The sequence below is a fragment of the Kribbella sp. NPDC002412 genome (genome assembly GCF_053592935.1).
The window spans coordinates 1-98,870 of record NZ_JBSFBL010000035.1 but is presented as its reverse complement, the minus strand read 5'-3'; the positions used below and the strand labels follow the sequence as shown (position 1 = coordinate 98,870).

General features: G+C 69.4%; 95 protein-coding genes and 1 pseudogene. 39 read left to right on the top strand and 57 right to left on the bottom strand.

Annotated features, from left to right (window positions below; genetic code table 11):
• Both ACWCOV_RS26350 and ACWCOV_RS26345 read right to left on the bottom strand, forming a co-directional pair.
• On the bottom strand, positions 1–559 hold a 559-nt coding region (locus tag ACWCOV_RS26350; protein ID WP_449831978.1), incomplete at its 3' end, for a 2-phosphosulfolactate phosphatase.
• Positions 560–593: 34 nt separating this feature from the next.
• The gene (locus ACWCOV_RS26345; protein WP_360514874.1) at positions 594–1,001 is read right to left on the bottom strand and encodes a DUF3151 domain-containing protein; all 408 of its coding nucleotides are present in this window, start codon (positions 999–1,001) and stop codon (positions 594–596) included.
• Between the two features lie 144 nt (positions 1,002–1,145).
• Here ACWCOV_RS26345 and ACWCOV_RS26340 point away from each other — a divergent pair, with 144 nt between their 5' ends.
• A complete protein-coding gene (locus ACWCOV_RS26340) occupies positions 1,146–1,589 on the top strand; it encodes an HNH endonuclease (RefSeq protein WP_360514871.1) in 444 nt (147 codons plus the stop codon).
• A 97-nt stretch (positions 1,590–1,686) separates the two neighbouring features.
• Positions 1,687–2,676, top strand: coding sequence for a type IV toxin-antitoxin system AbiEi family antitoxin domain-containing protein (locus ACWCOV_RS26335; RefSeq protein WP_449831977.1), 990 nt, complete (start codon positions 1,687–1,689; stop codon positions 2,674–2,676).
• Positions 2,677–2,767: 91 nt separating this feature from the next.
• Here ACWCOV_RS26335 and fbaA read toward each other — a convergent pair whose 3' ends face one another.
• Positions 2,768–3,793 (bottom strand): class II fructose-bisphosphate aldolase, encoded by a 1,026-nt coding sequence (gene fbaA, locus ACWCOV_RS26330; RefSeq protein WP_449831976.1) that lies wholly within the window; start codon positions 3,791–3,793, stop codon positions 2,768–2,770.
• Positions 3,794–3,985: 192 nt separating this feature from the next.
• The gene (locus ACWCOV_RS26325; protein ID WP_360514859.1) at positions 3,986–4,708 is read right to left on the bottom strand and encodes a GntR family transcriptional regulator; all 723 of its coding nucleotides are present in this window, start codon (positions 4,706–4,708) and stop codon (positions 3,986–3,988) included.
• A gap of 139 nt (positions 4,709–4,847) precedes the next feature.
• On the opposite strand from ACWCOV_RS26325, the gene ACWCOV_RS26320 reads away from it, so the two are divergent.
• Both ACWCOV_RS26320 and ACWCOV_RS26315 read left to right on the top strand, forming a co-directional pair.
• Complete coding sequence (locus tag ACWCOV_RS26320; RefSeq protein ID WP_449831975.1) at positions 4,848–5,867, top strand: SIS domain-containing protein; 1,020 nt, start codon at positions 4,848–4,850, stop codon at positions 5,865–5,867.
• Positions 5,868–5,959: 92 nt separating this feature from the next.
• On the top strand, positions 5,960–6,379 hold the full coding sequence (locus ACWCOV_RS26315) for a VOC family protein (protein WP_449831974.1): 420 nt from the start codon (positions 5,960–5,962) through the stop codon (positions 6,377–6,379).
• 104 nt (positions 6,380–6,483) lie between these two features.
• On the opposite strand, the gene ACWCOV_RS26310 is transcribed toward ACWCOV_RS26315, so the two are convergent.
• On the bottom strand, positions 6,484–7,266 hold the full coding sequence (locus tag ACWCOV_RS26310) for an IclR family transcriptional regulator domain-containing protein (protein WP_449831973.1): 783 nt from the start codon (positions 7,264–7,266) through the stop codon (positions 6,484–6,486).
• Between the two features lie 61 nt (positions 7,267–7,327).
• On the opposite strand from ACWCOV_RS26310, the gene ACWCOV_RS26305 reads away from it, so the two are divergent.
• The 6 genes from ACWCOV_RS26305 to ACWCOV_RS26280 are packed head-to-tail and all read left to right on the top strand — an operon-like array spanning position 7,328 to position 13,734.
• Entirely contained in the window at positions 7,328–8,158 is an 831-nt protein-coding gene (locus tag ACWCOV_RS26305) for a CoA transferase subunit A (protein WP_449831972.1), read from the top strand.
• On the top strand, positions 8,151–8,906 hold the full coding sequence (locus ACWCOV_RS26300; RefSeq protein ID WP_449831971.1) for a CoA-transferase subunit beta: 756 nt from the start codon (positions 8,151–8,153) through the stop codon (positions 8,904–8,906). Before ACWCOV_RS26305 ends, ACWCOV_RS26300 begins: the two co-directional genes overlap by 8 nt.
• Positions 8,899–9,939 (top strand): maleylacetate reductase, encoded by a 1,041-nt coding sequence (locus tag ACWCOV_RS26295; protein ID WP_449831970.1) that lies wholly within the window; start codon positions 8,899–8,901, stop codon positions 9,937–9,939. Before ACWCOV_RS26300 ends, ACWCOV_RS26295 begins: the two co-directional genes overlap by 8 nt.
• Entirely contained in the window at positions 9,936–11,126 is a 1,191-nt protein-coding gene (locus ACWCOV_RS26290) for a thiolase family protein (RefSeq protein ID WP_449831969.1), read from the top strand. The genes ACWCOV_RS26295 and ACWCOV_RS26290 overlap by 4 nt, the downstream gene beginning before the upstream one ends.
• Entirely contained in the window at positions 11,123–12,007 is an 885-nt protein-coding gene (locus tag ACWCOV_RS26285; protein WP_449831968.1) for an intradiol ring-cleavage dioxygenase, read from the top strand. Before ACWCOV_RS26290 ends, ACWCOV_RS26285 begins: the two co-directional genes overlap by 4 nt.
• Positions 12,004–13,734, top strand: coding sequence for an FAD-dependent oxidoreductase (locus ACWCOV_RS26280; protein ID WP_449831967.1), 1,731 nt, complete (start codon positions 12,004–12,006; stop codon positions 13,732–13,734). Before ACWCOV_RS26285 ends, ACWCOV_RS26280 begins: the two co-directional genes overlap by 4 nt.
• Here the strand turns inward: ACWCOV_RS26280 and ACWCOV_RS26275 are convergent.
• The 3 genes from ACWCOV_RS26275 to ACWCOV_RS26265 all read right to left on the bottom strand — a co-directional run bounded on the left by ACWCOV_RS26275 (position 13,723) and on the right by ACWCOV_RS26265 (position 15,848).
• Positions 13,723–13,911, bottom strand: a complete 189-nt coding sequence (locus ACWCOV_RS26275) for a hypothetical protein (protein ID WP_449831966.1) — start codon at positions 13,909–13,911, stop codon at positions 13,723–13,725. The two genes, ACWCOV_RS26280 and ACWCOV_RS26275, sit on opposite strands and share 12 nt — an antisense overlap.
• 129 nt (positions 13,912–14,040) lie before the next feature.
• Entirely contained in the window at positions 14,041–15,231 is a 1,191-nt protein-coding gene (locus ACWCOV_RS26270) for an alpha-amylase family glycosyl hydrolase (RefSeq protein WP_449831965.1), read from the bottom strand.
• Positions 15,228–15,848: a TrmH family RNA methyltransferase gene (locus ACWCOV_RS26265; RefSeq protein WP_449831980.1), complete on the bottom strand. Its 621-nt coding sequence runs from the start codon at positions 15,846–15,848 to the stop codon at positions 15,228–15,230. The genes ACWCOV_RS26270 and ACWCOV_RS26265 overlap by 4 nt, the downstream gene beginning before the upstream one ends.
• Positions 15,849–15,920: 72 nt before the next feature.
• Here ACWCOV_RS26265 and ACWCOV_RS26260 point away from each other — a divergent pair, with 72 nt between their 5' ends.
• On the top strand, positions 15,921–16,619 hold the full coding sequence (locus tag ACWCOV_RS26260; protein ID WP_449831964.1) for a DedA family protein: 699 nt from the start codon (positions 15,921–15,923) through the stop codon (positions 16,617–16,619).
• Here the strand turns inward: ACWCOV_RS26260 and ACWCOV_RS26255 are convergent.
• The 7 genes from ACWCOV_RS26255 to ACWCOV_RS26225 form a co-directional block, all read right to left on the bottom strand.
• Complete coding sequence (locus ACWCOV_RS26255; protein WP_449831963.1) at positions 16,609–17,835, bottom strand: hypothetical protein; 1,227 nt, start codon at positions 17,833–17,835, stop codon at positions 16,609–16,611. The genes ACWCOV_RS26260 and ACWCOV_RS26255 overlap by 11 nt on opposite strands.
• A gap of 22 nt (positions 17,836–17,857) precedes the next feature.
• A complete protein-coding gene (locus ACWCOV_RS26250; protein ID WP_449831962.1) occupies positions 17,858–18,235 on the bottom strand; it encodes a hypothetical protein in 378 nt (125 codons plus the stop codon).
• A gap of 113 nt (positions 18,236–18,348) precedes the next feature.
• Positions 18,349–21,333 carry an AfsR/SARP family transcriptional regulator gene (locus ACWCOV_RS26245; protein ID WP_449831961.1) on the bottom strand — a complete coding sequence of 995 codons (2,985 nt, stop codon included), beginning with the start codon at positions 21,331–21,333 and terminating at the stop codon, positions 18,349–18,351.
• A 215-nt stretch (positions 21,334–21,548) separates the two neighbouring features.
• A complete protein-coding gene (locus ACWCOV_RS26240; RefSeq protein WP_449831960.1) occupies positions 21,549–22,376 on the bottom strand; it encodes a LemA family protein in 828 nt (275 codons plus the stop codon).
• A gap of 55 nt (positions 22,377–22,431) precedes the next feature.
• Complete coding sequence (locus ACWCOV_RS26235) at positions 22,432–23,151, bottom strand: hypothetical protein (protein ID WP_449831959.1); 720 nt, start codon at positions 23,149–23,151, stop codon at positions 22,432–22,434.
• A 4-nt stretch (positions 23,152–23,155) separates the two neighbouring features.
• Entirely contained in the window at positions 23,156–23,698 is a 543-nt protein-coding gene (pyrE, locus tag ACWCOV_RS26230) for an orotate phosphoribosyltransferase (RefSeq protein WP_449831958.1), read from the bottom strand.
• A gap of 28 nt (positions 23,699–23,726) precedes the next feature.
• On the bottom strand, positions 23,727–24,347 hold the full coding sequence (locus ACWCOV_RS26225) for a class E sortase (RefSeq protein WP_449831957.1): 621 nt from the start codon (positions 24,345–24,347) through the stop codon (positions 23,727–23,729).
• 108 nt (positions 24,348–24,455) lie between these two features.
• Between ACWCOV_RS26225 and tdh the strand changes: the two genes are divergently transcribed.
• Both tdh and ACWCOV_RS26215 read left to right on the top strand, forming a co-directional pair.
• Entirely contained in the window at positions 24,456–25,505 is a 1,050-nt protein-coding gene (gene tdh / locus ACWCOV_RS26220) for an L-threonine 3-dehydrogenase (RefSeq protein WP_449831956.1), read from the top strand.
• Positions 25,505–26,689 carry a glycine C-acetyltransferase gene (locus ACWCOV_RS26215; RefSeq protein ID WP_449831955.1) on the top strand — a complete coding sequence of 395 codons (1,185 nt, stop codon included), beginning with the start codon at positions 25,505–25,507 and terminating at the stop codon, positions 26,687–26,689. Before tdh ends, ACWCOV_RS26215 begins: the two co-directional genes overlap by 1 nt.
• Positions 26,690–26,692: 3 nt before the next feature.
• Here the strand turns inward: ACWCOV_RS26215 and ACWCOV_RS26210 are convergent, their stop codons facing one another.
• Positions 26,693–27,094 carry a hypothetical protein gene (locus tag ACWCOV_RS26210; RefSeq protein WP_449831954.1) on the bottom strand — a complete coding sequence of 134 codons (402 nt, stop codon included), beginning with the start codon at positions 27,092–27,094 and terminating at the stop codon, positions 26,693–26,695.
• Positions 27,095–27,644: 550 nt separating this feature from the next.
• A complete protein-coding gene (locus ACWCOV_RS26205) occupies positions 27,645–28,196 on the bottom strand; it encodes a hypothetical protein (RefSeq protein ID WP_449831953.1) in 552 nt (183 codons plus the stop codon).
• Between the two features lie 304 nt (positions 28,197–28,500).
• On the opposite strand from ACWCOV_RS26205, the gene ACWCOV_RS26200 reads away from it, so the two are divergent.
• The 3 genes from ACWCOV_RS26200 (at position 28,501) to ACWCOV_RS26190 (ending at position 30,891) form a co-directional block, all read left to right on the top strand.
• The gene (locus tag ACWCOV_RS26200) at positions 28,501–28,887 is read left to right on the top strand and encodes a hypothetical protein (RefSeq protein ID WP_449831952.1); all 387 of its coding nucleotides are present in this window, start codon (positions 28,501–28,503) and stop codon (positions 28,885–28,887) included.
• 31 nt (positions 28,888–28,918) lie between these two features.
• Positions 28,919–30,004, top strand: coding sequence for a winged helix DNA-binding domain-containing protein (locus ACWCOV_RS26195; RefSeq protein WP_449831951.1), 1,086 nt, complete (start codon positions 28,919–28,921; stop codon positions 30,002–30,004).
• A gap of 62 nt (positions 30,005–30,066) precedes the next feature.
• Entirely contained in the window at positions 30,067–30,891 is an 825-nt protein-coding gene (locus ACWCOV_RS26190) for an aldo/keto reductase (RefSeq protein ID WP_449831950.1), read from the top strand.
• Between the two features lie 91 nt (positions 30,892–30,982).
• On the opposite strand, the gene ACWCOV_RS26185 is transcribed toward ACWCOV_RS26190, so the two are convergent.
• Positions 30,983–31,909: a LysR family transcriptional regulator gene (locus ACWCOV_RS26185; protein WP_449831949.1), complete on the bottom strand. Its 927-nt coding sequence runs from the start codon at positions 31,907–31,909 to the stop codon at positions 30,983–30,985.
• 101 nt (positions 31,910–32,010) lie between these two features.
• Here ACWCOV_RS26185 and ACWCOV_RS26180 point away from each other — a divergent pair, with 101 nt between their 5' ends.
• Together ACWCOV_RS26180 and ACWCOV_RS26175 are read left to right on the top strand one after the other, a co-directional pair.
• Positions 32,011–32,268 carry a hypothetical protein gene (locus ACWCOV_RS26180; protein ID WP_449831948.1) on the top strand — a complete coding sequence of 86 codons (258 nt, stop codon included), beginning with the start codon at positions 32,011–32,013 and terminating at the stop codon, positions 32,266–32,268.
• Complete coding sequence (locus tag ACWCOV_RS26175) at positions 32,225–33,118, top strand: LysR family transcriptional regulator (RefSeq protein WP_449831947.1); 894 nt, start codon at positions 32,225–32,227, stop codon at positions 33,116–33,118. The genes ACWCOV_RS26180 and ACWCOV_RS26175 overlap by 44 nt, the downstream gene beginning before the upstream one ends.
• A gap of 5 nt (positions 33,119–33,123) precedes the next feature.
• Here the strand turns inward: ACWCOV_RS26175 and ACWCOV_RS26170 are convergent, their stop codons facing one another.
• From ACWCOV_RS26170 to ACWCOV_RS26160, 3 genes are all read right to left on the bottom strand, one after another.
• Positions 33,124–33,867: a hypothetical protein gene (locus ACWCOV_RS26170; protein WP_449831946.1), complete on the bottom strand. Its 744-nt coding sequence runs from the start codon at positions 33,865–33,867 to the stop codon at positions 33,124–33,126.
• A 66-nt stretch (positions 33,868–33,933) separates the two neighbouring features.
• Positions 33,934–36,171: a N,N-dimethylformamidase beta subunit family domain-containing protein gene (locus ACWCOV_RS26165; RefSeq protein ID WP_449831945.1), complete on the bottom strand. Its 2,238-nt coding sequence runs from the start codon at positions 36,169–36,171 to the stop codon at positions 33,934–33,936.
• A gap of 70 nt (positions 36,172–36,241) precedes the next feature.
• A complete protein-coding gene (locus tag ACWCOV_RS26160; protein ID WP_449831944.1) occupies positions 36,242–37,009 on the bottom strand; it encodes an SDR family NAD(P)-dependent oxidoreductase in 768 nt (255 codons plus the stop codon).
• A 54-nt stretch (positions 37,010–37,063) separates the two neighbouring features.
• Here ACWCOV_RS26160 and ACWCOV_RS26155 point away from each other — a divergent pair, with 54 nt between their 5' ends.
• A complete protein-coding gene (locus ACWCOV_RS26155) occupies positions 37,064–37,741 on the top strand; it encodes a pyrimidine 5'-nucleotidase (protein WP_449831943.1) in 678 nt (225 codons plus the stop codon).
• Here ACWCOV_RS26155 and ACWCOV_RS26150 read toward each other — a convergent pair.
• From ACWCOV_RS26150 to ACWCOV_RS26140, 3 genes are read right to left on the bottom strand one after another with little or no spacing between them, the layout of a single operon-like run.
• Positions 37,699–38,535 carry a carbohydrate ABC transporter permease gene (locus ACWCOV_RS26150; RefSeq protein WP_449831942.1) on the bottom strand — a complete coding sequence of 279 codons (837 nt, stop codon included), beginning with the start codon at positions 38,533–38,535 and terminating at the stop codon, positions 37,699–37,701. The genes ACWCOV_RS26155 and ACWCOV_RS26150 overlap by 43 nt on opposite strands.
• Entirely contained in the window at positions 38,532–39,482 is a 951-nt protein-coding gene (locus tag ACWCOV_RS26145; RefSeq protein WP_449831941.1) for a carbohydrate ABC transporter permease, read from the bottom strand. Before ACWCOV_RS26145 ends, ACWCOV_RS26150 begins: the two co-directional genes overlap by 4 nt.
• 4 nt (positions 39,483–39,486) lie before the next feature.
• A complete protein-coding gene (locus tag ACWCOV_RS26140) occupies positions 39,487–40,800 on the bottom strand; it encodes an ABC transporter substrate-binding protein (protein WP_449831940.1) in 1,314 nt (437 codons plus the stop codon).
• Between the two features lie 188 nt (positions 40,801–40,988).
• Between ACWCOV_RS26140 and ACWCOV_RS26135 the strand changes: the two genes are divergently transcribed.
• From ACWCOV_RS26135 to ACWCOV_RS26125, 3 genes are all read left to right on the top strand, one after another.
• On the top strand, positions 40,989–41,693 hold the full coding sequence (locus tag ACWCOV_RS26135; RefSeq protein WP_449831939.1) for a FadR/GntR family transcriptional regulator: 705 nt from the start codon (positions 40,989–40,991) through the stop codon (positions 41,691–41,693).
• A gap of 93 nt (positions 41,694–41,786) precedes the next feature.
• Complete coding sequence (locus ACWCOV_RS26130; protein ID WP_449831938.1) at positions 41,787–43,745, top strand: glycosyl hydrolase family 28-related protein; 1,959 nt, start codon at positions 41,787–41,789, stop codon at positions 43,743–43,745.
• 118 nt (positions 43,746–43,863) lie between these two features.
• Positions 43,864–45,015 (top strand): pyridoxal phosphate-dependent aminotransferase, encoded by a 1,152-nt coding sequence (locus ACWCOV_RS26125; RefSeq protein ID WP_449831937.1) that lies wholly within the window; start codon positions 43,864–43,866, stop codon positions 45,013–45,015.
• 6 nt (positions 45,016–45,021) lie between these two features.
• Here the strand turns inward: ACWCOV_RS26125 and ACWCOV_RS26120 are convergent, their stop codons facing one another.
• The 3 genes from ACWCOV_RS26120 to clpB form a co-directional block, all read right to left on the bottom strand.
• Complete coding sequence (locus ACWCOV_RS26120; RefSeq protein ID WP_449831936.1) at positions 45,022–45,375, bottom strand: ArsC/Spx/MgsR family protein; 354 nt, start codon at positions 45,373–45,375, stop codon at positions 45,022–45,024.
• Between the two features lie 17 nt (positions 45,376–45,392).
• Positions 45,393–45,902 carry a hypothetical protein gene (locus ACWCOV_RS26115; RefSeq protein WP_449831935.1) on the bottom strand — a complete coding sequence of 170 codons (510 nt, stop codon included), beginning with the start codon at positions 45,900–45,902 and terminating at the stop codon, positions 45,393–45,395.
• Positions 45,903–46,000: 98 nt separating this feature from the next.
• Positions 46,001–48,583, bottom strand: coding sequence for an ATP-dependent chaperone ClpB (gene clpB / locus ACWCOV_RS26110; RefSeq protein WP_449831934.1), 2,583 nt, complete (start codon positions 48,581–48,583; stop codon positions 46,001–46,003).
• Between the two features lie 676 nt (positions 48,584–49,259).
• Here clpB and ACWCOV_RS26105 point away from each other — a divergent pair.
• Together ACWCOV_RS26105 and ACWCOV_RS26100 are read left to right on the top strand one after the other, a co-directional pair.
• Positions 49,260–50,165, top strand: a complete 906-nt coding sequence (locus ACWCOV_RS26105) for a tetrahydrofolate dehydrogenase/cyclohydrolase catalytic domain-containing protein (RefSeq protein WP_449831933.1) — start codon at positions 49,260–49,262, stop codon at positions 50,163–50,165.
• Positions 50,155–51,324, top strand: a complete 1,170-nt coding sequence (locus tag ACWCOV_RS26100) for an amidase (protein ID WP_449831932.1) — start codon at positions 50,155–50,157, stop codon at positions 51,322–51,324. Before ACWCOV_RS26105 ends, ACWCOV_RS26100 begins: the two co-directional genes overlap by 11 nt.
• Here ACWCOV_RS26100 and ACWCOV_RS26095 read toward each other — a convergent pair.
• The 5 genes from ACWCOV_RS26095 to dnaK form a co-directional block, all read right to left on the bottom strand.
• The gene (locus tag ACWCOV_RS26095; protein WP_449831931.1) at positions 51,258–51,827 is read right to left on the bottom strand and encodes a GNAT family N-acetyltransferase; all 570 of its coding nucleotides are present in this window, start codon (positions 51,825–51,827) and stop codon (positions 51,258–51,260) included. The two genes, ACWCOV_RS26100 and ACWCOV_RS26095, sit on opposite strands and share 67 nt — an antisense overlap.
• 263 nt (positions 51,828–52,090) lie before the next feature.
• A complete protein-coding gene (locus ACWCOV_RS26090; protein WP_449831930.1) occupies positions 52,091–52,546 on the bottom strand; it encodes a heat shock protein transcriptional repressor HspR in 456 nt (151 codons plus the stop codon).
• Complete coding sequence (gene dnaJ / locus ACWCOV_RS26085) at positions 52,546–53,721, bottom strand: molecular chaperone DnaJ (protein WP_449831929.1); 1,176 nt, start codon at positions 53,719–53,721, stop codon at positions 52,546–52,548. The genes ACWCOV_RS26090 and dnaJ overlap by 1 nt, the downstream gene beginning before the upstream one ends.
• Positions 53,722–53,748: 27 nt before the next feature.
• The gene (grpE, locus tag ACWCOV_RS26080; RefSeq protein ID WP_449831928.1) at positions 53,749–54,462 is read right to left on the bottom strand and encodes a nucleotide exchange factor GrpE; all 714 of its coding nucleotides are present in this window, start codon (positions 54,460–54,462) and stop codon (positions 53,749–53,751) included.
• Positions 54,459–56,318, bottom strand: coding sequence for a molecular chaperone DnaK (dnaK, locus tag ACWCOV_RS26075; protein WP_449831927.1), 1,860 nt, complete (start codon positions 56,316–56,318; stop codon positions 54,459–54,461). The genes grpE and dnaK overlap by 4 nt, the downstream gene beginning before the upstream one ends.
• A gap of 231 nt (positions 56,319–56,549) precedes the next feature.
• Between dnaK and ACWCOV_RS26070 the strand changes: the two genes are divergently transcribed.
• The 3 genes from ACWCOV_RS26070 (at position 56,550) to ACWCOV_RS26060 (ending at position 58,659) form a co-directional block, all read left to right on the top strand.
• Positions 56,550–57,023, top strand: a complete 474-nt coding sequence (locus tag ACWCOV_RS26070; protein ID WP_449831926.1) for a GNAT family N-acetyltransferase — start codon at positions 56,550–56,552, stop codon at positions 57,021–57,023.
• Between the two features lie 184 nt (positions 57,024–57,207).
• The gene (locus tag ACWCOV_RS26065) at positions 57,208–57,600 is read left to right on the top strand and encodes a phosphoribosyltransferase family protein (protein ID WP_449831925.1); all 393 of its coding nucleotides are present in this window, start codon (positions 57,208–57,210) and stop codon (positions 57,598–57,600) included.
• A 144-nt stretch (positions 57,601–57,744) separates the two neighbouring features.
• Complete coding sequence (locus tag ACWCOV_RS26060; RefSeq protein ID WP_449831924.1) at positions 57,745–58,659, top strand: DUF559 domain-containing protein; 915 nt, start codon at positions 57,745–57,747, stop codon at positions 58,657–58,659.
• A 19-nt stretch (positions 58,660–58,678) separates the two neighbouring features.
• On the opposite strand, the gene hutI is transcribed toward ACWCOV_RS26060, so the two are convergent.
• The 9 genes from hutI to hutH form a co-directional block, all read right to left on the bottom strand.
• On the bottom strand, positions 58,679–59,842 hold the full coding sequence (gene hutI, locus ACWCOV_RS26055) for an imidazolonepropionase (RefSeq protein ID WP_449831923.1): 1,164 nt from the start codon (positions 59,840–59,842) through the stop codon (positions 58,679–58,681).
• Positions 59,839–61,149: a formimidoylglutamate deiminase gene (locus ACWCOV_RS26050; protein WP_449831922.1), complete on the bottom strand. Its 1,311-nt coding sequence runs from the start codon at positions 61,147–61,149 to the stop codon at positions 59,839–59,841. Before ACWCOV_RS26050 ends, hutI begins: the two co-directional genes overlap by 4 nt.
• Complete coding sequence (locus ACWCOV_RS26045; RefSeq protein WP_449831921.1) at positions 61,146–62,333, bottom strand: allantoate amidohydrolase; 1,188 nt, start codon at positions 62,331–62,333, stop codon at positions 61,146–61,148. The genes ACWCOV_RS26050 and ACWCOV_RS26045 overlap by 4 nt, the downstream gene beginning before the upstream one ends.
• Positions 62,330–63,262, bottom strand: a complete 933-nt coding sequence (locus ACWCOV_RS26040; RefSeq protein WP_449831920.1) for an ABC transporter substrate-binding protein — start codon at positions 63,260–63,262, stop codon at positions 62,330–62,332. The genes ACWCOV_RS26045 and ACWCOV_RS26040 overlap by 4 nt, the downstream gene beginning before the upstream one ends.
• Before the next feature lie 97 nt (positions 63,263–63,359).
• A complete protein-coding gene (locus ACWCOV_RS26035) occupies positions 63,360–64,010 on the bottom strand; it encodes an ABC transporter permease (protein WP_449831919.1) in 651 nt (216 codons plus the stop codon).
• Position 64,011: 1 nt separating this feature from the next.
• Positions 64,012–64,671 carry an ABC transporter permease gene (locus tag ACWCOV_RS26030; protein WP_449831918.1) on the bottom strand — a complete coding sequence of 220 codons (660 nt, stop codon included), beginning with the start codon at positions 64,669–64,671 and terminating at the stop codon, positions 64,012–64,014.
• Positions 64,668–65,666 (bottom strand): ABC transporter ATP-binding protein, encoded by a 999-nt coding sequence (locus tag ACWCOV_RS26025; protein ID WP_449831917.1) that lies wholly within the window; start codon positions 65,664–65,666, stop codon positions 64,668–64,670. The genes ACWCOV_RS26030 and ACWCOV_RS26025 overlap by 4 nt, the downstream gene beginning before the upstream one ends.
• Positions 65,667–65,794: 128 nt before the next feature.
• Positions 65,795–67,450: a urocanate hydratase gene (gene hutU / locus ACWCOV_RS26020; RefSeq protein ID WP_449831916.1), complete on the bottom strand. Its 1,656-nt coding sequence runs from the start codon at positions 67,448–67,450 to the stop codon at positions 65,795–65,797.
• Positions 67,451–67,470: 20 nt separating this feature from the next.
• A complete protein-coding gene (gene hutH / locus ACWCOV_RS26015; RefSeq protein WP_449831915.1) occupies positions 67,471–69,063 on the bottom strand; it encodes a histidine ammonia-lyase in 1,593 nt (530 codons plus the stop codon).
• A gap of 60 nt (positions 69,064–69,123) precedes the next feature.
• Between hutH and ACWCOV_RS26010 the strand changes: the two genes are divergently transcribed.
• The 4 genes from ACWCOV_RS26010 to ACWCOV_RS25995 all read left to right on the top strand — a co-directional run bounded on the left by ACWCOV_RS26010 (position 69,124) and on the right by ACWCOV_RS25995 (position 72,577).
• Entirely contained in the window at positions 69,124–70,020 is an 897-nt protein-coding gene (locus ACWCOV_RS26010; protein ID WP_449831914.1) for a GNAT family N-acetyltransferase, read from the top strand.
• Complete coding sequence (locus ACWCOV_RS26005) at positions 70,017–70,211, top strand: hypothetical protein (protein ID WP_449831913.1); 195 nt, start codon at positions 70,017–70,019, stop codon at positions 70,209–70,211. Before ACWCOV_RS26010 ends, ACWCOV_RS26005 begins: the two co-directional genes overlap by 4 nt.
• A 23-nt stretch (positions 70,212–70,234) precedes the next feature.
• Entirely contained in the window at positions 70,235–70,993 is a 759-nt protein-coding gene (locus ACWCOV_RS26000; RefSeq protein ID WP_449831912.1) for an IclR family transcriptional regulator, read from the top strand.
• Positions 70,994–71,062: 69 nt separating this feature from the next.
• A complete protein-coding gene (locus ACWCOV_RS25995) occupies positions 71,063–72,577 on the top strand; it encodes a carboxylesterase/lipase family protein (RefSeq protein ID WP_449831911.1) in 1,515 nt (504 codons plus the stop codon).
• Positions 72,578–72,670: 93 nt separating this feature from the next.
• On the opposite strand, the gene rpsN is transcribed toward ACWCOV_RS25995, so the two are convergent.
• Together rpsN and rpmG are read right to left on the bottom strand one after the other, a co-directional pair.
• Complete coding sequence (gene rpsN / locus ACWCOV_RS25990; RefSeq protein ID WP_449831910.1) at positions 72,671–72,976, bottom strand: 30S ribosomal protein S14; 306 nt, start codon at positions 72,974–72,976, stop codon at positions 72,671–72,673.
• Positions 72,976–73,143, bottom strand: a complete 168-nt coding sequence (gene rpmG, locus ACWCOV_RS25985; RefSeq protein ID WP_360449989.1) for a 50S ribosomal protein L33 — start codon at positions 73,141–73,143, stop codon at positions 72,976–72,978. The genes rpsN and rpmG overlap by 1 nt, the downstream gene beginning before the upstream one ends.
• A 73-nt stretch (positions 73,144–73,216) precedes the next feature.
• Here rpmG and ACWCOV_RS25980 point away from each other — a divergent pair, with 73 nt between their 5' ends.
• The 3 genes from ACWCOV_RS25980 (at position 73,217) to ACWCOV_RS25970 (ending at position 76,216) form a co-directional block, all read left to right on the top strand.
• Positions 73,217–74,323, top strand: coding sequence for a CobW family GTP-binding protein (locus ACWCOV_RS25980; RefSeq protein WP_449831909.1), 1,107 nt, complete (start codon positions 73,217–73,219; stop codon positions 74,321–74,323).
• Positions 74,320–74,565 carry a type B 50S ribosomal protein L31 gene (locus ACWCOV_RS25975; RefSeq protein WP_449831908.1) on the top strand — a complete coding sequence of 82 codons (246 nt, stop codon included), beginning with the start codon at positions 74,320–74,322 and terminating at the stop codon, positions 74,563–74,565. Before ACWCOV_RS25980 ends, ACWCOV_RS25975 begins: the two co-directional genes overlap by 4 nt.
• 229 nt (positions 74,566–74,794) lie before the next feature.
• On the top strand, positions 74,795–76,216 hold the full coding sequence (locus ACWCOV_RS25970) for an aromatic amino acid lyase (RefSeq protein WP_449831907.1): 1,422 nt from the start codon (positions 74,795–74,797) through the stop codon (positions 76,214–76,216).
• Here the strand turns inward: ACWCOV_RS25970 and ACWCOV_RS25965 are convergent.
• The 8 genes from ACWCOV_RS25965 to kdpF form a co-directional block, all read right to left on the bottom strand.
• A complete protein-coding gene (locus ACWCOV_RS25965; RefSeq protein ID WP_449831906.1) occupies positions 76,213–77,424 on the bottom strand; it encodes an SGNH/GDSL hydrolase family protein in 1,212 nt (403 codons plus the stop codon). The genes ACWCOV_RS25970 and ACWCOV_RS25965 overlap by 4 nt on opposite strands.
• Positions 77,425–77,542: 118 nt before the next feature.
• Positions 77,543–78,385, bottom strand: a complete 843-nt coding sequence (locus ACWCOV_RS25960) for a hypothetical protein (RefSeq protein ID WP_449831905.1) — start codon at positions 78,383–78,385, stop codon at positions 77,543–77,545.
• 331 nt (positions 78,386–78,716) lie between these two features.
• Positions 78,717–79,394, bottom strand: a complete 678-nt coding sequence (locus tag ACWCOV_RS25955) for a response regulator (protein ID WP_449831904.1) — start codon at positions 79,392–79,394, stop codon at positions 78,717–78,719.
• Positions 79,391–81,970 carry a DUF4118 domain-containing protein gene (locus ACWCOV_RS25950; RefSeq protein ID WP_449831903.1) on the bottom strand — a complete coding sequence of 860 codons (2,580 nt, stop codon included), beginning with the start codon at positions 81,968–81,970 and terminating at the stop codon, positions 79,391–79,393. The genes ACWCOV_RS25955 and ACWCOV_RS25950 overlap by 4 nt, the downstream gene beginning before the upstream one ends.
• Before the next feature lie 12 nt (positions 81,971–81,982).
• Positions 81,983–82,612, bottom strand: a complete 630-nt coding sequence (gene kdpC, locus ACWCOV_RS25945) for a K(+)-transporting ATPase subunit C (RefSeq protein WP_449831902.1) — start codon at positions 82,610–82,612, stop codon at positions 81,983–81,985.
• A gap of 13 nt (positions 82,613–82,625) precedes the next feature.
• Positions 82,626–84,662, bottom strand: a complete 2,037-nt coding sequence (gene kdpB, locus ACWCOV_RS25940) for a potassium-transporting ATPase subunit KdpB (protein ID WP_449831979.1) — start codon at positions 84,660–84,662, stop codon at positions 82,626–82,628.
• A 50-nt stretch (positions 84,663–84,712) separates the two neighbouring features.
• The gene (kdpA, locus tag ACWCOV_RS25935) at positions 84,713–86,374 is read right to left on the bottom strand and encodes a potassium-transporting ATPase subunit KdpA (RefSeq protein WP_449831901.1); all 1,662 of its coding nucleotides are present in this window, start codon (positions 86,372–86,374) and stop codon (positions 84,713–84,715) included.
• Positions 86,374–86,463 (bottom strand): K(+)-transporting ATPase subunit F, encoded by a 90-nt coding sequence (kdpF, locus tag ACWCOV_RS25930; protein ID WP_449831900.1) that lies wholly within the window; start codon positions 86,461–86,463, stop codon positions 86,374–86,376. Before kdpF ends, kdpA begins: the two co-directional genes overlap by 1 nt.
• 311 nt (positions 86,464–86,774) lie before the next feature.
• On the opposite strand from kdpF, the gene ACWCOV_RS25925 reads away from it, so the two are divergent.
• Entirely contained in the window at positions 86,775–87,395 is a 621-nt protein-coding gene (locus ACWCOV_RS25925) for a hypothetical protein (protein WP_449831899.1), read from the top strand.
• Here ACWCOV_RS25925 and ACWCOV_RS25920 read toward each other — a convergent pair.
• From ACWCOV_RS25920 to ACWCOV_RS25905, 4 genes are all read right to left on the bottom strand, one after another.
• Entirely contained in the window at positions 87,392–88,195 is an 804-nt protein-coding gene (locus ACWCOV_RS25920) for a PhzF family phenazine biosynthesis protein (RefSeq protein WP_449831898.1), read from the bottom strand. The genes ACWCOV_RS25925 and ACWCOV_RS25920 overlap by 4 nt on opposite strands.
• Before the next feature lie 138 nt (positions 88,196–88,333).
• Positions 88,334–88,726: a RidA family protein gene (locus ACWCOV_RS25915; RefSeq protein ID WP_449831897.1), complete on the bottom strand. Its 393-nt coding sequence runs from the start codon at positions 88,724–88,726 to the stop codon at positions 88,334–88,336.
• A gap of 257 nt (positions 88,727–88,983) precedes the next feature.
• On the bottom strand, positions 88,984–89,544 hold the full coding sequence (locus tag ACWCOV_RS25910; RefSeq protein ID WP_396351149.1) for a cysteine dioxygenase: 561 nt from the start codon (positions 89,542–89,544) through the stop codon (positions 88,984–88,986).
• The gene (locus tag ACWCOV_RS25905; RefSeq protein WP_449831896.1) at positions 89,541–90,446 is read right to left on the bottom strand and encodes an amidohydrolase family protein; all 906 of its coding nucleotides are present in this window, start codon (positions 90,444–90,446) and stop codon (positions 89,541–89,543) included. The genes ACWCOV_RS25910 and ACWCOV_RS25905 overlap by 4 nt, the downstream gene beginning before the upstream one ends.
• A gap of 114 nt (positions 90,447–90,560) precedes the next feature.
• On the opposite strand from ACWCOV_RS25905, the gene ACWCOV_RS25900 reads away from it, so the two are divergent.
• Positions 90,561–91,568, top strand: coding sequence for a LacI family DNA-binding transcriptional regulator (locus ACWCOV_RS25900; protein ID WP_449831895.1), 1,008 nt, complete (start codon positions 90,561–90,563; stop codon positions 91,566–91,568).
• 148 nt (positions 91,569–91,716) lie between these two features.
• On the opposite strand, the gene ACWCOV_RS25895 is transcribed toward ACWCOV_RS25900, so the two are convergent.
• Together ACWCOV_RS25895 and ACWCOV_RS25890 are read right to left on the bottom strand one after the other, a co-directional pair.
• A complete protein-coding gene (locus ACWCOV_RS25895; RefSeq protein ID WP_449831894.1) occupies positions 91,717–94,614 on the bottom strand; it encodes a M36 family metallopeptidase in 2,898 nt (965 codons plus the stop codon).
• 315 nt (positions 94,615–94,929) lie between these two features.
• Positions 94,930–96,126: a S53 family peptidase gene (locus tag ACWCOV_RS25890; RefSeq protein WP_449831893.1), complete on the bottom strand. Its 1,197-nt coding sequence runs from the start codon at positions 96,124–96,126 to the stop codon at positions 94,930–94,932.
• Between the two features lie 310 nt (positions 96,127–96,436).
• On the opposite strand from ACWCOV_RS25890, the gene ACWCOV_RS25885 reads away from it, so the two are divergent.
• The 3 genes and pseudogenes from ACWCOV_RS25885 to ACWCOV_RS25875 all read left to right on the top strand — a co-directional run.
• Complete coding sequence (locus ACWCOV_RS25885; RefSeq protein WP_449831892.1) at positions 96,437–97,729, top strand: ABC transporter substrate-binding protein; 1,293 nt, start codon at positions 96,437–96,439, stop codon at positions 97,727–97,729.
• Positions 97,726–98,592, top strand: coding sequence for a carbohydrate ABC transporter permease (locus ACWCOV_RS25880; protein ID WP_449831891.1), 867 nt, complete (start codon positions 97,726–97,728; stop codon positions 98,590–98,592). Before ACWCOV_RS25885 ends, ACWCOV_RS25880 begins: the two co-directional genes overlap by 4 nt.
• A pseudogene (locus tag ACWCOV_RS25875) lies at positions 98,589–98,870 on the top strand (carbohydrate ABC transporter permease); the annotation flags it as partial. The gene ACWCOV_RS25880 and the pseudogene ACWCOV_RS25875, both read left to right, overlap by 4 nt.

Genomic DNA, 98,870 nt, shown 5'->3' with positions numbered 1-98,870 from the left:
TGCCCTGCCTGCCCAGCGCGCTGAGGAATCCGCCGGCGCCCCAGAGATCTTCGACAGCCGGGCGCAGCGAGCCGTCCTTCCAGCGCTCTCCGGCCGCGATCGCCACCACCTTGAGCTCCGGGTCCTCGGCGCAACGCCGGTTCACCCAGTCGGCGGCCGCCTGCCGGTTGCGCAGCGAGACGGCGATGACCGTGGCGCCGCTGTCGCTGAGTTGCTGGGCGATCGTCGACCCGTTGGGGGACGGCAGCACCAGGCGCTTGATTCCTCGGGCCTGACGGATCGTGGCCGGAGACAGGCTGACGTCGCCCGGGCCGGCTGCGGACCGGCCGACTGCGAGCACCGCGTCGTACTGCTTGGCGTAGGCGACGGCGGACTCGTCACGCCAGCGGTACGGGTAGACGTCGATCCCGAGGTCGGTGGCGACCGTCACGGTGGTGGTGAAGGAGAGGACGTCCACCACGGCGACGATGGCGCCGGCAACTACCTCGGCGCCGACCGGACCCCAGTCGAAGCCGACGCGGAAACCGTCCTGCGCGTAGGGGCTGGTCACCCGAGGCATCCTGCCCTCGAGCCCCCAGCCCCACAACCAGATTTCAGCTGAGCGCGTCGGCTGCGGTCTGGGACGAGTCCCGCAGGAAGGTCGCGCAGCGCTCGGCCTCGTCCTTCTCCTCGATGATGGCGGCCGCCTTGCCCAGCACGGCCAGGCAGCGCAGGAAGCCGCGGTTCGGCTCGTGCTCCCACGGGATCGGCCCGTGCCCCTTCCAGCCGTTGCGCCGGAGCAGGTCCAGACCGCGGTGGTAGCCGGTCCGCGCGAACGCGTACGCCTCGATCGTGCGCCCGTCCGCCAGCGCCGCCTCGGCCAGCTGGCTCCAGGCCAGTGACGAGGTCGGGAACTTGGCCGCGACGTCCACCGCCGCGGCCCCGGCGGCGAGTTCCGCCGCGGCCGGGTCGACGGGGAGTAGTGTCTCGGGTGGACCAGAGAGCAGATTGTTCAATTCCATAAACACATCTTCGCCGATCACGCAGCCGTACCGGCACGTGACCGTCTGACGAAATCCGTTGACCGTTCACCGACCGGCCACGGATGCTTGAGACCCTGCGTCAAACCGCCGTGGTTCCCAGCTACGGCCGGAAGGAGGCACCGGATGAGCGTCATAGTCCTGAACGCGTCGTACGAGCCGCTGCACACCGTGTCGATCCAGCACGCCATCCGGATGCTGGTCCGCGAGGTCGCAGTGGTCGAGGAGGCGCACGGAGAGCGGACCATCGGCCCTTTTCCGGTTCCCCGCGTACTGCGACTGGTGCGGTACGTGGTGACCCACTGGCGCTACGCGGCCGGCCGGATGAAGTACAGCAAGCACGGAGTGTTACGGCGGGACAAGTTCCGGTGCGCGTACTGCGGTCTGGAGAACGCCGACACCATGGACCACGTCCAACCCAGATCCAGGGGCGGCCGCACCGAGTGGCTGAACGCCGTGGCCGCCCATGCCGCCTGTAACGAGCGGAAAGGCAACCGCACCCCGTCCGAGGCCGACATGCCCCTCCTCTGGCAACCCTGGGTTCCAACCCGCGCAGAGCTCGTCATATGAGATGACGGGCTTTTTTCATGCCCGCAGCCGAGGGTCCGCTGTCCACAGTTTTGAAGTGGTGGTCGGATCGGGGGGCTGATCACGGCACTTTCTAGGCATGAACCCTCAACTCGCCGTGATGGCCACCATCCGCGGCGGGGTGTTCACCCGCGCCGATGCGCGTGCGTGTGGCTACCCCGACCCGGACATCGACACCCTGCTGGAGACCGGCGGCTGGCGCCGGATCCGGCCGGGGACCTATGCCGCGCGCCGGGCGCTCACGCTCGTCACCGATGAGGTCCTGCACCTGCGCAAGGTGTACCGCGTGCTCCGCTCCGGCGGTCCCGCCGTCTTTGCCAGCCACCACTCGGCGGCGGCGCTGCATGCTCTGCCGCTGTGGGGCCTGGATCTGTCTCGCGTTCATGTGTCCTCGCCGTACGGCCGAGGCGGGTACGTCGGCGGGGTCCACCGGCACATCCGCGACCCGGTCGGGCCGGGCATCCAGGTCTGGAACAAACTGCGGATGGTCTCGCCCGCGCGAGCCATCGTCGAGGTGGCCGCGACCACACCAGGCCCACCCGCCGTCGTCCTGACGGAGGCCGCGCTGTACGCCGGTTTGGTCACCAGCCGCTCGCTCAAACGGGCAGTCGCCGACCACGGCAACGAACGTGCGGTCAAGGCGATCTCGCGCGCCGGCCTGGAGTCCGCGTCGGTCGCAGAGGCCCGGCTCCGACTCATCCTGGCCGACGCCGGCCTTCCGACGCCCTCACCCATCCCACCGCCAGACCTCGACACCGTGGACGGCGACGGCAGCGGTACGGCGTGCGCCGTCGACGTCAGGGCTGCGCTCTGGTTCCCGGACGAGCGCACGGTGATCGAGTTCGAGCCGCGCTTTCCGTTCTGGTGTGAGGCGTCCGAGCCGGACGACGAGGAGCCGGCGGCGGCGCTCCCTGATCCGGCGGCGCCCGACCCGATCGAGCGCTGCTCGATCTCCTGGAAGGACCTTGACGACCCACAGCTCGTCGTCGACCGGGTCCGCGCCGGCTTCACCCGAGCCTCCCGCCGCACCGGCATCCGGCACTTCGACGTCGCCCGCGCCCGAATGTGAGTGAAGGGCCTCAGCCCGAACGTGAGTCAGGGGCCCACCGCGGGATGCGGTGAGCCCCTCGAAACCCCAGCTCTGTCAGGAGAAACAGATGTCAGGCGTTCAGCGACGTACCCGTGGAGCGGAGGCTTTCGCAGGCCTCGGCGACGCGCTCGGCCATGCCGGCCTCGGCCAGCTTGCCCCAGGCGCGCGGGTCGTAGGCCTTCTTGTTGCCGACCTCGCCGTCCACCTTCAGCACACCGTCGTAGTTGCTGAACATGTGGCCCGCGGCCGGCCGGGTGAACGCGTACTGCGTGTCGGTGTCGACGTTCATCTTGATCACGCCGTTGTCGACCGCGGCGCGGATCTCCTCCAGCGTCGAGCCGGAGCCGCCGTGGAAGACGAGGTCGAACGGGCGGTCCTTCCCGACCTTCGCGCCGACCTGGTCCTGGATCTCCTTCAGGATCTCCGGCCGCAGCTTGACCGCGCCCGGCTTGTAGACGCCGTGCACGTTGCCGAAGGTCAGCGCGGTGATGTAGCGGCCGTTCTCGCCGGTGCCGAGCGCCTCGACCGTGGCCAGGCCGTCCTCGACGGTGGTGTACAGCTTCTCGTTGATCTCGTGGGCGACGCCGTCCTCCTCACCGCCGACGACCCCCACCTCGATCTCCAGCACGATCTTCGCCGCGGCCGTCTTGGCCAGCAGGTCCTTGGCGATCTCCAGGTTCTCCTGCAGCGGCACCGCCGAACCGTCCCACATGTGCGACTGGAACAGCGGGTTCTCGCCGCGGGCGACGCGCTCGGCGGAGATCTCCAGCAGCGGCCGGACGAAGCCGTCCAGCTTGTCCTTCGGGCAGTGGTCGGTGTGCAGCGCGATGTTCACCGGGAAGTTCTTGGCGACCTCGTGCGCGTACGCCGCCAGCGCGACCGAACCGGTCACCATGTTCTTCACGGTCGACCCGGACAGGTACTCGGCGCCGCCGGTGGAGACCTGGACGATGCCGTCCGAGCCCGCCTCGGCGAAACCGCGGATCGCGGCGATCAGCGTCTGCGAGGAGCTGACGTTGATGGCCGGGTAGGCGAAGCGGTTCTGCTTGGCCTTGTCCAGCATCTCGGCGTAGACCTCAGGGGTGGCAATAGGCATGTCTCGCGGTACTCCTCACAACACAGTTCTTGTGGGTTGAGCTCCAGTATCACCGTCGGGTACCTCGTCGTACCCGGCGGCCCGCCTGCCGGACCGGCCCGGTGGCCGGGGAGCGTTCGGCAGGGATGCAGACCAGTTGATGAACAGGACCGGTCCAGTTCGTTGCGTCCCGATGACGGCGACGGGTCCGGCTCAGGCCGACGACCCGGACCTCGGGCCGCGCGGGGTCAGGGCCATGTGCAGCCGGTAGCGGTCGGCCCGGTAGGCCGACCAGGACAGCTCGACGACCTTGCGGCCGGCGAAGGTGGTGCGCTCGAGGACCAGCAGGGGTGCCCGCCTGGCCACGCCGAGGACCCGGGCGACGTGACCGTCGGCGTTGTCCGCCCGGACGGTCTGCTCGCCGGAGGTGACGACGACGTCGTACTCGCTCGCGAAGACGTCGTACAGGGTGCCGAGCTCACGGCCGAGCAGGCCGGGGAAGAGCGCGGACGGGTAGTAGCCGATCTCGTACGCCATCGGCGACGCGTCGGCGGTGCGGAGGCGTTCGACCCGGATCACCTTGGTGCCCTTGGCGACCCGCAGTCCCTTCGCGGTCTCGTCGGAGGCCTCGATCTCGGTGGCCGACAGCACCACCGTGCCGGGTTCGAGGCCACGGGCCCGCATCTCCCGGGAGAACGAGGTGAGGTGCAGCTGGGAGTCGACCTGGGGACCGGTGACGAACGTCCCCTTGCCGTGCACGCGTTCCAGCGCGCCGGACTCGACCAGGTCGCTGATCGCCTGCCGGACGGTCACCCGGGAGACGTTCAGCTTGTCCACCAGGGCGCGTTCGGAAGGGATCGGGTCCCCGGGGTGCAGCTCGACGTCGATCAGCCGTTCCAGTACCGATCGGACCTGGGCCCGCTTGGTCGCCACCATCGAATCTCGATCCTCCAGACCTCGGCGAGTCTCGGGGGTGCCCCGGGACGCCGCTCACTGCTATCGTGCGCAGCATACCTGTTAAGACCAGATAGGACCAGTGATCGTAGTGGTGTCTGTTCCCGCCCAGGAAACCCAGATGGCGCGCGAGATCGCCGAGCAGCCGGCCGCGCTGGCGGCCACGTTCGAGCACGTCCTGCCCCTGCGGCACGACATCACCCGGCTCGCCGCCGGGCGCCGGCATGTGATCTTCGTGGCTCGCGGATCGTCCGACAACGCGGGTGTCTACGGCCGCTACCTGACCGAGATCCACGCCGGCCGGCAGGCCTCCCTGGCGGCCCCCTCGGTGGCCACCCTGTACGGCGCGAACCTCGACCTCTCGAACTCGCTGGTCGTCGCGATCAGCCAGTCCGGCGCGACCCAGGAGATCGTGGACACGGCGGAGTGGGCCAAGCGCAACGGTGCCGCGATCGTCGGCATCACGAACGACAGCAACAGCCCGCTGGCGTCGACCGCCGACGTCGCGCTGATCACCCAGGCCGGCCAGGAGCTCGCAGTACCGGCGACCAAGACCTACACCACGCAGCTCGCGGCGATCACCGTCGCCGTCGACGCGCTGGCGCAGAAGCCCGGCACCCTGGACGCCGACATCGCCCGCGTCCCGGACGCCGCCTCGCAGATGCTCGAGGGCTCGGTCGAGGAGGCCGCCGACCTGCTGGCCGGTGCGCACGACGTCCTGGCCAGCGGTCGCGGGCTGACCTTCGGCACCACGCTCGAGGTCGCGCTCAAGCTGGAGGAGACCTGTCTGCAGCCGGTCCGCGGTCTGTCGTACGCCGACCTGAAGCACGGCCCGATCGCGGTCGTCGACGCGGACCTCGTCACGATCCTGGTCACCGCAAACGAAGGTCCGGCCCTGCCCGGTATGACCGAGCTGGCCGGCATCGTCCGCGAGAAGGGCAGCAAGATCCTCGGCATCGGCGGCGACTCCACCTTCGCCGCCCGCTGCGACGTCAACCTGGCCGGCCCCGACCTCCCCGAAACCCTCGCCCCGCTGGCCCTCGTCATCCCCGCCCAGCGAGCCATCGAGTCCCTCGCCCGCAAACTGGGCCTAAACCCCGACGCCCCCCGCGGCCTGCGCAAGGTGACCCAAACGGACTGATCGCATGAGCCATCCAAAGTGCTCATTCGGTGAGCACTTTGGATGGAAAGGTGGTGGTCATCAACCGGGAAGACCGAGGGAAGGCCACTGAGATGTTGCGAGGATTTGCGACCGTCAGCTTCTACGCCGCCGACATGGGTGCCGCGCGGGAGTGGTACACGAAGTTGCTGGGGATCGAGCCGTACTTCGCGGTGCCGAACCTGGACAACCCGGGCTACCTCGAGTGGAGGTTCGGGGACTTCCAGTGCGAGCTCGGGATCATCGACGCGAAGTACGCCCACCATGCCGTCGCGAACGGGCCGGCCGGCGCGATCATCCACTGGCACGTCGACGACCTGGAAGGCACCCTCGACCGCCTGCTCGCGCTGGGCGCCACGCTCATCGAAGGCATCACCGAGCGAGGCGCCGACACCGGCTTCCGGACGGCCTCGGTCACCGACCCCTTCGGCAACATCATCGGGATCATGAACAACCCGCACTACCTGGAGATCCTCGCCGACCTGAAGGCTTGAGATCCCAGCCACAGCACCTCGAGACCAGCTACCTGCAGGCCGCTGCAGGTCGCTGGTTCGGTTGCCCAGGCGGTTGCAGGTAGGTGTTTCAGGTGCCGGGGCGGTTAGAGGTGGCCGCGGTGGGTTAGGGCGGTGGTGATTTGGGTGGCGGTGGCTCGGAGGTGTGGGAGGACCTCGGTGCAGAGGGAGGTCGGGGTGGAGCGGGAGGCGTGGGCGGAGACGTTGAGGGCGGCGATGGTGCGGCCGCGGGAGTTGTGGATAGGGGCGGCGATGGAGCGGAGGCCCAGCTCGAGCTCCTGGTCGACGAGGGCGTAGCCGTCGGTGCGGGCGCGGGTGATGACCTCGCGGAGCTCGTCGGGTGACGTGATGGTGCGGTCGGTGAGCGGCTCGGGCTCGACGGACGACAGGTAGGCGGTCAGCTCGTCGTCGGGGAGGCCGGCCAGGAGGACGCGGCCCATGGAGGTCGCGTACGCCGGCAGCCGAGCGCCGACCCCGAGCGCGACGGTCATGATGCGGCTCGTCGGCACGCGGGCGACGTACACGATGTCCGGTAGGTCGAGGGTGGCGATGGAGCAGGACTCGCGCGTCGTCGCGCTGAGCTCCTCCATGAACGGGCCGGCGAGCTCGCCGAAGTCCAGCGACGACAGGTAGGCCCAGCCGAGCGCGAGCACGCGCGGCGTCAGCGAGAACCGCCGGCCGTCGCTGCTGACGTACCCGAGCTCCACCAGCGTGAGCAGGATCCGCCGCGCCGTCGCCGGCGTGATCCCGACGTCGCGCGCCACCTCGCTGAGCGTCAGCGAGGGCGCGTCCGCCGAGAACGCGCGGATGACCGCAAGGCCGCGTTCCAGCCCTTGCAGGAACGTACCTGTGGACGCCTCACCGGCCATCGGCTAGCCTTTTCGTTGAAAGAAGAACTTTTCGCTCAGCGAAATCCTAGCGGAGCAGCGCATGCCAAGTCCAGTTCCACTCGGCGAAGCGATCGCGGCCCACGTGCATGACGGCGACACCGTGGCGCTCGAAGGCTTCACCCACCTGATCCCGTTCGCGGCCGCCCACGAGATCGCCCGGCAGGGCCGCCGGCACCTGACGCTCGTCCGAATGACGCCGGACCTCATCTACGACCAGCTGATCGGCCTCGGCGTGGCGGACGAGTTGGTCTTCTCGTACGGCGGCAACCCGGGCGTCGGCTCACTCCACCGGCTCCGGGACGCGGTCGAGAAGCACTGGCCGCACCGGCTCGTGGTGCACGAGCACAGCCACGCCGGGCTCGCCAACGCGTACGTCGCCGGGGCTGCCCGACTGCCGTTCGCCGTGCTGCGGGGATACCGCGGGACGGATCTGGAGGAGCAGCACGACATCATCAGCCGGGTCACCTGCCCGTTCACGGGCGAAGAGCTGGCCGCGGTGCAGGCAGTGAACCCGGACGTCGCCGTGATCCACGCGCAGCTGGCGGACCGCGACGGCAACGTCATGCTTTGGGGCATCACCGGCGTGCAGCGCGAAGCAGTGCTGGCGGCGAAGCGGGCGATCGTCACCGTGGAAGAGGTGGTGGACGAGTTCCCGGAGCACACCGGAGCGGTGGTGCTGCCGAACTGGGTGCTGTCGGCCGTCAGCGTCGTACCCGGTGGAGCGTGGCCGTCCTATGCCGCCGGCTACTCGGTCCGCGACAACGACTTCTACCAACAGTGGGACGCCATCTCCCGCGACCGTACGGCGTTCCTGGAGTGGGCGCGGGCCAACGGGCTTCCGGCTGCGCAGGAGGTGGCCGCACATGCCTGACAGCTGGGACAGCGCGGACATGATGAACGTGGCGGCCGCGCGCGAGTTGCTGGATGGGGACGTGTGTTTGGTGGGGGTCGGCCCGCCCAACCTCGCGGCGAACCTGGCCCGCCGGACGCATGCACCCAACTGCCGGTTGGTGTACGAGTCGGGGGCCATCGACGCGAAGCCGCGGCGGTTGCCGTTGTCGATCGGAGACGACGACCTGGCGGCGACGGCGACCGCGGTGGTGTCGGTGCCAGAGATGTTCAACTACTGGGTCGGCGCCGGGCGGATCGATGTCGGGTTCCTCGGAGCGGCGCAAATCGATCGGTACGGGAACATCAACACGACCGTCATCGGCGAGCACGAGAACCCCAAGACCCGGCTGCCGGGCGCGGGTGGCGCGCCGGAGATCGCGGCCGCGGCCGGGCGGGTGATCGTCATCGTGAAGCAGTCGCCGCGAACGTTCGTCGAGCAGGTCGACTTCGTGACCTCCGTCGGCTACGGCCCGACCGGGCGCGAGCGGCAGGCTCCCGGCGCCGGACCCACGCTGGTCATCACCGACCACGGCGTACTCGAGCCGGATCCGGAGACCAACGAGCTCACGCTCACCAGGCTGCATCCGGGGGTGACGGTCGAGCAGGCCCGGACGGCGACCGGCTGGCCGCTGAAGGTTGCTGACAGCATCAAACAGGTCGATCCCCCGACCGAGATCGAACTGGCCGCCCTCCGCCGGCTCCGCGACCGGGAGGACCTCGATGCCTGAGCCGACGGTCGGGTTCGAGCACACGTTCCTGCCGGGGCGGGTGGTGCTCGGTGCTGGATCGCTCGACCAAGTCGCTGGGGAGACAGAAGCGCTCGGGGTACGGCGAGTGTTGCTGATCGCAACCCGGTCGGCGCGGGACGCGGCGGACGTGGTCGAGGTCGAGCTGAAGGACCGGTTCGCCGGCCGGATCGACGGGGTGACACAGCACGTGCCGACCGAGGTCGCCGAGAACGCCCGCGCCAAGGCACGCGACGTCAACGCCGACGGGGTTGTCGCAATCGGCGGCGGGTCGGCGATCGGGCTGGCCAAGGCGATCGCATTGGCCGGCGGAGCGCCGATCGTGGCAGTTCCGACCACCTATGCGGGGTCGGAGATGACGCCGGTCTGGGGACTGACGTCGAGCGAAGGCAAGACCACCGGCATGGATCCGAAGGTGCTGCCACGCACCGTCATCTACGACCCCATCCTGACTCTCCAGCTACCGAAGCACGTCACGGCAGCGAGCACAGCCAACGCGCTCGCCCACTGCGTCGAGGCGGTCTGGACGCCGAAGGCCGACCCGATCACCGAGACGCTCGCGGTCGAAGCCGCCCGCGCACTCACCACCGGACTCAGAGCAGTCCTGCGGGAACCGGCCGATATAGATGCCCGAAGCAACCTCCTGTACGGCGCCTGCCTGGCCGGCCAGGCGTTCGCGAACTCGGGCTCCGACCTGCACCACAAGCTGTGTCACTACCTCGGCGGCACCTTCAACCTCCCGCACGCGGAGACCCACGCGGTGGTCCTCCCCCAGGTCACAAGAGTCAAAGCGCCGGGCGTACCCAGGGCGAAGGCCCGGCTGGAGGACGCCTTGCAGACAAGCGATCTCGCGACCGGCTTGTTCGACCTGTTCGCCGCGTCCGGCATCCCGACCAGCCTGAAGCAGCTCGGCCTGACCCAGGACCAAGCACAGGAGGCCGCCAACGCCTTCGACGCCGACGACATCCTCACCCGCGCCTGGGCGGGCACCAGGCCTGAAGGAGTACCCCGATGAGATCCGCCTACATCCTCGACGCGGTCCGCACCCCGGTCGGCAAGCTGGGCGGCGCCCTCGCGTCCGCCCGCCCCGACGACCTCGCCGCGGCGACCCTGAAGGAACTCGCAGCCCGCCGGGAGATCGACCCGCAGGAGCTGGATGACATCTTCCTCGGCAACGCGAACGGCGCCGGCGAGGAGAACCGCGACGTCGCGCGCATGGCCGCGCTGCTCGCCGGCTTCCCCACCAGCGTTCCCGGTACGACGGTCAACCGCCTCTGCGGCTCCGGCCTCGAAGCGGCGATCCAGGCGGCTCGCGCGATCGAGACGGACGACGCCGACCTGGTCATCGCCGGCGGCGTGGAGTCGATGAGCCGAGCACCCTGGGTGCTGCCGAAGCCGGACCGCGCGTACCCGCACGGCAGCCTGACGGCCGAGTCGACCTCGCTCGGCTGGCGACTGGTCAACCCGAAGATGCCGAAGGACTGGACGATCTCGCTCGGCGAGGCGACCGAGCGCTTGGCGGAGAAGTACGGCATCACCCGCGAAGCGCAGGACGTCTTCGCGCTCGAGAGTCACGAGAAGGCGGCCAAAGCCTGGGCAGCCGGCACGTTCGACGCCGAACTCGTGCCCTGGGATCGTCTCGACGTCGCCGGACCGCCGCTGACCAGGGACGAGTCGATCCGCGACGGCGGCACCCCGGAGACGATGGCCCGACTCAAGCCGGCGTTCCGACCCGACGGCACCGTGACAGCTGGAAACGCCTCGACGCTGAACGACGGGGCGTCGGCCGTGCTGATCGCCGGCCGGCAGACAGCTGACCGGCTCGGCATCACTCCGATGGCCCGGATCGTCAGCCGGGCGGTCCATGCGGTGGATCCGCAGTACTTCGGGATCGGGCCGGTCGAGGCGTCGAACAAGGCACTGCTGAAGGCAGGCATCGGCTGGGGCGACCTGACGCTCGTCGAGCTCAACGAGGCCTATGCAGCCCAGAGCCTTGCGTGCCTGCAGCAATGGCCTGAACTGGACCGCGACAAGGTGAACGTGAACGGCGGAGCGATCGCCCTCGGCCATCCGCTCGGCAGTTCCGGAACCCGCATTCTCACCACCCTCGCCCACGAACTCAGACGGCGCGGCGGTGGCTATGGCCTGGCCACGCTCTGCATCGGTGTGGGCCAAGGCCTGGCGATGGTGATCGAGGCATGAGGAGCAACCAGATGGATCTGCAAGGCGACGACCTCACCAAGGCGGTGGTCGCGAGCTTCGACCAGAGTGTCGACCCGCGGACCAAGACCGTGCTGAGCGCGCTGGTCCGGCACCTGCACGCGTTCGCCCGGGAGGTGGAGCTGACCGAGGAGGAGTACTTCACCGCGATCGACTTCCTCACCCGGACCGGCCAGATCTCCACCGGCACCAGACAGGAGTTCGTGCTGCTGGCCGACGTACTCGGGCTGTCGATGCTGACCGTCGGCCTGGAGAACCGCAAGCCGCCGGAGGCCACCCAGTCGACCGTGTTCGGCCCCTTCTTCGTCGAAGGATCGCCGGAGGTCGAGCTCGGCGGCGACATCGCGAACGGCGCCCCCGGACAGCCCTGCCTGGTGAGTGGGCGGGTCCTGAACACCAAGGGCGAGCCGATCGCGAAGGCGAAGGTGGAGACCTGGCAGGCCGACGAGGAAGGCTTCTACGACGTCCAGAAGGACCTCGACGGACCGCAGAACCGCGGCCACCTGACAACCGATGCCGACGGCAACTACGCGTTCTGGGCGGTGAAACCGGTCGCCTACCCGATCCCGGACGACGGCCCGGTCGGCGAGCTGCTCCGGGCCGGCGGCCGCGGCCCGATGCGGCCGGCCCACATCCACTTCATGGTCACCGCCCCCGGGTACGCGCGGCTGATCACCCACGTGTTCGCGGCCGGTGACGAGTACCTCGCGAACGACGCGGTCTTCGGCGTCAAGGACTCGCTGATCGCCGACTTCACCGAGCACGCGGCCGGCACTCCGGCACCGGACGGCAAGACCCCCGACCAGCCCTACTTCACCGTCCACTACGACTTGGTGCTCGCCACCACCGAGGAGACGCAGTGATCACCACGGATGTCCTGATCGTCGGCAGTGGCCCGGCCGGCGGCGCCGCGTCGCTGTTCCTGTCCACGTACGGCGTCGACAACGTCGTCCTCACCCGGTACGGCTGGACCGCCAACACCCCACGCGCCCACATCACCAACCAGCGCACGATCGAGCTGATGCGGGACATGGGCATCGAGGACCAGGTGATGGACCACGGCACCGAGCACGCGCTGATGGGTCAGACCGCGTTCTGCACCAGCCTCGCCGGTGAGGAGATCGGCCGGATCCGCACCTGGGGCACGCATCCGCGCCGGCTGGCCGACTACACCGAGGCGAGTCCGACGCTCCCCTGCGACCTCCCGCAGACGCTGTTCGAGCCGATCCTGCTCAGTACGGCGGCCAGTCGCGGCGCCCGGCTGCGGTTCAACACCGAGTACCTCTCGCTGGAGCAGGACGACGACGGCGTCACCGCGACCGTCCGCGACCGGCTGAGCGACACGACGTACCAGATCCGGGCGAAGTACCTGATCGGCGCGGACGGTGGCCGGAGCAAGGTGGCGCAGGACATCGGGCTGCCGATGGCGGGGTCGATGGACATAGAGGGCTCGATGAACATCGTCTTCGAGGCCGACCTGTCCAGGTATGTCGCCCATCGCCCGAGCGTCCTGTACTGGGTGCTGCAGCCGGGCGCGCAGATCGGCGGCATCGGCGCCGGCCTGATCCGGATGGTCCGGCCGTGGAACGAGTGGCTGATCGTCTGGGGCTACGACATCAACCAGCCGGCGCCCGTGGTCGACGAGGCGATGGCGACCGAGATCGTGCACAACCTGGTCGGCGACGACACCATCGACGTGAAGCTGAAGAGCACGTCGGTCTGGAGCGTCAACCACATGTACGCCGAGCAGGCAACGGTCGGCCGGGTGTTCTGCATGGGTGACGCGATCCACCGGCACCCGCCGAGCAACGGCCTCGGCTCGAACACGTCGATCCAGGACGCGTACAACCTGGCCTGGAAGCTCTCGCTGGTGCTCAAGGGACACGCCTCGCCGGACCTGCTGAAGACGTACGACGAGGAACGCGTGCCGATCGCCCGGCAGATCGTGGAGCGGGCGAACAAGAGCCGCACCCAGTTCGGCCAGATCTTCCGGGCCCTCGGCATGACGCCGGACGCGCCGCCCGGGCGGACGATCGAGTCCCGCAAGGACGACACCCCCGACGGCGCCGCCCAGCGCGAGGAGCTGCGGACGGCGATCGAGCTGAAGGACTACGAGTTCAACGCCCACGGGGTCGAGCTCGGCCAGCGGTACCGGTCGGCCGCCGTGATCGGCGACGGTACGGCGGAACCGTCGTACGACCGCGATCCGGAGCTGTACTACCACCCGACGACCTGGCCGGGCGCCCGGATTCCGCACTGCTGGCTGACCCGCGGTTCGGAGACCGTGAGCACGCTCGACGTGGTCGGCAAGGGCCGGTTCACGCTGCTCACCGGGATCGGCGGCGACGCGTGGGTGAAGGCGGCGCAGTCCGTCTCGGAGCACCTCGGCGTACCGATCGAACCGTTCGTGGTCGGCCCGGGTCACGAGCTGGACGACCTGTACGGCGACTGGGCGCGGGCGCGGGAGATCCCGGACGAGGGCTGTCTCCTGGTCCGCCCGGACGCGCACATCGCCTACCGCGCGTTCGACCTTCCCGAGGACGCCACCGACGTGCTCGAGCAGGCGATGAACACGCTGCTAGGCCGCTGAGGCTGCTTGGGCCTCCCGGAGGATCCGGTCGAGGATCGCCGCGATCTCGGCGGTCTCGGCGTCGAGCAGGGTGATCAGGGCCACCCGCGAGGTTTCCGTGCGCGCCTCGAGCGCCGCTGCGCTCAGGGCGCGCACGGTCCCCAGCTCATGGATCAGTTCGTCCCACAGAGAACTCATCAACTACCCCCTTTTCCCGTCACAAACCCAGTACGACGTGCACGATGCACGCCGCCCCGCCCGAGTTGGGGCTGACTTTGGTCGAGAAGCCTCACTTCCACCTCGACAACGTGGAAGCGGCTGGGGAGGTTACGGAACCGTCAGGAATCTCCAGCTGTGCGCCGGCACCTCGGCGGCGTGGTCCGGGAAGGTCTGCGCCTCGTCCGAGATGTTGAGCAGCAGCACGAGATCCGAGTCGCCGTCGGTCGACCGGAGCGCGATCGTCTCGTTGGCGAGGTGCTCGACCTGCGTCCGTGCCCGGGTGAGCCACGGGTTGCGCCGCCGTACGCCGATCAGCTCCTGGTACAGCCGGTACGTCGGCCAACCGGACGGATCGAGCTCGCCGGGACTGTCCGGGAACTCCGGCCGGATCGCGTCGTCGCCGCCGGCCCGGTCCTCCTTCAGACCGCGGAACGCCTGCTCGTCACCGGCATAGATGCTCGGCACACCGCCGACCGCGAACAGAATCGCGAGCGCGTGACCAAGATGCCGCTCGTCCGCCAGCTGGGTCGCGATCCGGGTCACGTCGTGGTTGCCGACGAAGGTCTGCGGCACGAACGTGTCCAGCAGCGCGTCGTGCCGTCCCAGTGCGTGGGCGAGCTCGTAGAAGTTGCCGTCGTTCAGGGAGCTCCAGATCGCCTTCCACAGTTCGTACTGCGTGACCGAGTCCAGCCCGCTCGCCGCGACGTATTCGGCGTAGTCGCCGTGGATGACCTCGCCGAAGAACCACGCATCCGGGAACTCCTCCCGCGGCAGCACCGCCCGCCAGAACTCCGGCGGTACGGCGTACGCCACATCGAGCCGCCACGCGTCGACTCCACGGCCGAGCCAGTGCGACAGGACATCCGCGACGTACCGCGCCACCGCGGGATCACTGTGATTGAGTGCGACCAGGTGCTCATGGCCTTCGAAGTTGTCGAGCGACCCGTCCTCGCGGCGGCGAAACCACTCCGAAGGCCCGGCGAACGACCGGGCGACATGGTTGAACACGCCGTCGAGCGCGACCTGCAGTCCACGCTCGTGGGCCGCGGCGACCAGCCGGTCGAAGTCGGCGTCGTCACCGAGCCGCGGGTCGATCCGGAAGTGGTCCACGGTGTCGTAGCCGTGCGTCTCGGAGGCGAAGATCGGGCCGAGCAGCAGGCCGGAGCAGCCGAGCTCGACCGCGTAGTCGAGCCAGTTCTCCACTCGGCCGAGCCGGTGGACGACCGCCGGGCTCGCGGACTGCTCTGCTCCCGTGAAGCCGAGCGGATAGATCTGCCACCAGATGGTGTCGTCCTTCATGGCTTCTGCCCGAACGTGTGCCGGCGGATCCAGGCGTGCAGGGCGATCGCGGCGGCGGCGCTGGCGTTGATGGAACGGGTGGACCCGAACTGGGCGATGGACAGTACGGCGGTGCAGATCGCGTGCGCTTCTTCGGTCAGGCCGGGTCCTTCCTGGCCGAAGAGCAGGACGCAGGCCGCAGGGAGCTCGTAGGTCTCCAGCGGCACCGAGCCGGGCAGGTTGTCGATGCCGATCACGGGCAATTGGTGGTCCTCGGCGTACGAGGCCAGGTCCTCGAGACGCGGGTGGTGGCGGACGTGCTGGTAGCGGTCGGTGACCATCGCGCCACGGCGGTTCCACTTGCGGTTGCCGACGATGTGGACCTCGGCGGCCAGGAAGGCGTTCGCAGTCCGGACGACCGAACCGATGTTCAGGTCGTGCTGCCAGTTCTCGATCGCGACGTGGAACGGGTTCCGCTGCCTGTCGAGGTCCGCGACGATCGCCTCGAGCGTCCAGTACCGGTACTTGTCGACCACGTTCCGTCGATCACCGTGCGCAAGCAGTTCCGGATCGAGCCGTGGGTCGTCCGGCCATTCCCCCTGCCACGGACCCACCCCGACCTCGTTCGGTCCGACCATGTCGGCACCGATCCGGTCCCGGTTCTCCTCGCCGATAAGCTCACGCACAGGTTTGGACGCTACCCTGTCCGCGTGCTTTCTCTTGTCGCGATGCTGATGCCGAACTGGATGGACCCGGAATACCTGCTGACCTGGCTGGGTGACTGGTCCCTCTGGGGCACGGCCGCGGTCGTGTTCATCGAGTGCGGGTTGCTGTTCCCGATCCTGCCCGGTGACTCGCTGCTGTTCGCCGTCGGCCTGTTCATCGCGCACGGCACGATCGACGTGCCGCTGTGGCTGGCCTGCGTGATCCTGACCGTCGCGGCCTTCCTCGGCAACGTGTCCGGGTACTACATCGGCCGGGTGCTCGGGACCACGCTGTTCACCAACCCGAACGCGCGGTTCCTGAAGCCGAAGTACATCGAGGAGACGCACGCGTTCTTCGAGAAGTACGGCCCGCGGGCGCTGGTGCTGGCCCGGTTCGTCCCGATCGTGCGCACCTTCATCACGATCGTGGCCGGCGCCGGCAAGATGGACCCGCGGAAGTTCTTCGTCTGGACCGGTGTCGGCGCCGTCCTCTGGGCCACCGGCCTGACCCTGCTCGGCCACGCCCTCGGCCAGGTCAAGTTCATCCACGAGCACCTCGAGTCCGCGATCCTGCTGATCGTCCTGATCTCCGTGGTCCCGATGTTCGTCGAGTGGTTCCTCGCCAAGCGCCGCGCCCGCAACGCCCCGGCCGACCCCGCCCCCGAGGCCCCGAAGCACGCCGCCACCAACAACGTCAGCGAGTAACCTCCCGCCACCGCGCCAGACACAACTCCAACGGCACGGACGGCACTCCCTGCCCCAGCGCCTCGAACGGCTCCCCGGCCAGTAGTCGCTGGACGTCGTCCGGCCTGAGCCGGACGTGCTTGCTGACGAACTGCCGCTCGGACACGTCGATCCGTACGTCGAGGTCCCGCAGCTGAGCCTGGATCCGGGAGACGCCGTAGAACTCGGGCTTCGCGCCCTTCTCCAGCCAGCGGCCGTACCCGAGCACCGTGGTCTCGATGCGCACCTCGCGCATGGCCGCGCTGACCAGGCCGAGCTCCTCGCGCAGCTCGCGCTCCATCCCGGCGGCCACGACGTCGGTCAGCCGATCGCGCCCCTCGACGTCCAACGGCTCGAGGCTTCCGGAGCCACTCGGCGCGACCAGGCCCGCGGACGACCGTGACGCGACGCCCTGGTGCACCAGCACCATCCAGCCGTCCGAAGTCAGCGCGACCGTGGAGACGCCGACCTGGTTGCCGAGCTCGGTCGCGTTCAGCGGGATCAGCCGGCCGTCGTCGGCGATCAGGTGCCGGGTGATGTCGGCCACGGGCCGCCCGAGTCGCCGGCTCATCCACTGATGCCCGGCCAGGTAGTTCGACGCCATCATGTCGAAGTACCGGACCGGCTGCAGGTGTACGGCGCCGCCGGCCGGACCGGGATCCTCGCCGAGGCCGATGTTCAGTCCGTCGAACGGCGGAGACGCCGTACGCGACCGCTGGGACCGGGCCAGCGCGATCACCGCCGGCTTGATCGCGGCCAGGTCAGGCGGCAGCGAGTACTGCCGTGGGTCGAGCACGAACGGCCGGTCCAGGCTGCGGTCGACCGACGGGCTGGTGACCACACGACCCTGCGAGCAGCGGACCACCTGCCAGTCGCCGTCCAGGACGACCTCCGGGATCGGCCGGTCGATCGTGTAGAGATCGTTGAGCTCCTTGCGTACGTCGACCCAGTCGCTGACCAGCGGGATCAGGCCCAGCACCGCCAGCACGATCGCGATCACGCCGGTCCCCAGGCTGTCGACTCCCAGCGCGAGCACACCGACCAACGACAACGCCGTACCGGCCATCACCGCCCAGTTCTTCGCCAGCAGCAGTCGCGCCCAGCCCCAGGAGGCCGAGAACCGGTGCTGTACCCACAGTCGGGCCCCATGCCGGATCGGCTGGGCAGAGGCGGCCGTCGCTGTCTCGATGTCTCCCACGAGGGGCAATTATCGGGGCCGCTCAGTGGGCGAAGGGGAAGTGGGGGTGGGACCAGACCCAGTCGGTGGTGAGGGTGGTGAGGGGGGCTACTTCGACCGGGGCGCGGAGGAGGGGGCCGACCACCTGGCCGGAGCCGAGTGAGCAGGCCACTCGGATCCGGTCTGCCGCCTGGTACCAGACCAGCGCCCCCCGTGGCACCGCGCCCTCTTCGAGGAGGGCATGGTGGTCGAGCCATCGCACCGCGTCGGCGGGATCGTGCCAGCCGCTGTCCTGGGCGTAGCCGAACGCCATCCGCTGGAACTTCAGCGGCCAGTCCTGCCAGGCCGTCGATCCCACCCGCTCCAGCTGCCAGTTCAGCGCCGCCTCGATGTCCCGCGGGTTCGCCACCCGCCGTTCCACGACAACCTCCCCCCAGGCCATAGCCAGTTCCTCCCCCGAGTCCCCCGAACCCGCCGGCCTGTGTTGCCGTGGTGAGACAGATCCTGGTCGACGGGGATACACCCGCCGTACATTCAGCCGGCTGCTGTGGTGGTGTCGAAAGTGGCGAGCTCGCGGCGGCACTCGGCGGCGCGGATGTCGTTGCCGGCCTGCTGCCAGACCCGGGCGGCCCGGTCGAGCGTACGGCGGGCCGAGTCGAGGTTGCCCGTGGACAGGTAGAGCTGCCCGAGGTGCTGCGCCGCCTGGCCCTCGACACTGCGGTCGCCCAGCCGATGGCCGATGTCGATCGAGTCCAGCAGCATCTTCCGCGCCGCCGCGACCTCACCACGTTCCATCAGCGTCTGCCCGAGATCGGCCCGGGTGTACGCCGCGCAGTGGTCGTCACCCATGGCGTTGAAGATCTTCAGCGCCGTCCGCAGTTGCCGGACGGCCTCGTCGTACCTGCCCTGGCGGGACCGCATTGCCGCGATCCGTCGCCGTACCTTGGCCTCGCGATGGCTGTCGACCCGCCGTACGGCGATCAGGAAGGCCTGGGCCAGGTAGCGCCCGGCCGTCGCGGTGTCGTCGCGGGTCAGCCAGATGTTCGCGATCGCGGTGCGGGCGAGGGCTTCGGCGTTCGCGTTGCCGACCTCGACGAACGCCTCGACCGCCTTCTCGTACTGCTTCAGGCCTTCGTCCGGCCGGCCGCGTTCGCGCAGCCAGGTGCCGAGGCCGACCTTCGCGATGCCTTCGCCGAGCCGGTCGCCGACCTCGGCGGACAGCTGCGCGGCCGTGTCCAGGTGATGCCAGGCGGCGTCCCAGTTGTCCTGGTAGAGCGCGAGCTGGCCGAGGTTGCGGTGCATGATCGACTCGCCGCGCCGGTCCCCGCAGGCGATCGCACTGAGCAGGCCCTGCTGGTGCGACCCGTTCCAGTCCTCGAAGCCCGCGCGCATGTCCAGGTACGGCGCCCACGCGGACGCGATCCGCCATGCCTGGTCGTGCAGCCCGTTCTGCGCGGCCGCCCGGATCGCCGGCACGAACGTGCTGCGCTCACTGTCGAACCACGCGATCGCGTCGGTCTCGGTGAACGGCGACGGATCCGGTCCGGTCACCGGGCCGGTGTGCTCCATGGCGCCGAAGTACTCGAAGGCGAGCGCGGCGTTGGCCCGGCGCATCTTGTTCAGGATCGCGTCCAGCACGGTGGTGACGTCCCGGACCGCCTGCGCCTTTTGCTCCTCGTCGCCGACCCCGATCGCGTGCAGCCGGAGCAGGTCGTGGACCCGGTAGCGCGCCGTACCGCGGTGGTCGACCGAGCTGATCCGGACCAGGTTGACCTCGATCAGCCGATCCAGACTGCGCCGTACGGCGGCCTCCGACGCGACTGTCTCGAGCGCGCGAGCCGAGAACACGCCGACCGCGAAGTGGCCGATCAGCCGGTAGAGCCGAGCCTCCTGCGGGTTGAGCGCGTCGTAGCTGAGATCCGCGCTGGTCCGTACGGCGAGCTCGCCGATGCTGAGCTCGTCGAGCCGCGACGTCTCGTCGCGCAACCGCCGGGCCAGCTCACGCGGACTCAGGTCCGGCCGCTGGGCCAGCCGGCTGCCGACGATCCGGATCGCCAGCGGCAGGTTCGCGCAGGCAGCCAGGATCTCCTCGGCCGCGGGCGACGCGCGGTCGAGGCGGCCGGCGCCGGCCACCAGGTCGAGCAGCGCAGCCGCCTCGGCGTCGTCGAACGTGTCGAGCGGCATGCTGTCCGCACCCGCCAGGTCCATCAGCCGGTTGCGGCTGGTGACGACGACCGCGGACGCGCCAGTGCCTGGCATCAGCGGAGTCACCTGACTCGCCGTGGCCACGTCATCGAGGATGATCAGCACCCGGCGGCTGGCCAGCTCGGACCGCAGCATCGCCGACCGCCGCTCGGGGTCGGTGGGGATCGCGTAATCGGGCAGGTTGAGGCTGAGCAGCAGGTCGGTGAGCGCTGCCGCCGGATCCCGCGGCTGCGTGGCGCCGTGCATGTCCAGGTAGATCTGCCCGTCCGGGAAGTACTCCCGGACCAGATGGCCGAGCCGAACCGCCAGCGAGGTCTTCCCGGTGCCGGGTGCGCCCGAGATCACCGCGATCGGCGGACGCACCGGGTCGCGGCCGCAGACCAGGTCGCGCAGCTGGTCGAGCTGGTCCTGACGACCGCTGAAGTCGGGCAGGTCGAGCGGGAGCTGGCTCGGTGGTCGCTGCGGATCAGTCAGCTCCGGCGCCGCCATCGGGCCCGGCTGTGCGATGTCGGGCTGGCCGCGTTCCGTCGTACGCGCGGCTGGGATGCCGGGGTTGGGCCAGTTGGCGGAGCGGCCGTTCTGGGCTCGGGCGCCGGCGGCCTCGAGCTCCGGGCCGGGCTTGATGTCGAGCTCATCAGCGAGCGTCTGCACGGCCTTGGCATACGCCGCCCGCGCTTCGCCGACCCGACCGGCGGCCAGGAGGGCGTCGATGAGTCGCCGCCAGAGCTGCTCGTCGTACGGGTCATCAGTGAGGCGCTCGCTGAGCAGGACGGCCGCACCGCTCGCGTCGCCGTGCTCCAGCCGCAGATCCAGGAGCGTGTCGACCAGACCGCGGTGCTGCGCCTCCAGACGGGCGAGCGAGCCCTCCCAGGCGGCTGGGATGGACAGGTCCTCGAGCGGGCGGCCACGCCAGAGCGCGTAGGCCCGGGACAGCACCTGCATGGCCTGGCGGCCCTCACCGGCATCGCGGAGGTGACCGCCTTCGGCGAGCAGCGACTCGAACAGGCTCGCGTCGAGCTCGTCGACGCCGACCTCGATGCTGTAGCCGGCGGCCGACGTGTCGATCGGAGCGGGCAGTCCGGCGTCCTGCAGGACACCGCGTAGCGCCCGGACGTAGGTGCGGATGTTCGCCGTGGCCGAGCGGGGCGGACTGCTCTCCCAGAGCGCGTCGGCGATCAGATCGGTCGAGACGAACCGGTTCGGGTGCAGGAGCAACGTTGCCAGCAGCTGACGCGGCTTGGCCGCCCGGAGCGGCTGGCCCTGGACGTGGACGAGGCGCAGAGGTCCGAGGATTCCGTACCTCAGACTGTCCACTCGCCTGCCCTCTCCACTCGAACCGCCCTATCGTGGCATCCCGCTGTACCCGCCGGAAAGGCCGATGTACGCCGGATGTATCTCAGTGCGGCACTGTTGACACAGGTACCGGGGGGAGGGCAGGCCCGGGTGTGGCGACTGACCGCCGTCGCTCCCGGGTCTGGCACTGGGCGAGAGTTCGGGTTCGGGGGACCCGGACCACGGGGAACCGGTGCCTACCGGTCACCGGTGAACGGCGGCTGTCCGTCCTGCGGCGCGGGGGAACCCGCAGGCGGGCCGCCCACCGGTGGCTGGCCCTGGTACCCGGGCTGCCCCTGGTACGGCGCCTGCCCAGGCTGACCCTGGTAGCCAGGGAACTGCGGCTGCGCCTGGTAGTTGCCCTGGTCACCCGGAATCTGCGGGTGGATCTGGCCGGACGACTGCGGCCCCGGCTGCATCTGCGGCGGCGCCTGCTCGCCGGCGACCGAGCCGATGGTGCCGAACGACACCTGCGGGACCGAGCGGACCTGCTCGTCCTTGACCTCGAAGTAGCCGGCCTTCTCGAACTTGAAGCCGTTCGCGATCAGGTTCGACGGGAACGCCTCGACCCGGGTGTTGTAGTCACCCACGTTGGCGTTGAAGAACCGCCGGCCGGCCGCGATCCGGTCCTCGGTGTCGGTCAGCTCGCGCTGCAGGTTGAGGAAGTTCTGGTTCGACTGCAGCTGCGGGTACGCCTCGACGGAGATCATCATCTGACGCAGCGCACCGGACAGCTCGCTCTCCGCCGCGGCCCGCTGCTCCGGCGGGGCGCCCTGCACGTTGACCGCCTGGGTGCGCAGCCGGGCGACCTCCTCGAACACGTGCCGCTCGTGCGCGGCGTAGGCCCGGACCGTCTCGACCAGGTTCGGGATCAGGTCGTAGCGCCGGTGCAGCTCGACGTCGATCTGCCGCCAGGACTCCTGGATCAGGTTCCGCTGCTTGACGAACCGGTTGTACGAGACGATCAGCGCGAGTCCCACAATCACGACGACCGCGACGACCGCGATGATGACGAAGGTCAGCATTCCCCTGCTCCCGAGTGTTGGCGATGCTCAGAAGCGACTCTACGGCTGATCCGTGTCAGTGGCTCCGCGGCGGCTGCTGAGCGCGCGGGTCCACCCCGGCGTAGTCGCGCCAGACGTACGGCGGGACCTGCTCGAGAACCTGCTGCAGCAGCGACAGCCGGTTCATCACCTCGACCGGGTTGTGCGCGCCCTGGTCCCAGCCGACCAGGGAGTTGCCCTCCACCCGCCAGCCGATCTCGCCGCGGGCCAGCAGCAGCTCCATCATCCGCGGCGTGACCACCGCGTGCCCGAACCGCTCGTCGTCCGCCTTCACCCGGAACGCCCGGTTGAACTGGTCGCTCTCGAACTGGATGTCGCGGAACCCGAACGCGTTCGCCACCGCCCCGCCGAAGATCCCCTCGTGGGTGACCTCCAGGTGCGGCAGCGCACCGGGCAGCCGCAGTACGACGACGCCGAACTTGTGCGTCGTGGTCCGGCGGTGGCCCTTCGAGTTCCTGGTGTGCGTCTGGTAGCTGTAGTCGAAGGCAACCATCTGGTGCCCGTTGAAGGCGCCGGACAACACGTTCGTCGCGCGCCGGTTGTCACCGGCCTGGAACGGCGTGCCTGCCCACTGGTTGGCCAGCCCGTTGTTGGCCGGGACGTACGACCAGCCGTTCTGGGCGGCGAAGGCGGCGAACTGCTCGCGGCGCTTCTTCGCCGCCAGGTAGTTGAAGTAGAAGATCCCGGCGCCGACCACGACGGCGATCAGGATCATCACGACCGGGTTGAGCTCCATCGGATCAGAGACCCAGGTCCTCGAGACCGAACACCGAGCGGTACTCCAGGCCTTCCGACTCGACCTTCTCCTGCGCCCCGGTCGCCCGGTCCACAATCACCGCGACCGCGACCACCTCGGCCCCGGCCTCCCGCAACGCCTCGACCGCGGTCAGCACCGAGCCACCGGTGGTGGAGGTGTCCTCGACCGCGAGCACCCGGCGGCCCTTCACATCCGGTCCTTCGATCCGCCGCTGCAGACCGTGCGTCTTCTCGGCCTTGCGTACGACGAACGCGTCCAGCCGACGGCCTTCCTGGGCGGCCGCGTGCAGCATCGACATCGCGACCGGGTCCGCGCCGAGGGTCAGTCCGCCGACCGCGTCGTACTCGAGATCCTTGGTCAGCTCGAGCATCGCCGGGCCGATCAGCGGGGCCGCGGCGGCGTCCAGCGTGATCCGGCGCAGGTCGACGTAGTAGTCGGCTTCCTTCCCCGATGCCAAGGTCACCTTGCCATGCACGATGGCCTTGGATTTCACCTGCTCCAGCAGTGCGTCCCGGTCGTAGCTCATGGCGCACAAGCCTAGATCACGAGGAAGTTCAGGCCTTCTTGCTCACGTTCACCAGGTGACCGAAAGCAACTGATCTGTCCGGGGAGCGGAACAGGTCCTGGCAGGTGGTCAGGGTGATGATCGACTTGGCTGGGGTTTCCTGCGGCTTGCCAGGGACCGGCTCGAGCACCCAGTGATCGGCCGGCTTCACGGTCAGGTCGCGCGGGGACCCGTCGAGCTCGTAGGTGTAGACGGCGTCCGCGGTCTCGACGATCACCTGGTCGCCCTTGCGCAGCTCGAGCATTTTGCGGAACGGCGAGCCGTGGGTGACCCGGTGCCCGGCGATCGCGAAGTTCCCCGGCCGGCCCGGCAGCTGGGTCTGCGGGTAGTGCCCGATCCCGCGCGCCAGGTCGTCCTTGCCGACCCCTTCCAGGACAGGCTTCTCCCACTCCTTGCCGAACTTCGGGATCCGCAGCAGCACGATCGGGTCCCCGGTCGTGGGCGCCGCCGTCGTCGGCTGCTGCCACTGCTCACGCAGCGCGCACTCCGCCTCGCCCATCTTCTGGTTCGAGGTGATCCCGGTGCCGACGTACTGCCACGCGGCCCACCCGAGCACCCCGGCCCCCGCCACCAGCAGGACGATCCCCAGCCCCCGCACCACTCCCCGCATGGCGACAAGTATGCAGTTGAACTGCAAAGGCTGTGTACGACGTGTCGATGGACGCCGGTGGTTGCCCGGGACGACGATGTGGACGATCGTCGAAGGTGGAGGTGTGCCGTGAAGGCACTGGTGAAGGCCGAGGCCAAGCCCGGTCTGTGGTTGCAGGACGTGCCCGAGCCCAAGATCGAGGCCGACGAGGTGCTGATCAAGGTGCTCCGCACGGGGTTGTGCGGCACCGACCTGCACATCCAGAGCTGGGACCACTGGGCGCAGAAGAACGTGCCGGTGCCGATGGTGACCGGGCACGAGTTCGTCGGCGAGGTGGTCGAGATCGGCGTCGGTGTCCGCGACGTCGCTGTCGGTGACCTGGTCAGCGGCGAGGGTCACCTGGTCTGCGGCCGCTGCCGCAACTGCCGGGCCGGCCGCCGGCACCTGTGCAGCAAGACCCGCGGCCTCGGCGTGCACGTGCCGGGCGCCTTCGCCGAGTACGTCGCGCTGCCCGCGAGCAACGCGTGGGTGCACAAGGACGCGGTCGACCTGGATGTCGCTGCGATCTTCGACCCGTTCGGCAACGCCGTACATACTGCCTTGTCGTTCCCGCTGGTCGGTGAGGACGTGCTGATCACCGGCGCCGGGCCGATCGGCGTGATGGCCGCCGCGGTCGCGCTGCACGCCGGCGCGCGCAACGTGGTGATCACCGACCTGTCGGAGTACCGGCTGGACCTGGCCCGCAAGATCGGCGTCACCCGCGCGGTCAACGTCGGCGAGGAGTCGATCGCGGACGCGCAGCAGGCCCTCGGCATGCGGGAGGGGTTCGACGTCGGGATGGAGATGTCCGGGCAGCCGGCCGCGCTGCGGGACATGCTCGCGAACATGACGCACGGCGGCCGGATCGCGATGCTCGGACTGCCGTCGGACGAGATCGCGATCGACTGGAGCACGGTGGTGCTCAACATGCTGACCATCAAGGGCATCTACGGCCGGGAGATGTTCGAGACCTGGTACTCGATGTCGGTGATGCTGGAACGCGGCCTGGACCTGACCCCGGTGATCACCCACCGGTTCGGGTACGGCGACTTCGAGCGGGCCTTCGACGTCGCCCGGCAGGGGCAGTGCGGCAAGGTGATCATGGACTGGACTCGCGACACGTTGGAGGAGAAGCACTGATGTTCGGGCGGATGCGGGACGACCTGACGGCGACCATCGGCGAGATCCGGGACGCCGGACTGTACAAGTCCGAGCGGGTGATCACCTCACCGCAGCAGTCGCTGATCTCGGTTGCCACCGGCAACGAGGTGCTCAACTTCTGCGCCAACAACTACCTCGGGCTGGCCGACCACCCCGAGGTGATCGCGGCCGCCCGGGCCGCCCTGGACCAGTGGGGCTTCGGGATGGCGTCGGTGCGTTTCATCTGCGGCACGCAGCAGGTCCACAAGGACCTGGAAGGCGCCCTGAGCACCTTCCTCGGCAGCGAGGACACCATCCTCTACAGCTCCTGCTTCGACGCCAACGGCGGCCTGTTCGAGACGCTGCTCGGCGCCGAGGACGCGGTCATCTCCGACGAGCTCAACCACGCCAGCATCATCGACGGCATCCGGCTGTCGAAGGCGAAGCGCTACCGCTACAAGAACCGGGACATGGCCGACCTCGAGGCCCAGCTCAAGGACGCCGCCGACGCCCGCTACCGGCTGATCGCCACCGACGGCGTCTTCTCGATGGACGGGTACGTCGCCCCGCTCGACGAGATCTGCGACCTGGCCGACCGGTACGACGCCCTGGTCATGGTCGACGACTCGCACGCGGTCGGTTTCGTCGGCCCCGACGGCGCCGGCACCCCGTCCCTGTTCGGGGTCAAGGACCGCGTCGACGTCATCACCGGCACCCTCGGCAAGGCCCTCGGCGGCGCGTCCGGCGGCTACGTCTCCGGGCGTCGCGAGATCGTCGAGCTGCTCCGGCAGCGCTCCCGCCCCTACCTCTTCTCCAACTCGCTGGCCCCGTCGGTGACCGCCGCGTCCCTGAGGGCCCTGGAGCTCATCGGCGGCTCCAGCGACCTGCGCGACAAGCTGACCGCCAACACCAAGCTCTTCCGCACCAAGATGACCGAAGCCGGCTTCGACGTACTCCCCGGCGACCACCCGATCTCCCCCGTCATGATCGGCGACGCCGCGGAAGCAGGCCGCCTGGCCGACAAGCTGCTGGAGCTCGGCGTCTACGTGATCGGCTTCTCCTACCCCGTCGTGCCCCACGGCAAGGCCCGCATCCGCGTCCAGCTCTCCGCCGCTCACTCCACCGAAGACGTCGAGCGCGCCATCGCCGCCTTCATCGAGGCCCGCGCCGCGCTCGCCGGGTAGCCGTCACGCCAACGGGTCCGTTACGCCAAGGGCCTGCTCGAGCTGGGCGGCAACCGCGTCCAGGTCCTGGCCGATCGTGTCCGGGCGGCCGGCTTCCAGCAGGGTCCGGATGTCGGCCCGTGCCGCTCGTACTGCGTCTCGCAGGGTGAGCGCTCGTTGTTGAGCGGAGTCGTCCGGTGCCGCCGGCTCGAGCGCGGTCAGGCGATCCTCGACCGCGGCGACCCGCCCTTCCGCGACGTTCCAGCCGCCGGCCGCTTCCGCGGGCGACGGTTGCTGACGGAGCTCCGGAATAAGCACCCGGGCGAACCACTCCACCTCTTCCTCGGCGGACGCGAGGTCGGCCCGCCAGTCCCGGCGGTGGCTCGCCCGGACGAGAAGCGGAATGCCGACGGCGAGCGCGAGCACGACCGCTCCCAGCGTCCACCACAACCAGGTGGGAGCGCCGTCCGACTCGGCCGACGTGGGCTGGACCGACGGTGAAATGGTCGACGGCGGGCCTGCCGGGCCGGCCGCCTGCGTCGGAGCGGTGGTCTGCGCAGGTTCCGATGACTGGGCGGAGGTCGGTGGCGCCGCCTGGGTCGGCGACGGGGCTGCCTGGGGTGCCGAAGACCGGGTAGGGCTCGGTTCCGGCGCCGACTGGGTCGGCGCCGGGACGTCCCGCGATCTGGTCGGACTTGGCGCCGACTCGGTCTCGGGTGGCGACGTGTTCTCCTCGCGTTCCGGTGACCGGGTGCGCGTGGGCTCGGAGGTGGTCGTGGTCTGCTCGCGGTCCGGTGAACGGGTGGGGTCCGGGAGCGTCGCCGTCGGAGACGGCAGCGAACGCGTCGAGGTCGGAGTTGGCAGGTCGGCAGAGCCGGTATCTCCACAGGAACAGAGCAGCAGTGCGATTACCACCAGACCAGCTGCTCGTACCGTCAGCGGCACCGGGACGCCCCCACTCACCCGTCGGCGCGCATTACTTGCCGTCGTCCCCGTGGTTGCTGCTCGCGGCGCGCGCGTCGCGTTCGATCTCGGCGGTGTCGGCCTTGAGCTGCTTCGCCTCGGTCTTCTTCGCCCGCCGCATCGCTCGCTCGACCTTGGCGCCCATGTCCGCCACGCCGACGACCACCAGGCCCGCTTGGCCGGCGTCCAGGTGCTCGCCGAGCTCCTTGAGGTCGCTGCGGCTCATCCCCGCCGCGGCATGGCCGGCCACCGAGCCCAGGACCGCGCCGCCGGCGGTCGTGGCCGCTAGCAGCCCGCCGCCGATCGCGGCGAACGGGAACAGGGCGACGACCAACCCGGTCGCCAGCCCCACGCCGCCGCCGAGCACCCCTCCGGCCCGGGTCGGCGTCTCGTGCTTGCGGGCGATCTTCACCTTCCCGTCATCACGTCGCTCGATGACGGCGGCGTCGTACGAGTCGATCAGTCCGGCCTTGGTGTGCAGATCCTTGACCAGCTCGTAGTCCGCTTCCGCGTCGCGCAGATCGTCATAGATGCCGACGTAGGCGATAAAGGTGTCGATGGCCATCTCGGGTCCCCTCGTCCACTCTGCTTCTCCGGACGAACATCGCACCTCGGCCACACCCCCGGCCTCATCCACCTGGGGCGATATTCGGACGCTGCGGCTACAGTGACCCGGTCCATCCGGGTGAGGGAGCGTCATGCGTCGGGTGCTGGTTGTTGCCGGGGTTGCGGTGATGTTGTGCGTCGCGGGATGTGCTGAGGACGAGCCGGTTTCGGCTACCCCGTCGAGCACGCCTAGTGCGACGCCGAGTGTGGTGACGCCTACTGCTGTGCCGAGTGCTCCAGTGGCGACTGCCAAGCCTGCACGGTTGACTGTCGCAGCGGCCGGGAAGAAGTACCTGCAGGTGACTGGGCCGTACAACGTGGCGCTGGAACGGTTCGAGAAGGCCGCCAACAGTGGCGCGTCGGTGGAGACCCTGCAGGCGCGAGCGCGAGCTGTTGCCGCCGCGAATCTCGCGGAGTCGCGGGCGCTGCTGTCGGTCGCTTGGCCGGCCAAGGTCTCGGCTCAGATCCAGGCACTCGCGCGTGCCGACGCGGCAGCCCGCCCGCACTGGTTACGGGTGGCCGCGGCGGACAGCCTCGCGGAGATGGCCCGCCATGTGAAGCTGGCCTCCGCGGAGAGCGGCAAGGCGCCTGCCGCCGAGATCCGCCGGCTCCTCGGCCTCCCGAAGTACGACGAGAAGGACTACAGCTGACTTTGTCGGTGCTGCCGGGCAGGATTCCTGCATGGCGGTTCTGAGTGCGAAGGCGGTCAATCGGGCGACGCTCGCCCGGCAGCTGTTGGCGGAGCGGGCCGACGTGTCCGTTGCTGACGCCGTCGGGCGGTTGGTGGGGATGCAGGGACAGGAGCCCAAGCATCCGTACGTCGGGCTGTGGTCTCGGGTCGACGGGTTCGCCGAGGAGGACCTGGATCAGGCGGTCGAGGACCGCGCGGTGGTGCGGGCGACGTTGTTCCGCGGCACGTTGCACCTGGTGACCGCTGACGACTACCTGCGGTTCCGGACGACTCTCGCGCCGGTGCTCGAGGCGGGCTTGAAGATGCTCAAGGAGCGCGGGGAGGGGCTCGAGCCGGACAAGGTGGTCAAGGCTGCGCGGAAGCTGCTGGCCAAGGAGCCGTTGACGTTCACCGAGGTGCGGGACGCGTTGCAGAAGGAATTCCCGGCGGTGAACGAGCGGGCGCTCGGGTTCTGCACCCGGATGATGGTCCCCCTGGTGATGTACCCGACCGGCACTCGCTGGGGCTGGCCGGCCAACGCGCGCTTCACCCCGGCCGAGGAGTGGCTGGGCGGGAAGCTGCACACCAAGGCCGAGCCGGAGGAGCTCGTCGTCCGCTACCTGGAGGCGTTCGGCCCGGCGACACCCGCGGACTTCCAGACCTGGTCCGGGCTGCCGAAGGCGAAGCCGTTGTTCGACGGGCTCGAGCTCGAGGAGTTCACCGACGAGGCCGGCAAGCCGCTGTACGACGTACCGGACGGGCCGCGGCCGGATCCGGACACGCCGGCGCCGATCCGGTTCCTTCCGGAGTTCGACAACCTGCTGCTCGCGCACGCCAAGCGGGAGCGGATCATCGCCGACGAGCACAAGCCGGCCGTGTTCACCAAGAACCTGCGGGTCAAGGCGACGTACACCGTGGACGGCCTGGTCGCGGGCCTGTGGACGGCGGCGGCGAAGCGTGGTGTGGCGACTCTCACGCTCACGCCGTTCGGCCGGACGACGAAGAAGACGCTGACCGAGCTGGAGCGCGAGGGAGTGGGGCTGCTGCGGTTCCTGGAGCCAGATGCGAAGACCCATGAGGTGGTTACGGCCGGTTGATGAGGTAGTTGTCACACGTCGGATGACTGGGCCGGAACCCCTCGGCCCGCTGGAATAGACAGATGAGCACAGTCCCCACCATCACTCTGGACAACGGTGTCGAGATCCCGCAGCTGGGCCTGGGGGTCTGGCAGATCGAGGACGACCTCGTCACCGACGTCGTGACGGCCGCGTTCGAGACCGGCTACCGGCACGTCGACACGGCGGCGATCTACGGCAACGAGGCCGGCGTCGGGCGGGCGATCGCCGCGTCCGGCCTGCCCCGCGACGAACTCTTCGTCACCACCAAGCTGTGGAACAGCGACCAGGGCTACGACACCACCCTGGCGGCGTTCGACAAGAGCCTGGAGCGGCTCGGGCTCGAGTACGTCGACCTGTACCTGATCCACTGGCAGTCGCTGAAGAAGGACAAGTACGTCGACACCTGGAAGGCGTTCGAGCAGCTGTACGCCGACAAGCGGATCCGCGCGATCGGGGTGTCGAACTTCCACGAGCCGGCGCTGCGGCGGCTGTTCGAGGAGACCACGATCCGCCCGGCGGTGAACCAGATCGAGCTGCACCCGGCGCTGCCGCAGGACGAGCTGCGCGCGTTCAACGCGGAGAACGACATCGTCACGCAGGCCTGGAGCCCGCTGGCGCAGGGCGAGCTGCTGGGTCAGCCGGCGCTCAAGACGCTGGCCGACAAGCACGGCAAGACCCCGGCCCAGGTGGTCATCCGCTGGCACCTGCAGCTCGGCAACGTGGTGATCCCGAAGTCGAAGACGCCGAGCCGGATCCAGGAGAACTTCGAGGTCTTCGACTTCCAGCTCGACAACGACGACATGGCCGCGATCGCCGACCTCGAGACCGGCGTCCGCACCGGCGGCGACCCGGACACCTTCGGCTGACCGCCCCCTGCCCGCCACCATTCGAGGGGATAACCCCGGCGCTTGTGGGTTATCCGCTGGTATGCGAGCAGAGAACCCGGCGTTCGAGGGGTTATCCCCTCGAACGCTGGGAGGGGGTGGCGGGTTGCAGGAGGTCGAGGAAGCGGGCCAGGACCGGGGAGCGGTTGTCCGGGGACCACGCCACGCAGAGTTGCCAGGGTGGCAAGTCGTCGGACAACTCGCGGTAGACGACCGCGTCCGGGTTCGACGGCGGGGTCGGTCCGATCAGCAGCGAGACCCCGAGCCCGGCCGAGACCAGCGACACGATCGTCTGTACGTCGGCCGCCTCCTGCTCGATCCGCGGCGTGAACCCGGCGGCCCGGCAGTAGCCGACGATCGTGTCGAACACGGCCGGCCCGCTGAGTCGCGTGTAGAAGACGAACGGGTCCTCGGCGAGGTCCGCGAGCCGGATCCGCTTCCGCCGTACCAGCCGGTGCCTGGCCGGGAGGACGGCGACCAGCGGGTCCTTCGACACCACCCGGGTCAGCAAACCGGTGGTCCGGCCGGTCGTGGTCCGGGCGCCTTCCGGGGTTGCCGGGCGCATCAACCCGACGTCGATGCGGCCGTCCCGCAGCGCCTCCGTCTGCCGGATCGTCGTCACACTCTCCAGATCGAGCACGACCTCCGGGTACGCCTGCCGGAACGTGCCCAGCAACCGCGGCAGCACCTCGAACGTCGCCGACTGCACGAACCGCAACCGCAACGTCCCGAGCTCACCCCGCTGCGTCCGCTGGGCGGCCCGGACCGCCTCGTCGGAGCGCCGGAGCAGGTCCTGCGCGTCGGCGAGGAAGCTCTCCCCGGCCGCGGTCAGCACGAACCGGCGTTTCACCCGGGCGAACAACTCGACGCCCAGGTCACGCTCCAGCGCGGCGATCTGCCGGCTGAGCGACGGCTGGGTCAGGTGCAGCCGGACGGCGGCCCGGCCGACGTTCATCTCCTCGGCCACCACCACGAACGATCTGAGCTGGCGCAGTTCCATGACCACGATCATGCACCAGAAACATCAACTTCGCGATGAACTTTCATTGGACGTATCAACACTCCGGTTCCTACTGTCGAAGGGTCGAAAGGAACCACCTGATGTACGTCTTTCCAGCCACCGTCATCCACAAGATCGCCGTGGAGTCCCGGTCCGGGATGGCCGACGCCCCGACCGTCCCGTACGAACCACCCCGTCCCCGCCGGCACCCGATCCGCGCCGTACGTCGCCTGCTCAAGCCCGAAGTCGTCGAGACCCGTCCGGCGCTGACGCTGCTGGGCGGCGGCGGCCAGGAGCTGTGCGAAGCTGAGCTTCGTGATCGAGGTTCGAAGGTTGCGGGTGCTGCGCGCGCTTGCTGATCACGGCACCGTGACCGCGGCCGCCGAGGTGCTGCACCTGACGCCCTCGGCGGTCTCGCAGCAGCTGGCAGCCCTGGAGACCGAGGTCGGCCAGGAGCTGCTCGAACGCCGCGGCCGCCGCGTCGCGATCACCTCGGCCGGCCGCCTGCTGCTCGCCCACACCGACACCATCCTCGCCGAGGTCGAGCGGGCCGAAGAGGCCATGCGACTGCACGCGAACGGTGCGACCGGAGAGGTCCGGGTCACCGCGTTCGCGACCGCGATCACCTTGCTGGTCGCGCCCGCCCTCGCCCGCCTGCGCGAGACCAACCCCGGCCTCGACCTCGTCATCCGCGACGCCGAAGGCCACCAAGGCGTCACGCAGCTGCTCGACGGCGACGCGGACATCGCCATCGCCGTCGAGCACCGCGGTTCGCCCCGCCCGGACGACCAGCGCCTGGTCCGGATTCCCTTGTACGCCGAGCCGTTCGTCGCCGTCCTCCCGCCGATCCACCCGGCCGCCGCGGCCGACGTGATCGAGTTGCCGATGCTCGCCGCGGACGACTGGGTGATGCCGTCGCCCGGCAACCCGATCCGCGACGTCGTCCTGCTGGCCTGCGAACAGGCCGGCTTCCAGCCTCGCGTCGTACACCAGTCCGACGACTTCCGTGCCGTCGCCGCCCTGGTCGCGGCCGGCGGTGGCGTGTCCCTCGTCCCGCGCCTCGCCGTACCCGCGCAGGCGGTCATCCGGCCGCTGACCGAGCCCGTGCCCACTCGCCGCGTGTACGCCGCCGTGCGCTCGAGCCGGGCCGATCACCCGCTCGTCACCGCGACCCTCGCCGTACTGACCGAGGTCGCCGAGAAGCTGTGACCCGCTCAGCCGAGCCGGTCGGCCGCGGTACGGGCCAGCTTCTCGAAGTTGGACGCCTTCACCCCGTCGCCCATCTCGCGGAAGGCGAGCACCGAGACGACGGCGCCGTCGCGGGTGACGGCGTACGGGAAGCCGCCTGGCTCACTGCCGGGGTCGGACGGGAGCGGATAGTCGTACCAGCGCAGGATGACGGTCGCGTCGCCGACCGGCAGCGTCCGGTTCTCGGTCAGCTCGCGGGCGTGCGTCGGCGCGGGCACGAGTGCCTTGCAGGACTTGATCGTCGCGACGATCTTCGCGTACGCCGCCTTGGCCGCGGCCTCGTCGCCGTACCGGGTGATCCACTGGCCGCCGGACGCGTCCAGCCCGGTGGTGAAGTTCCGGTTCAGGCTGCCGCGGACGCCGCTACCACGGGTCGAGGACAGTCCGCAGATCGGATCCGCCGACCCCTTCGTCACATCCCAGCCCCGCTTGGGATCGGCCTTGTCGACGTCGGCGCCGGTCAGCAGCATCGAGTTCTTCAGCTGCGCGGCCGTGGCCTGCTGCACCGGCTTCGGCACCGCGGACGGCGTCTCCGCCGGCTCCGGAATCGACCGCTCCGCCGACGGCGGCGTCGTCGTGACCGTCACCGTCGTCTTCCCGGCCGCCGTCGGTGTTCCCCCGTCGGATTGGTTGCCACAGGCCCCCAAGACCAACCCCGCCGACACCACCGCGACCGCCACGACCAGCCGCCGCATTCCCCCTGTACCCATGATTTCCGTGCCCTCTCCCCTGTTGGATGTGCCGATATGACGCACTCCACGGCGAGTTGGTTGGAATCATTCGCCGACGACGGTGAGCTCGTGTTTGGGGACGGCTGCGCGGAGCACCGGGGCAACAGGGTCCGGTGGGATTCGGATTGTGCCTCGGCCGGCCCAGTTGGTGATGTTGGTGAGCATGGTGGCCACCACCTGCTGCGACGCCGCCGACTGCGCGGGGATCCCCCAGTTCGCCGGGCAGCGGCGGACCAGGAAGCAGCCGTAGACGAACGTCGAGCCGTTGAACACCCGGGCGCCTGACGGCGCGGTGAACGCGGTCGCGTGCATCGGCCCCGGCCGGCCGGACGTACGGCAGGTGGCGGTACCGCTCGCGACGACGCTCAGCCCCGGATGCTTGTACAACCCCGCCCAGACATAGTCGATCTCGCCGGCGAGGAAGCCAGGTATGACGGTGCCGGCCGAGATGCCCTGGAACAGCCAACTGCTCCCGGTGCTGAGGCTGTTGGGGAGGTTGCCGCACACGTACTCGGCGCCGAGCAGCGGCTGCGACGCGTAGGCATCACCCGAGTACCGCCAGAGCGTCGTGCTCAAGCCGGCGGTGTACCGGTCGACGTCCCAGGCCCGCCGAGTGCTGTCTGTGAACGTGATTCGCCGGTACACCGTGTTGGCACCGAGACTGGCCACGTTGACGCCCCTCGCGATCGCCTGGCTGAGCGATGCCCGCATCCGCAACGAGTAGTACTCGTCGTGTCCCGGCAGGAACACCGTGCCCGCCCGGGCCGGCAGCTGGCCGCCGAACTCGTCCAGATCGTTGTCGGTCCAGTAGGTGACGTCGATCCCCTTCGACTCCGCCCAGAACACCAGTCCCTGCTCCAGCCCCAGGAACTGCCCCGACCCTTGGCCCTCCGCGTACGGGCGGTCGAACGTCAGCCGGCCCGAGCCGGTCGTCGGACTGCTGTAGAAACTCCGGCCGCCGTACCAGTTGTACGCCGCCCACGTGGTGTTGGCCTGCTGGACAAGCAGCTCGTGCCTGTGCCCCGTGTCGTCGCGGATCGTCAGCGGCGCGTACGACGCGTACGTGCCATCGCTGACCCGGATCAGATAGGTGCCGGGCACCCAGTCCGCGGTCACCGGAATGCTCAACGTCCGCGACCAGTTCGCCGCTGAGGCCATCCGCAGGTCGTTGCCGTTGGCGGTGCCACCGATCGTCGGAGTGGGCTGCACGACGGTCGGCACGCCGTCCCGGCGCCAGATCTCCCGCCCGCCGAGACCTTGGTAGTACCCCATCCGGTACGCCACGACGCTGACCGGTCGACCGGACGTGACCTTGAGATCGACCGTGCTCCCGCATGCCGCGGAGACCTTGGTCAGGTACGCGGCCAGCGGGCCGTTCATGGCCGCGGGGATCACCCAGGCGCCGGTGCCCGGCTTCGCGTTCTCCGCGATCGTCGTCGGCCAGGCCGACGGACACCCGGCTGGGATCACGGCGAACGGAGTGGCCGCGATCGCGGGCATCGGTGCGGGTGGCGCGATCAGCGCCAGGCTTCCCGCTCCCGACATCAACATCGCGCCGGTCGAGCCCGTGGCCGACATCGTCAGGGTCAGGATGCCGCCGTACCTGGACAGCAGGACTCCGTAGATCGGGATGGACAAGCGGGCGCCCACACCGACAGCGAGCGGAGAGCGCGGCCGCCAAGTCGCGTAGCCGCTGGACGTCGTCAGCGTCCCGTTGACACTCGTCACCGCTCCGCTCGCACCGGCCGGCAACTGCATCCGGACGGAGGCCAGGACGCCCGCGCGCGCCACGGTGCCTGCGTAGGAGAGCACCGTCCGCTGACCCGGAATCGGGTTGCTCGCGGTGATCCGAACGTCCGCCGGGCGGGTCAGCGTCCCGCTGCCGGAGGACAACACCGCTCCCGTCGTACCCGTGGCCCGGAAGGTCAGTGTCCACGGGCCACCGCCCGGCAGTCGCACGCCGAAGAACGGAATCGAGAAGCGGGCGCCCACGGCAACGGTCACCGCCTGGGTGGGGCGCCACTGCAGCACACCCGGCGAGAGGGTGCGGACCGTGCCGTTGACCGACGTGATGCGTCCGGCCGAACCTGCCGGGATCGAAACGACGACGTCACGCAGCGTCCCAGCCCGCGTTGCCGTCGCCCGGTAGGTCAACGTCGTGGTGCCGTCGGCGGCCACCGCTCCCGAGATAGCGACATTGGCCACGACCGCTTCCGCCGGTTCGGGCCTGACCGCCGATGACAGCAGGACGGCCGCCGCCACCACCGCAATGCGAACCTTCACGGTGCCTCCCCCCGGGGCACGACTGCCTACAGAGTCACACAGGTGAGCCACCGGTCCAAGAGGCCGACGTTCAGGCGCGGCGGCGGCCGTCCAGGCCTACTGTGGAGACGCGGGCGATCAAGGTCCGGGGGACGTAGCGGGCGGCGGCGGTGAGGAGCTTGTAGCGGCGCGACGGGATCGAGATCGCCTTGCCGCGCATCAGGTCCTTCCAGGCGGCGTCGACCATGTCGGCCGCGTCCAGCCACATGAAGGACGGGATGACCGACTTGTCCATCCCCATCCGGTCGTGGAACTCGGTGTGCACCAGCCCCGGGCACAACGTCATCACCGCGACCCCCTTCGAGTGCAGCTCGGTCGCCAGCCCTTCGGAGAACGTCGTCACCCAGGCCTTGTGCGCGCTGTAGCTGCCCCGCTGCAGGAACCCGGCGATCGACGACACGTTGATCACCGCACCCGACCCGCGCTCGATCATCGGCAGTACGGCGGCATGCGTCAGGCGCAGCACCACCCGGACCAGCAGGTCGAACTGCTTCTCCTCGACCTCGACCGGGTTCGCCCAGAACGGCTTCTTCTGCCCGAACCCGGCGTTGTTGACCAGCACCTCGATCGGCCCGGACCGGAACCGCTCCTCCACCTTGGCGAGGTCGGACGGGTCGGTCAGGTCGGCCACCAGCACCTCACAGGAGACTCCGTGCAGCCGGGTGAGCTCGGCCGCGGTCTCCTTCAGCCGCGCCTCGTCCCGCGACACCAGAACCAGGTCGTAGCCCTCCAGCGCCAGCTTGTCCGCGAACGCCCGGCCGATGCCGGTCGCCGGCCCGGTGATGAGCGCAGTCGCCACGTTCTCGCATCCTCCCGTCGATGACAGTCCCCAGTCTGTCACTACTCTGGACGGGTGCTGGCGGACATCGACACCTGGGTGCTGGATCTCGACAACACGCTCTACCCTGCCGACTCGGCGCTGGCCGAGCAGGTCACGCACGGCATCCTGTCGTCGGTGGCCGAGTTCTACGGCACCGACGTGGTCGGCGCCCGCCAGATCCAGGCTGAGCTCGTGGCGCAGTACGGCACCTCGCTGCGCGGCGCGATGACGACGCGGAACATCGACCCGCACGACTTCCTCAGCTTCGAGCGGCGGATCGACTACACGGTGCTCAGTCCGGACCCTGCTCTCGCCAAGGCGCTCAGCGCGCTCCCGGGACGCCGGTACGTCTACACGAACGGATCGGCGTACCACGCCGAGCAGGCGCTCCGGCAGCTCGGCCTGACCGCCTGCTTCGACGGCATCTTCGACATCCTCGCCGGGGACCTGATCCCGAAGCCGTACGAGGAGAGCTTCGACGCCTTCCTGGATCGCTTCACCGTCGATCCCGGCCGGGCGGCGATGTTCGACGACCTCCCGATCAACCTCGAGGTGCCCTACGCCCGCGGGATGGCGACGGTCCTGGTTTCAGGCTTTGCCGACGGCGGAGCGCCGTACCGGGAGATCGGGAGCAGGCAGTGGCAGGTCTGGGACCTGCCGGCCTTCCTTCACTCCTTGACGGCGCCCGCGGTCAGGCCCTCCACGATGTAGCGGCTGGCGACGGCGAACAGGATCATCGTCGGCACGATGCTCAGTACGGCGGCCGCCGACATCGACCCCCAGTCGATGTTGTAGCTGCTGATGAAGCCGTTCAGCGCGGCCGGGATCGTCTTGTTGCTGTCGCTGTTCAGCAGCGTCACGGACAGGAACAGCTCGTTCCAGCAGTTGACGAAGTTGAAGATGTACGACGCCGCGATGCCCGGCGTCATCACCGGCACCAGCACCCGGAACAGCGCCGACAGCCGCGAGCACCCGTCCACCATCGCGGCCTCCTCGAGCGAGGCCGGCACGTTCTCGAAGAACCCGCGCAGCATGACGGTGCACAGCGGGATCGACATCGCGACGTACACCAGGACCAGGCCCCAGCGGTTGTCGACCAGGTACATCCGGGTCATCAGGATGTAGAGCGAGCCGAGCGCGATGAACCCGGGGATCATCTGCGTCACCAGGAACGCGCCCATCACCGCGCCCTTGGAGACGAACTCGAACCGCGCCAACACGTACGCCGACAGCAGTGAGACGACCGTGGCGAGCGCGGCCGCGACCGTGGACACGATCAGGCTGTTACCGACGAAGACCCCGAAGTTCGAGGTGCCGAACAGGCCGCGGTAGTTCTCCAGCGACCAGACGCTCGGCCAGTACTTCAACGGGTACGCGAAGATCGTGCCCGGATCCTTGAACGACGTGATCAGGATCCAGTACAGCGGGAACACCGTGACGAGCAGGCAGATGCCGAGCCCGCCGAACTTCACGATCCGGCCGGCCAGGGTTTCGGAGCGGATCATCGCATCGCCTTCCTCGGCCGGATCGCCATCAAGTAGAAGACCGCGAACAGCAGCAGCACGAACACGACCATCACGCCCATCGCCGAGGCCCGCCCGTAGTCGCCCTCCTGGGTCACCTGGATCATGTACGACGTCACGATGTGCGTCTCGTTCGCCGGGCCGCCGCCGGTCATGCCGAAGATCAGCTCCGGTGAGTTGAAGATCCAGATCACCCGCAGCAGCACGGTCAGCGCCAGCGTGGTGCGGATCGACGGGATGGTGATGCTGAACAGCGTCCGGACCTTGCCGGCGCCGTCGATCGCGGCCGCCTCGTACAACTCCTCCGGCACCGACTGCAGGGCCGCGAGGATCATGATCGCGAAGAACGTCACGCCGTACCAGACGTTCGCGACGATGACCGCGAACATCGCGTACCGGGCGTCGGCCAGCCACGGCACCGGGGTGTCGATCAGGTGCGTCTTCATCAGCAGGTCGTTGACCACGCCGAACTCGCCGTTGAACATCCAGCGGAACAGGATGCCGATCAGGAACCCGGACACCGCCCACGGGAAGAACACCAGCGCCTGGTAGGTCCCGCGGAACCGGAACTTCCGGCGCAGCCAGAGCGCCATCGTGAAACCGATCAGGAACTGCGGGACCAGCGAGCCGACCACCCAGACGACCGAGTTCAGCACGGTGCCGCGGAACATCTCGTCGTGCAGCAGCGTCCGGAAGTTGTCCAGGCCGACCCACGAGGTGTCCGACAGGTCGTTCAGGTTGTAGTTCCGGAACGCCATCTGGATCCCGCTCAGCAGCGGGTAGTAGGTGAACAGCCCGACGAACACCAGCGCCGGCAGCATGAACGCGAACAGCACCAGCGCCGTCCGCCCGGTGAACCGCTTCCTGCTGACCGGCCGCCTGGTCGCGGGTGGCTCCACAGCCGGCCGGTCAGTTTCCGTCAAAGCCATCTGCTCAGTTCCCGGCCCACTTCTTCGTCCAGTACTCGTCCCAGCTCTTCAGGATCTCGGCCGGTTGCGCCTTCCCGGTGATCAGCTTCTGGACGTCGGCATCGGACTTGTTGCCCCACTCCGTCGACCACGGCACCCCGCGCGGCTGCGTCACCACGACGTAGGTGTCCGGCGACTCGTTCATCGCCACGTACGACGCCCACGGTCCGTCCTTGAAGAACGGGTCGTCGGCCGCCGACTTCAGGATCGGCACCAGGCTGTTCTCCTTCGAGAACGTCATCGCGGAGTCGCCGGAGGTCAGGAACTTCACCAGTTCCACAGCCTCCTTCTTGTGCGTGCTGCCCTGCGCGACACCCCAGCCGGCGTTCGCCAGCGGCTGGGCCGCCTTCCCGGTCGGTCCGACCGGCAGCGGCGCCGTACCCCACTGGTCTTCCTTGATCGTCTTGGACTGCTTGACGGTCGCGATGACTTCGGGGTCCTGCAGCAGGAAGCCGGTCGTGCCGGAGGTGAAGCCCTGCACCATCTCCGGGTAGCCCCAGCTGACCGACGACGGCGGCGCGGCGTTCTTGAACAGGTCGACGTACAGGTTGAGCGCGTCGACCGCCTTCGGCGACGAGAAGATCGTCTTGCCGTTGGTCAGCTTGAACGCGTTGTCCCGGTTGATGTCGTCGATCACGTAGCCGGAGATCACCGCGATCGCGTTGCCGCCGGCGCCGAGACCGCCGCGGAACGAGTACCCGTAGACGTTCTTCGACGGGTTGTTGATCTTCTTCGCCTGCTCGACCAGCTCGGCCCAGCTCTTCGGCGGGCCGCCGAACCCGGCCTGCTGGACCAGGTCCTTGCGGTAGAACAGCGACAGGCCGTAGAAGCCGTACGGGACCATGTACGACTTGCCGCCCTCCTGGGCGACCTTGAGCGCGTTCGGGGTGAGCGCCTGCAGGCCGTCCCAGCCCTTCAGGTCCGGCGCCATGTCGTAGATCCACTTGTTGGTCGAGAACGGCCCGACCGTGGTGTCCCGCACCTCGAGTACGTCGACACCCTTGCCGGACTGCAGCATCTGCTGGATCTTCTGGTCCGCCTGGTTGGTCGGCGGCGAGATCAGCTGCACCTTGATCCCGGAGTTCTTCGCCTCGAAGTCGGCGATCAGCTTCTTCAGCAGCGTGGTCCGGGTCGGGTTGGTCAGGCTCTCGACCATCTGCAGCGTGACCTGCCCGTCGGCCTTCTCGGCCGGCCCGGGACCGCAGGCGGAGAGCAGCAGCGCGGCGGCCGTCGCCGCGGCGGCGAGAGGTGCGAACATCGTGCGTGGCCGGTGGGGCATGGCACGTCTCCTCAGGGGATGTGGACTTTTCGGCATCAGATGAGTTTGGCCTGACATCTGATGAATCGGTCGACCGTCCTTGCACCCTAGCGATCCGCACGCGGGAACGACAAGATGTTAGCGAGAATGTGACCGCGAGTGGTCTGAGGACTTATCCTTTCAGGTGCAGAACCCTGAGGAGGTGGCAGATGGCAGCCACGGACAAGGCGCTGGCCGGCCTGCGCCAGATGATCGCGTCCGGCGCGCTCGGGCCGGGCGCGAAGTTCCCGCCGGAGCCCGAACTGTGCGACCACCTCGGCGTGTCCCGCAGCTCGCTGCGCGAGGCGGTCCGGTCGCTGGCCGCGCTCGGCGTGATCGAGTCCCGGCACGGCTCCGGGACGTACGTCTCGGCCCTCGACCCGGCCGAGATCATCAGCCGGTTCTCGCTGTCGGTCGAGCTGATCCCGCTCGAGGGCATGCTCGAGCTGATGGAGGTACGGCGCGTGCTCGAGGCGCATGCCACCGCGGCGGCCGCCGCCCGGCAGGACCCGGAGCTGGAGCGGCGGCTGAGCGAGATCCTCGACAAGCTGGAGGCGACCACGGACGCCACCGAGATCCAGCTCCTGGACGCCGAGTTCCACGGCGCGATCTGCACGGCCGGCGGCAACCCGACCGTCACCGCGCTGACCGGCGTGATCCGCGGCCGCGGCGGCCACTACCGCATCTTCGAGCCCGGCGCCGACTTCGACGCCATCAAGCAGACCAGCGACCGCGGCCACCGCGCGATCCTGGCCGCCATCGCCCGTCGCGACCCCGCCGCCGCAGCCACCGCCGCGTCTGCTCACATCGCCCAGACCGAGCTCTGGCTCCGAGCTCTCCGCCCCGAGCCGCAGGTTGAGCCACCTCCAGGCTGACAAGAAATTTCTCAAGACTGTCGAGATCTTGCGCTGCGCTGTGCGGCTGCATAACCTCCAGGCGCCGGTTGTTCGTCTGGAGGGGATCCGCCAATGTCCCGATCACGCCTACGTGCCGTCGCCGTCGTCCTGACAACCGCCCTGCTCGGAGCAGTTCTCACCACCCCCGCTGAGGCCGCTCGCCCGGCTCCGCGGATCACGCGCGCCGGGCTCGATCCCGCCTTGGTCGCGGGCCGCGGCGCGGACGTCGCCTTCGTCGAGCAAGAAGCCGAGAACGCCTTCCACACCGGCGAAAAGCTCGGGCCGAGCCGCGCGGCCTACACGCTCCCCGCCGAGGCTTCCGGACGAACCGCCGTACGACTGACCTCGACGCAGTACGTCGAGTTCACCCTGACCGAGCCGGCCAACGCGTTGACCCTGCGTTACAGCATCCCGGACGCGCCCGCGGGCGGCGGGATCCAGGCGCCGCTCGACGTGACGGTGAACGGCAAGCACCGGCAGACGATGACGCTGACGTCGGAGTACGCCTGGCTGTACGGCATGTATCCGTTCTCGAACGACCCGAACGTCGACCCGATCCCCGGCTGGTGGAAGCCCGAGCCGGACCCGGTCGCGAAGCCGTTCCGGCCGAACCACTTCTACGACGAGCAACGCCTGCTGCTCGGCCGGACCTACCAGGCCGGCGACCGGGTCCGGTTCGCCGTACCGCGGAACACTCCCGCGGCCTGGTACGTGCTGGACCTCGCCGACTTCGAGCTGGTCGGCGCACCGAAGCAGCAACCGCGGAAGTCGCTGTCGGTGCGGTGGTTCGGCGCCGACCCGACCGGACGGCGGGACGCGGCGCCGGCGATCGAGCGCACGATCGCCGCCGCGAAGAAGATCGGCTGGTCGGTGTTCGTCCCGCCGGGCACGTACCAGGTCAACCGGCACATCGTGGTCGACCAGGTGACCGTCCGCGGCGCCGGCAACTGGTGGACGATCATCAAGGGCAAGGTCCTCCCGCTGCCCGAGCCCGCACCGGACAAGTCGGTGCACAGCGCCCCCGGCTTCTACGGCAAGTACGCCGCGGACGGCGGCAGCACCCGGGTCCACCTGGCCGACTTCGCGCTCGAGAGCGACGTCCGGGAACGGATCGACACCGACCAGGTGAACGGGATCGGCGGCGCGATCGGCGGCGGCTCGATCATCGAGAACCTCTATCTGCACCGCACCAAGGTCGGCATCTGGCTGGACGGGCCGATGGACGGGCTGCTGATCCGGAACAACATCATCACCGACGCGATCGCGGACGGGATGAACCTGCACCTCGGCGTCTCCAACGTCCGGGCGACGAACAACTTCGTCCGCAACAGCGGTGACGACGGGCTGGCGATGTGGTCGGAGGCCAACCCGGACGGCCTGGTCAACCACGACAACGTCTACGACCACAACACCGTCCAGACGCCCGTCCTCGCGAACAACATCGCCATCTACGGCGGTCGCGACAACGCGGTCACCGACAACCTGGTCGCCGACCCGATCCGCGAGGGCTCCACCCTGCACGCGGGCTCGCGGTTCAACTCGACCCCGTTCGAGGGCACGCTGACGTTCGCCCGCAACTCCACCGTGCGCGGCGGTCCGCGCGACCTGAACTGGGACCTCGGTCTCGGCGCGATCTGGCTGTACGCCCTGCAGTCCACGATGTCCGGGCGGATCGAGATCCGCGACAGCTCGTTCCTGGACTCGACGTACAACGCGATGCTGTTCGTCGTCGACTGGCCGGTGAAGGACACCTACGCGATCGAGAACGTTGCTGTGAGCAACATCAAGGTGGACGGGACCGGCACCAACGTGGTCAACGCCCGCGTCGGCGGCTGGGCGACGTTCGAGAACGTCGACGCCCGCAACGTCGGGGCGCCGTTCGTCAACAACTGCGGGACGTTCCAGTTCGACGGGACGCCGGAGTTCGACGTCCGCCTGCTGTCCGGGAACGACGGCGGCTGGACCGGCGCCACCTGGTGCGAGGACCGTCCGGCCGTCGTACCCCCGCCACCTCCGTCCGCCTGGGGCTGAGGGTGAGTGGGCGGCAGTTCCGCAAGTAGTCCTGCACCGATCCCCGCCTGGTGTCGCGGTCCAGGCGGGGACCGCTGGGTTGCCGACGTGATCGGCGGGTGCGCGTTAGGGTCGGGGCATGCGCGGACACGCTCAGCGGTTGACAGGGCTCGGGACGACGATCTTTGCGGAGATGTCGGCCCGGGCGGTGGCGACGAGCTCGGTCAACCTCGGACAGGGGTTTCCGGACCGGGACGGCCCCGACTCCCTGCTCGAGGACGCGATCAGCGCGATCCGGGCCGGCGCGAACCAGTACCCACCGGGCCGCGGCGTACCGGCGTTGCGGCAGGCGATCGCCGATCACCAGAAGCGGTTCTACGACCTGTCGTGCGACCCGGACACCCAGATCCTGGTCACCACCGGCGCGACCGAGGCGGTCGCCGCCGCGCTGCTCGCGTACGTCGAGCCCGGTGACGAGGTGATCGCCTTGGAGCCGTACTACGACTCCTACGCAGCCGGCATCGCCTTCGCCGGCGGCCGCCGGGTCCCGGTCACCCTGCGGGCCCCGGACTTCCGGCTCGACCTCGATGAGTTCCGCGCCGCGGTCACCCCGCGCACGAAGGTCCTGCTGATCAACTCCCCGCACAACCCGACCGGCACGGTCCTCACCGACGACGAGTTGCGCGGGATCAGCAGCATCGCGATCGAGCACGACCTGGTCGTCATCACCGACGAGGTCTACGAACACCTCGCCTACGACGGACTCCAGCACCGCCCGTTGGCGTCGTACGACGGAATGGCCGAGCGGACCGTGTCGATCAGCAGCGCCGGCAAGACGTTCGCCGTCACCGGCTGGAAGATCGGCTGGGTGACCGGCAGCCCTGAGGTGGTGACCGCGGTGACCACGGCCAAGCAGTTCCTCACCTTCACCTCCGGCGCGCCCTTCCAGCCCGCCGTCGCCGGTGCGCTTGCCCTAGGCAACGAGTACTACGACGGCCTGCGCGCCGACCTGCAGTCCCGCCGCGACCTGCTCTGCGACGGCCTCGAGGACCTCGGCTTCGGCGTCCACCGCCCGCAGGGCACCTACTTCGTCACCACCGACATCCGGCCCCTCGGCCACACCGACGGCATCGACTTCTGCCGGATGCTCCCCGAACGCACCGGCGTCGTGGCCATCCCCCACCAGGTCTTCTACGACAACACCGACTCCGGCCGCCCCCTGGTCCGCTGGGCCTTCTGCAAACAACCCGAAATCCTCCAAGAAGCCCTAACCCGCCTCCAAAAACTCTGACGCTTGTCAGCCACGCAGAAAGCGGGCGAGGGATTCGGGGTCTCTGGTTATTGCTGTGGTGTTGTCGTCGGCGGTGAGGATGGGGCGTTGGATGAGGATGGGGGTGTCGACCATGGCCTGGATCCAGGTGGGGCGGGATTCCGGGTTTCGGGGGAGGTCGCGGAGGGGCTTGGCGGCTGGTTCGTTGTGGCGGACCAGGTCCCAGGGTTCGAGGTTGAGGCGTTGGAGGACTGCCTCGAGCTCCTCGGCGGTGGGTGGGTCGTCCAGGTAGCGGCGGACGGTGTAGGAGATGCCGGCTTCGTCGAGGGCCTTGGTGGCGGCTCGGCATTTGGAGCAGGCGGGGTTGATCCAGATCTCCACGGGGTGCGGTCCTTCGGTCAGCGGTGGTGGAACCAGAGCTTGGTGGGTGGCTGGAGCATCAGGACCAGCAGCGTCGCGTGGATGGCGAGGCCGAGGATGCTGTTCGGGAGGGCCATCAGCCCGCCGGCGATACCGGTCGCGGCAACGGCGATGAGCATGTAGCGCGCCCAGGCATGGCGTTTGCGGATGAAGATCGCCGGGAGGATGTACGCGACCGCGCAGACCAGGATGACCGCGACGACCAGGCCCTTCGCGTCCTTGGAGCCGGCGACGATCTCGGCGACCTGCTCGCCTGCTGAGGTGAGCGTCAGGCCGCCGAGGAGGACGCACAGGGCACCGAGGCCGAGCGAGATCACCGAGGCGATGGTCACCTGCTTCGGTGGGCCCGGTTGCTCAGCGTACGGGTTCTGCCGGGCGCCGTACGGCGGCTGTGGTCCGGGCGCGGGCGGGCCTCCGGGTGTGCCGAAGACGCCCTGGTACGGACCGGGACGATCCTCGCCGGAGTTGTTGCCCTGCTGCTCGGTCATGCCTTGAAGAGTTCCTTCCACCAGCCCCCTGCCCTGATCCTCCCAGATGGACCAAGGCCCGCAGGTGGTGCGCCGTGCACCACCCGCGAGCTGTGGGCTCAGGCGCGGGCTACTTCGAGCGCGTCCTTGGCCTCGTTGAGGATCACCCGGACGGTGTCGCCGTCCCGGATCTCGCCGGCCAGGAGACCCCGGGCCAACTCGTCGCCGATGGCGGACTGGACCAGGCGGCGCAGGGGCCGGGCCCCGTAGACCGGGTCGTAGCCGGTCATCGCGAGCCACTCCATGGCGCCGTCCTCGACGTCGAGGGTGATCCGGCGGTCGGTCAGGCGGCGCTGCAGGGCGGTGATCTGGAGGGCGACGATCTGGGTCAGCTCCTCGCTGCCGAGCGCGTCGAACAGCACGATCTCGTCCAGCCGGTTGATGAACTCCGGCTTGAACGACTGCCGCACCACCGCCATCACCTGGTCCCGCTTCACCTTGTCGTCCAGCGACATGTCGGCCAGGTACGCCGAGCCGAGGTTGCTGGTCAGGATCAGGATCACGTTGCGGAAGTCGACCGTACGACCCTGGCCGTCGGTCAGCCGGCCGTCGTCCAGCACCTGCAGCAGGATGTCGAAGACCTCGGGGTGCGCCTTCTCCACCTCGTCGAGCAGGATCACCGAGTACGGACGCCGGCGGACGGCCTCGGTCAGCTGGCCACCCTCCTCGTACCCGACGTAGCCGGGCGGGGCGCCGACGAGCCGCGAGACGCTGTGCTTCTCGCCGTACTCCGACATGTCGATCCGGACCATGGCGCGCTCGTCGTCGAACAGGAAGTCCGCGAGCGCCTTCGCCAGCTCGGTCTTGCCGACACCGGTCGGGCCGAGGAACAGGAAGCTGCCGGTCGGACGGTCCGGGTCGGAGATGCCGGCCCGGGCCCGGCGTACGGCGTCACTCACGGCCTTGACCGCCTCGCGCTGACCGATCAGGCGGCGACCCAGCTCGTCCTCCATCCGGAGCAGCTTGCCGGTCTCGCCCTCGAGCAGCCGGCCGGTCGGGATGCCGGTCCACATCGCGATCACCTCGGCGATCTCGGTCGGGCCGACCTCCTCGTTGACCATCGCGTCGGGGCCTTCGGTGACCTCCGGCTCGGCGTCGGCCGCCTCCAGCTCCTTGGTCAGCTGCGGGATCTCGCCGTACAGGATCCGGGCCGCGGTCTCCAGGTCGCCGTCACGCTGAGCGCGCTCGGCCTGGCCGCGCAGCTCGTCGATCCGCTCCTTGATCTCACCGACCCGGTTCAGGCCGGACTTCTCCCGCTCCCAGCGGGACTCCAGCGCGCGCAGCTCCTCCTCGCGGTCGGCGAGGTCGGCGCGCAGCCGCTCGAGCCGCTCCTGGCTGGACGGGTCCTCCTCGCGGGACAGCGCGAGCTCCTCCATCTTCAGCCGGTCGACGGTACGGCGCAGCGAGTCGATCTCGACCGGGGACGAGTCGATCTCCATCCGCAGCCGGGACGCGGCCTCGTCGACCAGGTCGATCGCCTTGTCCGGCAGCTGACGGCCGGAGATGTAGCGGTGGGACAGCGTCGCGGCGGCGACCAGCGCGCTGTCGGAGATGGCGACCTTGTGGTGCGCCTCGTAGCGCTCCTTCAGGCCGCGCAGGATGGCGATCGAGTCCTCGACCGACGGCTCGCCGACGAACACCTGCTGGAAGCGGCGCTCCAGCGCCGGGTCCTTCTCGATCCGGGTCCGGTACTCGTCCAGGGTGGTGGCGCCGATCATCCGCAGCTCGCCACGGGCCAGCATCGGCTTCAGCATGTTGCCGGCGTCCATCGCGCCCTCGCCGGTCGCACCGGCGCCGACCACGGTGTGCAGCTCGTCGATGAAGGTGATGATCTGGCCGTCGGACTCCTTGATCTCGGTCAGCACCGCCTTCAGCCGCTCCTCGAACTCACCGCGGTACTTCGCGCCCGCGACCATCGCGCCGAGGTCGAGGCTGATCAGCCGCCGGCCGCGCAGCGACTCGGGCACGTCACCGGCCACGATCCGCTGGGCCAGCCCCTCGACGACGGCGGTCTTGCCGACGCCGGGCTCACCGATCAGGACGGGGTTGTTCTTGGTCCGGCGGGACAGCACCTGGACCACGCGGCGGATCTCGGAGTCGCGGCCGATCACCGGGTCGAGCTTGCCGTCCTTGGCCCGCTCGGTCAGGTCGACGCCGTACTTCTCCAGCGTCTTGGTGGTGCCCTCCGCCTCCGGGGAGGTGATCCGGCGGTTGCCGCGCATCCGGTCGAACGCCTGCAGCAGCGCGTCGGCGGTCACGCCGAGCGCGGTCTTCGCGTTGCCCTCGACGGTCGCGAGCGAGATCAGCAGGTGCTCGGTGGAGACGTACTCGTCCCCGAGCCCGAGGGCCCGCTGCTCCGCCTGGTTCAGTACGTCGCTGGTCTTCGGCGACAGGCTCGGCGCCTGCACGCTCCCGCCGCTCGCCTTCGGCAGCCGGCTCAGGAACTCGGCCGTCCGGCGGCGTACGGCGTCGACGTCGGCGCCGGCCGCCTCGAGCAGGCCGGCGGTGGTCCCCTCCGGCTGCGCGAGCAGCGCGGACAGCAGGTGAATGGGCTCCACGGTCGGGTTGCCCGCCGCGGAGGTCTGACGGATCGCGACCGACAGGGTTTCCCGGGCCAGCGTCGTCAACCGCTGAACGTCCATCTGGTTCCAGCCTTTCAAGCTCAGCTAACAGCAGTCACTGGATACAACCTATCCAAACTTGAGTCCATTCCACTCAACTTTGAGATTTCTCCGGGAAAGTTCAGGGGCACCCCTCGCCAGGCACTCTCGGTAACCAAATCACTTCGCGTCACCGCAGGGCGGCGTGGAGTTATCCACAGATTCCGTGTGAGGCTCCTGGCCGCGAACCCGGCGCCCTACGGTTGAAGCCCCGATATGCGCGGGAGCAGGAGGTTCCATGGCTGGCGAGTCCCGAGATCGAGCAGCGCTGGTGCGCTGGCAGCATCGCCACGGCAGGCCGGCGTCCTGCCTCGGCCGCCTGATCGTCCGACCGGGTCTCGATCGACCGGTCATCGTCCTCTCGGAACTAGCGGCCAACCCGGACTCATCACAGATCTCTCCGGCGCCGTCCCGGCAGCCCTCGCGGCCTTGGATCCAACGCTGGACTCGCAATCCGTCATGTGGCTGGCGCACCACGGAGCCTTCTCCTCGCCTGACCTGGCCGGCGCACCGGAGACCCTCACCGCCGTTCAGATTCGTTTTGACGGCTCTTACCGCAGCGACCTGACTGATCAGCGACTCCTTCCCCGCGAGGAGAGCGACGCGCTCCGCCGACTCCTGGGTCTCATCCCCGTTCCACAAGTGCTGGCCGGCATGGATGACCACCTCTGACGCGACAACACGAGGTCAAACCCGCCATCTCCTCGGTCGCCAGGTCTTGAAGTCCATCCGCGCCGAGTTGGCGCAGTACAGGGACCAAATCGCCGCTTCGGACAAGCGGGTCACAGTGATCCGATTTGTCGCCGGCCGCTCCGATTCCCCGCTGTGGCGGCGCAGGATGGAAGCATCGCGAATCTCAGCCGAGCAGAAAGTGAAGGCGTTGACGTTCCTCGGCTACCAGGTCGACGAGAACGTTCTCCCCGGATCCACCAGCGCAGCCGAGTTCGCCGCGGTTCTCGACGCGCGGTCGGCCGACGACCCGACGTCGGCTGTCATCGTGAACCTCCCCACGCCACCGCATCTGGCCTCCTTGGTGCACAGGCTGGACCCTGCCAAGGACGTCGACGGCTTGCTTGGAGAGCGATCCCTACAGCCATCGTGCGCCACAGCTGACGGCATCGCACGAGTGGTCCGCGCATTCGCGGACGACGACCCTCGCATCGCGGTCGTCGGTGCCGAAGGATTCGTCGGGCGTGGCGTGGTGAGACTCCTACGGCAGGAGGGGCGTCGGGTCGTAGGGCTCGACGCGATGGACGACCTCGGTCGAACTCGATCGGCAGACATCGTGGTTTCGGCCGCGGGCAAGCCGCATCTCCTCACCGATGAACACATCCGACCGCATCATCGACTGGTGGTCGACTCCGGTTTCCTGCCGCAGGACGACGGTTCAGTTCGCGGCTCTTGCAATCCATGCCGCGGGATCCGACCCACACGGCACCAATCACAGCACCGCTTACCAAAGCGACGCTGGTCTTTGTGCGCAGGACAAGGCTTGGCCGGGACGGAAGCCGGAGCAGCGAGAGGGGCGGATGTGGTAGCTGAGGGTGGCGTGCGTGAACGGTGACGAGTATCGGCGCTTGGCAGCGGTGGAGATTGCTGGGTTGGTCCGGTGGCGGGTGGTGTCGGCTGAGGAGGTGGTGGAGGCGGCGCTGGAGCGGATCGGGGACGTCGACGATCGGCTTCGGGCGTTCGACGAAGTCTGGGCGGATCGGGCCCGGGCGCGGGCTGCCGCGATCGACCGGGAGTTGGCCGAGGATCGGGCGGGTGCGCAGGCCGTCGCGATCGACAAGCCGCTGCTCGGCGTGCCGATCGCTGTCAAGCGTGGGAGTACGGCGTACGCCGGTCCGTTGGTCGCGGCCGGAGCGATCCCCGTCGGCACCACGGCTACACCAGGACCGGGGACGGCCTGGCAGACCTGGGGGCAGACCGAGCGCGGGCCGACGGTGAACCCCTGGGATGCCTCTGTGGTGCCCGGTGGTTCCTCGGCGGGAGCGGGGGTGGCCGTCGCGGCCTCGATGGTGCCGTTGGCCACCGGTACGGACGGCGGGGGGTCAATCCGCATCCCGGCGGCCTGGTGTGGAGTAGCCGGGCTGAAGGCAACCAACGGGACGATCCCGACCGCCGACCGCACAGGGCTCGCCGTGGGCGGTGTGATCGGCAGGCACCTGGTCGACCTGCAGCAGTACTGGTCTGTGATGAGCGGCCAAAGCCCCGCCGCCCCACAAGACGGACCCAACACGCCCCTGCGCGTGACCTCGTCAGCCGATCTCGGCTTCGCGGCAACCGAGCAGAAGGTCGCGTGGATTGCCCGGGCGGCGTTGAGCGAGCTTGTTTCACAAGGCGTCTTCGAGCCAGTGGACGGCGCGGTCGAGTTGCTCGACCCCGCACCGGCCTGGACGGCCGTCCGAACGGACGGCGTAGACCACACCGGCGTACGGCGCGCGAATGACGAACGACTTCGGCAAGCCTTCGCCGCGACCGATGTCATCGCAACACCGACCACACCGAACCTCCCGCACAGCCACGACGGCCCGGGCGACGCGTTCAGTGTCGCCCTCACCTGGGCGTTCAATCTCAGCGGTCACCCGGCGATCAGCATTCCCGCTGGATTCGCGCGGTCAGGACTACCGGTTGGGCTGCAGCTCGTCGCCCGGCATCACGAGGAAGACCGGTTGCTGGCTGCTCTGGGCCGCGGCTCAAGCTCGGAGGCGCGGATCCGGTAGACCTGCAGCGTCAGGTCGTAGTACTTGTCGGTCTCGCCGACCCACTCCATCCCGAGCCGGCCGGCGGTGGCGATGGCGCGCTTGTTGTTCGGGCGGGCGACGGCGAACAACTCGTCGGTCTCGCCATCCTCGAACGCCCAGCGCATCAGCGCGTGGGCGGCCTCGGTCGCGTAGCCGTGGCCCCAGGCGCTCGGCCGCAACTGCCAGCCGATCTCCAGATCCTCCTCGTACGGCGGGAGCAACCGGATCAGCAGGGCGCCGACCACCTCGTTGTCCTCCCGGCGGACGACGGCCCAGCGGCCGGCCGGTACGACGAAGTTCGGCTGCGCCTCGATCCAGGCAGCCAGGACAGCACGCATGGTGGCCACATCGCCGATCTTGTCGATCGCCGGTGAGAGCCACGGCGCCACTTCGGGCGAGCCGTAGATCTCGAGTGCGGCGTCAGCGTCGTCTTCTTCCCAATCCCGGATCAGTAACCGGTCCGTCTGCAGACTGAGCGTCACTCAGCCAGAGTAGGCCGCGGTGTCACATCTGCCGAGAGAACCGCAGGGCGGTCCGGGGGAGGACCACCCTGCGGGGGCCGAAGGGCGCCCGGGGGGAGGGCGCGCCTTCGGCGGGCGGAGACATCGGGGGTACGACGCCTCCACTGACCGGAGGCTCCGAGGGGGGAGTCGGACGCCTCCGGGTTCGAGGGGCTCGGCACAGCCGGCCATAGCCCGGAATTCGGTGGGCTCAGCTCAACCGGCCTGAGCTCAGGCTTGTCGCGTCAGCGGGGGCCCAGCTCCAAGGGCTGAGTCCTGATCCAGCGTGTCGTGGTCTGCTGCCGGCCCATGGCGATCACGTCACCGGCCGGGCCGGCCGAGAACACCCGGCTGCCGGTCGTCTGCCGGGACGCGCCGACTCCGCGCTGGACTTCTGCCAGTAGCTGGTTGACCCGCTTGCGCAGGTCCTCCACTTCCGACTGTAGCGCGAGGATGTGCCGGATTCCCGCCAGGTTGACGCCCTCTTCCTGGGACAGGTGCTGCACGTACCGCAGCTTCGCCACGTCGTACGCCGAGTACCGCCGGCCGCGGCCGGACGCCCGGCTCGGCGTGACCAATCCGAGCCGGTCGTACTGGCGCAACGTCTGCGGGTGCATGCCGGCCAGCTGGGCCGCCACCGAGATCACGTAGATCGGGGTGCGGTCGTCCCAGGTCGGCACCTGGCTGAACGGGATGCTCATCACGAACTCCCGAACAACCCGGCCCGCAGGTCAGGCTGGTCCGACGCGGAGCTGAACTCCTGCAGCTTGGCGCGCTGCTCGTCGCTCAGCTCGTTCGGAACCTGCACCTCGAGGGTGAGCAGCAGGTCGCCCTTGGTGCCGTCCCGCCGGACCGATCCCTTCCCGCGGACGCGCAGCTTGCTGCCGTTCGCCGTACCGGCGGGGATCCGGACCGTGACGGGCAGGCCGTCCAGGGTCGGCACCTTGATCTCGGCGCCCAGCGCGGCCTCGGTGAAGCTCACCGGGACGTTCAGCGTCAGGTGCTCGCCCTGCCGGCCGAAGATCCGGTGCGGCTTCACGTGCACGGTGACGTAGAGGTCGCCCGCGGGGCCACCCCGTTCGCCGGCCGCGCCCTTGCCCTTCAGCCGGATCCGCTGGTGGTCCTGCACGCCCGCCGGGATGCGGACCTGCATGGTCTTGCTCGACTGGCCGCGGCCGGAGCCGTGGCAGGTCTCGCACGGCTGGTCGACGACCAGGCCGCGGCCCTTGCACTCGGTGCACGGCTCGGTCATAGCGAACACGCCGCCCTGGACCGAGGTCTGCATGCCCGTGCCCTCGCACTTCAGGCAGACCTTGGGCACCGTCCCGTACTTCGCGCCGGTGCCACGGCAGGTCTTGCACGGTTCGTCGCTGGTCATCCGGAGCGCCACGGTGACACCGTTCACGGCCTCGGCGAACTCGATCGTCGCCTCGGTCTCGATGTCCGCGCCGCGCCGCGGGCGGGCCGTCGACGTGGTGGTCGTGGTCCGGCCGCCACCGCCGAACATGCCGCCCAGGATGTCGCCGAGGCCGCCACCGGCCCCGCCGCCGGCGCCACCGCGGTTGAACAGGTCGCCGACGTCGAAGTTGAAGCCGCCGCCGCCCGAACCACCGCTGCCCGGCATCCGGAAGCCGCCGCTGCCGAACAGCCGGCGCGCCTCGTCGTACTCCTTGCGCTTCTTGGGGTCGCCGACGACGTCGTACGCCTCGGAGACCTCCTTGAACTTGGCCTCCGCGGTGGCGTCACCGGCGTTGGAGTCCGGGTGGTACTTGCGCGCCAGCTTGCGATAGGCCTTCTTGATCTCGTCGGCCTCGGCGGTCTTGGAGACGCCGAGAACCTTGTAGAAGTCCTTCTCGAGCCAGTCCTTAGTGCTCATCCGACGCCTCCCCTCCCGTCGTCTCGCTTACTCCGCAGAGGTGTCTGCGGACTTGTCGTCATCTGTGTTCTCCACCGGTACGCCGCCCTGCGCAGCGTCGGCCGGGAGCTGCTCGGTCGGCTCCGAGACGGCCACCCGGGCCGCACGCAGGACCCGCTCACCGAGGCGGTACCCCGGCTGCATGACCATCGTCGCGGTCGGGCCGTCCACCTCGTCGGAGTAGTTGTGCAGCAGGGCCTCGTGGATGCGCGGGTCGAAGGGGTCGCCCTTCTCGCCGTACTTCACCAGGCCGAGCTTCTCGGTGACCCGCTCGAGCGACTCCGCGACCGCCTTGAAGGCGCCCTCCAGCTCACCCGCCTCGCGGGCCCGGCCGATGTCGTCCAGGATCCCGAGCAGCTCGGTCAGCACCGAGCCGATCACGAGCTCCCGGGACGCCTCCCGGTCCCGGTCCACCCGGCGCTTGTAGTTGACGTACTCGGCCTGCAGCCGCTGCAGGTCCGCCGTACGCTCGGCCAGCGCCTCGGTCAGCAGAGCCTCCTGCGCGGACGGGCCGATCAGGTCCGACGGGTCCCTCGGCGGCTGCGCGCCCGGGGTGCCCGGCATGCCCGGCGCGGCGCCGGCCGCGGGAGCGTCCGACAGGGACGGCTCCCGCAGCTCGCCGGTGTCCGGGTCGAGCCGGCGCTTGTCCCGGACGACGGGGTCACCGTCGCCGAACTCGCTGCCAGTCGGTCGATCCGTCACTTGTCCTCCGTCTTGTCCTGCGGCCGGTCCTCGTCCACGATCTCGGCGTCGACCACGTCGTCGTCGGTGCTCGTGGAGCCGTCGGACGCCGAGGCCCTCTCGTCGGCGGAGCCGGCGGCCTGGGCGTTCGCGTACATCGCGGCGCCCATCTTCTGGCTGGACTGCGCGAGCTTCTCCGACGCGGCCTTGATCACCTCGGCGTCGTCACCCTCGAGCGCCTTCTTCAGCTCCGCGACGCCGTCCTTGACCTCGGTCTTGACGTCGTCCGGCACCTTGTCCTCGTTCTCGGACAGGAACTTCTCGGTCTGGTAGACGAGGCTCTCGGCCTGGTTGCGGTTCTCCACCGCCTCGCGGCGCTTGTGGTCCTCCTCGGCGTACTTCTCGGCGTCGCGGACCATCCGGTCGATGTCGTCCTTCGGCAGCGCCGAACCGCCGGTGACGGTCATCCGCTGCTCCTTGCCGGTGGCCAGGTCCTTGGCGTTCACGTGCACGATGCCGTTCGCGTCGATGTCGAAGGTGACCTCGATCTGCGGCACGTTCCGCGGCGCCGGCGGCAGGCCGGTCAGCTCGAAGTTGCCCAGCGACTTGTTGTCCCGGGCCATCTCGCGCTCGCCCTGGTAGACCTGGATCATCACCGACGGCTGGTTGTCCTCGGCCGTGGTGAAGATCTCCGAGCCCTTGGTCGGGATCGTGGTGTTGCGCTCGATGATCTTGGTGAACACGCCGCCCTTGGTCTCGATGCCGAGGCTCAGCGGGGTCACGTCGAGCAGCAGGACGTCCTTGACCTCACCCTTCAGCACACCGGCCTGCAGGGAGGCGCCGACCGCGACGACCTCGTCCGGGTTCACACCCTTGTTCGGGTCCTTGCCACCGGTCAGCTCCTTGACCAGGTCGGCCACCGCGGGCATCCGGGTCGAGCCGCCGACCAGGATCACGTGGTCGATCTTCGCGACGTCGATGCCGGCGTCCTTGATGACGGCCTTGAACGGGGCGCGGGCGCGCTCCAGCAGGTCGTTGGTCATCTTCTGGAACTCGGCCCGGGAGAGCTTCTCCTCCAGGTGCAGCGGGCCGGACTCGGTCAGACTCAGGTACGGCAGGTGGATCGTGGTCTCGGCCGCGGCGGACAGCTCGATCTTGGCCTTCTCGGCGGCCTCGGTGAGCCGCTGCATGGCCATCTTGTCGCCGGACAGGTCGGTGCCGTTCTTGTTCTTGAACTGGGTCACCAGCCACTGCACGATCCGGTTGTCCCAGTCGTCGCCACCGAGGTGGTTGTCACCGCTGGTCGCCTTCACCTCGAAGACGCCGTCGCCGATCTCCAGCAGCGAGACGTCGAAGGTGCCGCCACCGAGGTCGAAGACCAGGATGGTCTGCTCGGTGCCCTTGTCCAGGCCGTAGGCCAGCGCGGCCGCGGTCGGCTCGTTGACGATCCGGTGCACCTTCAGGCCGGCGATCTCCCCGGCCTCCTTGGTCGCCTGGCGCTGCGCGTCGGAGAAGTACGCCGGCACGGTGATGACCGCGTCGGTGACCTGCTCCCCGAGGTACGCCTCGGCGTCCCGCTTCAGCTTCTGCAGCACGAACGCGCTGATCTGCTGCGGGGTGAACTTCTTGCCGTCGATGTCGACGCTCCAGGCCTCACCCATGTGACGCTTGACGGAGCGGATGGTGCGGTCGACGTTCGTGGTGGCCTGGCGCTTCGCCACCTCGCCGACCAGGACCTCGCCGTTCTTGGCGAAGGCCACCACCGAGGGCGTCGTGCGCGCTCCCTCGGCGTTGGGGATGACGGTGGGCTCGCCACCTTCCAGTACGGCGATGACGGAGTTCGTCGTACCGAGATCGATACCGACCGCGCGGGCCATGTGCTTACCTCCACGAAGTTGAGTGATGCGGACTCAATGTTGCCGTTCTGCCGCCCCGGTTTCAAATCCGTGACTGAACAAACTTGAGTACACCTGACTCAACATGGCACACCGCCGGGCCATTCCCAACCTCGCCCCCCGATTTCGGGGTCCCGCCCAGGGTGCAGCCAGGGCGACCCCTGCCGCGGCAAAGGCTTTCCGTGGGATGGTGTAGAAGTGAAGCTCCGCCCCATGACCTCCGCTGACGACGCCGCGGTTCTCGCCCTGAACGCCGCCGCGGAGGGCTTGGTCGAGCCTCTCGGTCCGGACCGGCTGGACTGGCTGCGGCTGATCGCCGCCCACGCCGCTGTGATCGACCTGGACGGCGAGATTGCCGGCTTCGTCCTCACCTTCGCCCCCGGCTCGGCGCACGACGGCCTCGAGTTCCAGTGGTTCACCGAGACCTACGCCGACCGCTTCCTGCACCTGGACCGGATCGTGGTCGCCGAGCCGCACCGCCGCAAGGGCATCGCGACCGCCGTCTACCGCGCGGTCGAGCGGTCCGCCAAGCCCTTCGACCGGCTGGTCTGCGGCATCCGGTCCGACCCACCCGACGTCGCCGGGCTCGCCTTCCACGCCGGTCGCGACTTCGTCGAGGTCGGCAAGCTCCGCCGCCCCGACGGGACCACCACGGCGCTCTGCTCGAAGGAGCTCGCCACTGACTAATTCGGGTGCGGGACCGTCGCGGACCGGCCACCCTGGAGACATGACCATCCAGGAGCGGTTGCGCGAGACCTTCGTGTGGCGGACGGATCGCAGCGTCTGAAGCAGTTACGCCGACGTCACCGGCTGGTGGCGCGACGCCGAGCTGCTGCGTGACCTGGGCCCCGCGCTGGGCCGCCTGTACGACGTGACTCCGACGGTCGTGGTCGGTCCGGTGTCACGTGGGTCGATGCTCGGCGCGTTGACGGCGGCCGCGCTGGGAGTCGGGTTCGTCGAGATCCGGAAGGACTGCGGTCCGGCGACTGACAGCGACCGATGGGTACGGCGGACGACCGGCCCGGACTACCGGGATCGGCACGTCGTGTTCGGGTTCCGCCATGGCCTGGTCAAGGCCGGCGATCGCGTCCTGATGGTCGACGACTGGGCGGACACCGGCGCGACCGCGCTGGTCGCCCGCGCGCTGGTGCGGGACTGCGGCGCCCGGTGGATCGGCGCCGCCTGCATCGTCGACGGCCTGGGCAACGCCCGCCTGCGCCACGACCTACCGCTACGCGGACTGATCGACGTACGGCGGCTGTAGGCGCGCACCGCCAGGCCATCACATTGACCTCCGGCTTCCGCAGTTACGCGCGACCCGCGCCCGGATGCCGCGTTGTGATGGCCTGGCGGTCCGCCTGTGGATGACACAGAGCGGGCTTGGGCCGGCTTCGGCGATCATCCCGGTATGTCCGAGGTCCTCGACGTACTGCACCGGCGCGCGGGTACGGCGACTTTCGCGGAGCTTCGAGCCGTCGTCTCGGGTCGCGCCATTCGGGGAGCTCTGGCCGACGGCGCGATCACACGGATCGCAAAGGGTGTGTACGCGATTCCGCCCGCTGGCGACCCGCTTGCCGCCGCGCGTGCCCAGGGTGGGGTGGTGTCACATCTGAGCGCTGCCGTTCTGCACCGCTTCGCGGTGCTCGAGCTGCCGGACAAGCCCCAGATCACCGTTCCTCGCGGCCAGCACCGCCGTATGAGCCCGCTCGACTGTGACCTGCATTGGGCCGACGACGTCCCGTCCGACGGTCGATGCACTGGGAAGCTCCGAACGGTGCTGGACTGTGCGCGCACACTCCACTTCGCCGCAGCGCTCACTGTCGCGGACTCGGCGCTGCGCGTTGGCGCCCTGGACCGCTCCCAGCTGAAGGTCGCGGCCGCCGAGCTCAGCGGTCCCGGTTCCCGTCGCGCCCGACGTGTCGCGGCCGCCGCGGACGGACGGGCGGAGTCGGCCTTGGAGTCCGCCCTCCGCTCCCTCCTGATCGAGGCGGGCATCGAAGGCTTCGAGCCGCAGGTCGTGGTCCAGGACGAAGGCTTCTCGGCGCGGATCGATCTTGGTCACCGCGAGCTGTTGATCGCCCTGGAGGCCGACAGCTTCGCCCACCACGGCACGCGGAAGGCGCTCACGCGAGACTGCCGCCGGCACGTCAACCTCACCGTCCGAGGCTGGCGTCTGCTCCGCTTCTCCTGGGAGGACGTGATGTTCGACCCAACGTGGGTGGTGGAGATGATTCGGCAGGCGGTGGCCGGATCCCCAGGCCATCACAATTCACGCGAAACCGTCGGCGTGAGGCGGGGCGGGCGGTTGTTGCGGCGGTTGTGATGGCGTGGGCGTCCGTCCCTCACACCGGGCGACCTCCAACGAACGTCTGCCCCACCAGCGGCACCCCCGGGCGGTAGGCCAGATGGATGTACGACGGGGCGTCGAGCACGGCCAGGTCGGCGCGGGTCCCGGGTGTCAGTCGGCCGATGTCTGTGCGGCGGAGTGACGCGGCGCCGCCCGCGGTCGCGGACCACACAGCCTCGGCGGGGGTCATGTGCATCTCGCGCACGGCCAAGGCGATGCAGAGCGGCATGGACGAGGAGTAGCCGGAGCCCGGGTTGCAGTCGGTGGCCAGGGCGACGGTTACTCCGGCGTCGATCAGCCGCCGGGCATCCGGGTACGGCGACCGCGTGGAGAACTCGACCGCCGGCAGCAGCCCCGCGACGACCCCGGTCGAGGCGAGGCCATCGATATCGGCGTCACTGAGATAGGTGCAGTGGTCCGCCGCGGCCGCGCCGACCTCGCAGGCCAACTGAACTCCCGGCCCCTCGCCGAGCTGGTTGGCGTGGACCCGGGCCTGCAAGCCCTTCGCCTGCCCCGCGGTCAGGATCGCCCGCGCCTGATCCCCGTCGAAGGCGCCGCGCTCGACGAACACGTCGATCCACTTGGCGTGCTGCGCCGTTGCCTCGAGCATCGGCCCGGTCACGAGCGACACGTAGCCGGCCGGATCCTCCGCGTACTCGGCCGGTACGACGTGCGCCCCCAGATAAGTGGTCTCGTCGGTGAACTGACCCGCGATCTGCAGCCCGCGCGCCTCGTCGGCGACCGTCAGCCCGTAGCCCGACTTGATCTCGACCGTCGTCGTGCCCTGCCGGCGCATCTCGGTCACCAGCCGCGCCACGTTGGCGGTCAGCACCTCGTCGGTGGCCTGCCGGGTCGCCGCGACCGTGGTCCGGATCCCGCCCGCGGAGTACGGCGTACCGGTCATCCGGGCAGCGAACTCCTCGGCCCGGTCGCCGGCGAACACCAGATGCGCGTGCGAGTCGACGAACCCCGGGATCACCGCGCGGCCGCCCAGGTCGACGGCCTGATCGGCGGCCGGCGCCTCGCGCCTGGCGCCCACCCATGCGACCTTGCCGCCCTCGACCACCAGGGCCGCGTCCCGCACCTCGCCGAGCAGGCCGCCACGCGCCGAATCGTTGGTCACCAACGAACCGATACCGGTCAGCAGCAAGGAGGTCATTCGGTCACCTCCTCGATCGCGGCCGCGAGCTCACCGGCCACGTCCAGCTTCACATGATTGCCCTCAACAACTACCTGCCGTCCGCCTACCACCACGTCAGTCACATCAGCTGCCGAGGCGGCGAAAACAGCTGTCTCCACAGTGTTTCCGGTGCCCGCCGTCCGCACGCTGTCCAGACGTACGGCGACCAGGTCGGCACGGGCGCCCACCTCGATCACCCCCGCGTCGTCGAACCCGAGCGAACGGTGCCCGTCGACTGTCGCGGCCTTGAGCAACTCGGAGGCGGACCAGTGGCCGCGCTCCCGCGAGGCGAGCCGTTCGTCGAGTTCCACCGCGCGCATCTCCTCGAAGAGGTCGATCACCGCGTGGCTGTCCGACCCGAGCGTCAACGGCGATCCGGCGTCACGCAAGGCCGACGACGGGCCGATGCCGTCGGCAAGGTCCCGCTCGGTGGTCGGGCAGAAGCACGAGTACGTCGCCGAGCTGCCGAGTAGACCCACGTCGACATCGGTGAGGTGAGTAGCGTGGACGGCGCTGGTCCGGCCGCTGAGGAAGCCGGTCTCGTCGAGGACCTGGGCCGGCGTGCGGCCGTAGGCATCCAGGCAGGCGGCGTTCTCGCCGACTTGCTCGGACAGATGGATGTGCAAGGGTGCGTCGGGCAGGGCCGCCGCGACCGCGCCGAGTTGCTCGTGCGGAACGCCTCGGATCGAGTGCGCCGCCGTACCTATCACCACATCGTCGGCGCCGGTCAGTTGCGCGACGCGGGAGGCCCAGGCTGCGGCGTCGCCGTCGCTGAAGCGTTGCTGGATCGAATTGAGCGGCTGGTCGATCCCGCCGGCGACGTAACACGTGTCCAGCAAGGTGATACGGATGCCGGCGTCGCGGGCGGCCGCGATCAGCGCCGTGCCCATGGCGTTCGGGTCGTCGTAGTGGCGTCCGCCCGGGGCGTGGTGGAGGTAGTGGAACTCGCCGACGGCGGTGATCCCGGCCAGCACCATCTCGCCGTACACCGCGCGGGCGAGGCGGTAGTAGGCCTCCGGGGTCAGCATCGACGCGACGGCGTACATCTGCTCGCGCCAGGTCCAGAACGTGCCGCGCTCGGTCTGCGTGCGGCCGCGGAGGGCGCGGTGGAAGGCGTGGCTGTGGCAGTTCGCGAGGCCGGGCAGCACGAGTCCGTTCAGCCGGATCGCGTCGCCCGGATCCGCGTCGGCCTCGACCGCGGTGAAGCGTCCGTCGGCGATCGTCACCAGCACCCGCTCGGCGACCCCGGACGGCAATAAAGCGCGCGAGCACCAGTACGACGTCACTTCGCGAGATCCTTCAGTACGGCGGCCAGCGCGTCCACGCCGGCCAGGCAGTCGTCCATTTCGGCGTACTCGGCCGGCGAGTGCGAGATGCCGGTCGGGTTGCGCACGAACAGCATCGCGGTCGGAATCCCGGCGGCCGAGAACACACCGGCGTCGTGGCCGGCTCCGGTCGGCAGGACGGGTGCGCCGCCGAGGACGTCGACGAGGCGGTCGCGCAGACCGGCCGGGAAGTCGACGATCGGCGACACGGACTCGGGGACGACCTCGAGCGTCGTACCGTCTCGTTCCGCTCTTTCCGTCGCTTGCTTGGTGATTGCCGCGAGCAACGACTCCAGGGTGGTTTGGTCGGCGGCCCGGGCGTCGAGCCAGGCGGTGACCTGCGAGGGTACGGCGTTGGTGCCGTTGGGCTCGACGGAGAGCCGGCCGAAGGTCGCGCGGGCTCCCGCCAGGCGGGCCTGTTTGTTGGCGGCAAGCGCGGTCATCGCGTAGGTGAGCATCGGGTCGTGCCGGTCCTCCATCAGCGTGGTGCCGGCGTGGTTGGCCTCGCCGCCGAACGTGAACCGGTACCGCCCGTGCGGCCAGATCGAGCTCGCCACGCCCACCGGCGCGGTCAGCCCTCTCCCCTGCTCGACATGCAGCTCGACAAACGTCCCCATCCGCTGCACCAACGGCGACGGCCCGACCCCTGCCGGATCAAACCCCGCCGCCTCCAGAGCAGCCGCCAACGTCACCCCCGCCCGATCCGTCAACGCAAGTGCGCGCGACGGCGGCAACACTCCCGCCGCAACCCGAGACCCCAAACAAGGCATCCCGAACCGCGACCCTTCCTCCTCCACAAACACGCCGACCCCGATAGGCACCGAAGGCGAAAACCCCTCCTCCCGCAACCGATCGACCGCAGCCAACGCGCTCACAACCCCCAACGGCCCGTCGAACGCACCACCGTCGATCACCGAGTCGAGGTGACTGCCGGTCACCACTCCAGGCTCACCCGGCGGACCCCACCAGGCGATCAGGTTGCCGATGCCGTCGGATTCCAGGGTGAGCCCGCGGGCGGCGCACTGGTCGGTGAACCAGTGCGTCGCCTCGCGTTCGGTGGGGGTCCAGCCGCCTCGGTGGTAGCCGCCGGTTTCGGGGCTGCGGCCGATGGCGGACTGGGACGCCCACAGGGATTCGAAGCTCAAGACAGCGGGTTCTTCGACAGCCAGTCCTTGGCGACCGCGTTCGGCGACTCCTTGCCGACGTCGATCCGCTTGACCATGTCGGTCAGCGCGTCCGTGGTCAGTTTGGCCGAGACCGCGTTCAGCGCGGCCGCGACGTCGTCCGACTTGTGGTCGGTGCGGATCAGCGGAACGATGTTGTTCGGCGGCAGGATGTTCTCCGGGTCCTCCAGCATGACCAGGTTGTTGTCCTTGATCAGCGACTGGGTGGTGAAGAAGTTCGACACCTGGATCTGGTTGTCCAGCAGCGCCTTCAGGCTCAGCGGCCCACCGGCGTCCAGCGTCTTGTATTCCTTGCCGAACTCGACGCCGTACTTCTCCTTCAGGCCCTTCAGCCCGGCGTCGCGCACCTTGAACTCGGAGCTGCCGCCCGCGGCCATGTCCTTGGCGACCGGCTTCAGGTCGGCCAGCGACTTCAGGCTGTACTTGTCCGCGGTCGCCTTGGTCACCACGATGGTGTCCTCGTCGGCGGCCGGCGACTTCTCCAGCACCTCCAGCCCGGACGGCAGCGAGGACTTCAGGGCGTCGTACGTCGCCTGGTCCTCGGTCTCGGTGGCGTCGGTCTTGAAGTAGTGCAGCGCGGCGCCGGTGTACTCCGGCAGCAGGTCGACCGAGCCGTCCTTGATCGCGGCCATATAGGTCTCGCGGTTGCCGATGTTCGGCTTCTGCTTGACCTCGATCCCCTTCGCCGCCAGCGCCTGGCCGTAGATCTCCGCGAGCAGCTGGCTCTCGGAGAAGTCGGCGGACCCGACGGTGAGGCTGGTGACCTTGTCGGGCGCGGGTGAGGAACCCGCGTCGCTGTCGCCCAACTGATCGCCCCCACCCCCACACCCGGCCAGGCCGAGCACGGCCACCCCGGCGATCGCAGTACGGATGAGCGTGGATCTCAACACGAGAGCCTCCAGTGTCTCGTCAGCCACCGGCCGCTGCCGGTGGATGTTTCGATGGGGCGGATGATCTTCGGCAAGTTCATCAGGTAGGTCGGACAGTTCAGTCGGTCTTGAGCCCGTCGGAGACGGCGACCCGGCCGAGGAGGGCGAACATCACGTCGAGCAGGATGGCGAGCAGGGCCACCAGCAGGGCGCCGGTGAACATCTGCGGGAAGTCGCGGAGCTTCAGCCCGTCGACCACGTAGCGGCCGAGGCCGCCGAGCGACACGAGCGCGGCGATCGTCGCGGTCGAGACGATCTGCAGGGTCGCGCCGCGCAGCCCGGAGATGATCAGCGGCATCGCGATCGGGATCTCCACCCTGGTCAGGATCTCGCGTCCGGTCATCCCCATCCCCCGGGCGGCGTCGATCGTGGCCGGATCGACACCGGACAGACCGGCGTACGTCGAGGCCAGGATCGGCGGGACACCGAGCGCGACGAGCGCGATCAGCACCGGCAGGAACCCGATCTGGTCGGTCAGCAGCACCGCGATCATCAGCAGGCCGAGGCTCGGCAGCGCGCGGGCCGCGTTGCCCAGGTTGATCGCCAGGAAGGCCCCGCGCCGGGTGTGGCCTATCCGCAGCCCCACCGGCAGGGCGATCGCCGCGGACAGCCCGAGGGCGGCAAACGTGTACCAGACGTGCTCGATGATCCGGGCCCAGATCCCTTCCGGGCCGGACCAGTTGTAGGAATCGCTCAGGTATTCCCACATGTCAGGCCACCTCCACCGGCGGTGCGGCGAGCACGCGGGACCACGGTGTGAGGATCCGCTGCAGACCGACGAGGATCAGGTCCGCGAGCAGCGCCAGCAGCAGCGAGAGCACCACGCCCACCACGACCGGGGTGAGGAAGTCCCGCTGGAAACCCAAGGTGAACAGCTCCCCCAGTCCGCCGATCCCGATCACCGCGCCGACGCTCACCATCGAGATGTTCGCGACGGTGACGACGCGCAGTCCCGCGAAGATCACCGGTACGGCGATCGGCAGGTCGACCGCGACGAGCCGGTGCAACGAGCTGTACCCGACCGCGACCGCGGACTGCCGGACGTCGGGCGGCACTGAGCGCAACCCGTCGATCACGTTGCGGATCAGCAGCGAGACCGTATAGATGGTCAGCGCCACGACGATGTTGACCGGGGACAGCACCTTGGTGCCGAGGATCGCCGGCAACACGATGAACAACGCGATCGAGGGCAGTGAGTACAGCACGCCGCCGAACGCGATCAGCGGGTTCGCCAGCCAGGAGAACCGGGTCGCCACGTAGCCGAGCGGTAGCGAGATCAGCAGTCCGAGAACGACGGGGATGATCGCCAGGTAGATGTGCTCGCGCAGCTGTGCCCAGATCAGGTCGAGGTTGTCCGCAACCCAGGTCATGACCGGAGTGCCTCTGCGACGATCACCTGGTCGACCACCCCGACAGCCTTGCCGGTGCCGTCGACGCAGACGCCCCAGCCGTTCGGTGAGGTCAGTACGGCGTCCAGCGCGGCACGCAGCGAGTCACCCCGCTGGAAGACGGCGCCGAGCGGCTGGATCTCGTGGTCGTTGCGCCAGCCGACCGGCTTGCTGTCGTCGTCCAGCACGAGGTCGGGCGGCAACGGCTTGAGCGGCAGGTCGTCGGGGTGGACGAAGGTGAGCGCGCGGTAGCCGCGGTCCTGCCCGACGAAGCCGCGGACGAAGTCGTCGACCGGGTTCGCGAGCAGGTCGGCCGGCGGCGCGAACTGGGCCAGCTTTCCGCCGACTCGCAGTACCGCCACGTTGTCGCCGAGCTTGATCGCCTCGTCGATGTCGTGGGTGACGAACACGATCGTCTTGCCGATGTCGCGCTGCAGGCGGAGCAGCTCCTCCTGCAACTGGTGGCGCACGATCGGGTCGACGGCGCTGAACGGCTCGTCCATCAGCATGATCGCCGGGTCGGCCGCCAGCGCCCGCGCGACGCCGACTCGTTGCTGCTGGCCACCAGACAGCTGGGCCGGGTACCGCTCGGCCAGCTTCACGTCCAGCCCGACTCGCTCGAGCAGCTCCATCGCGGTGGCGCGGGTCTTGCGCTTGTCCCAGCCGAGCAGCTTGGGCACGGTGGCGATGTTGTCCACGACCGTCTTGTGCGGGAACAGCCCGGCGTGCTGGATCACGTACCCGATCCCGCGCCGCAGCGTCACCGGGTCCTTGCCGGTGATGTCCTCGCCGTCGATCGAGATCGTTCCGCTGGTCCGCTCGATGGTGCGGTTGATCATCCGCAACGACGTGGTCTTGCCGCAGCCGGACGGCCCGACGAACACGGTGATCTGACCGCTCGGGATCCGCAGGGACAGCTTGTCGACGGCGACGGTGCCGTCCGGATACCGCTTGGTGACGTCCTCGAACTCGATCATGGCGCCCCTTCGCGCTCGTCGTCGGTCGCCCGATCGACCCTAGCGGAACGAGAGACCGAAGCCACGCGATTCTCATTCCCGGGAAAGTGCACCGTAACAATAGACAATGTCACGGTCGCACTCTGCGATCAGACCTCCTGCATCGGAACTCTGACTCCCCGTTCGGCGGCAACCTCTGCTGCCTTGTCGTAACCGGCGTCGACGTGCCGGATGACACCCGTCGCCGGGTCGTTGGTGAGCACCCGTTCCAGCTTCTGCCGGGCCAAGTCGGTGCCGTCGGCAACCGACACCTGGCCGGCGTGGATGGACCGGCCGATGCCGACGCCGCCGCCGTGGTGGATCGACACCCAGGACGCGCCGCTGGCCACGTTCACCATCGCGTTCAGCAACGGCCAGTCCGCGATCGCGTCCGAGCCGTCCAGCATTCCTTCGGTCTCCCGGTACGGCGACGCGACGCTACCGGTGTCCAGGTGGTCCCGGCCGATCACGATCGGCGCCTCGAGCTCGCCGGAGGCAACCATCTCGTTGAACCGGACCCCGGCCTTGTCCCGCTCACCCTGGCCGAGCCAGCAGATCCGGGCCGGCAGGCCCTGGAAGGCGACCCGCTCGCCGGCCAGCTTGATCCACCGGGCCAGGTGCTCGTTGTCCGGGAACAGGTCGAGGATGGCCTGGTCGGTCCTGGCGATGTCGGCCGGGTTGCCGGACAGCGCCGCCCACCGGAACGGGCCCTTTCCCTCGCAGAACAAGGGCCGGATGTACGCCGGCACGAAGCCGGGGAACTCGAACGCGCGCGAGTACCCGGCCTTGCGGGCCTCGTCGCGGATCGAGTTGCCGTAGTCGAACACCTCGGCGCCCGCGTCCTGGAAGCCGACCATCGCCGCGACGTGCCGGGCCATCGAGGCCTGCGCGCGCTCGGTGAAGCCGGCCGGGTCCTTCTCCCGCGCGGTCGCCCAGTCGTCGAACTCGATCCCGACCGGCAGGTACATCAACGGGTCGTGCGCCGAGGTCTGGTCGGTGACGATGTCGATCGGGGCGCCCAGCTCCAGCAGCTCCGGCACGATCACCGCGGCGTTGCCCAGGACACCGATCGAGAGCGGACGCCGGGCCTTCTTGGCGTCCTCGGCCAGCCGCAGCGCCTCCTCCAGCGACCCGGCGCGGACATCGAGGTACCGGTGCTCGATCCGCCGGTCGATCCGCGAGGAGTCGACGTCGACGCAGATCGCCACACCGTCGTTCATCGTCACCGCCAGCGGCTGGGCGCCACCCATGCCGCCGAGACCGGCGGTCAGCGTGATGGTGCCGGCCAGCGAGCCGCCGAACTTCTTCTCGGCCACCGCGCCGAACGTCTCGTAGGTGCCCTGCAGGATGCCCTGGGTGCCGATGTAGATCCACGAGCCGGCCGTCATCTGGCCGTACATGGTCAGCCCCATCGCCTCGAGCTTGCGGAACTCCTCCCAGGTGGCCCAGTCGCCGACCAGGTTCGAGTTCGCGATCAGCACCCGCGGCGCCCACTCGTGCGTCTGCATCACGCCGACCGGACGGCCGGACTGCACCAGCATGGTCTCGTCGTCCTTCAGCGTGGTCAGGGTCCGGACCATCGCGTCGAACGAGTTCCAGTCCCGGGCCGCCTTGCCGGAACCGCCGTACACGACCAGCTCGTCGGGGTGCTCGGCGACCTCCGGGTCGAGGTTGTTCTGCAGCATCCGCAGCGCGGCCTCCTGCTGCCAGCCGCGGGCGGTCAGGGTGGTGCCGCGGGGTGCGCGCACAGGACGGGGTCCGGACATGGGTGATCCAGCCTTTCTGCTCAGGACAGCGGGCCGGTGACGGCCTCGGTCGCTTCGATATAGGTGCCGTCGGCAACAAGGCGGACGGAGTGCTCGATCTCGGGCGCCAGGTGCCGGTCGGTGCCCGGCCCCTGGACGTGCGCCCGGAGGGCGGCCCGGACGGCGGCGGTGGCCGGCGCCGGGGTGAGCGGCGCGCGCAGGTCGAGCGCCCGCGCGGCGGTCAGGATCTCGACGGCGAGGACGCGCTGCAGCCCGTCGATCGCCTTGCGCAGCTTGCGTGCGGCCGACCAGCCCATCGAGACGTGGTCCTCCTGCATCGCGCTGCTCGGGATGGAGTCCACGCTGGCCGGTACGGCGAGCCGCTTGAGCTCGGACACGATCGCGGCCTGTGTGTACTGCGCGATCATGTGACCGCTGTCGACCCCGGGGTCGTCGGCGAGGAACGCGTTCAGCCCGTGGTTCCGGGCGACGTCGAGGAAGCGGTCGGTACGGCGTTCGCTGATGCTGGCCAGGTCCGCGACGGCGATCGCGAGGAAGTCGAGCACGTAGCCGACCGGCGCACCGTGGAAGTTGCCGTTCGACTCCACCCGTCCGTCCGGCAGCACGACCGGATTGTCGATCGCGGCGGCGAGCTCGTGGTCGGCGACCGTGGCCGCGTGCGCCGCGGTGTCGCGAGCGGCGCCGTGCACCTGCGGCGAACACCGCAGCGAGTAGGCGTCCTGGACGCGGTTGCACTCGGGACCGCGGTGGCTCGCAACGATCGCGCTGTCGGCGAGGATCGCGCGCAGGTTCGCCGCGGCGGACCGCTGACCGGGATGCGGCCGCAGCGCCTGCAGGTCGTCGGCGAACACCCGGTCGGTGCCGAGCTGCGCCTCGACGCTCATCGCGGCGGCGAGGTCGGCGGTCTTGAACAGCCGGTCGAGGTCGGCCAGCGCGAGCACCAGCATGCCGAGCATGCCGTCGGTGCCGTTGATCAGCGCCAGCCCCTCCTTCTCCGCGAGTACGACGGGAGTCAGGCCATGGGCCCGCAGTGCGTCGCCGGCGTCCAGAAGGTTGCCTTCGGCATCTCGCACGAAGCCCTCACCCATCACCGCGAGAGCGACGTGGGACAGCGGCGCGAGATCACCGGAACAGCCGAGGCTGCCGTACTCGTGCACCACCGGAGTCAGGTTGGCGTTGAGCAGACCGGCGTACGCTTGGGCCGTTTCGACCTTCACGCCGGTGCGGCCGGTCGCGAGCGTCGACAGCCGGAGCAGGGTGAGGGCGCGGACGACCTCGGTCTCCACCTCGGGGCCGGAGCCGGCCGCGTGCGACCGGACCAGGCTGCGCTGCAACTGCGCCCGCAACTCCGGCGCGATGTGCCGGGTCGCGAGGGCGCCGAAACCGGTCGAGACCCCGTAGTGCGGGGTGTCCGCGTGCGCGAGGGCCTCGATCGCGGCCCGCGACTTCGCGATCTCCTCGAGGGCCTGGTCGCCGATCCGCACCCGGACCCCGTGCCGTGCCACCGCCACGACGTCGGCCGCGGTCAGCGGCCCGACGCCGACGACTACCTCGTTCTGCTCATCCACTCGTTCATTCCACCGCGCTGCACGGACAACCGACAGCAGCGCCATGCACTTTCTGTCTCGGATCTGAGACACGTTGCTGGACCGCCCGACACATAGAGTGAAGGAATGGTGTTCGAGATCCGGCCGGCCCGGCCGGAGGACGCGGCGGGGATCGCCCGAGTTTGGGCAGCCACGATGCCGCAGTTGGTGAAGACGGCCCGCGGGATCGAAGCCCAACTGCGAACCGGCAAGAGCCAGGTGGTCCTGGTCGCTGTCGACGGCCGGGACGTGGCCGGTTTCGGGACCGTCTACCTGCCCGACCCGGGCGAACGCGGCCCACGGGTCCGAATCGCCGTACAGGTCCCGCCGGCGGTGCGAAGGTGTGGCATCGGCAGCGCGCTGGCCGAGGCCGTCGGTGCCGAAGCGGTGAAGGCGGGCGCCGTCGCACTGCTGGTCGTCGTCGCGGACGATGCCGAGTCGAAGCAGTTCGCGACCCGGCAAGGGTTCACCATCGGTCGCCGGATGTCCCATTCCCGAGCCGATCTGAGCGCCGTACCGCCACCGGCCGCCGCACCTTCCGGGTTGCGCCTGGCTGATTACGACCAAGTCGATCCACGGGAGTTGTGGCAGGCGGTCGTGGCGGTCACCGGCGGCGATCCGAGCGGGCTGTCGTTCTCGCTGCCGTACGACGAATGGCTGGCCGTCGACTGGGGACACCCGGATCTGCGGCGCGATCTCAGTTTCGCCGTACTGGACGGCGACACCGTGCTGTCGTTCGTCACCACGACGGCCGACCCGGAGCGGAAGGTGATCTGGTCGAACCTGACCGGCACCATCCCGCCGGCACGCGGTCGCGGGCTGGCGAAGGTGGTGAAGTCGGCCGCGCTGGCGCAGGCCCGGGACGCGGGCTTCGTCGCCGCGTACGCCGGCAACGACGCGGGGAACGCCCCGATGCTCGCAGTGAACACCTGGCTCGGCTACGAAGTGTCGTCGAGCGCCTGGACCGCGGAGAAGGCCCTGTGAATCGAATCGTGCTGTCCCTCACGTTCTTCGGCATCCTCGCGGTGGTGGTCGGCATCCTCACCTCGGGTGACGACCAGGACATCGACTGGGCGATCACCGGTGGCCTGTTCGGGCTCGCGCTCGCCGGCGAGGGAATCCGGCAGTGGCTGCGCCGCAGCCGCGCCAAGTCCCGGGAATCGTCCGGAATCTGAGACTTCGCGGCTACGCTGCCGTTGTGAGCGGCAACGTTCCCGCCTCGACCCGCACGCTGCGGGTACTGACGTTCCTGGCCACCCAGCCCGGACCGGTGCCGATGGAGCGCATCGCCTCCGCGGTCGGCCTGCCGCGCTCGTCGACGTACCACTTGCTGCGAGCAATGATCGACGAAGGCTTCGTGGTGCACCTGCCGGAGGAGAAGCGGTACGGGCTCGGGGTGGCCGCGTTCGAGATCGGGTCGGCGTACCTGCGGCACGATCCGCTGGAGCGGTTGGCTCGGCCGCTGCTCGTCCAGTTGGTGGCTGAGGTGGGTCAGACGGCGCATCTCGGCGTACTCCATGGGCGGGAGCTCGTCTACCTGCTGAAGGAACAGCCGCCGCGCCCGGTCACGCTCGTGACGGACGTCGGGGTGCGGTTGCCGGCGACGCTGACCGCGTCTGGTCGCGCATTGCTTGCCGAGTTGCCGGCGGCTCAGGTACGGGCGTTGTTCCCCAGCCCGGAGAGTTTCGTCCGGCGGACGGACCTGGGCCCGCAGACGCTCACTCAACTGCGGCGCCTTCTCGCCGACGAGAAACGCCAGGGTTTCGCAGTCGAGGACTCCTTCATCAGCCCTGGCTTCTCGTCCGTCGCCAGCGCCGCAGTCGACCACGCCGGGCACCCGGTCGCAGCCATCAGCGTAACCTTCCGCACCGACGCCGTACCCCCCACCGACCGCCGCCTCCTGGCCCACCGAACCCGCCAAGCCGCCACCGCCCTCACCCGCCGCCTGCGCGGGTAGTCACCACAACCACTGAGTGGGCTTAGCACCACCTCAGGTGGGGACGTGGGCTGACTGTGTGCGCTGGTTGTGGGCGGAAGGGTTGGGGACCTGCCGCTAGTCAGGAGGAGCACCGTGGTTCGTGGGTTGGTTGCTGTGGTTGGGGCTGTTGGGCTCGGGGTCGTGGGGATCGTGCCTGCGGCTGCCGACGAGGGGGTGGTTGTCAGGACGGAAGGTGGGTTGATCCGCGGCATGGTTCAGGATCACGTCCGCACCTTTCGAGGGATCCCGTACGCCGCTCCGCCTGAGCGATGGCGGTCGCCACGGCCCGCCGCAGCCTGGACCGGAGTTCGGGACGGGACGAAGTTTGCGAACAGTTGCGCCCAACCAGAGCACCCGGTCGGTGTCGCCGGCGCCAATGAGGACTGTCTGTATCTAGATGTGACGACGCCGACCACGGACGGGAAGAAGCGGCCGGTCGTCGTCTGGATTCATGGCGGCAGCTTCACCAACGGCGCCAACAGCTTGTACGGCCCCAACAGGTTCGCCGGCCGCGGTGACGTCGTCGTGGTGCAGGTGCAATACCGGCTGGGTGCCTTCGGGTTTCTCGCCAGTCCGCTGCTCGGCGGCGACTCGGGCAACTACGGACTGGAAGACCAGCAGGCCGCACTCCGCTGGGTCAGGCGGAACGCGGCGGCCTTCGGTGGTGACCCCCGGAACGTGACCCTGATGGGTGAGTCGGCCGGCGCCTACAGCGTCTGCGACCACCTGGCTTCCCCCACCGCGGCCGGACTGTTCGACCGGGCGATCATCCAGAGCGGACCCTGCGCGCAGGAGTACTCCGCAACCAACTACGCGGCGCCGAGACCGCGATCAGTCGCCCACGACTACAGCCGCGGCCTCGCGAAAGAGCTGAACTGCAAGACGGCCGCATGCCTCAGAGACATCCCCGCCGACCGGCTGCTCGCAGCAACCGCGGACGCGGAGTTCGGACCGGTGCTCGGTGGGCGGGTGCTCCCCTGGCACCCGGCCAAGAGAATGGTCGCCAAGGTGCCGGTCCTGCACGCCGTCAACCACGACGAGGAGGCTGGTCGGTACGGCGCTCAGGAGGTCTTCGGCCAGCCGATCACGCAGACGGAGTACGAAACCGCCGTACGCGAAACCTTCGGATCAACCGCCGACAAGATCCTGGCCGAGTACGCCGACATCCGGCCCGCCGGCCGCGCCCTCGCCACCGTCATGACGGACTCGCACTGGGCCACCCCCGCCGCGAAGACCAACCGCATCCTGTCGAAGCGCATGCCGACGTACGCGGTCGAGTTCGCCGGCGAGGCGCCCTGGTACGCCGGAGCGCCCAAGCCGACCTGGCCCGTCGGCTCGCACCACCTCAGCGACGTCGCCTACTTCTTCGACCTGGCGGTCCTCGAGCCACCGCAGCAGGAGTACGCCGACCAACTCATCACCACCTGGGCCGACTTCGCCCGCACCGGCACCACGCCCTGGCCGCGCACCCGCCCGACCGATCGGACCATCCAGTCCCTCACCCCGACCGGCGCCACCCGAACCGACTTCGTCACCGACCACCGAGTCGCCTTCTGGCTGTGATCGACCACGTACGACGGCCCTCCGCGAAGCCACCTGACTTCGGGGAGGGCCGTCGTACGCCCGGGCCGCGGCATCCACGTCGCGGGGCGGGCACTACCAGGAAGACTTGGTGATGCCGGGGAGCTCGCCGCGGTGGGCCATGGCGCGGAAGCGAACGCGCGAGATGCCGGCCTTCCGCAGGTAACCGCGGGGGCGGCCGTCGGCGACGTCGCGGTTGCGGACCCGGATCGGGCTCGCGTCCCGCGGCAGCTTCTGCAGGCTCAGCTGCGCCGCGCCGCGGTCCTCGAAGGTGGACCGCGGGTCGGCGATGATCCGCTTCAGTTCGGCGCGGCGCGCGGCGTACCGGGCGACGGTCCGCTTGCGCTGCTCGTTCTTGGCGATCTTGCTGGTCTTCGCCATCAGCGCTCTTCGCGGAAGTCCACGTGCTGCCGGACGGCCGGGTCGTACTTGCGCATCACCAGGCGGTCGGGATTGTTCCGCCGGTTCTTGCGCGTTACGTAGGTGAAGCCGGTGCCCGCCGTGCTGCGGAGCTTGACGATCGGGCGGAGGTCGTTGCGCTTGGCCATACTGGGTTCCTTTCCTCAACTGCGATCCACAGTGTACGTTGTACTGGTAATCATTTTCAATAAGGGAGTGTGGATGCTGCCGGTGACCTTGCTCACGGGGATCGACGAGCGGTTCCGCGGCGCGGTGGCGGGGAACCTGCTGGCCGCGGCCGGCCCGCGCGGCGTACTGGTCGAGTACGACGTCGCAGGACTGGCCGACGGGTCCGTCGTACGGATCGCCCGGACCGCCGGCGGCGTGATCGACCGCGAGGTGATCCGGATGAGCCACCCGTGCGTCTCCTGCGCGATGCGCGGCTCCCTGGTCGCCCTGCTGGTCAGCATCGCGGCAGTCGAGCGGTACGACGCCGCGATCGTGTCCGTCCCCGGCGCCGGGGACACCCAGGCGGTCGCCGAGGAGATCGCCCGCGACGCCGGCGGCGAGCTGCGGGTGGACGCGGTCGTGACCACGGTCGACACCGGCACCGTGATCGACGATCTCACCGGCGACCAGCTGATCCAGGACCGCGGGATCCCGACCGCCGCCGAGGACGGCCGTGCGATCGCCGAGGTGGTCGCCCGCCAGCTCGAGTACGCCAACGCGGTCGTGCTCAGCAGCGAGGACGAGACCGTCCGGGCGCTCACCCAGGCGATCAATCCACAGCTTCTGGTCCGGACCACCCCGGCCGGGCTGCTCGGCGTACGGCTGCACGACCCGGACGCCGCCGAGACCTGGACCGAGCCCGGCTCGATCTGCGCGACCACCGAGAGCGGCCTGGTCCGGACCCTGGTCTGGCAGGCCGACCGGCCGTTCCACCCGGAGCGGCTGTACGACGCCCTGGAGGATCTGGTCGCCGGTACCGCGCGCGGCCGCGGGACGGTATGGATCGCGACCCAGCACCGCAACCGGCTGAGCTGGGACAGCTTCGGCACCAACATCTCGATCGGCGTGCTCGGTCCGTGGCTGGCCGACCTCCCGGCCGACCGCTGGCCCGGGGTCGGCCAGCAGCACCAGGCCCGATCGGCGCTCGAGTGGCATCCGGATCACGGCGACCGGGCGTCGTATCTGTCCATTACCGGGGTCGGCCTGGACATGCGGGAATTACGCGAGCGTCTGGATGGTTGTGTCCTGCGTGCGGACGAAGCGGTCCACCCCCTGACCGACCCGTTCGCCCCTTATCTGGAAGGAAGTACTGCTGCATGAAGAAGGACATCCACCCCGACTACCGCCGGGTCGTCTTCCGGGACAAGTCCGGCGACTTCAGCTTCCTCACCGGTTCGACGCGCGAGAGCAACGAGACCATCGTGTGGCACGACGGGAACACCTACCCGGTCGTCGACGTCGAGATCTCGTCCGCGACGCACCCGTTCTACACGGGCCAGCAGCGCGTGATGGACACCCAGGGCCGGGTCGAGAAGTTCAAGAAGCGCTACGGCAAGTCGTAACCCCCGGCTTCGACGGCCCGCTCGGACCCACCGAGCGGGCCGTTGGCCTGTCCGGCCCCGGACCGCCAGGCCATCACAATGACCGCCCGCCTGACGGCCCCCGCCTGACACCACCTGTTCCGGCGGATTGCGATGGCCTGGCGGTCCGCATCCCGCCCGTCTCGGATCCGAGACGGCGACCGCGGCCAGGTTGCTGCCCGAGAGGGGTGTGGCGGATCACACTGAGCACGTGGAGCCGGTGGAGATTCTCGGGGCTGGACTGACCCCGTTGGAGGCCGTGGCGCTCGGGCAGCGGCGGACTGCGGTGCGGCTGAGTGACGTCGCGCGCAAGCGGATGCACGAGTCGGCGCTCGCGGTGGCCGAGGTCGCTCAGCGGCGGCCGGTGTACGGGCGGACCACCGGGGTCGGCGCCAACCGCGACGTGCTGACCTCCGACCCCGAGCACGGCGCCCGGTTGCTCGGATCGCACTCCACCACCGGTACGACGTCGTACCCGAAGGACGTGGTCCGGCTCGGGCTGCTGATCCGGGTCAACCAGCTCGCGTCCGGCGGGTCCGGTCTGGAGCCCGCGGTCGCCGACGCGATCGTCGCGCTGCTCAACGACGACGAGTTGCCCGACCTGCACCGCGGCGGCGCCATCGGGACCGGCGATCTCGGTCCGCTGGCCGAGCTCGGCCTCGCCCTCGGCGCCGTCGTCGACGGGACCAGCGCACTGCCGCTGCTCTCCAGCAACGCGATCACCTTGGCCGAGTGTTGCCTCGCGTACGTCGAGGCCGCCACGCTGATCAACGTCGTGCCGCTGGTCGGCGCCCTCTCGCACGTCGCCCTGCGCGGCAACGCCGAGGTGTACGACGTCCGTGTGCACGAGGCTCGCCCGCAACCAGGTCAGGTCCGGGTGGCACGCCGGATGCGCGGGTTGCTCGAGGAACTGCCGATTCCGCCGGCCCGGGTCCAGGATCCGTTCGGGCTCAGAGCCTTCGCCCAGGTACTCGGACCGGCCGTCGACCATGTGGATGCACTCGGCAACAGTATCCGGATCGACATCAACGCGTCCGCCGAGAACCCGCTCGTGGCCGGGGACACCGTGCTGCACAACGGCAACTGGCACGCGATGCCGATCGCGCTCGCCCTCGACTCGCTGCGGCTGAGCCTGCACAGCGTCGCGACCCTGTCGACGTCCCGCGTCGCGAACCTGGTCGACCCGGAGTTCACCGGCCTGAGCCGGTTCCTGGCCAGCGGCGCGGAGGCGAGCTCGGGCGTGATGATGATCGAGTACGTCGCCCACGACGCGCTGGCCGCGGTCCGTTCGGCCGCGCAGCCCGCGACCCTCGGTACGGCGACGCTGTCTCGCGGAGCCGAGCACCACGCCAGCTTCGCGCCACAGGCCGCCGTACTGACGGCTCAACTCCTCGACGCGCTTCGCGAGGTGCTGGCCAGTGAGCTGGTCACCGCCGTACGGGCGATTCGCCTTGCAGGCTTGACGCCTGACGATCTCGCACCGGCTGCGGTCGGGCCGTGGCTGGCCGACGCGCTGGCCGCGTTGCCGGGTGACCTCGCGGACCGATCGCTGCGGGAGGACCTGGAGATCGCCCGCGGCCTGCTCACGCAGTGGGGCGATCGCCAGGTCGAACATCCCGCCGAGGCGGGCTAGAGCTCCTTGAGGTCGAAGGCCTGCGCCATTGCCTTGAAGCCTTCGGCGTTCGGGTGCAGGTGGTCGCCGACGTCGTACGCCGGCAGCATCTTGGACGGTGCGGCCGGGTCGCGGACCGCCTTGTCGAAGTCGACGACGGCGTCGTACTCACCCGACGTCCGGATCCAGTGGTTGAGCGCCTGCCGGTCCGCCTCACCCTCGGGCGTGTAGTAACCGGCGCCCTCGTACGGCGTCAGCGTCGCGCCGATCACCTTCAGCCCGGCCTGGTGCGCCCGTTGGATGAACTGCCGGTGCACCGCGATCAGCGCCGCCGGCTCGACCGCGCCGCGGCTGCCACCGATGTCGTTGATGCCTTCCAGCAGTACGACGGTCTGCACACCGGCCTGCCCGATCACGTCCCGGTCGAACCGCGCCAGCGTCGAGTCCCCCGCCGTACCGGCGTTGTTGAGCAGGCGGTTGCCGCTGATCCCGGCGTTGAGGACACCGAGCTCGCGGTGCGCCGGCTGGGCCAGCAAACGGTCGGCCAGCTGGTCCGGGTACCGCTGGTTCTGGTCGATCGGCGACACGACGCCGTCGGTGATCGAGTCGCCGAACAGCACGACCGATCCGCGCACCCGGCTGCGGACGTCGACACCTTCGATGATGTAGCGGGCCATCCCGGAGATCGCCTGGTACTGCGAGCCGTCGCCGCCGGTCTGGTCACCGGTGGCCCGGAAGCTCGTCGCGTATCCGGCCGGGTGCTGGGTCAGCGGACCTGTTGGACCGGGGAAGTACGTGCTGATCACCAGGTCGGTGTCATCCGGTACGGCGACGCGCACCGGGTCGGACACCCACTCAGCACCTACCGGGATCGTGACCGACGGCTGGCCGCCGAACAGCACCTGGACCAGCTTGGCCGGCTGGACCGTCGGCGTACCGGCAAGGTCGTCACTCCGCGGGGTCAGCGTCACGTTGCCGACGACGAGCGGAGACGTGCCGTAGACGTTGGACAACCGCAGCCGCAGCTCCGAGCCGCCGACGCTCAGGTGAGCCACTTGCCGCAGGGTCGTGTCGGTGACACCGGTGGCCGAGAGACCCGACGTACCGGGTGGAGTGACGGCGACGGCCCAGCTGCCGATCCAGTCGGGTGACAGCGAGGCCGATGCGGTGGGCGTGAGCGGGATCGCGAGCAGAGCCAGAGCGGCGACGAGCTGTTTGAGACGACGCATGGGACCACCTTCGTCTGGGCGGAAACGGGGTGTTCCGTTCGATCTCACCCAGAGTCGCCACTCACTCGCAACCGGTCATCGGTGAACGGTCGATCTTCGGAGCCGAACGCACATCCTGTCAGAGCCGGTGGTACGCCTTCAGGGTGCGGAGGGCGGCGATGGTGACGATGCCGCGGTACTCGAGGGTGGCGGCCTGGCCGGGAGGTTCCCAGGTGATGGCCCAGCCGCCGTCGGGCTGCTGGTCGGCGATCAGGCGGTCGAGGTGGGCCTCGATCTGGGCGTCGTCGAAGAGCGGTCGCCAGAAGCTTTCCGGGGTCGGGGCGAAGTGCAGCGGGGTGACGCCGTACGTCGGGTCCGCGGCGTCGGCGCGGTACCAGTTGAGCTTGGGCAGCCAGTCGCGGATCTTGTCCAGGTCGACGTCGTCGGTGTGCTCCAGGAACTCCATCGAGACGTGCATCCCGTGGGCGTCCTCCGGGAAGCCCTTGGCCAACTCGGCTGCGCACCAGGCGGCGACCTTGTCCCGCCACGGGTGCTCGAAGCCGAACCGGTAGAGCTGCCCGACCAGGCCGGCCGTCGGGTTGAGGCTCGGCTCGTAGGTCCACTCGCTGATGTGCTCGGCCCGCGGGTAGCCCTCGACAGCAGGGCCGCACAGCGGGACGGCACCGTCGGGCGTCGCAATCGACTGCAGCCAGTCGACGGCCCGCCGGATCATGTCGTCGTCACGCGCCCCGGCCGTCAGCAGCGTCTCGAACGCGACCTGCACGTCCAGCGGCAAGCTGTCCGGGCACCGCTTGTCCGGCTCGAGCCCGTGCCCGAACCCACCGTCCGCGTTCCGGTAGCCGCGCAGCGCGTCCACGACCCCACCCGGATCGGCCCCCTCGAAGACCGTGCCGAACACCCGACGCTCGAGCAACCGCGCTTCCCGCCGTACGAAATCCCGTCCCGCACCGAAGATGTCCATACCCCCACCTTGACGCACCCCCCGGACAAAGTCTTGAACGAAACAGACACGAGCCCACGCTGGAGTCCGCACCGGTCGGGGGCGGGTGGGAGCACGGGTAGCAGGCGCGACGCAGGAGCACCGCGCAGCACGCGGGGGCTCACACCACACTCCCACCCAATGCGAGCCGTCTCACCCACCACAGCACGCATTCACCCCGCGGGCGGCAGCCCGCAAACCCCGGCGGCAGCCGGGAAAGGAACGCACGGCGCTAAGCCGGGGGCGGGTGGGAGCGCGCGTAGCGGGCGCGACGCAGGAGCGACCGCGTAGCACGCGTGGGTGCGCACCACGCTCACGGTTCGAAGCGGTAGCCCATGCCTGGTTCGGTGAGGAGGTGTTTGGGGCGTGCTGGGTCTGGCTCGAGTTTGCGGCGGAGTTGGCCCATGTAGAAGCGCAGGTTGCCGCCGGCGGTTTCGTAGCCGGGGCCCCAGACCTCGGTGAGGAGTTGGCGTTGGGACATCAGCTTGCCGGGGTGCCGGACCAGAACCTCGAGCAGGTGCCATTCGGTGGGGGTGAGCCGGATGTCCTCGCCGTTCTCCAGCGTGACCCGCTTCGCGGCGAGGTCGACCGACGCGCCGCCCACCGTGACCACCGGCTCGTCCTGGGAGAGGTTGCTGCGGCGCAGTACGGCGCGCATCCGGGCCAGCAGCTCGTCGATCCCGAACGGCTTGGTCACGTAGTCGTCGGCGCCGGCGTCCAGCGCCTCGACCTTGTCCGTCTGGTCGGTCCGCCCGGACAGCACCAGGATCGGCGCCTCGGTCCAGCCGCGCAGACCACGGATCACGTCGACCCCGTCGAAGTCCGGCAGCCCGAGGTCCAGGATCACCAGCTCCGGCGGGTGCTGCGCCGCCACCTTCAACGCCGCCGTACCCGAGCCGGCCAGATGCACCTCATACCCCCGGGCCCGCAGATTGATCTGCAGCGCCCGAACAATCTGCGGTTCGTCATCCACCACCAACACGCGGGTCATTCATGCACCTCCGGTGCGGAGCGTTCGCGGGCGCCGGGTACTGGTGCGTCGGCCGGCCGCAGAGTCGCAGTCGGGATTGAGACCACCATCGTCAGGCCGCCACCGGGGGTGTCCTCCGGCTGAACCGTGCCCTGCATCGCCTCGGCGAGGCCGCGGGCGAGCGCGAGTCCGAGTCCGACGCCGACAGTGTTGTCGGTGTCGCCGAGCCGCTGGAACGGCGCGAACACCCGGTCCCGGTGCTCGCGCGGGATCCCGGGACCGCGATCGATCACCCGGATCTCCACGGTGTCGCCCAGCGCACTCCCGGTCAGCAGGGGCGGACGCCCGGGTGGCGAGTAGCGCAGCGCGTTCCCGACCAGGTTCACGATCACCCGCTCGAGCAACGCCGGGTCGGCCTCGACCAGCGGCAGCGTGTGCGGGATGTCCACGGTCACCTTGTCGCCGTCGTCACCGAGCTCCGCGAGTACGCCGGGCATCACCTCGTCCAGCGCCATCGGCCGAGTGAAGACAGGCAGTACGCGGGCCTGCAGCCGACTCAGGTCGAGCAGGTTGTCCACGAGCCGCGTCAGCCGGTCCAGCGACTCGTCCGCGGTCTCCAGGAGCTCGGCCCGCTCCGACTCACTCCACTCGACGTCGTCGCTGCGCAGGCTGGTCACCGACGCCTTCGCCGAGGCAAGCGGTGACCGCAGATCGTGGCCGACGGCCCGGAGCAACGCCGTACGGAGCTTGTCTGCCTCGGCAAGCGGCTTGGCCTCGGCGGCGGCCTCGCTCAGCCGGGCCTTGTCCACCAGCGCGGCAGCGTGCGCAGCGAACGCGCCGACCAGGCGACGCTCGTCGGCGGCCAGCCGGTGACCCTGCAGGACGAGGACGAGATTGTCGCGCGCCGGGATCTCCGCGTCGCCGTCCTCCGGGCGGCCGCAGGTCATCGTGCCGGCCGACGCCAACGGTCGCCAGACCTCGGTCAGCTCGTCGTCGTCCACCCGCTCCATCAGGCACGCGCCGGTCATCCCGAAGGCTTCGCGGACCCGCTCGAGCAGCGCGGGCAGGGCGGTCTCGCCCCGCAGGACGGACCCGGCCAGCGTCGCCAGCGTCTCCGACTCGGCGGCCGCCCGGGCGGCCTGTCTGGTACGTCGTGCCGCCCGGTCGACCACCGAGCTCACCATCGCCGCGACCAGCACGAAGATCACCAGGGCGAGCGCGTTGTTCAGCTCGGCGATGGTGAACGTCCGGGTCGGTGGGGTGAAGAAGTAGTTGAGGACCAGCGAGCCGCCGACGGCGGTGACCATCGCCGGCCACATCCCGCCGACGAGGGCGACCACGACGACAGCCAGCAGGAACGCCAGCACGTTGCTGGTCAGGTTCAGGCTGTCGCCGCCCAGTCCGAGCAGCAGCGCGAGGACCGGCGGCAGCACGACGGAGAGGACGAAGCCCTGGATCTTGCGCCGCCGGGACAGGCTGCCGTGCAGCCGCGGCAGCCGGCCGCGGCCCATCTGCGAGTGAGTGACGATGTGTACGTCGATGTCGCCGGAGTCGCGGATCGTGCTGGCCCCGATCCCGGGCCCGGTGAGCAGCGAGCCGAACCGGGAGCGCCGGCTGCCGCCCAGCACCAGCTGGGTGGCGTTCTCGGCCCGGGCGAAAGTCAACAAGGCCGCGGGTACGTCGTCCCCGACGACCTGGTGGTACGTGCCGCCGATGCTCTCGACCAGGTTGCGCTGTTCGGCGAGGCGGGTCGGGTTGGCGCCGGTCAGGCCGTCGGACCGGGCGACGTGGACGGCGAGCAGGTCTCCTCCGGAGGATCTGGCGGCGATGCGGGCGGCACGCCGGATCAGTGTCTCGCCCTCGGGGCCGCCGGTGAGGGCGACCACCACCCGTTCCCTGGCTTCCCAGGTCGAGTCGATGTCATGTTGGGCACGGTACTGCTGCAGGCCCGCGTCCACCCGGTCGGCGAGCCAGAGCAGCGCGAGTTCGCGCAGGGCGGACAGGTTGCCGACCCGGAAGTAGTTGCCCAGGGCAGCGTCCACCTTGTCCGCCGCGTAGACGTTGCCGTGCGCCATCCGCCGGCGCAGCGCCTCCGGAGTCATGTCGACCAGCTCGATCTGGTCGGCGGCGCGGACCACCCGGTCCGGCACCTTCTCCTGCTGCGGCACACCGGTGATCTTCTCGACCACGTCGTTGATCGACTCCAGGTGCTGGATGTTGACCGCCGAGATCACGTCGATCCCGGCGGCCAGCAGCTCCTCGATGTCCTGCCAGCGCTTCTCGTTCCGGCTGCCCGGCACGTTGGTGTGCGCCAGCTCGTCGACCAGCGCCACCTCCGGACGCCGGGCCAGCACGGCGTCCACGTCCATCTCGGTGAAGCTGGCGCCGCGGTAGTCGATGATCCGCCGCGGCACCACCTCCAGGCCTTCGACCATCTCGGCGGTGTGCACCCGCCCGTGGGTCTCCACGAACCCGACCACCACGTCGGTGCCGCGGTCGCGCCGCCGCTGGCCCTCACCCAGCATCTTGTAGGTCTTCCCGACGCCGGGCGCGGCACCCAGGTAGATCCGCAGATGCCCACGGCCGCTACTGCTCATATGCCCATGCTCTCAGAGTGCGGCCAGCGCGTTGTTGAGCTTGACCACGTTCACCCGGGGCTCACCGAGGAAGCCGAGCGTGCGACCCTCCGTGTTGTCCTTCACAAGCTTCTCGACCGTGGCGACCGGCAGCCCGCGCTCCCGCGCGACCCGGTTCACCTGCAGAGCGGCGTACGCCGGGCTGATGTGCGGGTCGAGGCCGCTGCCGCTGGCCGTGACCGCGTCCGGCGGCACCTGGGACGGGTCCACACCCTCCAGCGCTGCTACCGTCTGCCGGCGCTCGTCGATCAGCTTGAGCAGCTCGGGGTTGTTCGGCCCGTACTGCGAGGCCGCGCTGCCCATCGCGTCGTAGTCGACCGCGGACGGCCGGGTCTGGAACCACTTCGGGTCGGCCGCCATGATCGCGTCGCCGTCCGCGTCCTTCTTCCCGGTGTCCCGGGTGTAGGCCTGCCCGATCAGGTCCGACGCGGTGTCCTTGCCGTTCACCTGGACGACCGAGCCGTTCGCGTTCCCTTGGAACAGCGCTTGCGACGCCGCGGTCATCACCAGCGGATAGACGATGCCGAGAGCAACGGTGAAGAACAGCAGGGCCCGTACGGCGACCCCGAACTGCCGGACCGAGCCGGGCAGATTGCTTGCCATAATCAACTACCTTTCATCGCAGACCGGGGATCAGCGAGATCACCAGGTCGAAGAGCTTGATGCCGATGAACGGGGTGATCAGGCCACCGACGCCGTACACCAGCAGGTTGCGCCGCAGCATCGACGACGCCGAGGACGGCTTGTACCGGACCCCGCGCAGCGCCAGCGGGACCAGGGCCACGATGACGAGCGCGTTGAACACGATGGCGGACACGATCGCCGACTCCGGCGAGTGCAGCCCCATGACGTTCAGCTTGTCCAGCCCCGGGTACGCCGCCGCGAACAGCGCCGGCAGGATCGCGAAGTACTTGGCCACGTCGTTCGCGATCGAGAACGTGGTCAGCGAACCACGGGTGATCAGCAACTGCTTGCCGATCTCGACGATCTCGATCAGCTTGGTCGGGTTCGAGTCGAGGTCGACCATGTTGCCGGCCTCCTTCGCGGCCGACGTGCCGGTGTTCATCGCCACCCCGACGTCGGCCTGGGCCAGCGCCGGCGCGTCGTTGGTGCCGTCACCGGTCATCGCGACCAGCCGGCCGCCCTCCTGTTCCTTCTTGATCAGCGCCATCTTGTCCTCGGGCGTCGCCTCGGCCAGGAAGTCGTCGACCCCGGCCTCCTCGGCGATCGCCTTCGCGGTCAGCGCGTTGTCACCGGTGATCATCACGGTCCGGATGCCCATCGCGCGCATCTGGTCGAACCGCTCCCGCATGCCTTCCTTGACCACGTCCTTGAGGTGGATCACGCCGAGCGCCCGGGCCTTGCCGCCGCTCGTCTCGGCGACGACCAGCGGGGTTCCGCCCGAGGCCGAGATGCCGTCGACGAGCTCGCCGAGCTTCGGGTCGGTGGTCCCGCCGTGGCCGTGGATCCAGGCGTTGACCGCGCCGGCCGCGCCCTTGCGGACCTGCCGGCCGTCCACGTCCACACCGCTCATCCGGGTCTGCGCGGTGAACTCCACGAACGTTGCGTGCGGCAACTCTCCGGTGTGCCGCTCACGCAGTCCGTACCCGTTCTTCGCCAGTACGACGATCGAGCGGCCCTCCGGCGTCTCGTCCGCCAGGCTGGACAGCTGCGCCGCGTCCGCGAGCTCGGTGTCGGTCACACCCTCGACCGGGATGAACTCCGACGCCTGCCGGTTGCCCAGCGTGATGGTGCCGGTCTTGTCCAGCAGCAGCGTGTTCACGTCACCCGCGGCTTCGACCGCGCGGCCGGACATCGCGAGCACGTTGCGCTGCACCAGCCGATCCATGCCGGCGATGCCGATCGCGGACAGCAGCGCGCCGATGGTGGTCGGGATCAGGCAGACCAGCAGGGCCACCAGGATCACGATGCTGAGGTCGGTGTCGGCGTAGTTCGCGAACGTCGGCAGGGTCACCGTGGCGATCATGAACACGATCGTCAGGCTGGCCAGCAGGATGTTCAGCGCGATCTCGTTCGGTGTCTTCTGCCTCGACGCGCCCTCGACCAAGGCGATCATCCGGTCGATGAAGCTCTCGCCGGGCCGGGTGGTGATCTTCACGACGATCCGGTCCGACAGCACCTTGGTCCCGCCGGTGACCGCGCTGCGGTCACCGCCGGACTCCCGGATGACCGGAGCCGACTCGCCGGTGATGGCCGACTCGTCGACACTCGCGACACCCTCGACGACGTCGCCGTCTCCGGGGATGATCTCGCCCGCCTCGACGACCACGAGGTCGCCGAGCTGGAGCTGGGTGGCCGGCACCTCCTCCTCGCGGTCGCCGGTCAGCCGCCGGGCGGTGGTCTCGGTCTTGGCCCGGCGCAGGGTCTCGGCCTGGGCCTTGCCGCGGCCTTCCGCGACGGCCTCGGCCAGGTTCGCGAAGATCACCGTCAGCCAGAGCCAGACCACGATCCACCAGACGAACACGCTGGAGTCGGTGAAGGCGAAGATCGTCGACGCGACCGCGCCGACCTCGACCACGAACATCACCGGGTTCCTCACCATCACCCGCGGGTCGAGCTTGCGCAGCGCGTCCGGCAGGGAGGTCAGCAGCATCTTCGGGTCGAACAGACCCGACGGCGCCTTCTTCGCCACCCGCTCCGGCGCCTTCTTCGGCGCCGGCGAGGCGGTCTTCAACAGCGTGGTCACAGTCCCTCCGCGAGGGGTCCGAGAGTCAGTGCGGGAAAGTAGGTCAGGCCGGTCACGATCAGCACGACGCCGACGAGCATCGTGACGAACAGGGCCTTGTGGGTGGGCAGCGTGCCCTGCGTCACCGGCACCGGTTGCTGGCGGGCCAGCGAGCCGGCCAGGCCGAGGGCGAGCACGATCGGCACGAACCGGCCGAGCAGCATCACCAGCCCGAGCGCGGTGTTGTAGAACGGGATGTTCGCGCTGATCCCGCCGAACGCGCTGCCGTTGTTGTTGCCCGCCGACGTGAAGGCGTACAGCACCTCGGAGAAGCCGTGCGGGCTGTCGGTGTTGAAGATCGAGGCCCGCGCCACCGCCAGCCCCATCGCGATCGAGGCGCCGACCAGCACCACGGTCGGCGTGGTCAGGATGTACAGCGAGACCAGTTTCATCTCGCGGGCGGTGATCTTCTTCTTCAGGTACTCCGGGGTCCGGCCGACCATCAGGCCCGCGACGAACACGGTCAGGACGGCCAGGATCAGCATGCCGTAGAGCCCGGTGCCGGTGCCGCCCGGCGTGACTTCGCCGAGCATCATGTGGAAGAGCGCCGTACCGCCGCCAAGGGCGGTGAACGAGTCGTGCGCCGAGTTCACCGCGCCGGTCGACGTACCGGTGGTCGAGCTCGCGAAGAGTGCGGAGGCCCATTCGCCGAAGCGGATCTCCTTGCCCTCCATCGCGGCGCCGGCCGCCTGGGTCGCCGTACCCGCGCCCTGGTTCTCGAAGAACGTGGCGGAGAAGGTGAAGGCGGCCCACAGCGTGCCCATCACGCCTAGGATCGCGTAGCCCTGCTTCTTGTCCTTGATCAGTACACCGAAGGTCCGGGTCATGCAGACCGGGATCAGCAGCAGCAGGAAGATCTCGAACAGGTTCGACAGCGGGTTCGGGTTCTCGAACGGGTGCCCGGAGTTGGCGTTGTAGTAGCCGCCGCCGTTGGTGCCGAGCTCCTTGATGACCTCCTGGCTGGCGACCGTGCCGCCCGGGATCGTCTGGCTCTGGCCGACCACCGAGGTGACCTCGTGTCCGCTGGAGAAGTTCTGTACGACGCCCATCGCGACCAGCACCAGGGTGCCGATGATCGCGATCGGGAGCAGGATCCGCAGCGTGGTGCGGGTCAGGTCGACCCAGAAGTTGCCCAACCGGTCGGTCTTGGACCGGGCGAAGCCGCGGATCAGCGCGACCGCGACGGTCATGCCGACGGCCGCGGACAGGAAGTTCTGGACGGCGAGGCCGGCGAACTGGACCAGGTGGCCCATCGTCACCTCGGGCGAGTACGACTGCCAGTTGGTGTTGGCGACGAACGACGCGGCGGTGTTGAACGCCAGCCCGGACTCGACGCCGGGCAAGCCGTTCGACAGCGGCAGGTGACCCTGCACGCGCTGCAGGATGTAGAGCAGCACGACGCTGACCGCGGAGAACGCGAGCAGCGACCGGGCGTAGACGGCCCAGGTCTGGTCCGCCTTCGCGTCGACGCCGAGCAGCTTGTAGGCCCCGCGCTCGATCCGCAGGTCCTGGTCGGACGAGTAGACCCTGGCCATGTAGCCGCCCAGCGGCCGGTAGGCGGCGGCCAGGCACGCGAGGAGGAGGCCGACCTGTAACAGGCCGGCGGCGGTCTCGGACATCAGAACCTCTCGGGAAAGATCAGAGCGGCGACGAGGTAGAGGACCAGAGCAACGGCCACGACAAGGCCGGCGATGTTCTCCGGGGTCACAACTTCTCCACTCCGCGCAGCGCGAACCAGACGGCCGCGAAGACGACGACGGTGACGGCGAGGTAGATCACGTCAGCCATGCCGGCGCCACCTCACACAGAAAGTGCTCATGCCCCCACTGCACACCGCTCGCTGCCCGGTCAGGAGTGTTCTCACAGCCCTCTCACAGCGGCTGACAGACCTCTCACGGCGCTCTCACGAGCACTGATTCCGACGGCGATCTTCGGGTGGGACTTCGCGCTGCGGCCCGCAGTCCGCATACTTACGCCTGGCAATCACCAGCCCACTGATTGATAAGGGAAGAACAGCTAGTGACTGAACTGGATATCGCCCCGACCGAGCAGTTCTTCTCCGCGGAGACCCGGGAGGCGCTCGCCGAGGCGAGCCGCCGGCTGGCCGAGCGGCTCCAGGCCCACACCGAGGCCTTGCTGGCGATGACCGGCGACGAGGAGCAGACCGCGATCTACGACCAGAACGCGGCGCTCGAGGAGCTCGTCGAGAGCTGGAACGACGCCGTCTTCGAGCACACCGGCACGGCGCCGCTGCTGCTGGACGACAGCGCCGACGACGAGGACGACGAAGAGGTCGAGCAGGACCAGGTGATCAGCGTGGTGTCACGCTTTGACCTGCGCGTGGTCGACCTGGACGCGCTGCTGGAGGCCGGCCGGGCCGCGCAGGAGCGGCACCCGGCCGAGCTGGACGAGACCGGCGAGAAGGACCCGGTCGACTCGGCCGAGCAGGCGATCTACGAGATCAGCCGTGAGGTCGGCGAGGCGTGGTTCGAGCTCCCGGGGATCGAGATGGTGGCCGGCGCCCGCGCGTACGTCGTACCGGAGCGCCCGTTCGAGCCGCTGGACGCGGACGCCGAGGACGTCGTCACCGAGCTCATCGCCCCGAACGGCGTCGCCACCCACGCGGAGACCTGGGCCTAGACGCGGAGTTCACCGTCCAGCGTGGTGACCGCGGAGCCGCTCAGGTAGACGCGGTCACCGGCTGCGGTGACCTGCAGGACACCGCCTCGGGCGGAGGCCTGGTAGCCGACCAGGTCGTCCCGCCCGAGGCGCCCGGCCCAGTACGACGCCAGCGCGGTGTGCGCACTGCCGCAGACCGGGTCCTCGGCGATCCCGGCGGCGGGCGCGAAGAACCGCGAGACGAAGTCGTACTCCTGACCCGGCGCCGTGACGATGGTGCCGCGGTTGCCGTCGCGGCGGTTGACCGCCTCCAGCGCGCCGATGTCCGGCGTGACCGCCCGCACCGCCGCCTCGTCCGGCAGCACCACCAGCACGTCGGTCAGCGCACCGGTGCTGTGCACACTCTCCGGCTGCACGCCGAGCGCCTCGACCAGACCATCCGGTACGGCGGTCTCCGTAGTCGGCGAGATCGGGAAGTCGAGGGTGATCGCGTCGCCGACGGACGCGAGCAGGATGCCGCTGCGCGTGCTGAACCGGACCTTCCCGCCGACCAGCCCGTCGCCCGCCAGCACGTGCGCGGTCGCGAGCGTCGCGTGCCCGCACATGTCGACCTCGATCGTCGGCGTGAACCAGCGCAGGTCCCAGTCCGCGTCGGCCTGCTCGGAGGGCCGCGCGAAGGCGGTCTCGGACAGGTTCATCTCCGCCGCGACGTCCTGCATCCAGCCGGCGTCCGGCCACGCCCCGGCCGCCAGCACGCACACCCCCGCCGGATTCCCGCCGAAAGCCCGCTCCGCAAACGCGTCGACCACCCTGATCCTCATGCGCCCGACGCTAGATTTCCGAGAGCCGTGAATCCATAGCCACTTCCAGACCCGGTGGACCGGTTACGCCATTGCCGCGGCCTCGACCTCCAGGAGCCAGTTCTCCCACCCCACCAACCCGGCCGAAGGCCGGCTGCTTCACGCCATTGCTACTGCTTCGATCTCCAGGAGCCAGTTTTCCGAGTAGATGTCGCAGATGATCACCGTGAGCGCCGGGGCGTGGTCGCCGAGGACCTCCTCGCGGATCTTCGAGTTGAGCGCCCGGAACTGCCGGTCCGACAGGTACGTCGTCACCTTCACCAGGTTCTTGGTACCCATCCCGGCCTCGGCCAGCACCGCGAGCACGTTCCGCCAGACCATCCGGCACTGCGCCTCGAAACTCTCCGGCACCCGCCCGTGCTCGTTGCCCCACGGCACCTGGCCGCTGACGAACACCATCCGCCGGGCGCCGTCCACCTGCACGCCGTGCGTGTAGTTGCCCGTGGCCGCCGGCAGGATCGCCGGGTTCAACGGCGCGATCGCAAACGCCATAGGTCGTCCCCCTCCACTCCACTAGTCCCCGCCCCCGGGTGTCAGTACTGCCCTCATGTCTACCCTGCCGACCCCAGTCGACACACGCCTCGGCCCGGATCGATGAGGAACCGACAAACAAGTGACATCCACCGGCCGCACCGTGCCCATCCCCTCGGCACGGGTAAAGAAGAAGCCCGGCGGCGGGACCGGTGGGTTCCGCGCGCCGGGCTTGGCGGGGCAGGCCTGCCTGGTGACCAGGCCCGACCCGGGCTGGTTCAGTCGAGGGGGCGGAGCTCGTCGGCGTAGGAGACGGAGACTCGGCGGAGGACGCCGTCCTTCACGGAGTACTGGCCCATCCGCCACAGTGGCGGGCTGTAGGCATGGACGGTGACGCTGCCCTTGTCGAGGCCGGTCAGCCGGTGGATGTGGTCGGGGCCGAAGCCGTAGACGTCGCCGGCCTCCACCTCGGTCTCGATCGACTCGGTGCCGATGGCCAGGTTGTGCTCGACCAGCTTGCCCTTGGCGACGGCGACCGCGCCCGAGGAGACGTCGTGGTCGTGCCAGCCGGTGTCGTTGACCGGCGTCCAGCAGATCAGCCAGACGTCGACGTTGGCGTCGCGGTGCAGCGAGGCGAACACCCGCTCCTCGTCGCTGTAGGCGACCTTGTCCTCCCACAGGTGCGGCTGCGCGGCGATCGACGAGGCCAGCTCGGACAGCTCCTGCGGGTCGAGGTCCCGGCCCGGAAGGTCGTCCAGCGAAAGACAGTTGTTGAGATCCACAAGCCGGCTGGGCTGGCGCGCCGGGACGTTCGGGACGTCGATGGGCTGAGCAGTCACTGCACTCCCCTCTCAGGAGATGGTTTCCCGGCCCCGTAGAGGAGCCGGTGTGGGTTGTCGTGGCAGATCACCGCGGTCGCGGCGGCGCCTTGGCGGTGGTCGGTGATCCCGGCGTACGGCCGGTCGGTGCCGTGCACGACCTGGTCGATGCCGAGGACCCGCGCGACCGCGTCGATCCCCTGCGGGCCGTAGCTCGAGGTGTCGACGTACAGGTTGGGGTCGATGGTGCCGAGCCGGCCGCCGCGGGCGGCGAGCCGTTCGTGGTGGACAGGCGCGAGGCCGGCCGCGGCGACGAAGCACAGCCGCAACTGCGGGAACTCGCGGCGGCCGCCGTACGCGTGCCAGGCCCACCATGCGGCCTGCAACTGGTTCGCGTAGTCGACGACGGGCGCCCACCAGCCGGGAGCCTCGTCGATCGGCTGCGCAGCGCCCGGGTGGACGAGGATCGGCTTGTTCAGCCGCTCGGCAGTCGCCAGCAGCTCGGCCTGCGCGGCCCAACCGGCCGGCGTGCCGAGGACGTGCGCCGGCAGCTGCACACCGAGGAATCCGTTGCTCAGCAGGGATTCCAGGTCCTGAAGATCGGGCTCCAGCAGGCTGACCGACGCCCAGGCCTTGAACGGCTCCGGCAGGGTGGCCGCGCCGAGGTGCCACGCGTCGAGTAGCGCACGGTCGCCGAGCTGCTCCACGCCGAGCGGACTCGACAGCGACACCGCGGCGAGCGCCGTACCGACGTCCTGCTCCAGCGCCACCCGCTTGTCGATCGCGTGCGCCGCCGGGTCGACCTCGTACGGAGCTTCGGTCCCGGTGTGCAGCGTCCAGCCATCGAGGTACGGCGCGGCGCGGCGCGCCCGGAGCCGGTCGACGAACTCGGCCGGCCACAGGTGCTGGTGGACGTCGATCACAGCTGCACCGTCCCGGGATTGATCAGATTGAAGCGCTTCAGGATGTCTAGAGTGAAGCGCTTCAAAGGAGCTGTTGTCAAGTTTCTGTCCGAAGGACGGGCTAGGGTTCAAGGCATGTCCGGAAACGCCCGGAGGCCAACCCTCAAGGACATCGCCGCCGAGACCGGTCTCTCGATGGCAGCCGTGTCCTACGCGCTGCGCGGCCTGCACGGGACGCCGGAGACCAGGCAGCGGGTTCAGGACGCCGCGGAGCGGCTCGGCTACCAGGCGGATCCGGTCGCCCGGGCCCTCGCGTCCGGCCGGAGCGGCTCCATCGGCGTGCTGTGCGCGTCCCTCGAGGACCTCTGGCAGCAGCGTCTCGCCGCCGCGCTCGGCCGGGAGCTGCTGGCGCCGGACCGGAACGCCTGGATCATCGACTCGGCCGGCGACGGCGACCGTCAGCTCGAGCTCGCGCAGCACCTGGTCGACCACCGCGCCGACGCGATCGTGGTGATCCCGGTCAACCCGGCCGCGAAGGGCTGGGCCAAGATCGCCCAGCAGGCGCCGGTGATCGCGATCGGTGACGCGCTGGCGGGCGCGAAGGCGAAGTCCGAGGTGGTGTTCGACAACGAGAGCGGCGTCAGCACGGCGCTGCGCCGGCTGGCCGATGCGGGCCACCGGACCGTGGCGGTGCTCAGCCCGTCGCACCGTTTGGAGATCCAGCGACCGGCCGAGGAGATCGCTCAGCGGGTCGCCGTCGGCCTGAAGCTCAAGGTCCGCATCATCCCGTGCCCACACGACCTGTCCGGCGCCACCGAGGTCGCCCGCGAGCTGCTCAGCAGCACCCCGCGCCCGACCGGCATCCTGGCGCTCGCCGACTCGATGGCCTTCGGCGTGTACGCGGCCAGCCGCGAGCTCGGCCTCCGGGTCCCAGAAGACCTCTCCCTGCTCGGGTACGACGACCAGCCGATGAGCCAGCTGCTCACGCCGCCACTGTCGACCTTCCACTGGCCGCTCGACGACCTGGTCGCCGATGTGGTGGCGCGGGTCACGTCCGCCGTCGACACCAACCGCCGCGTCCGTCGTACCACCGTCGCCCCGACCCTGATCGAGCGCGGCTCGGTCGCCGCCCCGCCCACCTGACCGGCGCGGCGACGACCCCTGAGCCACAACATCCACCCCGTGAAACTAAACCAATCCGATCGACTTACTTCCCGCCGTCCACCATGTGGTCAGACGCCGGAAGGCCGGCCGAGCGGGGACGCTCGACCGGCCTTCGCGGGGTGGCGAATTACTTGGTGCCGAAGACCTGGATCTCGGTCAGGTCGGTGAACTGGCAGCCGGCGTAGCCGCCCGCCGGGCAGTTCGTGGCGAAGTCCGGGACCTGCGGGCTGAGCAGCCAGACCCGCACGTACTGGACGTCGGTCGCGTTGCCGCTCGGGGTGAGCAGGTTGTACTTGCCGACGTTGGCCGCGGTGAAGGTGCCCTCCTGAGCGGTCGCCCAGGTGGTGCCGTCGGCCGACGTCTCGATCCGGTACTGGCCGGTCGCGGCGTCCTCCGGGTCACCGCAGGTGTTCGACGGGTCGACGTTGAACGCGCTGATGTCGACCTTCTCCGGAAGCTTGATGTCCACGTGCTTCGGCACCATCACGCCGGTCGGCGTGCCGTTGTCGTCGCCGGTGGTGCTGCCCCAGCCGGTGCCCTGGGCGTTGTCGATCGCACCGCCCGGGCCGCAGCCGTAGTCGGTGTAGTCCGGGCCGTTGAAGTCCGTCACCGAACCGCCGCCGGACGCGGCCGCCCAGTTGCGGCGCGGCGCGAAGTCCGCCTTGCTGCCGGCCTTCACGGTCACCTTCTGGACGATCAGCTCGTAGCCGGGGCCGGCCACGACGACCTTCGGGTAGGTGCCCGGGGCAACGTTGGTGATGGTGTACTTGCCGGTCGCGTCCGTCACGCTGGAGTAGTCGCCCGCGTAGCCGGAGGCGTGACCGCCGATGTAGACCAGCGCGCCGGCCACCGGAGCACCGGTGTCCTTGTCCGTCACGGTCCCGGTCAGGGTCGTGGTCGCACCCGTCGGCGGCTTGTGGAAGTCCTCCGCCGGGAACGCGTCGCCGCCGTCGACGACACCGGCGTACCAGCCCATGCCGCGGTTGGCGAACACGGTCCAGATGACGTCGGCGTTCTTGCCGCCGCTGGCGACCAGGTCGGCCTGCACGATCGCGTTGCGCATGTCGAGCATGGTCGGGTCGGCCGGCGACAGCTCCATCGCCCGGGTGATCAGGCTGACCGCGTAGCCGCGGCCGAAGCGCTCCCGCAGGTCCCACAGCGTCTGCGCCCAGACCTCACCGGACGCGTGCACCTCCGGCGATCCGCCGATGGTCGGGAAGTCGCCGTACGTGTAGCCGCCCTTCGAGCCGTCCGGCTGGACGCAGTTCGGGCTGACGGACTTGACCCGGCAGTCCATCGCCTGGGTGCGGATCGAGCCGCCGTTGGTGACGTACTTGCCCTCGAGCACCTCGCCCGGCGCGGTGGTGTCCTTCTCCAGGCCGTGCGAGACCAGGTAGTCGAGCGCGTAGAAGTCGCTCCAGGCCTCGCCCATCGAGCCGCCCTGGATGCTGTTCAGCGTGGAGTTGCCGGTGGCGTCGACGACCAGCCGGTTCGACAGGCCGTGGGTGTACTCGTGGTAGAGGATGTCCGCCGAGCTCGACGAGCTGCTCGGCACGAACCCGCCCTTGAACAGGTACATCTGCATGGTCGGTGGGGTGCCGTCCGGCGGGGTGCTCATGTTCGCGTTGTTGGCGTGGTCGGCGTCCGGCCCGCCGTCGGCGCCGGTGGCCGCGCCGTCGAGGGCGTTCAGCAGCACCGGGTCACCGCCCGCGGCGTCGAACGAGCCGGCCGCCGGGGTGAAGCTGATCGGCGGCTTGGCCAGCCAGTCGTGGAAGTTGCTGGCCAGGTAGAACCCGTTGGTGACGTCCTGGTTCATGTTCGTCTTCCAGGAGTCCGGCTTGGCCGGGTCCCAGGTGCAGATGTACGACGTCGAGCAGGACGACGCGGCGTTCGGGAACGAGACCAGCTTGAACTCGGCCGCGGTCTTGGTGCCCGGCACCTTGACGGTCTCGCCGGCGTTCGGCTGGTTGTCGTCGTTCAGGTCCGCGAAGGCCGCGACCGAGGTGCCCTCGAGCAGGGTCTTCGCGTTCTTCGGCAGCCACTTGTTGTAGACCAGGTTCTCGACCCGCTGCGTGCCGCCCTTCGGGGCGCCCGGGTAGTTGTCCACCACCAGGGCGTCGCCGAGGCCGTCGCTGGACAGGTTCCGGCGGTAGAGCAGGCCGCCGGTCTGGGCGTCGATCACGTGCGTGTAGATCTTGGTGCCGCCGGTGTTGGTGTAGGTCATCCAGCCCTTGCGCAGGCCGTCGGCGGTGTGGAACCAGACCAGCTTGGCGGTGTCGCCGTTGCTCCACTTGGAGTCCGCGCCGGTGGCCTTCGCGGTCGCCGGCTTCGCCGTACCGCCGACGTCCTTGGCCGCGGCGGTGCGAGCCTCCGCCGCGGTCAGGCTCGGTGCGGCGGCAGCGGACCGGCCCTGCGCCTGCGAGGTCAGGCCGGCCACCGGAGCGCCCATGACCGAGATCAGCTGGCCGTTCTTGGTGACGTTGGCCTTCAGTCCGTTGCCGAACACCTCGACGCCGTCGACCACCTGGGACCAGAACACGTGGTGCGTGCCGAGGTCGTCGACGTAGTCCTTGCGCAGCTTCAGCGTGGCCAGGTCGGCCTCGGAGAGCTTGAAGATCTCGGGGTGCGCCTTCACGTAGTTCAGCGCGATGTCCTGGGCCTTCTTGGCGCTCCGGCCGGTCAGGAAGCCGTCCAGCTTCGTCACCTGGGCCGGAGTGCCGGTGTTCGGGTCCACCTCGACGACGCCCTGCGTGCCGAGCGAGTTGCGGAACTTCTCCGAGGCGGCCGACTCCTTGCCGGCCACCTTGGCGGCCCGGGCGTACGTCGTCTTCGCGCTCGGGATCCGGGCGTCGTAGTACCCCTTCTGGTCCTTGCTATAGGTCTTCCCGGGCTGGGCCGCCGGGCCCTGGTCCGGGCCGGCCGTCTGCGCGGCCGTGGCACCGCCGGCGGCGGTCACGACCAGCACAGTGGCTGCGGAGACAGCGGTGGCTGCCAGGAGCCCCCGCCCTCTGCGTGATGTGGTCACAGCAACGCTCCATGGAGTTGGGTGCGCGGATCGCCCTCCACGATCCGTCCGGGGGCGACCTTAGGCCGCGAAGAGGTTCCCGAGGAAGGAAAATCACCGGAACGGCGTGGAGACGAGGGATGTCCTTCGTGCCCGGAACAGTACTAGGAGCACCAGCAGAATGGTTGCACCCGGCCACGAAGCTGCCGTCGTGAGTGTCGGGCCGCCCCGATGCACGACCGACCCACCCCAACACCTGCCAGGTGGCTCGAGGAGTGGACCTGGGCCTACCCCAGAACGGGCGGACCCTAATCGCGGCAGGGTCCGCCCGTTCGCTCAGAAGGCGCCGGCTCCGTTCGGAGTGCCGAGGCCGGTCGGGCCGTCCCAGCCGGTGCGTGCGGTGCACCACTGGGTCGTCGGGCAGCTCCCGTTGCTGCCGCTGGTCACGTCGAACAGCGAACCCGGGTGCGCGTACGGCAGCGCGTTCGCATAGCCGCTGGTGTTGCCGGACAGCGCGTAGACCGCGGCGATGATCGGCGCGGCCTCACTGGTGCCGCCGAACTGCGCCCAGGTCGACGCCGTCTTGGTGGTCGGGTAGTAGATCGCCATGCCGCCCTTGGCCGGGTCGGCGGCCGCGGACACGTCGGCCATCGCCCGCTTCGAGCAGCCGGTGCCGAAACTCGCGGCCGCACTCAGCGCCGTGTTGTACGTCGAGCAGCCCGAGCCGGCGCCGTCCCACACGGTCTCGCTCCAGCCACGACTGTTGCTGGCCGCAACAAGCGATGTACCGCCGACGGCTGTCGTGTAGGACGACGAGGCCGGGTAGCTGCCACCCTGGTAGCCGTCGTCACCGGTCGATGCGGTGACCGCGATGCCCGGGTGGTCGTAGTAGCTGCCGTACGTCGCGTCGGACGCGTCACCACCGCCGTAGCTGTTCGAGATCGCCACCACACCGGGCTGCTTGGACGCGGTCACGACGGCGGCGCCGAGGTCGGCGAAGCTGGCCGAGTTGGCCTGGACGACGACGATCTTCGCATCGGGTGCGGCGGCCGAGACGGCGTCGACGTCGAGGGCCTGCTCACCGGCCCAGCCCGCGTTGAAGCGCGGCAGCGCCGTACCGCCGGTCTGGTCGATGATCCGCAGGCAGCCGTCGGCCGTGGTACACGCGGACAGGCCGAACTGGGACCGGTAGACGCCGAGGTCGCGCTCCAGGTTGGGGTAGCCGTAGGCATCGACGATCGCCACCGTGCGGCCGCCGGCGCTCAGGCCGTTGAGCTTGTACGCGTCCCGCAGGCCGGCCGGGGTGAGCCCGGTCGACGGCGGGGTGGTCGACGCCGGCGCGACACCTTTGTCGTTCACCAATTGCTCCGCGTTGCAGGTCGCGGTGTGCGCGGCCTTGGTGGCCGAGCAGACCTTGGACGCGTGCTTGCCCGCGGTGTACGGGGTGGGGGCCGCGACGGCCCCTTGTGCGGTCAGACCCGCGACGGCAAGTGCGCCGACGCCCAGGGCGGACACGAGAATCCGTTGCCTCAACAGAACTCCTCGAGCTGGGCAGGTCTCCGCCCCACGGACCTTCATCAGGCCGGGGGCGGAGACCGGCGTGGGTGGGGTGCTCGAAATCGTCCGCCCGCGCAGGTGCCGGAATCCAGCGATCGGATCCACGACAAATGTCATGGGTTTGAACCCGGCGGCGGCCGGAATTCCGCGTGCTGACGGGGATTCCGGTCCGCCGCCGGGGCCGAAGGATTCCCCCTGACTTTTCCGCGACCGGCCCTTGACATGGTTTCGGCCTCCGGGCGTAAGGTGGCGAGAAATCGATTTCCCGCCTGCTGGAGGTCCACCGATGTCCGAGCTCAGCCGTCGACGTTTCCTCCAGGCCGCGGGCGGTACGGCGCTCGCCGGCGCGCTGGCCGGATGCGGTGGCAGCGACGACGGCGGGGGTGGTTCGTCGACCCGGCAACTGTCGTTCGTCTACATGGGCACCGCGGAGCAGCAGGCCACCTGGAACAAGCTGTTCGCGAAGTTCGGCGAGCAGCACCCGGAGATCAAGCTCAAGGCCGAGGGCATCCCGCTGTCGAACTGGGGCGACTTCTTCAACAAGCTGTCCACCCGGCTGGCCGGCGGCCAGGTGCCGGACGTGATCCAGGTGGCGACCGAGGGCCAGCGGCTGTTCGCGTCCAAGGGCCTGCTGGCGCCGCTCGACGACTACATCGGCAAGGACAAGGCGACGATCGACGAGTACTACGCCGACATGGACCCGAACTTGATCGAGTGGAACAAGAAGTACAGCTCCACCGACGGCAAGACCTACTACCTGCCGGGCGAGTTCAACACGATGTGCATGTGGTACTCGAAGGAGCTGTTCGCGAAGGCTGGTGTGCCCGAGCCGACCGCGCAGTGGACCTGGGACGACTTCCGGAAGGCCTGTGAGCAGATCAAGGCCAAGACCGGCGCCTTCGGGTACGCCGCCGGCCCGGAGTACTTCGCCGCGATCATGCCCTGGCTGCTCACCAACGGGACGAGCAGCTTCAGTGACGACTGGTCGAAGCCGACGTTCGACGACCCAGCCGTGCTCGAGGCAGCCGAGTTCAACCGGGCGCTCGTCGCCGACAAGTTGTCGCCACCTCCCGGCGGCACGTTCGACGCGACCACCGCGGCGGCACAGGGGAAGCTGGCCATGTTCGGTGGCGGCCGGTGGCCGATCATCAGCATCCGCAACCTGAAGGCCACCGCGAAGATGGGCATCGTGCCCTGGCCGACCAAGGTGAAGCAGGGCTCGCCGGTGGGCTGGAACGGCTACCCGATCATGAAGGCGTCGAAGCAGAAGGACGACGCCTGGACCTTCATCAGGTTCCTGATCTCCAAGGAAGGCTCGTCGTTCTTCGCCCAGCTCGGTGGCACCATCGTCCCGGCCCGCAAGTCGATCGCGAACAGCGAGTCGTTCCTGACCGACGCGCCGAAGGGCACCGAGTACCTCTACCAGGCGCTGAGCTACGCGACGCCGATCCCGTCGCCGGACAAGGGCGCCGCCGTACAGAAGGCTGTGGAGGACGGGTGGAAGCAGGTGCTGACCGGCAACGCGTCCCCGGCCGACGCCCTCGGCAAAGCACAGACCGCGCTGGAGGGACTGGTTTGAAACCACAGCGGCGGGACTGGCTGCCCGGCTACCTGTTCATCAGCCCAGCCGTCCTGCTCTTCGTGGTCTTCGTCGCCGCTCCCCTGGTCGCCGCGTTCGGGCTGAGCCTGTTCCACTGGGACCTGCTCAGTACGCCGGAGTTCGCCGGGCTGGACAACTTCCGGCAACTCGTGACCGACGAGGACACGATCCGCGCGGTGATCAACACCTTCGTGTTCGCGATCTCGTCGGTGGTGACGCACATCGGCTTCGGCATGCTGCTCGCGCTCGGGGTGCACCGGACGATGACGCGCGGTACGAAGTACTTCGTCCGGACCGCGTTCTTCTTCCCGTTCCTGGTCTCCTGGGCCGCGGTCGCGCTGATCTGGAAGTACGTCCTGGATCCGACGTTCGGCCTGGTCAACCACTACCTCTCCGCGACGACGAACTGGCTGGCCTCCCCGACCTGGGCGTTGCCGACGTTGATCGCGGTGGACTGGTGGCACACGATCGGCTACACGTTCATCATCTTGCTGGCCGGGCTGCAGACGGTGCCGGCCCAGCTGCACGAGGCCGCTCGCGTCGACGGCGCGAACGCGTGGTGGCGGTTCTGGAGCGTCACGATGCCGGTGATGTCGCCGACGATCTTCTTCGCCACCGTGATCACCTTCATCGGCGCGTTCCAGATCTTCGACCCGATGGTGATCATGACGCAGGGCGGGCCGGACGGCGCGACCCGGAGCATCGTGATGTACACCTACGAGAAGGGCTTCCAGTCCTTCGAGGTCGGGTACGCCGCCGCGCTCTCGCTGGTGCTGTTCGTGGTGATCATGATCGTCACCGGGCTCCAGTTCCGGCTCAGCCGCCGGTGGGTGCACCAGTGAAGGGCAAGCTGGTCGACCTGGTGCTGGTGGTCGCCGGGCTGCTGATGATCGCGCCGCTGGTCTGGCTGATCGTGAACGCGCTGTCCGAGCCGATCGACGCGTTCCAGCTGCCGCCGCGGTGGATCCCGCGGCCGCCGACGCTGGAGAACTTCCAGCAGGTGCCGGATCTGATCCCGTTCGCGCAGATGGCCTGGAACAGCTTGCAGATCGCGGTCATCACCACCGCCGGGTCCCTGCTGACCAGTGCACTGGCGGCGTACGCCTTCTCCCGGCTGCGC

Bases quoted from the DNA above. Each gene is read 5' to 3' on its own strand.
- ACWCOV_RS26285 (WP_449831968.1), top strand. From the start codon at position 11,123: ATGAGGAGCAACCAGATGGATCTGCAAGGCGACGACCTCACCAAGGCG.
- ACWCOV_RS26315 (WP_449831974.1), top strand. From the start codon at position 5,960: ATGTTGCGAGGATTTGCGACCGTCAGCTTCTACGCCGCCGACATGGGT.
- ACWCOV_RS26235 (WP_449831959.1), bottom strand. From the start codon at position 23,151: ATGGAGCTCAACCCGGTCGTGATGATCCTGATCGCCGTCGTGGTCGGC.
- ACWCOV_RS26135 (WP_449831939.1), top strand. From the start codon at position 40,989: ATGGCAGCCACGGACAAGGCGCTGGCCGGCCTGCGCCAGATGATCGCG.
- ACWCOV_RS26275 (WP_449831966.1), bottom strand. From the start codon at position 13,911: ATGAGTTCTCTGTGGGACGAACTGATCCATGAGCTGGGGACCGTGCGC.
- ACWCOV_RS26190 (WP_449831950.1), top strand. From the start codon at position 30,067: ATGAGCACAGTCCCCACCATCACTCTGGACAACGGTGTCGAGATCCCG.
- kdpA (WP_449831901.1), bottom strand. From the start codon at position 86,374: ATGTCCGAGACCGCCGCCGGCCTGTTACAGGTCGGCCTCCTCCTCGCG.
- ACWCOV_RS26340 (WP_360514871.1), top strand. From the start codon at position 1,146: ATGAGCGTCATAGTCCTGAACGCGTCGTACGAGCCGCTGCACACCGTG.
- ACWCOV_RS26265 (WP_449831980.1), bottom strand. From the start codon at position 15,848: ATGGTCGGACCGAACGAGGTCGGGGTGGGTCCGTGGCAGGGGGAATGG.
- ACWCOV_RS26225 (WP_449831957.1), bottom strand. From the start codon at position 24,347: ATGCGGGGAGTGGTGCGGGGGCTGGGGATCGTCCTGCTGGTGGCGGGG.
- ACWCOV_RS26205 (WP_449831953.1), bottom strand. From the start codon at position 28,196: ATGGCCATCGACACCTTTATCGCCTACGTCGGCATCTATGACGATCTG.
- ACWCOV_RS26115 (WP_449831935.1), bottom strand. From the start codon at position 45,902: ATGACCGAGCAGCAGGGCAACAACTCCGGCGAGGATCGTCCCGGTCCG.
- ACWCOV_RS26030 (WP_449831918.1), bottom strand. From the start codon at position 64,671: ATGACCTGGGTTGCGGACAACCTCGACCTGATCTGGGCACAGCTGCGC.
- ACWCOV_RS26060 (WP_449831924.1), top strand. From the start codon at position 57,745: ATGTCCGAGGTCCTCGACGTACTGCACCGGCGCGCGGGTACGGCGACT.
- ACWCOV_RS26125 (WP_449831937.1), top strand. From the start codon at position 43,864: ATGCGCGGACACGCTCAGCGGTTGACAGGGCTCGGGACGACGATCTTT.
- pyrE (WP_449831958.1), bottom strand. From the start codon at position 23,698: ATGAGCTACGACCGGGACGCACTGCTGGAGCAGGTGAAATCCAAGGCC.
- ACWCOV_RS26295 (WP_449831970.1), top strand. From the start codon at position 8,899: ATGCCTGAGCCGACGGTCGGGTTCGAGCACACGTTCCTGCCGGGGCGG.
- ACWCOV_RS26240 (WP_449831960.1), bottom strand. From the start codon at position 22,376: ATGCTGACCTTCGTCATCATCGCGGTCGTCGCGGTCGTCGTGATTGTG.
- ACWCOV_RS26070 (WP_449831926.1), top strand. From the start codon at position 56,550: ATGACCTCCGCTGACGACGCCGCGGTTCTCGCCCTGAACGCCGCCGCG.
- ACWCOV_RS26290 (WP_449831969.1), top strand. From the start codon at position 9,936: ATGAGATCCGCCTACATCCTCGACGCGGTCCGCACCCCGGTCGGCAAG.
- ACWCOV_RS25965 (WP_449831906.1), bottom strand. From the start codon at position 77,424: ATGCGTCGTCTCAAACAGCTCGTCGCCGCTCTGGCTCTGCTCGCGATC.
- ACWCOV_RS26320 (WP_449831975.1), top strand. From the start codon at position 4,848: ATGGCGCGCGAGATCGCCGAGCAGCCGGCCGCGCTGGCGGCCACGTTC.
- fbaA (WP_449831976.1), bottom strand. From the start codon at position 3,793: ATGCCTATTGCCACCCCTGAGGTCTACGCCGAGATGCTGGACAAGGCC.
- ACWCOV_RS26310 (WP_449831973.1), bottom strand. From the start codon at position 7,266: ATGGCCGGTGAGGCGTCCACAGGTACGTTCCTGCAAGGGCTGGAACGC.
- ACWCOV_RS26105 (WP_449831933.1), top strand. From the start codon at position 49,260: ATGACCACCTCTGACGCGACAACACGAGGTCAAACCCGCCATCTCCTC.
- ACWCOV_RS26185 (WP_449831949.1), bottom strand. From the start codon at position 31,909: ATGGAACTGCGCCAGCTCAGATCGTTCGTGGTGGTGGCCGAGGAGATG.
- ACWCOV_RS26170 (WP_449831946.1), bottom strand. From the start codon at position 33,867: ATGGGTACAGGGGGAATGCGGCGGCTGGTCGTGGCGGTCGCGGTGGTG.
- ACWCOV_RS25960 (WP_449831905.1), bottom strand. From the start codon at position 78,385: ATGGACATCTTCGGTGCGGGACGGGATTTCGTACGGCGGGAAGCGCGG.
- ACWCOV_RS25920 (WP_449831898.1), bottom strand. From the start codon at position 88,195: ATGAGGATCAGGGTGGTCGACGCGTTTGCGGAGCGGGCTTTCGGCGGG.
- ACWCOV_RS26300 (WP_449831971.1), top strand. From the start codon at position 8,151: ATGCCTGACAGCTGGGACAGCGCGGACATGATGAACGTGGCGGCCGCG.
- ACWCOV_RS26145 (WP_449831941.1), bottom strand. From the start codon at position 39,482: ATGGCTTTGACGGAAACTGACCGGCCGGCTGTGGAGCCACCCGCGACC.
- hutH (WP_449831915.1), bottom strand. From the start codon at position 69,063: ATGGCGCTGCTGTCGGTTGTCCGTGCAGCGCGGTGGAATGAACGAGTG.
- ACWCOV_RS26140 (WP_449831940.1), bottom strand. From the start codon at position 40,800: ATGCCCCACCGGCCACGCACGATGTTCGCACCTCTCGCCGCCGCGGCG.
- ACWCOV_RS26025 (WP_449831917.1), bottom strand. From the start codon at position 65,666: ATGATCGAGTTCGAGGACGTCACCAAGCGGTATCCGGACGGCACCGTC.
- ACWCOV_RS25955 (WP_449831904.1), bottom strand. From the start codon at position 79,394: ATGACCCGCGTGTTGGTGGTGGATGACGAACCGCAGATTGTTCGGGCG.
- ACWCOV_RS25975 (WP_449831908.1), top strand. From the start codon at position 74,320: ATGAAGAAGGACATCCACCCCGACTACCGCCGGGTCGTCTTCCGGGAC.
- ACWCOV_RS26325 (WP_360514859.1), bottom strand. From the start codon at position 4,708: ATGGTGGCGACCAAGCGGGCCCAGGTCCGATCGGTACTGGAACGGCTG.
- ACWCOV_RS26150 (WP_449831942.1), bottom strand. From the start codon at position 38,535: ATGATCCGCTCCGAAACCCTGGCCGGCCGGATCGTGAAGTTCGGCGGG.
- ACWCOV_RS26345 (WP_360514874.1), bottom strand. From the start codon at position 1,001: ATGGAATTGAACAATCTGCTCTCTGGTCCACCCGAGACACTACTCCCC.
- hutI (WP_449831923.1), bottom strand. From the start codon at position 59,842: ATGACCTCCTTGCTGCTGACCGGTATCGGTTCGTTGGTGACCAACGAT.
- ACWCOV_RS25915 (WP_449831897.1), bottom strand. From the start codon at position 88,726: ATGGCGTTTGCGATCGCGCCGTTGAACCCGGCGATCCTGCCGGCGGCC.
- clpB (WP_449831934.1), bottom strand. From the start codon at position 48,583: ATGGACGTTCAGCGGTTGACGACGCTGGCCCGGGAAACCCTGTCGGTC.
- dnaJ (WP_449831929.1), bottom strand. From the start codon at position 53,721: ATGAGCACTAAGGACTGGCTCGAGAAGGACTTCTACAAGGTTCTCGGC.
- ACWCOV_RS26180 (WP_449831948.1), top strand. From the start codon at position 32,011: ATGTACGTCTTTCCAGCCACCGTCATCCACAAGATCGCCGTGGAGTCC.
- ACWCOV_RS26035 (WP_449831919.1), bottom strand. From the start codon at position 64,010: ATGTGGGAATACCTGAGCGATTCCTACAACTGGTCCGGCCCGGAAGGG.
- rpmG (WP_360449989.1), bottom strand. From the start codon at position 73,143: ATGGCCAAGCGCAACGACCTCCGCCCGATCGTCAAGCTCCGCAGCACG.
- ACWCOV_RS26090 (WP_449831930.1), bottom strand. From the start codon at position 52,546: ATGAGCATCCCGTTCAGCCAGGTGCCGACCTGGGACGACCGCACCCCG.
- ACWCOV_RS25950 (WP_449831903.1), bottom strand. From the start codon at position 81,970: ATGAGCAGTAGCGGCCGTGGGCATCTGCGGATCTACCTGGGTGCCGCG.
- rpsN (WP_449831910.1), bottom strand. From the start codon at position 72,976: ATGGCGAAGACCAGCAAGATCGCCAAGAACGAGCAGCGCAAGCGGACC.
- ACWCOV_RS26305 (WP_449831972.1), top strand. From the start codon at position 7,328: ATGCCAAGTCCAGTTCCACTCGGCGAAGCGATCGCGGCCCACGTGCAT.
- dnaK (WP_449831927.1), bottom strand. From the start codon at position 56,318: ATGGCCCGCGCGGTCGGTATCGATCTCGGTACGACGAACTCCGTCATC.
- ACWCOV_RS25900 (WP_449831895.1), top strand. From the start codon at position 90,561: ATGTCCGGAAACGCCCGGAGGCCAACCCTCAAGGACATCGCCGCCGAG.
- ACWCOV_RS26215 (WP_449831955.1), top strand. From the start codon at position 25,505: ATGTTCGGGCGGATGCGGGACGACCTGACGGCGACCATCGGCGAGATC.
- ACWCOV_RS26130 (WP_449831938.1), top strand. From the start codon at position 41,787: ATGTCCCGATCACGCCTACGTGCCGTCGCCGTCGTCCTGACAACCGCC.
- ACWCOV_RS25980 (WP_449831909.1), top strand. From the start codon at position 73,217: ATGCTGCCGGTGACCTTGCTCACGGGGATCGACGAGCGGTTCCGCGGC.
- kdpC (WP_449831902.1), bottom strand. From the start codon at position 82,612: ATGGCAAGCAATCTGCCCGGCTCGGTCCGGCAGTTCGGGGTCGCCGTA.
- ACWCOV_RS26195 (WP_449831951.1), top strand. From the start codon at position 28,919: ATGGCGGTTCTGAGTGCGAAGGCGGTCAATCGGGCGACGCTCGCCCGG.
- ACWCOV_RS25885 (WP_449831892.1), top strand. From the start codon at position 96,437: ATGTCCGAGCTCAGCCGTCGACGTTTCCTCCAGGCCGCGGGCGGTACG.
- ACWCOV_RS26270 (WP_449831965.1), bottom strand. From the start codon at position 15,231: ATGAAGGACGACACCATCTGGTGGCAGATCTATCCGCTCGGCTTCACG.
- ACWCOV_RS26335 (WP_449831977.1), top strand. From the start codon at position 1,687: ATGAACCCTCAACTCGCCGTGATGGCCACCATCCGCGGCGGGGTGTTC.
- hutU (WP_449831916.1), bottom strand. From the start codon at position 67,450: ATGTCCGGACCCCGTCCTGTGCGCGCACCCCGCGGCACCACCCTGACC.
- ACWCOV_RS26010 (WP_449831914.1), top strand. From the start codon at position 69,124: ATGGTGTTCGAGATCCGGCCGGCCCGGCCGGAGGACGCGGCGGGGATC.